Origin of the sequence: Azospirillum fermentarium, assembly GCF_025961205.1 — a bacterium.
Lineage (GTDB): Bacteria > Pseudomonadota > Alphaproteobacteria > Azospirillales > Azospirillaceae > Azospirillum > Azospirillum fermentarium.
Genome location: NZ_JAOQNH010000004.1, coordinates 115,344 through 214,999 on the forward strand (window position 1 = coordinate 115,344; position 99,656 = coordinate 214,999).

Annotated in this window: 77 protein-coding genes (1 of these 77 only partly in view); 35 read left to right on the forward strand and 42 right to left on the reverse strand. The window is 63.9% G+C overall.

From position 1 onward, the window contains the following. A protein-coding gene (locus M2352_RS26075; RefSeq protein WP_264667447.1) for a B12-binding domain-containing radical SAM protein crosses the window boundary here: on the forward strand, positions 1-726 show its 3' end. Its footprint begins 951 nt before the window's first position; 726 of the gene's 1,677 nt are visible here — the last part of the coding sequence; its start codon lies beyond the left edge, outside the window; it ends in the stop codon at positions 724-726. Between the two features lie 224 nt (positions 727-950). Here the strand turns inward: M2352_RS26075 and M2352_RS26080 are convergent, their stop codons facing one another. Next, on the reverse strand, positions 951-2,075 hold the full coding sequence (locus M2352_RS26080; RefSeq protein WP_264667448.1) for a hypothetical protein: 1,125 nt from the start codon (positions 2,073-2,075) through the stop codon (positions 951-953). Positions 2,076-2,390: 315 nt separating this feature from the next. Between M2352_RS26080 and M2352_RS26085 the strand changes: the two genes are divergently transcribed. Continuing rightward, positions 2,391-3,299: a hypothetical protein gene (locus tag M2352_RS26085; protein ID WP_264667449.1), complete on the forward strand. Its 909-nt coding sequence runs from the start codon at positions 2,391-2,393 to the stop codon at positions 3,297-3,299. 9 nt (positions 3,300-3,308) lie between these two features. Continuing rightward, on the forward strand, positions 3,309-4,508 hold the full coding sequence (locus M2352_RS26090; RefSeq protein ID WP_264667450.1) for a glycosyltransferase family 61 protein: 1,200 nt from the start codon (positions 3,309-3,311) through the stop codon (positions 4,506-4,508). Positions 4,509-4,564: 56 nt separating this feature from the next. Here the strand turns inward: M2352_RS26090 and M2352_RS26095 are convergent, their stop codons facing one another. From M2352_RS26095 to M2352_RS26125, 7 genes are all read right to left on the reverse strand, one after another. Further along, entirely contained in the window at positions 4,565-6,814 is a 2,250-nt protein-coding gene (locus M2352_RS26095) for an O-linked N-acetylglucosamine transferase, SPINDLY family protein (RefSeq protein WP_264667451.1), read from the reverse strand. Positions 6,815-6,901: 87 nt separating this feature from the next. Further along, positions 6,902-8,314 carry a sulfotransferase family protein gene (locus M2352_RS26100; RefSeq protein ID WP_264667452.1) on the reverse strand — a complete coding sequence of 471 codons (1,413 nt, stop codon included), beginning with the start codon at positions 8,312-8,314 and terminating at the stop codon, positions 6,902-6,904. A 133-nt stretch (positions 8,315-8,447) separates the two neighbouring features. After that, a complete protein-coding gene (locus tag M2352_RS26105) occupies positions 8,448-9,203 on the reverse strand; it encodes an ABC transporter ATP-binding protein (RefSeq protein ID WP_264667453.1) in 756 nt (251 codons plus the stop codon). A gap of 6 nt (positions 9,204-9,209) precedes the next feature. Further along, positions 9,210-10,064, reverse strand: a complete 855-nt coding sequence (locus M2352_RS26110) for an ABC transporter permease (protein ID WP_264667454.1) — start codon at positions 10,062-10,064, stop codon at positions 9,210-9,212. Between the two features lie 170 nt (positions 10,065-10,234). After that, positions 10,235-11,383 carry a glycosyltransferase family 2 protein gene (locus M2352_RS26115; protein WP_264667455.1) on the reverse strand — a complete coding sequence of 383 codons (1,149 nt, stop codon included), beginning with the start codon at positions 11,381-11,383 and terminating at the stop codon, positions 10,235-10,237. Between the two features lie 7 nt (positions 11,384-11,390). Continuing rightward, on the reverse strand, positions 11,391-13,169 hold the full coding sequence (locus tag M2352_RS26120; protein ID WP_406567325.1) for a glycosyltransferase family 4 protein: 1,779 nt from the start codon (positions 13,167-13,169) through the stop codon (positions 11,391-11,393). Positions 13,170-13,324: 155 nt separating this feature from the next. Continuing rightward, positions 13,325-15,079, reverse strand: coding sequence for an O-linked N-acetylglucosamine transferase family protein (locus M2352_RS26125; RefSeq protein WP_264667457.1), 1,755 nt, complete (start codon positions 15,077-15,079; stop codon positions 13,325-13,327). Positions 15,080-15,219: 140 nt separating this feature from the next. On the opposite strand from M2352_RS26125, the gene M2352_RS26130 reads away from it, so the two are divergent. Further along, complete coding sequence (locus M2352_RS26130) at positions 15,220-16,416, forward strand: glycosyltransferase family 4 protein (protein ID WP_264667458.1); 1,197 nt, start codon at positions 15,220-15,222, stop codon at positions 16,414-16,416. Here M2352_RS26130 and rfbA read toward each other — a convergent pair. From rfbA to rfbB, 3 genes are read right to left on the reverse strand one after another with little or no spacing between them, the layout of a single operon-like run. Beyond that, positions 16,383-17,255 (reverse strand): glucose-1-phosphate thymidylyltransferase RfbA, encoded by an 873-nt coding sequence (gene rfbA, locus M2352_RS26135; protein WP_264667459.1) that lies wholly within the window; start codon positions 17,253-17,255, stop codon positions 16,383-16,385. The two genes, M2352_RS26130 and rfbA, sit on opposite strands and share 34 nt — an antisense overlap. 48 nt (positions 17,256-17,303) lie before the next feature. Next, complete coding sequence (gene rfbD, locus M2352_RS26140) at positions 17,304-18,200, reverse strand: dTDP-4-dehydrorhamnose reductase (RefSeq protein ID WP_264667460.1); 897 nt, start codon at positions 18,198-18,200, stop codon at positions 17,304-17,306. 14 nt (positions 18,201-18,214) lie between these two features. Further along, positions 18,215-19,291 carry a dTDP-glucose 4,6-dehydratase gene (gene rfbB, locus M2352_RS26145; RefSeq protein WP_264667461.1) on the reverse strand — a complete coding sequence of 359 codons (1,077 nt, stop codon included), beginning with the start codon at positions 19,289-19,291 and terminating at the stop codon, positions 18,215-18,217. Positions 19,292-19,974: 683 nt separating this feature from the next. Here rfbB and M2352_RS26150 point away from each other — a divergent pair. Further along, positions 19,975-26,361: a calcium-binding protein gene (locus M2352_RS26150; RefSeq protein WP_264667462.1), complete on the forward strand. Its 6,387-nt coding sequence runs from the start codon at positions 19,975-19,977 to the stop codon at positions 26,359-26,361. Between the two features lie 160 nt (positions 26,362-26,521). On the opposite strand, the gene M2352_RS26155 is transcribed toward M2352_RS26150, so the two are convergent. The 5 genes from M2352_RS26155 to M2352_RS26175 form a co-directional block, all read right to left on the reverse strand. After that, entirely contained in the window at positions 26,522-28,843 is a 2,322-nt protein-coding gene (locus M2352_RS26155) for a tetratricopeptide repeat protein (RefSeq protein ID WP_264667463.1), read from the reverse strand. A gap of 550 nt (positions 28,844-29,393) precedes the next feature. After that, a complete protein-coding gene (locus M2352_RS26160; protein ID WP_264667464.1) occupies positions 29,394-30,434 on the reverse strand; it encodes a zinc-binding dehydrogenase in 1,041 nt (346 codons plus the stop codon). 21 nt (positions 30,435-30,455) lie between these two features. After that, on the reverse strand, positions 30,456-31,397 hold the full coding sequence (locus tag M2352_RS26165; RefSeq protein ID WP_264667465.1) for a transketolase family protein: 942 nt from the start codon (positions 31,395-31,397) through the stop codon (positions 30,456-30,458). Further along, positions 31,394-32,278 carry a transketolase gene (locus M2352_RS26170; RefSeq protein WP_264667466.1) on the reverse strand — a complete coding sequence of 295 codons (885 nt, stop codon included), beginning with the start codon at positions 32,276-32,278 and terminating at the stop codon, positions 31,394-31,396. Before M2352_RS26170 ends, M2352_RS26165 begins: the two co-directional genes overlap by 4 nt. Before the next feature lie 74 nt (positions 32,279-32,352). Then, complete coding sequence (locus M2352_RS26175) at positions 32,353-34,002, reverse strand: tetratricopeptide repeat protein (protein WP_264667467.1); 1,650 nt, start codon at positions 34,000-34,002, stop codon at positions 32,353-32,355. A 140-nt stretch (positions 34,003-34,142) separates the two neighbouring features. Between M2352_RS26175 and M2352_RS26180 the strand changes: the two genes are divergently transcribed. The 7 genes from M2352_RS26180 to M2352_RS26210 all read left to right on the forward strand — a co-directional run bounded on the left by M2352_RS26180 (position 34,143) and on the right by M2352_RS26210 (position 43,749). Beyond that, on the forward strand, positions 34,143-35,540 hold the full coding sequence (locus tag M2352_RS26180; RefSeq protein WP_264667468.1) for a tetratricopeptide repeat-containing glycosyltransferase family protein: 1,398 nt from the start codon (positions 34,143-34,145) through the stop codon (positions 35,538-35,540). A gap of 80 nt (positions 35,541-35,620) precedes the next feature. After that, positions 35,621-36,652, forward strand: a complete 1,032-nt coding sequence (locus M2352_RS26185; RefSeq protein ID WP_264667523.1) for an SDR family oxidoreductase — start codon at positions 35,621-35,623, stop codon at positions 36,650-36,652. Next, entirely contained in the window at positions 36,649-38,232 is a 1,584-nt protein-coding gene (locus M2352_RS26190; protein WP_264667469.1) for a PfkB family carbohydrate kinase, read from the forward strand. Before M2352_RS26185 ends, M2352_RS26190 begins: the two co-directional genes overlap by 4 nt. A gap of 8 nt (positions 38,233-38,240) precedes the next feature. Then, on the forward strand, positions 38,241-38,849 hold the full coding sequence (locus M2352_RS26195) for a D-sedoheptulose-7-phosphate isomerase (RefSeq protein WP_264667470.1): 609 nt from the start codon (positions 38,241-38,243) through the stop codon (positions 38,847-38,849). Between the two features lie 6 nt (positions 38,850-38,855). Beyond that, a complete protein-coding gene (locus M2352_RS26200) occupies positions 38,856-39,857 on the forward strand; it encodes an NAD-dependent epimerase/dehydratase family protein (protein WP_264667471.1) in 1,002 nt (333 codons plus the stop codon). Between the two features lie 114 nt (positions 39,858-39,971). Beyond that, positions 39,972-41,660, forward strand: a complete 1,689-nt coding sequence (locus tag M2352_RS26205; RefSeq protein WP_264667472.1) for an O-linked N-acetylglucosamine transferase, SPINDLY family protein — start codon at positions 39,972-39,974, stop codon at positions 41,658-41,660. A gap of 34 nt (positions 41,661-41,694) precedes the next feature. Continuing rightward, a complete protein-coding gene (locus M2352_RS26210) occupies positions 41,695-43,749 on the forward strand; it encodes an O-linked N-acetylglucosamine transferase, SPINDLY family protein (RefSeq protein ID WP_264667473.1) in 2,055 nt (684 codons plus the stop codon). A 3-nt stretch (positions 43,750-43,752) separates the two neighbouring features. Here the strand turns inward: M2352_RS26210 and M2352_RS26215 are convergent, their stop codons facing one another. The 4 genes from M2352_RS26215 to M2352_RS26230 all read right to left on the reverse strand — a co-directional run bounded on the left by M2352_RS26215 (position 43,753) and on the right by M2352_RS26230 (position 48,415). Beyond that, positions 43,753-44,703, reverse strand: coding sequence for an NAD-dependent epimerase/dehydratase family protein (locus M2352_RS26215; RefSeq protein ID WP_264667474.1), 951 nt, complete (start codon positions 44,701-44,703; stop codon positions 43,753-43,755). A gap of 56 nt (positions 44,704-44,759) precedes the next feature. After that, entirely contained in the window at positions 44,760-45,731 is a 972-nt protein-coding gene (locus tag M2352_RS26220) for a UDP-glucuronic acid decarboxylase family protein (RefSeq protein WP_264667475.1), read from the reverse strand. Between the two features lie 149 nt (positions 45,732-45,880). Then, positions 45,881-47,221, reverse strand: coding sequence for a glycosyltransferase family protein (locus M2352_RS26225; RefSeq protein WP_264667476.1), 1,341 nt, complete (start codon positions 47,219-47,221; stop codon positions 45,881-45,883). A 21-nt stretch (positions 47,222-47,242) separates the two neighbouring features. Beyond that, positions 47,243-48,415 carry a glycosyltransferase family 4 protein gene (locus M2352_RS26230; RefSeq protein WP_264667477.1) on the reverse strand — a complete coding sequence of 391 codons (1,173 nt, stop codon included), beginning with the start codon at positions 48,413-48,415 and terminating at the stop codon, positions 47,243-47,245. Positions 48,416-49,083: 668 nt separating this feature from the next. Here M2352_RS26230 and gmd point away from each other — a divergent pair. From gmd to lpxD, 5 genes are all read left to right on the forward strand, one after another. Next, complete coding sequence (gmd, locus tag M2352_RS26235; protein WP_264667478.1) at positions 49,084-50,154, forward strand: GDP-mannose 4,6-dehydratase; 1,071 nt, start codon at positions 49,084-49,086, stop codon at positions 50,152-50,154. Further along, entirely contained in the window at positions 50,138-51,118 is a 981-nt protein-coding gene (gene fcl, locus M2352_RS26240) for a GDP-L-fucose synthase (protein WP_319802076.1), read from the forward strand. Before gmd ends, fcl begins: the two co-directional genes overlap by 17 nt. A gap of 183 nt (positions 51,119-51,301) precedes the next feature. Continuing rightward, complete coding sequence (locus M2352_RS26245; RefSeq protein WP_264667479.1) at positions 51,302-52,423, forward strand: glycosyltransferase family 4 protein; 1,122 nt, start codon at positions 51,302-51,304, stop codon at positions 52,421-52,423. A gap of 146 nt (positions 52,424-52,569) precedes the next feature. After that, on the forward strand, positions 52,570-54,354 hold the full coding sequence (locus tag M2352_RS26250; protein WP_264667480.1) for a tetratricopeptide repeat protein: 1,785 nt from the start codon (positions 52,570-52,572) through the stop codon (positions 54,352-54,354). Between the two features lie 51 nt (positions 54,355-54,405). Then, complete coding sequence (gene lpxD, locus M2352_RS26255) at positions 54,406-55,488, forward strand: UDP-3-O-(3-hydroxymyristoyl)glucosamine N-acyltransferase (RefSeq protein WP_264667481.1); 1,083 nt, start codon at positions 54,406-54,408, stop codon at positions 55,486-55,488. Here lpxD and M2352_RS26260 read toward each other — a convergent pair. Next, positions 55,473-57,239, reverse strand: coding sequence for an ABC transporter ATP-binding protein (locus M2352_RS26260; protein ID WP_264667482.1), 1,767 nt, complete (start codon positions 57,237-57,239; stop codon positions 55,473-55,475). The two genes, lpxD and M2352_RS26260, sit on opposite strands and share 16 nt — an antisense overlap. A 4-nt stretch (positions 57,240-57,243) precedes the next feature. Next, on the reverse strand, positions 57,244-58,227 hold the full coding sequence (locus M2352_RS26265) for a hypothetical protein (protein ID WP_264667483.1): 984 nt from the start codon (positions 58,225-58,227) through the stop codon (positions 57,244-57,246). A 119-nt stretch (positions 58,228-58,346) separates the two neighbouring features. Here M2352_RS26265 and M2352_RS26270 point away from each other — a divergent pair, with 119 nt between their 5' ends. Next, a complete protein-coding gene (locus M2352_RS26270; protein WP_264667484.1) occupies positions 58,347-59,243 on the forward strand; it encodes a hypothetical protein in 897 nt (298 codons plus the stop codon). Positions 59,244-59,264: 21 nt separating this feature from the next. Here the strand turns inward: M2352_RS26270 and M2352_RS26275 are convergent, their stop codons facing one another. After that, on the reverse strand, positions 59,265-59,558 hold the full coding sequence (locus tag M2352_RS26275) for a PqqD family protein (protein ID WP_264667485.1): 294 nt from the start codon (positions 59,556-59,558) through the stop codon (positions 59,265-59,267). Positions 59,559-59,908: 350 nt separating this feature from the next. Between M2352_RS26275 and M2352_RS26280 the strand changes: the two genes are divergently transcribed. The 6 genes from M2352_RS26280 to M2352_RS26305 all read left to right on the forward strand — a co-directional run bounded on the left by M2352_RS26280 (position 59,909) and on the right by M2352_RS26305 (position 64,638). Then, complete coding sequence (locus M2352_RS26280) at positions 59,909-60,448, forward strand: phage tail protein (protein ID WP_264667486.1); 540 nt, start codon at positions 59,909-59,911, stop codon at positions 60,446-60,448. Between the two features lie 33 nt (positions 60,449-60,481). Further along, positions 60,482-61,045 (forward strand): phage tail protein, encoded by a 564-nt coding sequence (locus M2352_RS26285; RefSeq protein ID WP_264667487.1) that lies wholly within the window; start codon positions 60,482-60,484, stop codon positions 61,043-61,045. Positions 61,046-61,057: 12 nt separating this feature from the next. Continuing rightward, entirely contained in the window at positions 61,058-61,627 is a 570-nt protein-coding gene (locus tag M2352_RS26290) for a phage tail protein (RefSeq protein ID WP_264667488.1), read from the forward strand. A 3-nt stretch (positions 61,628-61,630) separates the two neighbouring features. Continuing rightward, positions 61,631-62,188 carry a GNAT family N-acetyltransferase gene (locus M2352_RS26295; RefSeq protein ID WP_264667489.1) on the forward strand — a complete coding sequence of 186 codons (558 nt, stop codon included), beginning with the start codon at positions 61,631-61,633 and terminating at the stop codon, positions 62,186-62,188. 248 nt (positions 62,189-62,436) lie between these two features. Beyond that, positions 62,437-62,598, forward strand: a complete 162-nt coding sequence (locus M2352_RS26300) for a hypothetical protein (protein WP_264667490.1) — start codon at positions 62,437-62,439, stop codon at positions 62,596-62,598. A gap of 150 nt (positions 62,599-62,748) precedes the next feature. Continuing rightward, entirely contained in the window at positions 62,749-64,638 is a 1,890-nt protein-coding gene (locus M2352_RS26305) for an asparagine synthase-related protein (protein WP_264667525.1), read from the forward strand. Here M2352_RS26305 and M2352_RS26310 read toward each other — a convergent pair. The 3 genes from M2352_RS26310 to M2352_RS26320 are packed head-to-tail and all read right to left on the reverse strand — an operon-like array spanning position 64,598 to position 66,636. After that, positions 64,598-65,503: a sulfotransferase domain-containing protein gene (locus M2352_RS26310; protein WP_264667491.1), complete on the reverse strand. Its 906-nt coding sequence runs from the start codon at positions 65,501-65,503 to the stop codon at positions 64,598-64,600. The genes M2352_RS26305 and M2352_RS26310 overlap by 41 nt on opposite strands. Next, the gene (locus M2352_RS26315) at positions 65,500-65,916 is read right to left on the reverse strand and encodes a lasso peptide biosynthesis B2 protein (protein WP_264667492.1); all 417 of its coding nucleotides are present in this window, start codon (positions 65,914-65,916) and stop codon (positions 65,500-65,502) included. The genes M2352_RS26310 and M2352_RS26315 overlap by 4 nt, the downstream gene beginning before the upstream one ends. A 54-nt stretch (positions 65,917-65,970) precedes the next feature. Beyond that, positions 65,971-66,636 (reverse strand): 2OG-Fe(II) oxygenase, encoded by a 666-nt coding sequence (locus M2352_RS26320; protein WP_264667493.1) that lies wholly within the window; start codon positions 66,634-66,636, stop codon positions 65,971-65,973. A 402-nt stretch (positions 66,637-67,038) separates the two neighbouring features. Between M2352_RS26320 and wbaP the strand changes: the two genes are divergently transcribed. Both wbaP and M2352_RS26330 read left to right on the forward strand, forming a co-directional pair. Beyond that, positions 67,039-68,442: an undecaprenyl-phosphate galactose phosphotransferase WbaP gene (gene wbaP, locus M2352_RS26325; RefSeq protein WP_264667494.1), complete on the forward strand. Its 1,404-nt coding sequence runs from the start codon at positions 67,039-67,041 to the stop codon at positions 68,440-68,442. Between the two features lie 47 nt (positions 68,443-68,489). Further along, positions 68,490-69,632 (forward strand): nucleotidyltransferase domain-containing protein, encoded by a 1,143-nt coding sequence (locus M2352_RS26330; protein WP_264667495.1) that lies wholly within the window; start codon positions 68,490-68,492, stop codon positions 69,630-69,632. A gap of 6 nt (positions 69,633-69,638) precedes the next feature. Here M2352_RS26330 and M2352_RS26335 read toward each other — a convergent pair whose 3' ends face one another. Next, the gene (locus tag M2352_RS26335) at positions 69,639-70,364 is read right to left on the reverse strand and encodes a metallophosphoesterase (RefSeq protein ID WP_264667496.1); all 726 of its coding nucleotides are present in this window, start codon (positions 70,362-70,364) and stop codon (positions 69,639-69,641) included. A 673-nt stretch (positions 70,365-71,037) separates the two neighbouring features. Here M2352_RS26335 and M2352_RS26340 point away from each other — a divergent pair. Then, positions 71,038-71,577 (forward strand): polysaccharide biosynthesis/export family protein, encoded by a 540-nt coding sequence (locus M2352_RS26340; RefSeq protein ID WP_264667497.1) that lies wholly within the window; start codon positions 71,038-71,040, stop codon positions 71,575-71,577. A 35-nt stretch (positions 71,578-71,612) separates the two neighbouring features. Further along, a complete protein-coding gene (locus M2352_RS26345) occupies positions 71,613-72,695 on the forward strand; it encodes a hypothetical protein (protein ID WP_264667498.1) in 1,083 nt (360 codons plus the stop codon). Between the two features lie 95 nt (positions 72,696-72,790). Here the strand turns inward: M2352_RS26345 and M2352_RS26350 are convergent, their stop codons facing one another. After that, the gene (locus M2352_RS26350; protein WP_264667499.1) at positions 72,791-74,227 is read right to left on the reverse strand and encodes an O-antigen ligase family protein; all 1,437 of its coding nucleotides are present in this window, start codon (positions 74,225-74,227) and stop codon (positions 72,791-72,793) included. 163 nt (positions 74,228-74,390) lie between these two features. On the opposite strand from M2352_RS26350, the gene M2352_RS26355 reads away from it, so the two are divergent. The 4 genes from M2352_RS26355 to M2352_RS26370 all read left to right on the forward strand — a co-directional run bounded on the left by M2352_RS26355 (position 74,391) and on the right by M2352_RS26370 (position 78,900). Further along, positions 74,391-75,764 carry an outer membrane beta-barrel protein gene (locus tag M2352_RS26355; protein ID WP_264667500.1) on the forward strand — a complete coding sequence of 458 codons (1,374 nt, stop codon included), beginning with the start codon at positions 74,391-74,393 and terminating at the stop codon, positions 75,762-75,764. Positions 75,765-76,193: 429 nt separating this feature from the next. Then, positions 76,194-76,940, forward strand: coding sequence for a hypothetical protein (locus M2352_RS26360; RefSeq protein WP_264667501.1), 747 nt, complete (start codon positions 76,194-76,196; stop codon positions 76,938-76,940). 2 nt (positions 76,941-76,942) lie between these two features. Then, positions 76,943-78,160: a glycosyltransferase family 4 protein gene (locus M2352_RS26365; RefSeq protein WP_264667502.1), complete on the forward strand. Its 1,218-nt coding sequence runs from the start codon at positions 76,943-76,945 to the stop codon at positions 78,158-78,160. Continuing rightward, positions 78,157-78,900 (forward strand): FkbM family methyltransferase, encoded by a 744-nt coding sequence (locus tag M2352_RS26370; RefSeq protein WP_264667503.1) that lies wholly within the window; start codon positions 78,157-78,159, stop codon positions 78,898-78,900. The genes M2352_RS26365 and M2352_RS26370 overlap by 4 nt, the downstream gene beginning before the upstream one ends. 100 nt (positions 78,901-79,000) lie before the next feature. Here M2352_RS26370 and M2352_RS26375 read toward each other — a convergent pair whose 3' ends face one another. The 13 genes from M2352_RS26375 to M2352_RS26435 form a co-directional block, all read right to left on the reverse strand. Next, positions 79,001-80,200: a glycosyltransferase gene (locus M2352_RS26375; protein WP_319802077.1), complete on the reverse strand. Its 1,200-nt coding sequence runs from the start codon at positions 80,198-80,200 to the stop codon at positions 79,001-79,003. Then, positions 80,149-80,928 (reverse strand): glycosyltransferase family 2 protein, encoded by a 780-nt coding sequence (locus M2352_RS26380; RefSeq protein WP_264667505.1) that lies wholly within the window; start codon positions 80,926-80,928, stop codon positions 80,149-80,151. Before M2352_RS26380 ends, M2352_RS26375 begins: the two co-directional genes overlap by 52 nt. Positions 80,929-81,014: 86 nt before the next feature. Beyond that, positions 81,015-82,448 carry a lipopolysaccharide biosynthesis protein gene (locus M2352_RS26385; protein ID WP_264667506.1) on the reverse strand — a complete coding sequence of 478 codons (1,434 nt, stop codon included), beginning with the start codon at positions 82,446-82,448 and terminating at the stop codon, positions 81,015-81,017. Beyond that, the gene (locus tag M2352_RS26390; protein WP_264667507.1) at positions 82,445-83,248 is read right to left on the reverse strand and encodes a glycosyltransferase family 2 protein; all 804 of its coding nucleotides are present in this window, start codon (positions 83,246-83,248) and stop codon (positions 82,445-82,447) included. Before M2352_RS26390 ends, M2352_RS26385 begins: the two co-directional genes overlap by 4 nt. Further along, positions 83,248-84,465 carry a glycosyltransferase family 4 protein gene (locus M2352_RS26395; RefSeq protein ID WP_264667508.1) on the reverse strand — a complete coding sequence of 406 codons (1,218 nt, stop codon included), beginning with the start codon at positions 84,463-84,465 and terminating at the stop codon, positions 83,248-83,250. The genes M2352_RS26390 and M2352_RS26395 overlap by 1 nt, the downstream gene beginning before the upstream one ends. A gap of 28 nt (positions 84,466-84,493) precedes the next feature. Further along, entirely contained in the window at positions 84,494-85,774 is a 1,281-nt protein-coding gene (locus tag M2352_RS26400) for a glycosyltransferase family 4 protein (RefSeq protein WP_264667509.1), read from the reverse strand. Continuing rightward, positions 85,771-87,072: an O-antigen ligase family protein gene (locus M2352_RS26405; protein WP_264667510.1), complete on the reverse strand. Its 1,302-nt coding sequence runs from the start codon at positions 87,070-87,072 to the stop codon at positions 85,771-85,773. Before M2352_RS26405 ends, M2352_RS26400 begins: the two co-directional genes overlap by 4 nt. A gap of 148 nt (positions 87,073-87,220) precedes the next feature. Further along, positions 87,221-89,500 carry a GumC family protein gene (locus M2352_RS26410; protein WP_264667511.1) on the reverse strand — a complete coding sequence of 760 codons (2,280 nt, stop codon included), beginning with the start codon at positions 89,498-89,500 and terminating at the stop codon, positions 87,221-87,223. 245 nt (positions 89,501-89,745) lie between these two features. Next, positions 89,746-90,558 carry a glycosyltransferase family 2 protein gene (locus M2352_RS26415; RefSeq protein WP_264667512.1) on the reverse strand — a complete coding sequence of 271 codons (813 nt, stop codon included), beginning with the start codon at positions 90,556-90,558 and terminating at the stop codon, positions 89,746-89,748. Then, a complete protein-coding gene (locus M2352_RS26420; protein ID WP_264667513.1) occupies positions 90,555-90,887 on the reverse strand; it encodes a cupin domain-containing protein in 333 nt (110 codons plus the stop codon). Before M2352_RS26420 ends, M2352_RS26415 begins: the two co-directional genes overlap by 4 nt. Further along, entirely contained in the window at positions 90,884-91,642 is a 759-nt protein-coding gene (locus tag M2352_RS26425; RefSeq protein ID WP_264667514.1) for a glycosyltransferase family 2 protein, read from the reverse strand. Before M2352_RS26425 ends, M2352_RS26420 begins: the two co-directional genes overlap by 4 nt. Continuing rightward, entirely contained in the window at positions 91,639-92,310 is a 672-nt protein-coding gene (locus M2352_RS26430) for an HAD family hydrolase (protein WP_264667515.1), read from the reverse strand. The genes M2352_RS26425 and M2352_RS26430 overlap by 4 nt, the downstream gene beginning before the upstream one ends. Further along, positions 92,303-92,947 carry a PI-PLC domain-containing protein gene (locus M2352_RS26435; RefSeq protein ID WP_264667516.1) on the reverse strand — a complete coding sequence of 215 codons (645 nt, stop codon included), beginning with the start codon at positions 92,945-92,947 and terminating at the stop codon, positions 92,303-92,305. The genes M2352_RS26430 and M2352_RS26435 overlap by 8 nt, the downstream gene beginning before the upstream one ends. 359 nt (positions 92,948-93,306) lie before the next feature. Between M2352_RS26435 and M2352_RS26440 the strand changes: the two genes are divergently transcribed. Continuing rightward, complete coding sequence (locus M2352_RS26440) at positions 93,307-94,902, forward strand: FG-GAP repeat domain-containing protein (protein ID WP_264667517.1); 1,596 nt, start codon at positions 93,307-93,309, stop codon at positions 94,900-94,902. Positions 94,903-94,918: 16 nt separating this feature from the next. On the opposite strand, the gene pseG is transcribed toward M2352_RS26440, so the two are convergent. Beyond that, complete coding sequence (gene pseG / locus M2352_RS26445) at positions 94,919-96,034, reverse strand: UDP-2,4-diacetamido-2,4,6-trideoxy-beta-L-altropyranose hydrolase (protein ID WP_264667518.1); 1,116 nt, start codon at positions 96,032-96,034, stop codon at positions 94,919-94,921. A gap of 175 nt (positions 96,035-96,209) precedes the next feature. On the opposite strand from pseG, the gene M2352_RS26450 reads away from it, so the two are divergent. Together M2352_RS26450 and M2352_RS26455 are read left to right on the forward strand one after the other, a co-directional pair. Further along, positions 96,210-98,372, forward strand: coding sequence for a peptidase domain-containing ABC transporter (locus tag M2352_RS26450; protein WP_264667519.1), 2,163 nt, complete (start codon positions 96,210-96,212; stop codon positions 98,370-98,372). A gap of 12 nt (positions 98,373-98,384) precedes the next feature. Then, a partial coding sequence (locus M2352_RS26455) for an HlyD family type I secretion periplasmic adaptor subunit (protein WP_264667520.1) occupies positions 98,385-99,656 on the forward strand: 1,272 nt, incomplete at its 3' end.

A 99,656-nucleotide genomic window follows, 5' to 3' on the forward strand; every position in this document is an offset into this window, starting at 1 on the left:
AAGACGATGGTCAATTTGCTTAATGGATTGGCTGATCTTCAGGAGGAATTGGGGGCAAAATTTCAATTGAGGGGCTTTGTCAAAGCCGAGCTGTTCACGGAGGAGCAGGCTGAGGCAATGGTGCGTGCCGGATTCCGTTGGCTTTTGTGTGGGTTTGAAGCAGCTCATCCACGGATTCTGACCAACATCCGGAAGCGCGCTACGCTGGAAGAAAATACCCGCGCTGTTGAGATCGCTAAGAAGTATGGGCTTAAGGTTAAGGCTTTGATGTCTTTGGGGCATCCTGGAGAAACAGAAGAAACGGCTCTTTCGATTCGTGACTGGTTGATTAAGTCACAAGTCGATGATTTTGATTGTACAGTAATTACAACTTATCCTGGAACTCCGTATTACGATGAGGCAGTCCCTCATCCTGATCTTCCCGATGTATGGACATATACTCAACCTGAGACAGGCGATCGCTTGCATTCCGAGAATGTCAACTTCATGCGGACCGCCGAGTATTATAAGGGAGACCCCGAAGGAGGGTATGTATCCCATATCTTTACTGATGCACTATCGCCTCGTGATATTGTTAATCTTCGGAATGTTATCGAACGTGATGTGCGGGCGGCTCTCGGGATCCCATTCAACCCCTCCCGCGCAGCTGTCCTTTATGAACATTCGATGGGGCAGAGCCTTCCTCCCTTTATCCTGCGGTCAAGTTCAGTGACCCAACATCAGTAATGTTCGGGTGTCGTCAATCCCGGTGTGGCGAAGGGGGGCTCTCACGCAAACTCTGTGAACACGCCCGCCGATAATCTTGGAAGATGCTGTGGCTATGGTGGAGGGAGGTACTGTGCACAGTACCTCCGCCGGCGCGCTCAAAATTTCTACACAGGCCTGGCTGGTCTGTCTTGCCGTTGACGAGCGCCAGAGGCGCAGCACGGAGACAAGGCCTTATCGGAGCATTAACGGAAGTGAAGTCGCAAAGTTTCAATCATTCGGGCGATGCGGTTGACCATCGTGTGGTTTCTCATGGCATAAAGGTGGCGCTTATAAGCTCCCTCCCTGCCCCCCTGATCAAACTGCTTCAAGGCAATTTCATAAGCCCGTCGAATCTCATTAATATCATAATAATTGAACCGAATAACTGGAAGTCTCAACTGATCTTCTACGCTGATAATATGGTCTAGACCATTGATGTTGGAGCAAACCAATGGAATCTGTCCTGCAGACAAGGCATCGAAAATGCGAATCGGTATGTCAGTATTAATAGATACGGACAATGATACCTTATGATTTACCCATTCTGCGAATCTATCCTCTGTAGTTGGCAGATTATAGTATTTATCATTGATTATGTTCTGTGGGCGCAGATACAAATTATTTTCGGTAATTTTCTCTATACACTCTCGCAATATAAAATTGCGACTCATGTCTGGATATTCTCTGAATCCACCGTATAGTGAATCGGACCTTTGGCGTGCTCCGAACTTAATATACATCTCCTCCATTTCATGAATTGATCCAAATTGATAGGTTGCTGCTGGAAGTGAATTCATTACATGAGTATTGATTGTCTTGAGGTAATCGACGCTTGTCTCGTGTATTGGGAATACAATATCAAAGTACGACGATATGGACAGGGATGTGCCAAACATATGGTGGTGATCCCATAGCCATATACACGAAATACCATTTTTGCCGCAATTAATTGTATAATTAACAGCAGAAGAAAGATTATTTTGCGTCAATACATAATTACTCGTCGTGAAAAATATGTCATATAGTTCAGTTTCTTTCTCAAGATCTTCCGCTTTTTCTATTATCTTTACATTGTGGCCATGCATCCTGAAATGATTCGATATTGCTTCAGATATATGGTCATAAAAAAGCCCAACGATATTGAGCGAGGGCTTTTCAGCAATGGCTCGGCCTTTTCTGGAGACGATCAGTGCTTTTTGGGTTCGCAGAGCCGCAACCTCATCCGAGGCGGCATTTTCGAGGGCGCGAAGCTGTTGGTTGGCCTGCGCGATCCTCCCAATTACCTTTTGCGCAATCTCATGAGACAGGTTGAATGTTTCTGCGGCCATGGCGAAGTCCGACTCCAGAGGCAAGCATAAAGTGAAATCTTAATTAATATGGCATGATAAATTTATTTGGTCAAGTTGACGCCGATGCTTTTTTACGGATCGGGAATGTATTTTTTCTTGAAAAATTGGTTGATCCAAAGTCCTATTTTTTGCGTAACATGAATTAACTATTTATTATTCAAGAGAGATAATCTGCTATCAAAAAAATTTGTCTCCGCCCGCGCGGACAGAGGCCCGGTTGCTGGAACGGGAAAGGGTGGATAATATCCACCTTCTCAGATACCGCCTTGCCTTGAGGGCTTCAAAGGATACGTTATGGCCGCTTCCAACGCCGACACCACCTGTCTGGTGGTCTGCGCCGACAGCAATATCTTCGATCTTCTGGTGGGCTTGTTGCTGTCGTTGCAGGCGCGCGATCGCTCCCGGTACGTGGTGGGATTGATCGATGTCGGGTTGGACCAGCCCCAGCGGGACTACCTGAAGAATCTGTGCGATGGGATCGAGCCCGTGGATCCCGAGCGTCTGGTCCCGTTGCCCGATGAAATCCGCCGTAAGATCGAAGGCCAAAGCCCATTCTGGCGGGCGCAGGCGTGCCGCCCCTTCCTGCCGGAGTATTTTCCCGGCCATCGCCATTATGTTCATCTGGATGCTGATATGTGGGTCCAGAGCTTTGGCTTCCTGGATGCCGCGCGGGATTTCATGGACGCTGGGAAAGCGGTGATCGTACCGGAGGCCGACGCCATGTATCCGCACCTTTTCTCCTGGCAGGCAAGTGAACGCTATACCACGGACAAAGCGGTACTGACGGCCCAGATCCTCGGTGAAACGGTGGCGCGCCAAACGTCGGCCATGCCCTATCTGAACACGGGCTTTTTCGGTCTCCACCGGGATGCGCCCCATTGGGGGGTGTTCAAGGATTGGCTGGGTCGTGCCTTTGCCCGCGGTTACCACCATCTCAGCGAACAGATGACCTTCAATGCCGTCCTTTACCATCTGACGGGAAGGGTTCAGGCCATGCCGGCAGTGTGCAACTGGCTGTGCAGCTATGCCACCCCGGTGCGCGACGAGCAGGGGCGATGGTGTTCACCGGGATACCCGCGCCAGCCCATCGACCTGTTGCATCTGACCGGGACCGACAAGGTGGCGCGGTACAAGCCTCTGGGGCTGCTGTACGATGGTGGCGCCTATCTGCAGGGCATTGCGCACCTCTGCCGTACGGCCTGATAGGGGGATATGACGTTGCGTCCGTTCACCTTCATCTCTGCCGAGCGCTTGTGCCCGCAGGTGGCATCTGTGGATCAGATGGACCCGGCCATTCCGGGCCGCGTGACCATTCATCCGGCGGGAAGCATCGCCCATCAGCCGCCCCGCTATGCCTTTGACGACGACGACCTGATGGCGCCGGGGCAGGTCTCGGAAGCGCCGATCAATCTGCGTGCTCACACCGCTGACCACAGCAGCACCTTTCTGGCAACGTTGCCAGGGGCGGTCGTGGAAAAATTCGCCGCCTTCCCGACCCCAGCCAACACGTTCCATGTCTTCGCCGATGAAGGGGTGGCGGTTGCAGAGGCATTTCACAACCGTACCAGCCATGAATTTGTATCGCGGCTGATGGGGGAATGCCTGACCGTGCCGGCATCGGGCGGTGGTCCCAGCCTGGCGGTGCCCGTGGTCGATTGGGCCGAGCCTGACCTGACGGTGGCCGAACCGTGCCTGCTGATGTCCAGCCGTTTCATTCATCACAACTATTATCACTGGCTCTTTGAAGGGTTGACCCGTTTCTGGTGCCGGGAGCATCTGCCGGATTTCGACTCCCTGACCCTGATTCTGCCATCGGGTGATCTGCGCCCTTTCCACACGGGAGTGTTGGAGCGCATGGGGTTGCGCAATCGGCTGATGGTCTTGAACCGCCGGCTCACCCGGTTCGAGCGGCTGTGGTTCCCGTCCTTTCTCGATCCAGGTACGGTGACTCCCCGTCAGGTGGCGTGGCTCCGGCGGCTGATGTTTTCGGTTTTCCCTGCCGCGGCGGCCCCGGCCCGGCGGCGGCGCATCTATGTGTCCCGTTGTGACGCCAAGGCCCGCATCGTCAGCAATGAGGCCGAGGTGATGGCCCGTCTGGAACCGCTGGGCTTCACCATGATCGTACCGGGCCGCATGAGTCTGGAGCAGCAGGTCGCTGCCTTCGCCGGAGCCGAAATGGTGGTGGCGCCCCATGGGGCAGCCAATGCCAGCATCGCCTTTTGTCCTCCGGGAACGCCGTTTATCGAACTGGTGCCTGCCGGTAACCGGTCGGCCCTTTACTGGATGCAAGCGAATGTGGGCGGGTTGCCTTATGGGCGCCTGGTGTGTGCCGAGGACCGCCCCGGTGTTTCAATGATCGCTGATCCGGTACGGCTGGCCCATATGGTGCAGCAGGCCGTGAAGGACTGCTGACGGCTCTTGTCGTCGCCTGTTTGAAGTCGTGAATGCCCGCCAGCATGCGCCGGCATTCACGGTGTGGCGCCGGTGAAGAAGGGCAGAGCCGGCAGGCTGTCGCACCAGCGGTGCCAGATTGTGCGGAGGACGGTTTCGAAGCAGCGCGTGAAGCGGTTTGTATCGCACAGGGGCGATGCGGCCATACGGTGTCGCAGGCCGTGGCGAATGGCGTCGAGAGCCTGGATGTCGGCGGCGATCTGGGCACCGCGTTCGATGAAGTCGGGCTGGTCATGGGCGACGAAGGAGCCGAGGCCGATGCCGCGCATGAGGGATGCGCCGACGCGGGCGGCGTGGCGGTCACCGCACAGGGTGAGGACGGGGACGCCCATCCACAGGGCCTCGCAGGTGGTGGTCGTGCCGTTGTAGGGGAAGGGATCGAGGGCGATGTCGAGGCGGTTGTAGAGGCCGAGATGCTCGGCGGTGCCGCTGGTCCAGGGGATGAGGTCGAGGCGCTCGGGTGCGATGCCGGCGGCGGCGAAGCGGGCGGTCACGCGGTTGCGGACACCGGCATCGGCCAGGGGGCGGCTTTTGAGGATCAGGCGGCTGCCGGGGACGCGGGCCATCAGCGCGGCCCACAGGGCGATGGTCGCCGGGTTGGTCTTGAGCAGGTTGTTGAAGGATCCGAAGGTGACGAAGCCGTTGCGCTGCGCCGGAAGCGGCCCGATGGGTGAGGCGTCGGCGGGGGGCTGATAGCACAGGAAGGAGGGGTCGAGGCGGACGAGGGCCTCGCAGGCGTGGGCGTCGGCGGTACCCTCGGGGTCGGTGATGCTGTCGACGATGCGGTAGTCGATGGCGGGGACGCCGGTGGTGGCGGGGTATCCCAGCCATGTGGCCTGGACCGGTGCCGGCTTGCGGGCGAACAGGGGCAGGCGGTTGTGGGCGGAATGGCCGGCGAGGTCGATGAGGATGTCCACGCCGTCGGCGCGGATCAGGGCGTCGGCCTGCTCGTCGGACAGGCCGCGGATCGGGCGCCAGAGATCGACCAGGGTTTGGATGCGGGCGGTGACGGCATCGGGGCTGGGGGTTTCGGAATAGGCGTGGATGCGGAACCGCGAGCGGTCGTGGGCCGCCAGCAGCGGCGCCATGAATTCCGCCGCCACATGCTGGCGGAAATCCCCCGAAACATAACCGATCACCAGACGACGCTCAGGATCCCGGCTGTTGGCGTGCGGCGCCGGCGCCGGCGCCGGCAGGGTGCTGCCATATGCCCTGTGCGCTTCATAAACGGCCCTTGGCGTGGCTTCAGCCATGTAGAGGAGGGTCATCGTCTTGTTCTGGTGCGCCCCGATCTCGCCCATCCGGATGGAGCGGTCATAGCACCGGAGCGCGGCGTTAAAATCACCCCAATAGCGCAGGCTGTTGCCAAAATTACGCAGGCAGGCGGCGCTGTCCGGCGCCAGGGCAAGGCTCCGGCTGTAAAAGATGCAGGCCTCCTCCACCCTCCCGATGTCGTTCATGGCGATGCCCAGATTGTAGTGAACAATCCAGGCGCCTTCCGGGATAATGGTGATCGATGGCCACACCCGAAGCGCGCGGCGTAATGCGGGGATGGCTTTGGGCGTCAATCCCGCGGCCTGAAGGGTTGCCCCAAGGCTGTTCAGGATGTCGGGCGAACCAGGGTCAAGCGCCAGAGCCCGGACATGGTACGGCAATGCCCTCTTTGGATGTTCCAGGCGGTTGAGGCTGTCTCCCATACGGTTCTGCGCCATGCTGTCTGCAGGATTGACGCGTACCATGCGCCAAAACAGTTGCAGTGCGTCTGCAGGCTTCCCCCATCCATTGAGAATGTTACCCAAATTTCCCAACGCGTCGGCGTATGCCGGATCAACCATCAGCGCCCGGCGATAGGAGGAAACGGCCTCGTCCAAGCGGCCCAGCCGCCGGAGTATGGCACCATAATTCGTGTGCAGTTGCGGGAGGTCGGGTTTGTTGCGCACCGCCTGCCGGTAATGGGCCTCCGCCTCATGGATGGCACCCAGACGGTACAGAAGGTTGGCGAGATTCCCCCGCGCCTCGATGGTGGTCGGGGCGAGGGCAAGTGTTCGGGTGAACGCGGCAATGGCGTCCTGGGGCTTCTCTTGTTGCAGCCGGATACCCAATGACAGGTAGACGTCCACCAAACGAGGCTCCAGGACCATGGCTCGTTTGTAGAGGCCCAAGGCCGTGGGGGTATCGGCGTGAGCGGCGGCGAGGAAGCAACGCCGAGCCAGTTCCAACCCTATGGGGCCGGCCGGAATGGCGGGAAGAGCGGTGTTCTGGTCCATGGCAGGCTTCTACACCACTTTCCCGCTCAAGCCCTAGCGCGGATCGCAGGGAGCCGGGGGTAATTCGAGCGGATCCGCCCCGGTCCGTTACTTCGGCTTGTTGGAGCCGCTGAGGGCGCGCAACGGCGCGGTCAGCTTCCACGAGGGGGAATTCATGAGGGCCGCAATCTGTTCATCCCGCTCCCGCAACGCTGTGCGCAGAGCGCTGCGGTTCTCCTCGATCATGACCAGGGCTTCATCCTGCTTATGAATGGCCTGCTGCAGGGTGTCCCGTTCGTGGATGGCCTTATCACGCTCGGCGATGAGCTGAGCGATCCGCTCGTCCTGCATGGCGATATGACGTCCCCGGTTGCCGATCTCTTCATCCCGCTCCTTGACCATCAGATCCCGCTTGGCGATCTCTTCGGCCTGGAGGGCGTGTTGCCGGCTGTAGTCGGCCCGCTCCTGCGCGATGAACGCCAGGGTCTGGTCCAACGTGGCACGGTCGGCGTAACGGGCATCCCATGCGTCGTCCCCCGCCACCACATAGCGGGCCCGTTCCTGGATGTGGTGGGACAGGGGGATGCCGTGGGTCGTGACCCGTTCGATATCATTGTAGCGAATGGCAAGCAGGGAGGAGACGTGCTCCAGCAGCGCGTGCACGGGGGCCTGCCCCCGGTCCTCCACCCCCAACGCCATCAGCCGTTGAACCGTGTCGCCGTAGCCCAGCCGCTCCAGCCGTTCCCGTCCCACGGCATCGAACAGGGTCTGCAGCTCGGCCGGGGAAAACAAAGCCTCCCATCCGTCGATGGACCGGGTGTGGGGAGCCGTGGTGGAGAGGATCTTGGGGTCGCCGAAACTGTCCGCCGTCCGTTTCTGGTGGGAGAGATCGGTCAGCTTTTCCATATCGGCGGGCGGAAAACCCAGGAACTCCAGCACGCCGGCCATGATCCCGGACGGATCGGTCACCAGGGCTTCGTACTGGATGCGGTGAACGGCCTTTCCCATCGTGCCGGCAAAGGCTTCCAGCGTCTCAAGGCCAAGAACGAAGTCGAAGACATTGGAATCATCCACCCGATTGGCAATCAGATCCGGCAGATCGACGTTCCAGGTGGTCTTGTACGAGGCGGCAATGGCAAACGGGTTCCGGACAAGCCACAGGTATTTGGCTTGTGGGAAAATCTGATTGATGTAGTCGAGAATGAGGTAGTAGCGCGGAGTCTTGTCGATCAGCAGCGTTTTTCCATTCAGCGCATGATCGTAAAGAGTGCAGGCCGCCGCTCTGGCAGCAGCAAGGCCGGCTTCACCTGCGGTGAAATCACGAATGGCCTTTCCAACCGACTGAGCATTTGCCGGATGGCGGATATCTACATGAGCCAGCTGCTGGAGAGCCAGCATAATCCAAGGTTCGGTCGGTGAGGCAATCTCCGAATGATTGTCCAGCATCACCGACAGAAGCGTCGAACCCGAGCGCGGAAGAGAGAGAAGAAAGCCGAGATTTTCACCATGCTGTCCGACCATCGGATTCTTCCCGCCTCCATCCTGCTTCATAATAGGGGGGCAAGATTGGCCGAACCAGGGCGAGGAGGTCAAGGCAGAAGGTTATCTGCCTTGCTTCACGCCTCGTATTACACGAACCCTCCGCGCCGTATGCTCAGGCGGCGTGGATCAATTCATTATAGGCTTCGATCACTTCGTTGATGGGGCCAGCCTTGCGGACAGCCCCCTGATGCATCAGCACCGCCTTGTTGCACCATGTGGTGACGATCTCCATGGAATGGGACGCCAGGACCAGGATGCTGGATCGCTGGACGAACGCTTCCATCCGGCGGCGCGCCTTTTCCAGGAAACGGGCATCGCTGGTACCGATCCATTCATCCATCAACAGGATTTCAGGATGGATGGAGGTGGCCACGGCAAAGGCCAGCCGGATTTTCATGCCTTCGGAGTAGGTCCGGACCGGCATGTTCAGATACTCGCCCAGTTCGGTGAAGTCGGCGATCTCGTCGATCCGCTCACGGCACTGGCTCGGGGTCAGGCCATACAGCAGGCCCCGCAGGACGATGTTCTCATACCCCGTCGCTTCGCCATCCATCCCGAGGCCGATTTCGAACAGCGGAGCGATCTGCCCCTCGACCCGGATACGGCCGCCCACGGGATAATAGATCCCCGCAAGAACCCGCAGCAGCGAGGTCTTGCCGGCCCCGTTGATGCCGACCAGGGCCACCCGGTCACCGTGTTCAAAGGCCAGCGACACATGGTCGAGCGCCTTCACGCACACGCGGTCAGTGGCATCGCGGGCAATCCGCCCGCCGGTCCAGCTGTTCAGGATGCTCTTCTTCAGAGACCGGTTGCCGGTGTGATACAGCGGGAACTCGACCGTGACGTCATCCAGAATGATGCGGGCCATGTGCGGTTACACCCAATAGCTGATGCGGTGACGCAGCCGCATGTAAAGACGCAAGGTCACGGCCCAGCCGATGACCGCCACCCCGATCACGGTGAGCCAGTTCTCCACGCTGGGAAGATGACCCAGCAGGGGGGCGCGCATGATCTCCACCATGTGGGCGAACGGGTTGAAATGGATCAGTGCCACCCGGTCGGCGGCCAGCTCCGGTTTCCAGATCACCGGGGTGAAGAAGAACAGCACCTGGATCAGGCTGCTGATCACCGGCGGGATGTCGCGGAAGCGGGCCGACAGGATCCCCATCAGCAGCACTGCCCACACGGCGTTGACGATGAACAGCACCAGACCCAGGAACGACAGCAGCAGCATGCCGGCCCCCGGCCACAGCCCGAACCACAGCGCCGTGCCGAAATAGACGACCAGATTGTGCGCGAAGACGATCAGGTTGCGCCACAGGATCCGGTATACATAGGTCGAGAGCGGCAGGGATACGTTGCGTATCAGCCCTTCGGCGTCGATGAACACCGAGCAGCCCTCGATCAGCGTGGTCGAGATCAGCCCCCACACCACAAGCCCCGCCGCGAGGAAGGGCATGTAGTCGTGAATGTTGATTTTGAACAGGCTGCTGTACAGCACGCCCAGGGCGATCATCATGATGCCCATGCTGATGGACAGCCAGAACGGCCCCAGCATGGAGCGGCGGTAGCGCAGCTTGGTATCCTGCCAGCCCATGCGGTGCCAGACGTACCAGCGCCGCACGCCTTCACGAAGATCGGTCAGGGCGACGGACAGCGTCCCGGCTTGGGACGCATCGGAGATGCGTGTGATCGCCGGGGTGGGGGAGACGGAAAGTGCGTCAGTCACGGCAGAACTCTCGCTCGCTAATCGCAGAAATCCCGAAAGCCGCCCAAAGAAAAAGACGGCTGATGCCGTAACGGTTTCCGGGCCCGGTATTCTCTAGCGCATAAGCCTCATAAAAGATACCGCGGAAGCGGTATGGTGCGTCCTTGACCGAAACGTCCTTAACAAGAGCTTTACAGACGGGTTGTCTCGAACAGACGGATCACGCGGCGATTCTCCAACCGGCTGCGCTGCTTGGCCCACATGAACCGCACGATGCTGGTCAGATAGACAAGATTGAAGCTCGGCATCCGCGCCCGGCGGATCTGCCTCAGCCGATTCAGCTTCCGCGTCAGGCGGGCGGGGAAGAAACGCTGCAGGTAGAACATCCATACGCAAGACGCGTAATAGAGGATGAGCGTCTTCAGCCGCAGGCCTTCGGGCGCATAGTTCATGACGATGTAGGCGATCGTCGGAATCCGGCGGTCGGAGCGCTTGTGCCAGAACAGCCGGTGCAGCTTCTGGATCGGGGTCAGCAGCCGGCTCACCGGTTTCGGCAGACGGGTAAAGAAGTCGGGCGGATTGAGGATGTCGATCTGCCCGGTCCAATTGTCCACGTCGTTGTAGACCAGGGTGCGCAGCGACACGAAACAGCGGTACCCATGCTTACGGGCACGCAGGATGAATTCGCTGTCACCGTGCTGGTGCGGGCACCATTTGGCGTCGTACAGCCCGATGGTCTCGAACACCGACCGATGGATCAGAACGCCGTTGCCGGGGGTCTGTTCCACCTCGATGATCTCGGGGCCGACCTGCAGCTCGGGAACGTCATCTTCCCAGGCCAGGTAATTGCGCAGGTAGAACAGCTGGTGGGAGCCCCAGTTGTTGTAGGCGCCGGTGGACCACACCTGCCCCATGTCCTGCAGGTGATCGACGCGGGATGCCAGGATCATCAGATCCCGGCGCTGTGCGATCTCGACCACCCGTTCGACGAATTCGAACCCGATAACGCTGTCGTCGTTGATGGTCAGAATGTAGTCGCAGCCATCCTTCAGCGCCTGCTCCACGCCGACGTTGGTCGCGCCACTCCAGAAATCATCGTCACCGGCATGCAGGAGGATCACGTTGTCGAACGAACCGCCGATGTAATCGGCGGTCTGGTCCGACGAGTTGCTGTCCACCACGTAGATCCGCAGGCCGGGGTAGGTCTGCTGGGTCAGCCCTTCCAGGAACCGCGCCGTCTTGGGAAACCGATTGCGCGCCGGGATCACCGCACCGACCAGCGGCACCTTGGTTTCGGTCGAATCCGAAGGCCGGACGTCGGTGTCGAGAAGTGCGGTCATGGCGTGCTCAGCGGTCCGTTTCGGGAAGCAGGATGGTGCTGGTGTTCTTCAGGAAGTAGCTGAGGAAGCGGATCGTCCCCAACCCGTCGCTGTGCTCGAAGACCCGGCGGGCGATCAGCACGTTCTCGAAACGGGACAGCGGGTCGTCGCGGTGCTTGATGAACGCCTTGTAGATCTGGTCCTTGTTGACCGGACGCCAGATGGTGCCCTGGGAGGGAGCTCCCTCCATGAACTCCGCAGCGCCCAGATCCGGATAATAATCCAGAAGGGCCATGGCATCGCGCAGCCGGCGCGGGGCAGCAGCCACCGGCTTGGACGCCTTGGTGTAGAGGAGGTAGCGGGTTTCCAGGATGCTGTCGATGGCGAACCGGGTCGCCAGCGCCGAACGCCGGCTGTCATGGCTTTCGTAGAAGACCACGGCGCCCTGCTTCGAGGCGGCGGCGTTCAGCCCGGAGATCACGGCCTTGTCCAGGTCCGACGGGATCAGGAAAATCCGGCGGTAGGGGTTCGGCACCTGTTTGTCCAGACGCGCGCTCAGGTCCGCCAGATAGGCGGCCGGATTCTGCACCGCGGCGGTCTTGGCATCGTCGCAGTTGATGAGCAGCGTCAGCTTTTCATCGGGGCGGCGGATGTCCACCGGCGGGCGGGCGCTGATGATTTCCACCGGCGCGCGGGATTCCACGGCGTCCTTGGTCGCCTTGAACGCGGCAAGGGTCTCTTGGGCCATGCGCTGGCTGGAATAGCGGTTGCCCTGGGCCAGACCGGCCAGGCGCAAAGCCTCCAGACGCATCGGGTCGGTCATCAGCGTGTGAATATCCTCCGCCATGGCGTAGGAATTCAGCGGGTCGCGGAAGTAGGCGACCGCATCGCCACAAACCTCCGGCACGGCGGTCATGCGGGCCGCCAGCACCGGCGTGCCCATCTGCATGGCTTCCACCAGCGGAATGCCGAAACCCTCGTAGATCGAGGGGAAGATCATGGCCTTGGCGTTCTTGAACAGGGCCGCCAATTCCACGTCCTTGATGAAGCCGCGCAGCTCGATATCCTGATGCTCGGTTTCCGAGCGCAGGAGCAGTTCGAACAGCGGCTTGGAGCGGCTGGAATGCTCCAGCGCGCCGGTCAGCACCAGCTTGATCCCGCGCTGATCCAGGAACCGGCGCAGGAACCGGACCGCCTCGATCAGGCGGTAGTGGTTCTTGTGGCGCCAGGGAACCGCCGGATACAGCACATAGTCCCCGTCGGGGATGACCCCCTGGGCCTTGAGCGACCGGGTGGCAGCCTCATCATAATGGTCGGCCAGATAGCCGCCGTGGTGGACCACATGAACGCTCTTCTTCCCGAAGAACGTTTCGAAATTCTGCTTTTCGAATTCCGAGATCGCGATCAGGCTGTCGGCGCGGTCGATGGCGAAACCGTAGTCGCGGTTGCGGCCTTCGAACGCCCCTTCAGGGAAATAGTGGGGATACACATTGTGCTGCAGATCATGGATGCAGCACAAGGTCGGAACCCGCGAGTCCATGAAGGCCGGGGCCAGCCCGTTCAGCGGATCATAGAAGACGTCGCACCATTTCGCCTGAGCCGCAAAGAACGACGGCTCCTCCGCCAGGATCGGAATGACATCGATCCCCGGAATGGACGACAGGAGCTTGTAGGTCCGCGGATTGGCGATCACGCGGACTTCGGCGATACGCGCCATTTCCCGCAAGAGCGACAGAAGATAGCTTCCGGCTCCCCCAGCCCCCTTGTCCAGCGGAAGCAGGCGGAGACAATTGATAACAGCTTTCATAGGAGAAATCTGTCGACGTTGTTGGCGAGCGGGCTTGTTGGCCGGTATGTCCGAGGTGGATTCCGGTCAAATCCATGGGCAAACGGCGGCCATATGTCTCCCGCGGCCGCCATGTTTGTCAACCAGCTTTTACTGACCGCTCAAGACAGCAGCTATCATTGCCTGGAAATCGAGCGCTCGACCAGGGTTTCGACTGCCCTCCAAAAGTGGCCGGACAGGCTGGGCGCGGCCGGAAAACCGGGCGGGCGGGCGGTCCGGATCCGCTGTGCGTCGTGGGCCCGCAGGCCGGCGTCCAGGCCCAAGGCGACAGCGCGGGTGATATAGTCATCCACCGTACCGGTTACCATATGGTCCAACCCCAGTCCGCGCAGGAAGCCGGCGCTCTGGCGGCAGCGTGCGGACACGCCCTCCAGAGCCACGACCGGACAGTCGCACAGCAGCGGATCCACGATGGACACGGCCCCGGAGAAGGGGAAGCTGTCCAGATAGATGTCGGCCTCGCTCAAGAGCCCCAGAATGGCCGCGCGTGTTTCGAAGGTCGAGAACAGCGTGACACGGCTCTTGGGAATGCCGTTGGCCGCGAACTGCTGGTAGAGGTACGTGGCGCAGAGAGAATATTCGTAGCTGGTGCTCCAGTTCCTGTTGAACGGATACAGCGCCAGACGTGCTTCCGGCACCCGGCTCAGGATTTCCGACCATACGGCCAGCAGTTCGGGGGTGATCTTGTGCAGGTTGGCCCCCGACACGAATACCGGCTCGCTCCCCGTCAGGCCCAGACGCTGGCGCAGGCCCACGCTGGCAGGCGATAGCGGCGGGCCGCTGAAGTCGTAGACGTTGATGGAGCCGGGGGCCAGCACCAGGGTCTCGCTGTACTGGTCCGCGGCGGCGTGGCTTTCGTTCAGCGCCCCGGTGAAATAGGCGTCGAAGGTCGGCAGGCCGGTGGTGATGGGGAACAGGGTGGTCGCGATCTGCAGCGGTGCGATCCGATGGGCGCCGACGACCCACGGGATGTTGTTCAGGCCGCAGATGTTCTTTCCCATCAGGAGGATGTCCAACTCGTCGGCGCGCAGCCGGCGCACGATGTCGTCGGGCTCCTCGCTGTCGAGCAGGACGAAGCGGTCGAAATCGGCCTTCATCCGTTCCTCACCGCTGTCGCGGGCCTCGCTCAGGGCATAGAGGGTGATTTCATACCGGCTGCGGTCATAGGGCAGCAGGTGGGCGCGCAACGCCGCCACCTCCGAGGCGTTGTTGAAGACGTTGCGGAACACCCCCACACGGCGCCGTGCCCCGGTCCGGACCTGCCGGGGCGGGTCGAGCGCAACCGGCTTTCCCAGACGCTGGAGCAGCATGGTCGTCAGCCGCGCCCGGACCTTGGCCAGCGGCGCCAGATTGTGGTCGGCGAAATAGAGCGGCAGCATGTTGCAGGTGCTGACGGCCTTTTCCAGCAGAAAGCCCGCATCCTCCCGTCCCGCATGACGGTGAACATGGGCTTCCACCCCCGGCAGCAGCCATTCCATCAGCCGGACATGCCGGGTCACGTCACCCGCGGCGGGAAACATGATCGGGGCATAATTCAGCAGGGGAACGATCAATCCGCTGGCGGCCGGCGTGATATTGAACAGCGCAGCCGGCAGCTCCAGCTCGAAAGGGTAGTGGTCCACCAGATCCGCCAAATAGCGCGGCAGCCCGGCGACGCTGTTTCCGGCGCCAGGGGTGGGCGGATGGGGGGCGATGCCCGCCTGACGCCGTACCTGGATGGCGCCATGGGCCTGGATCTGCGCGATCGTTCCCGTCAGCTCGGCAAGGGCGGAAAACGTCAGCGGCACCTCTGCGGCGCGGCGGCGAACGGTGTCGCACGCCTCCTGAATGGCGCCAGGGTTTCCGGTTTGCATGATGCTGGCAATGTCCATGGCCCTGTTCCGGCACGGGTGGGGTGGTTGACGCGGGTCGGCTGTTTGTAATGGAGCGGCGGACCTGACGCCAGTACAGTTGCCGTCCATCCGCCCGCCCCGCAACCGGGGAACGGGCCGTTCCCTTTGCTGGATCACCCATGCCGCCGGATACACCGCCCGCTCCCTTGGCCGCACCCGCCGTCCGCCGTCTTCTGGTCTGGCATTGGGGCCGGCGGGGGGGCGGGCCGCGCTATACGCTGGAAATGGCGCGCGCCCTCGCGGCACGGACCGACGTGGAACTGCACCTGTCCTATTCGCGCCAATCGGAACTGGCCGGGGACATGGCGGACCTGGCCCGCGCTGCCGGACGCCCCGGGTTGCCGGTGGACACGTACACCGGGGCGGCCAGTGCCGGGCTGGCGACCCTCCGCCTGCCTTGGCTGATTGCACGGTTCGCGGCCTATATGCGGGCCAACCGCATCGACACCGTGGTCTGCACCATGGGCCATGTGTGGAATGCTGCGGTCTCGCCGGTGATCCGGCGAACGGGCGCGGCATACGCGCTGGTCCTGCATGACGCCCAGGCCCATCCGGGAGAGGAGAACGCTCTGCTCGATACCCTGGCGCGGTGGGACGTGGCCCGGGCGGACCGTGTGGTGGTGCTGTCGGAGCATGTGCGTGCCCTGGCCATGGCCCGCTTCGGCCTGCCGTCTGAACGGCTGACGTTGTTGTCCCATGGAGCCACGGCATTCCCGGGGTTGCTTCCATCTCTGCGCCAGCCGCCGGCAGGGCGTCCGTGGCGGCTGCTGTTCTTCGGGCGCATCCTAGCCTACAAGGGCTTTGATCTTCTGCTCGACACCTATGAGCGGCTTCGCCGCCGCTTTGGAGACAGGGTCGAGCTGCTGGTGGCCGGAAATGGCGATACCGCCCCCTTTGCCGCCCGGTTGGCTGCGCTTCCCGGCATCACACTCGACAACCGCTGGATCGCCGAAGACGAGATTGGCCCCATTCTGAACCGTGCCGACCTTCTGCTTCTTCCCTATCGGGAAGCCAGTCAGTCGGGTGTGGCACCGGGGGCCGCTATGGGCGGGTTGCCGGCGGTGGCGACACCGGTGGGCGGTCTGAACGAGCAGGTTCTCGACGGGAGGACAGGGCGGATCGCCGCTGCGGTGGATGCCGACGCCATGGCCGCCGCCGCCGCATCCCTGATCGAGGACGAAGCCCTGTACCGCCGCTGTTCCCAGGGCGCGCTGGACTTCGCACGGAATGCCTTGTCGTGGGACCGGGCGGCGGATGGGCTGATGGCGGCGGTGTCCGCCTGTCACACCGTGCCGGCGGCCACGCGGAGCAGATAGCGCCCGTAGTCGTTCTTTAGCAGCGGCTGTGCCAACCGTTCCAGGGCGGCGGCGTCGATGAAACCGGCGCGGAAGGCGATTTCCTCCAGGCACGCGATTTTCAGGCCCTGGCGCTGCTCGACGGTCTGAACGAACTGGCTGGCGGCCAACAGACTGTCGTGGGTGCCTGTATCCAGCCAGGCATGGCCGCGGCCCAACCGTTCGACCCGCAGGGAGCCGTCCTCCAGATAGAATCGGTTGACGTCGGTGATCTCCAGTTCACCCCGGGTGGACGGGCGGATGTCTGCGGCCACGTCCGATACGCGCCCATCGTAGAAATAGAGCCCCGTCACCGCCATGTTGGAGCGGGGAGTGGCGGGCTTCTCTTCGATGCTGACGGCGCGGCCCGTTTCGTCGAAGGCGACAACCCCATAGCGCTCCGGGTCGCTGACCGGGTAGCCGAACACCGTCGCCCCCCGGTCCAGGGTTGCGGCCTGTTTCAGTACCCGGTCCAGACCGTGACCGTAGAAAATATTGTCACCGAGAATCAGACAGCAGGGCTTGCCGCCGATGAACTCCCGCCCGATCAGGAACGCCTGCGCCAGCCCCTCGGGGCGTGGCTGGATGGCGTACTGCAGGGAGACGCCCCATTGCGATCCATCTCCCAGCAGCGCCTGAAACAGCGCCTGGTCCTGGGGGGTGGTGATGATCAGGATGTCCCGGATGCCGGCCATCATCAGCACCGACAGGGGATAATAGATCATCGGTTTGTCGTAGATGGGCAGAAGCTGTTTGCTGACCACGGTGGTCACGGGATAGAGCCGCGTGCCCGATCCGCCCGCCAGGATGATTCCCTTCATCGCTCCCCCATTCCCCGGTCGTTCATGATGCCGTTGCTTGGTGGTGTATCAGGATGCGCACAGCCGTTCCATCACCGCCGCCAGCGACCGCCGCCAGTCCGGTTGCGGAATGCCGTGGCGCTCCCGGATGCGGCGGCAGTCCAGCACCGAGTGAGCCGGCCGCCGGGCCGGGGTGGGAAAGTCGGATGTGGCGATGGCGTCGATCTGTGGGGGCGGCAGGCCGGTCAGCCGTTCCCGTTCGTCGAATATGGCGGTGGCGAAGCCATGCCATGTGGTCGCCTCGGCGCTGGTGTAATGGAAGACGCCGGTCGATCGGGGATCATCGTCCGCCGCCAGCCGCCGTGCCACGGTGACCGCGGCTTCGGCAATATCGGCGGCGGCGGTTGGGCAGCCGGTCTGGTCGGCGACGACCCGCAGATGGTTCCGTTCGCTGCCCAGCCGCAGCATGGTGCGGACGAAGTTGTTTCCATGGGAAGCGAAGACCCACGACGTGCGCACGATCGCATGGCGGGGCAGAACGGCGGCAACCGCCCGTTCCCCGTCCCGTTTGCTCAAGCCGTAAAGATTGATCGGGGCGGTGGGGTCGTCTTCCCCATAAGCGCCGCTGCCGGTGCCATCGAACACATAGTCGGTGGACAGATGCACCAGCGGCAGGCCGGCGCGCATGCACGCCTCGGCGACGTGGCGCGGGCCGTCGCGGTTGACGGCGAAAGCAGTGTCCCGGTCGCTTTCCGCCCGGTCCACGGCGGTGTAGGCCGCCGCGTTGATGACGGCGGAGCACCCCGACGCTCTGACAGCGGCGTGGATGGCATCCGGGTCGGTCAGGTCGGCCTGACGACGGGAGAGGGCGGCAATCCCGATGCGCCGCCCGCCCCTGTCCGCCGCATCCAGGGCACGCAATTCGGTTCCGACCTGTCCGTCCGCTCCGAGAACCAGAATCCGCATGGAGTGGCGCTTTCTCAGCCCTTGACCGGGGTGGTGGCGCCCAGCCCCAGGCGGGTGCCGGTGTAAACCGATCCGCGAATTGCCTGCCACCAGTCCTGTTGTTCCAGGTACCATGTGACGGTGCGCCGCAGACCGGACGCGAAATCCTCCTGCGGAGCCCACTCCAGCTCCGCCCGGACTTTCGACGGATCGATGGCATACCGCTGGTCGTGGCCGGGACGGTCGGTAACGAAACGGATCAGCGAGCGGCGGGGCGGGGTACCGGGTGGGTTGGGGGCCAAGTCATCCACCAGATCGCAAATGGCCTCGACCACATCGATGTTCCGGCGTTCGCTGTCACCCCCGATATTATAGGATTCCCCGACCCGGCCGCGGGTCAGCACGGTCCACAGGGCGCGGGCGTGATCGTCCACATACAGCCAGTCGCGCACGTTGTCGCCGCGCCCGTAGACCGGCAGCGGCTTTCCTTCCAGCGCGTTGATGGTGATCAGCGGAATCAGCTTTTCGGGAAACTGGAAGGGGCCGTAATTGTTCGAACAGTTGCTGGTGACGACCGGCAATCCATAGGTGTGGTGCCAGGCACGCACCAGATGATCCGACCCCGCCTTGCTGGCGGAATAGGGCGAGTTGGGCTGATACGGGGTTTCTTCCGTAAAGCGTCCGCCCATCCCCAGGCTGCCGAACACCTCGTCCGTGGAGACGTGGTGAAAGCGGAAGGCCTCCTTGGCTGCTCCATCCAATCCGCGCCAATACGCAAGCGCTGCGTCCAGCAGCACGAAGGTGCCCACCAGATTCGTCTGAATGAAGGCGGACGGTCCGTCGATGGAGCGGTCAACATGGGATTCCGCCGCCAGATGCATGACCGCATCCGGGCGATGACGGGCCAGGATCCCTGCCACCGCCGCGGCGTCGCAGATATCGGCGTGCTCGAACGTATAGCGCGGATCGGATTCGACCGCGGCGAGGGCGCCGGGAACCGCGGCATAGGTCAGCTTGTCCAGATTGACCACATGGGCGCTGGTCTGGGCGATCAGGTAACGGATGACGGCGGAACCGATGAACCCGGAACCGCCCGTGACGAGCAGCTTCACCGTGCAGGAGCTTTCTGTGGTCAGGGCGATGGCCCGTCTTTCCTAGCGCATCGGGCAGGGCGCGCGCGACAGGAAAGAGTGCTTCTCATACCAAGGAGGCCGGCGAAGGAGGCCGGAAGCGTCCTGAGTATCCGGCCGGGGCGCGGGGGGTGGTCGGCACGATGCCGGCCACCGAATCAGAGAGTGGCGGAAGAAACAATACCGGCGCTGATCTAATACGCGGGCCTCCCTCGTGGAATCGCGTGCAAGCAAGGCTGATGGTTATGCTTTGCGATAACACGATGCTGTTCAGAACGAGGGCATAAGCCTTTCCACATCCCCCGGGAAGGCCGGTGTGATTGGATTGCTACATCCTTGGGCCGGTTTCTTGAAGCAGTTGCGGCCCTTCGCAAGATCGGGTAATTAAGGCTTTGGTGGTTGGAGCTCCTTTTGGGTGCTTCAAGCCGCTTGCGCGTGCGCATTAAACACGACAGACCCGCAGAAACGCTACCTAGGCTGCCGCAGAAGGAAAAATACCGATGGCCAACGTATTCACCGCTTCTTCTGGAGGTACTACAGCGTCGGTCCAAAGTTTGGATTCAATCTTCGGCAGTTCTAGTACGGACGTTATTACCCTGGGTAATGCCGGTAATACGTCGTTCGTTCAGAATGTCGATACGCTGACCGGTTCTCTGAACACCGACGTGGTGGTTCTTTCGAACACCGCGGGGGCCCCGACCGTTCTGTCGAACATCGATACCGTGTCTGGCTTCAACGCCGGCGGCTTCGCGGTTCTCGACAACGCCGGTTCGACCATCACCGCGTCCCAGGTTGCGACCCTGCTGGGTGGCACTGGTACCGATGTGGTGACCCTGGGCAACGCTGGCAACACCTCGCTCGTCCGCTGGGTGGAAACCCTGACCGGCGGCACGGGCGGCGATTTCGTCCTCCTGGGCAACCTGGGCAACACCACGACCGTGAGCGGCGTGGAAACCCTGCTGGCATCGCTGAACACCGATGTCATCACCCTGGGCGACAACGGCAACACGATCGTCATCCGCGACGTCGAAACCCTGACGGGTGGCACGGGCCGGGACAAGATCCTGCTGGGCAACCGCGGCAACACCACCGTGGTTTCGGGCGTCGAAACCATCCTCGGCGGCACGGGCAGCGACTTCATCACCATCACCAACGCGGGCCTGACGGTCACGGTGTCGGGTGTTGATACCCTGCTGGGCGGCGACAACACCGATGTCGTCACGCTGACCAACGAATCGGCGGCGACCAACGTCATCACCGTTCGCAGCCTGGAAACCCTGACCGGCAGTGCCGGCGCGGACTTCGTGCTCCTGGGCAACCGCGGCAACACCACGACCGTGAGCGGCGTGGAAACCCTGCTGGGCTCGCTGAACACCGACGTCATCACCCTGGGCAATGCCGGCAACACCACGATCCTGCGTGGCGTCGAGACCCTGACGGGTGGCCTGAACACCGATGTGGTCCTGCTCGGCAATCTGGGCAACACCACGGTTCTGTCGGGTATTGAGACTCTGGCGGGTTCGCTGAACACCGACGTCATCACCCTGGGCAACTCCGGCAACACCACGGTGATCTCGGCGGTTGAAACCCTCACCGGCGGTGCGAACACCGACGTCGTGACCATCAGCAACACGACGGTCCTGGTGAGCGGCATCGACACCCTGACCGGTGCCGGCCGCACCTTCGTCAACCTGGACAATGCCGGCAACACCACCTTTGCCGTTGGCATCGACACCCTGCTGGGTGGCGTGAACACCGACGTCATCACCCTGGGCAACGCCGGCTCGACCATCATCGCAGCGGCCCTGGAAACCATCAGCGGCGGCCGGGGCACCGATGTGGTCCTGCTCGGCAACCGTGGCAACACCACGACCATCCAGGGCCTGGATACCGTCTTCGGTTCGCTGAACACCGACGTCATCATCCTGGGCGGCGCTGGCTCGACCACGGTGATTTCGGGTGTTGAAACCCTGACCGGTGGCGCGAACACCGATGCCATCACCCTGGGCAACACCGGCAACAGCGTGCTGGTTTCGGCCATCGAGACCATCACCGGCGGCACCGGCAACGACATCGTGGTGATCAACACCGATGCCGGTACCACGATGGTTGTGTCGGCTCTGGAAACCCTGACCGGTGGCGCGAACACCGATGTCATCACCCTGGGCAACGCCGGCTCGACCACCTTCGTGTCGGGTCTGGAAACCATCAGCGGTGGCACGGGTGCCGACTTCATCACCCTGACCAACGCCGGTTCGACCACCTTCGTGTCGGGTGTCGAAACCCTGCTGGGCGGCGCGAACACCGATGCCATCACCCTGGGCAACGCCGGTAACACCGTTCTGGTCCGCAGCCTGGAAACCCTGACGGGCGGCACGGGCAGCGATCTGGTTCTGCTGGGCAACCGCGGCAACACCACGACCGTCCAGTCGGTGGAAACCATCGTCGGTTCGCTGAACACCGACGTGATCACCCTGGGCAACAACGGCAACACCGTCACCGTTTCGGCCATCGAAACCCTGACGGGTTCGGCGAACACCGACGTTGTGTCCCTGGGCAATGCCGGTACCACCTTCGTCGTGTCGGGTGTTGAAACCGTCACCGGTGGCGCGGCTGCTGATTTCGTGATCATCAGCAACGCTGGCACGACCATGTTCGTGTCGTCGGTCGATACCCTGCTGGGTAGCGCGAACACCGACGTGATCACCCTGGGCAACGCCGGCAACACCGTCCTGGTGCGCGGTCTGGAAACCCTGAACGGTGGCACGGGCACGGACCTGATCCTGCTGGGCAACCAGGGCAACACCACGTTCGTGTCGTCGCTGGAAACCATCGTTGGTTCGCTGAACACCGACGTGATCACCCTGGGGGCCAACGGCAACACCCTGTCGGTTTCGGCTCTCGAAACCGTGGCGGGCTCGGCCAACACCGACGTCGTGGCGCTGGGTGCCGGTGGCAACACCGTGTTCGTGTCGTCGCTGGAAACCCTGACGGGTTCGGTCAACACCGACATCATCACCCTGGACAACACCGGTTCGACCACCTTCGTGTCGGGTCTGGAAACCCTGACGGGTGGTGCGAACACCGATGTGATCACCCTGGGCAACGCCGGCTCGACCACCTTCGCGTCGGGTCTGGAAACCATCACCGGCGGCACGGGTGCCGACTTCATCACGCTGAGCAACACGGGCTCGACGACGTTCGTCAGCGGTGTTGATACCCTGCTGGGTGGCGTGAACACCGATGTGATCACCCTGGGCAACAGCGGCAACACCATCCTGGTGCGCGGTCTGGAAACCCTCAATGGTGGCACGGGCAACGATGCGCTGCTGCTGGGCAACCAGGGCAACACCACGTTCGTGCAGTCGGTGGAAACCATCACCGGTTCGTTGAACACCGACGTGATCACCCTGGGGACCAACGGCAACACGACCCTGGTCGTGGCGCTGGAAACCCTGACGGGTGGTGCGAACACCGACGTGATCACGCTGGGCAATGCCGGTTCGACCACGTTCGTTCAGTCGGTGGAAACCATCACCGGCGGCACGGGTGCCGACTTCATCACGCTGAGCAATGTTGGTAACACCGTGCAGATTTCCCGCGTGGAAACTCTGCTGGGCAGCGCGAACACCGACGTGATCACCCTGGGCAACAGCGGCAACACCATCCTGGTGCGTGCTCTGGAAACCCTGACGGGCGGCACGGGCACCGATGTGGTTCTGCTGGGCAACCAGGGCAACACCACGACCATCCAGTCGGTGGAAGTCCTCACCGGTTCGCTGAACACCGACGTGATCACCCTGGGTGGCGCCGGCTCGACCGTTGCGGTCAGCGGTCTGGAAACCCTGTCGGGTTCGGCCAACACCGATGTGGTGACGCTGACTGCCGCCGGTACCACCATGTTCGTGTCGGCGCTGGAAACCCTGACGGGTTCGGTCAACACCGACGTGATCACGCTGGACAACAACGGTTCGACCACGTTCGTGTCGGCGCTGGAAACCCTGACGGGCGGCGCGAACACCGACGTGATCACGCTGGCCAACAGCGGTAACACGATCCTGGTCACGAGCATCGAGAGCCTGACGGGCGGCACGGGCGCCGATTTCGTCACGCTGACCAACGCGGGCTCGACGATGTTCATCAGCGGTGTCGATACCCTGCTGGGTAACACGGGCACCGACCTGATCACTCTGGGCAACAATGGCAACACCATCCTGGTGCGTGCTCTGGAAAGCCTGATGGGCGGCACGGGCAATGACGTGGTTTCTCTGGGCAACCAGGGCAACACGACGTTCATGTCCTCCATCGAAACCCTGACGGGTTCGGTCAACACCGACGCGATCACCCTGGGGACCAACGGCAACACGACCGTGGTTGTGGCGCTGGAAACCCTGACGGGCGGCGGCAACACCGACGTGATCACGCTGGGCAACGCCGGCAACACCACGTTCGTCGGCTCGCTGGAAACCATCACCGGCGGCACGGGTGCTGACTTCATCACCCTGAATGCCGATGGCAGCACGACCTTCGTGTCGGGCATCGAAACCCTGCTGGGTGGCGCGAACACCGACGTGATCGCCCTGGGCAACAGCGGCAACACCATCCTGGTGCGTGCTCTGGAAACCCTGTCGGGCGGCACGGGCACCGACGTGGTTTCTCTGGGCAACCAGGGCAACACGACGACCATCTTCAGTGTCGAAACCCTGCTGGGCAGCCTGAACACCGACGTGATCACGCTGGGCAACGCGGGCTCGACGGTGGCGGTCAGCGGCATCGAAAGCCTGTTCGCTTCGGTTAACACCGACGTGGTGAGCCTGGGCAACGCCGGCAGCACCATGTCGATTTCCGGCAACGTCGAAACCCTGACGGGCGGTGTGAACACCGACGTGATCACCCTGCTGGATGCCGGCAACACGGTTCAGGCCGTGGCGCTGGAAACCCTGACGGGTGGTGCGAACACCGACGTGATCACGCTGGGCAACGCCGGCAGCACCACGTTCGTGTCGGCGCTGGAAACCCTGACGGGTGGCACGGGCTCCGATTTCATCAGCCTCTCCAACGCCGGCAACACCACCTTTGTGGCTAGGCTGGAAACCCTGCTGGGCGGCACGGGCACCGACGTGATCACCCTGGGCAACACCGGCAACACCACGTTGGTGCGCGGCCTGGAAACCCTGACGGGTAGTGTGAATACCGACGTGATCACCCTGGGCAATCAGGGCAACACGACGACCATGGCTGGCATCGAAACCCTGACGGGCAGTGTGAACACCGACCTGATCACTCTGGGGACGACTGCCACCCTCGTGGGCAACACCACGTTCGTGTCCGGTATCGAAACCCTGGTGGGTTCGGCCAACACCGACGTGATCACGCTGGCGAATGCTGCTAACACGATGTCCGTGTATGGCCTTGAAAGCCTGACGGGTGGCACGGGCTCCGATTTCATCACCCTGCTGGATAACGGCAGCACGACCTTCGTGTCGGGTGTCGAAACCCTGCTGGGTGGTGCGAACACCGACGCCATCATCCTGAGTAACGTCGGCAACACCATCCTGGTGCGTGCTCTGGAAACCCTGGCGGGCGGCGGCAACACCGACGTGGTCACCCTGGGCAACCAGGGCAACACGACGCTGGTGAGTGGTCTCGAAACCCTCACGGGCAGCGTGAACACCGACCTGATCACTCTGGGGACGACTGCCACCTTCGTGGGCAACACCACGTTCGTGTCCGGTCTCGAAACCCTGGTGGGTTCGGCCAACACCGATGTGATCACGCTGGCGAACGTGGGTTCGACCCTGACCGTCCGCGGCATCGAAACCCTCACGGGTGGTGTGAACACCGATGCGATCGTGCTGGCGACCGATGCCACCTTCGTGGGTAACACCACGTTCGTGTCCGGTATCGAAATCCTGACGGGTTCGGCCAACACCGATGTGATCACGCTGGCGAACACCGGCTCGACCCTGTTCGTGAGCAGCATCGAGGCTCTGACCGGCGGCACCGGGACCGATATCGTCACCCTGAGCAACGCCGGTAACACCATCACGGTTTCCCGTCTCGAAACCCTGACGGGTAGCACGACCACGGATCTGGTTACGCTGGGCAATACCGGCAACACCACGTTCGTGTCCGGTATCGAAACCCTGGTGGGCTCGGCCAACACCGACGTGATCACGCTGTCGAACACGGGCTCGACCCTGTTCGTCCGTGGTCTCGAAACCCTCACGGGTGGTGTGGTCACCGACGTCGTGACCCTGACGACCGATGCTACCATCGTGGGCAACACCACGTTCGTGTCCGGTATCGAAACCCTGACGGGTTCGGCCAACACCGACGTGATCACGCTGTCGAACATTGCTTCGACCATGACCGTGATCGGTATCGAAGATCTGACCGGCGGCACCGGGACGGATGCCATCACCCTGACTGACGTCGGGAACACGATATCGGTGACCGGTATCGAAAGCCTGACGGGTGGTGCCAACACCGATGTGATCGTCTTCACCGGCTCGACCAATGTCACCTTCTGGGGTAAGGGTGGCATGGATGTGATCACGCTCGGCAGCGGCACCGATATAGTGCAGTTCGGTGCGACCAGCGACGGTGCGACTCTGGGCGGTACCACCGGCTTCGACCGGATTTCCAGCTTCTCCGCGTCGGATAGCATCCACCTGTTCTCTTCGCTGGTGTCTTCGGTGGGGAATGGCAATGACACTCTGAGTGGTCGGCAGACGTATTCCAGCATCAGCTCGGTCAGCTCCATCAACTGGGGTACGAACGAACTGGCGATCATCACCACCGGTATCACCACCAGCCTGGGTGGAACGACCCTGGACACGGCTGGCTTGGCGAATGACCTCACGTCCAACGGCGTCCCGACGTGGGGTACGTGGGGTGCGGCCAACGGCGGTATCCTGGTCCTCAACGACAGCACCAACACCGGTGTCTTCTTCGTCAAGGACGCCAACGGCAACGGTGTCGATGCGTCTGACTTCGCCCTGTTGGGTGTCTTCGACAGTGTTATCACCACTAGCACCCGCATCAGCTAAGGCTGCGCGGTCTGGAATGGGAATTGGGGGGTGGCCTTCGGGCCACCCCCTTTTTCTTTGTGCATGGGGTGCTGTTCTGAAACCCGGGCGCACGCAGCCTATCTCTCCATATCGTTCGTATGGAAAAGAGAAGGCGTAAATCGGGGAAAGCAAAAGGCGGTCAGACGTCCGCCGGCTGAACCGGCATCACCTGGATCGGGCGTGAGGGCTGGCCAGTGCGGTGCAGCATCCACATGGTTTCGAACGCCTGCTCCAAATGCCGGGCAAACCGGGGCGTATCATAGGCGGGCGTTGTCGCGCGACGGTCCAGCAACAGGCTGCGCAGCCCAGCCAGACGGGTCCGGCTACGGGCAAGCTCAAGGGCAAGAGCCTCATAGGCCGCTGCGGTGTCCGTCACCAGTTCGGGAACACCGAAAGCATGGAGCAGGCTGCCGGCCACGCGTGACGGGAATGTTTCCCCCGTACGGGTGACAAGGGGGCATCCCATCCACAAGGCATCGCTGCCGGTTGTGTGGGCCGTGTAGGGAAATGTGTCGAGGAACAGGTTCGCCACGGCGTAACGGGCCAGATGCTGGGCTTGCGGAATGATCGGAGCGGGAACCAGGCGGTTGGGATCGACACCGTGGGCCGCCGCCTCCCGCCGCAGTCCGGCGAGGGCTTCCTGGTTGTAAATCAGCAGCCAGAGAACGGAACCGGGGACGGCGCGCAGCAACCGCATCCAGATGCCGAACACGCCAGGCGTAATCTTGGCGGTATGATTGAAGCAGCAGAACACGAGGCCATCATCGGGCAGGCCGTATTCCGCTCTGGCCCGTGGCAGGGCGGCCATTTTCCTGTGATCGTTCACCTGATAGACATGGGGCAGGTGGACCAGCCGTTCCGTATAGAATGGTTGCTGGGCAGCCGGCACGGTGAAGGCATCGACGACGATGTAGTCCATGAAGTCGGCTCCCAGCGTGCCGGGATACCCCAGGTAATTGACCTGTATGGGAGCCGGACGCAGAGCCAGGACATCGATGCGGGCGTACCGGGTATGGCCCGAGAGATCGACCAGAATATCGACCCCATCAGCGTGAATCCGCTCAGCCGCCTCGGTGGAGGTGAGATCGTGCAAGCACCTCATGCCATCGACGGCGGCCTCGATCCGTCGGCGGATGGGTTGGCCGTGACCGTCGGGGCTCGTGGAATACCCCAGGATACGGAAGCGTGTGCGGTCGTGTTCTTCCAAAAGCCCGGTCACGAGATAGGCGACGGCATGATCGCGGAAATCCCCCGACAGGTATCCGATGGTCAGGATCGGCTTGTCCGGCTCGCCGGCCGGGCGGCGGAACCGATGGCGCCAGTCCGCAGCGCCGGCGGGAACGGCATCGGCTGAGACCCGCCGTGCGCACAGCAACTGTTCGGCCGGTGTCGATGGGATATAGGTGAAGGGGATGGGCAACACCTTTCCCCCCCGCTCGCGAACGAAACGGCGGGCACGCTCCACATCCCGTTCATAATCCCGCCACCGGGCGATGTTGAGTTTGAAGATGAACTTCTCGTGCGCGCCCCCCAGGTTGGGGTCGGCTTCCAGCGCCTTGTCATAAACATCCGCGGCGTCTCCCTGCCGGTTCAGGCGCTCCAGGACGATGCCGTGGTTGAAGTGGGCGACGGCATCGCCGGGGTTGACCACGGCGGCCCGCCGGAACCACCGTTCGGCTGCCGTGTTGTCGTTTTCGATCTCGTTGATCCGTGCCAGACCGGACAGGGTATCGAAGCGGGCAGGGTCCAGCGCTGCCGATTGCCGCAGGATGCCGGCGGCCTCATCCGCCTGCTCCAGACGGATCAGGCAATCCCCGGCCCCGTAAAACGCGTGACCGAACGATGGATCGATGCGGATGGCTTGGCGGAAGGCGGCGATCGCTTCCCTTGGCTCTCCCGCTTCCTTCCGTACCGTTCCCAGATTGTAGAGCAGGTAGATGTCCTGGGGCGACAAGGCGGCGGCCATGCGGTACGCGGCCACCGCCAAGGTTTTGCGCCCGGCCAGCCTTGCGGTTTCCCCCAGCTTCATCAGCACGGGAACGGTGCCCGCACCCGACAGGATGGCACGGCGCAATACCGTGACCGTCGCCGGTGTATCGCACGGGGACAAGCTCAACGCCATTCCCAGCATCGTCCAACCATTGCGATCGCCGGGGGCCAGCATGGTGGCGATGCGGCAGGCCGCGGCCATAGTGGCCAGGCGCCCGAGCTTCATCAGGCCGACAGCCAGATCGCGGTAGTAATGGGCGGTGAGAGGGGACAGGGCGATGGCCCGCCCGATCAAGGCGGTGGCGGTGCGTTCACGTTCCGTGGCGTGGTGAAGCAGACCCAACCCATGCAAGGCGTCATGGTGGAAGGGATCGTGAGCCAGCGACCGAAGATAAAGGGTTTCCGCCTCGGCCAGCCGCCCCGCGTCGTGATGGTGGCGGGCCTGAAGCGAGAGCAGGTCGGCCGGCGTCATGGAGGAGTCCTGTGTCCAGCTCATCGGAGAGGCCCACCACCGCCAGGAAGGAAGGGAATGGCGATTGTGGTGGATCGCGAACCGTACAACGGCGCCCGAGAAAGCGGCAAGCCGCCGTTCTCGCCCTCGTGATCCCATGCTCCCATGGCGGAACGGAGCGGGCGGAGTCGGCACCAAAGCCCATTCATGTCCGTGCACGGGTAAGTTTCGTGCGAACGTGGCGATGGGGGCTTGGTCCTGTGGGGAGCGGATCCTGCTCTGTGGGGGACACAGCCTGCCGCTGTGCTTGGCCATGGGTACAGGTGGCACGGGCCAGAGCGGTGGAGCGGGCAGCCGGGCTGGGTGGGAATGACCCGCTGGGGTGGAGCGGGCCGGCCTCCAGCCAGCTTTTTTGCATTACACGCCTGAAAATCAAAACTCTCGTTTTAATAATTTGGCAAAACCATATTACACTGCATGGCCGGATTTCCGGCTTGTTGGCTATCAACTTCAAAGGCCGCTTTTCCCAAAGCGGCCTTTTTTTCTGCCCGCAAGCCGGAGGCTTCCCGTATCAGGCCGGGCCCATGGCGATCAGGGGCCGGGCGGCGCGGCCCGATTCGAGGTCATCCAGGGCCTCATTGATCCGCTCCAGCGGATAGGGGGCGGACAGAAGCGGGGCTATGTCGATCTTGCCGGCACTCAGCAGGCGGCAATAGCGGGCGTAATCCCGGTCGGGGTCGCTGTCGCCGCCCCAGGTGCCCAGCAGGCGTTTGCCCTGGTTCAGCCATTGGGGGTCGATGGTCAGGGTCTCGCCGGCATGGGCGTTGCCCACCACGGCTGCCAGCCCGCCCTGAGCCCGCACGGCCGCCAGGGATTGCGCCATGACCGGTGGACGGCCGCTGGATTCGATGGCGATGTCGAGGCCGGCGGGGCAGAGCGCCTTGATGGCTGCCACCACGTCGCCCGACGATGCGTCAATCCCATGGGTGGCGCCCATGGTGCGGGCGATGTCCAGCTTGGCCGGCAGGATGTCCACGGCGATGATGGGGTCACAGCCGACGGCCCGCGCCGCGGCGATGGCGCACAGCCCGACGCCGCCGGCCCCGAACACGGCGATGCTCTGCCCCGGCCGTGCCGCGGCGGTGTTGAACACCACGCCCACGCCGGTGGGCACGGCGCAGCCCACCAGGGCCGCGGTGGCCAGGGGAAAGCCGTCGGGCAGCACCGTCAGGCGGCTGTCGCTGACCACCGCGTGGCGCTGGAACGTGGTGACCGGCCCGGCGTTCACCGCCCGTCCGGCCCAATCGTACCGGGTGCCCACCACGGTGGCCCCCGATCCCTTCAGCCACGACAGAACCACCTGGTCGCCGGGCTTGGTCTTGGTGACGCCGGGGCCGGTCTCCAGCACGGTTCCGCTGCCTTCGTGCCCCAGGCAGTGAGGCAGAAAGCGGTCGGGGCCGCGGTGGCCGCGGGCTTCCAGAATCTGGGTGTGGCACACGCCGCTGAAGGCCAGCTCGACCAGAACCTGGCCGGGGCGCAGGGCCGGCAGCCCCAGTTCCACCAGTTCCAGCGGGCGCCCGGTTTCCACCAGGATGGCGGCAAGGGTTTTCATGGGGTTCGCGATCCTTCTGTGTCAGACGGCGGCCAGCGCGGCGAGACGTCCGGCGATGGCGTCCGCCGTCAGGCCGAAATGGGCGCGGGCGTAGCCCTGTTTCCCGGCGGTGTGGAGGAATTCGTCACGGGTACCGAACCGGGCCAGCCGGGCGCGCACCGGCGGTGCCGTCAGGGGATCGCGGTCGGCCAGCCACTCGGCCACCGCCCCGCCCAGCCCGCCGATCAACGAATGCTCCTCCACCGTCGCCACCGCGCGGAAGCGGGCGAAGCTGTCTTCCAGCAGGGCCGTGTCCAGCGGCTTGACGGTGTGCAGGCTGACCAGCCGCACGGAAAAACCCTGGTCCCGCAGAAGGGCGGCGGTATCCCGCGCCACCGGCAGGATGGTGCCGGCGGCCAGCAGGCAGATGCCGTCCCCCTCGTCCACCACCAGCCCGCGGCCGATGGCGAAATCCGTCGGCACGCCGGTGTGCACCTGCGGCTCACCCTTCTTGCCGATGCGCAGATAGACCGGGCCATCGTGGGCCAGGGCGGCGCGCAGGGCGGCGCGCACCTCCCACGCGTCGGCGGGAGCGATGACGGTCATGCCGGGCAGGGCGCGGAGAAAGGCCATGTCCTCGCACGAATGGTGCGTGGCCCCCAGCGAGGCATAGCCAAGCCCCGAACCGACGCCGACGATCACCACCGGCGCCCGGTGGTAGCAGACATCGACGCGGATCTGCTCCAGGCAGCGGGTGGTGATGAAGGGGGTGATGGTGTAGGCCACGGGCCGCAGCCCCGACAGCGCCATGCCGGCGGCCATGCCGATCATGTTGGCCTCGGCCACCCCGGCGTTGAAGAAGCGTTCGGGGGCCGCGGCCTTGTACGGGTCGAACAGCCGGTTGCCGATGTCGCCCGACAGCAGGACGACGCGGGGGTCGGCGCCGGCCAGCCGGGTTATCTCGTCGGCGAATGCGTTTCTCATGCCCGCACCATGGGGGTGGCCGCCAGCATCGCTTCCTGCCCCAACTCTTTCAGGGCGGCGGCGGCCTCCTCGGCCTTGGGAATGCGGTAGTGCCAGTTGTTGTCGTCTTCCATGAAACTGACGCCCTTGCCCTTGACCGTGTGGGCGATCAGCGCCACGGGCCGCCCGGACCCGTCGGGAAGCCGGTCCATCAGGGCGGCCAGGGCGTCGGGATCGTGGCCGTCCACCTCGTGGGCGGACCAGCCGAAGGAGGCCCATTTGTCGCGCAAGGGGGCCAGCGCCAGCGTTTCGTCGCTGCGGCCCGTGGCCTGCCACTTGTTGTAATCGACGATGACGCAGACGTTGCCCAGCCGCTGGGCCGGGGCCAGCATGGCCGCCTCCCACACCGATCCCTCGTTGCATTCGCCGTCGGACAGCAGGGCGTAGACCCGGTGGTTCCGCCCCTGGATGCGCCCGGCCAGCGCCATGCCGAGCGCCATGGGCAGTCCATGGCCCAGCGAGCCGGTGGCCGCCTCCACCCCCGGCGCGCAGCCGGGGCCGGGGTGCTCGGCCAGCGCATCGCCGTTGCCGTTGTAGGTGGCCAGCCGGCTGGCGGGGAAGAAGCCGCGGTGGGCCAGGGCGGCGTAGAGCGTCACCGCCGCGTGCCCCTTGGACAGGATGAAGCGGTCGCGTTCCGGGGCTTCGGGCCGCTGCGGGTCCAGACGCAGCACCCGCCAATAGGCGGCGGCAACGATGTCGGCGCACGACAGGCACGACCCCAGATGGGGGGTGCCGGCGGTGTGGGACATCAGCACCGCCCGGGCGCGCAGACGGGCGGCCACATCGGCCAGCGTCCGGGGCGGCGGCAGGGCGTCGGCATGGTCGTGCCAGGGAAGAGACATGGCGCTCCGGCGGCAAGAGGGCGTTGCGAGAGCCATGCTTTATCATAGGACGGTGCGCGTCAGGCAAGCCGCCGTCACCGTGCCTGGGTCACCCCGTCCAGCATGAACCAAGGCTGGTTGCGGTTGTGCCACGCCTGCAGCATCACCGTCTGTCCGGTCCGAACCGTCACCGGCGCGTCGAACAGGTAGATCACCGGCTGCCACCCGGACACGGGCTGGCGGTCGGCGGGATCGTTCTCGAACAGGGTGTGGGCGTCCATCTCGAGGCGGATCCACTGCAGCACCCCCAGACACCGCCCGCCGGCGGTGACCGGCACCGCCACGCGGCGCTGTTCCGGCACGGTCCGGGTGCGGCCCGTCAGGTCGAAATGGAACGGCTCGAAGACCGCCGACAGCCGGGTACAGTCCGCGGCACCGGCCTGCATATAGGCCCGGCGCGCCACCAGCCGGCGGAAACGGCGGACGTCGAACCCCTTGATGGCCGCCGTCTCGAAGTGATCCTCCAGGAAACGCCCCCCCACCAGGGCGCACCGCAGCGCCCCGGCGCGGGGGATCACCGTGCCGCCCGGTTTCAGCAGCCGGGCCTGGGCGTCCTCCAGGCTGGGCAGAACCCCTTCGGACAGCAGCTCGCTGGAAAGGATCTCCGACACCAGAACATCGGCCCGTCCGCCCAGGTCCGAGTCGGCATCGAGGGCATCGGACCGGCGGGGGATGACGGTGATACGGTCCGCCAGCCCGTTGGCCGCGACGATATCACGGGCGGCGGCGGCGACCGGCGCCACCATCTCGCAGGTGGTGACACGCCTGGCCCCCGCCGCCGCCGCCATCAGCGCCAGAAGCCCGGCCCCGGTGCCGATCTCCAGCACATGGGTGTCCGGGCCGACGGCCCGGCGCAGGGCCGCCTCGTACGCATCGTTGCGCACGGCGTCGTTCATCATCGGCGCGTGCCACTGGGGCACCAGCCGGGACAGGGTGTTGGCCAGCCCCATGCGGGCCTCCCCCCGCAGCGGGTCGGCGGCCTGCGCCGCTTCATAAACGGTGAAGGCTTCCTCCAGCCGGCCAAGGGTCTGGAGCGCGTTGGCGTGATTGATCAGCGCTCCGGCATCGCCGGGCAGCAGCACGCGGGCCATGGCGGCGCTGCGCCGCGCTCCCTCGGCCTGTCCACGGGCCAGCAGGGCGGCGGCCCGGTTGAGCCAGATGTCCCCCTGGTCCGGGGCGGCGCGGCACGCGCGGGCGTAGGTGCACAGAACCACGTCATCCCCGGCGCCGGCGCGGTTCAGGGCAAGCGCCATGGTGCCGAGGATACGGCTGTCCGCCGGCTCCAGCATCAATGCCGTGCGTGCCGCCTGCTCAGCCGCCCCGTCATGCCCCCGCTCCAGCCGCACGGAGGCCAGCGTCACCGCCAGATCCCGCGATGGTGAAAGCGCCCATGCCCGGCGCAGCAGGGCTTCGGCATCGTCCAGCCGGCCCAAGCTGTGATGCAGACGGGCCAGATTGAAGCAGGCGGGGAAAAGAGCCGGCTGGGTTACCAGCGACCGCTCCATCAGCCGTAACGCCTGTCCCGGCCGGCCGTCCCCGCGTTCGGTCAGTCCCAGCAGGTGCAGGGCGTCCGGGTTGGCGGGTTCGATGGACAGGGCCTTCCGGTAACCGTCCGCCGCCCGGTGCAGGTGCCCGGCCTGATGGTCGGCCAGGGCGCTGGTCAGAATATGATGAGACACGAGCATGAGCGTAATAGATCATAACCAGACAAGAGTACAAAAGTGTCTTGTTGCCCTGGGGCGCTGCGGCCTGCCCCGGTGGGCTCGATTGACTTTGCCCCCATCGGCCCGATACCGTGCGGCCCGATCCGCTGGAGCTTTCGACGATGCCCCCTGCCGCGCCCGACCCCTTGAACACGCCCGATTTCCAAGCCGGCCTGAGCGCGTTTTCCGCCGGCGATCTCGTGTCGGCGGAAGCGGCGTTCCGGCGGGTGATCCGGGCCTTTCCCGACTTCGCCCCCGCCCGTGGCAACATAGGCGTGGTGCTGCGCCGGCTGGAGCGGATGGCCGAAGGGCAGACCATGTTTCACACCGCCCTGGCGCTTGATCCGGCCCAGGGGGATATCTGGTCCAACCTCAGTTCCCTGGAGCGCGAGCAGCGGGACAATGCGGCTTCCGAAGTGGCGGTCCGCCGTGCTTTGCGCTGCTCTCCCACCCATGTGCCGGCGTTGTGCAATCTGGGGAACCTGTTGTTGGACCAGGCGCAGTTCGGGGAGGCGGCCACCTCCTACCGCCGGGCGTTGCAGGAGCGGCCCAATCAGGCGGAAGCCCGCAAGAATCTGGGATTGGCGCTGCTGACCCTGGGTGATCTGCGCGAAGGCTACCGCGAGTACGAATGGCGCAACACCGCTGAAAACCTGCTGGACCTGAAAGGGGATCTGAAATGGCCCCGCTGGAACGGGGAGAGCCTGCAGGGCAAGACCCTGGTGGCCGTGACCGAGCAGGGCTTCGGTGACGTCATTCATTTCGCCCGCTATGGCCAACTGATCGAAAAGCTGGGCGGGCGGATGATCCTGACGTGTCAGGGGCCCCTGGTCCGCCTGATGCGCAACGCGATCGGGGTGTCCCACGTGGTGGGGCAGGGCGATCCGTTGCCGGAAGCGGATTTCTGGGCCCCCCTGATGAGCCTGCCGCTTCATTTCGGTACCGAGATCGCCACCATTCCCGCTCCGGTTCCCTATATCCGCAGCGAACCGGAGTTGGTGGAGCAATGGCGCGCGGTGCTGCCGCCGCCTGTGGCCGGCAGCCCGCGGGTGGGGATCGTCTGGGCCGGAAATCCCCAGCACAAGAACGACCACAACCGGTCCCTGCCGCTGCCGCTCCTGGACGGGCTTTTGCAGGAAACGGGGGTGCGGTTCGTCTCGCTCCAGCGCGACATGCGTCCCGGCGATGCCGAGGTGCTGGCCGCGCGGCCGGACCTGATCCATGTGGGTCAGCGCCTGTCCACCTTCGCCGACACCGCCGCCATTCTGGAGAACCTGGACATGGTGATTTCGGTGGACACCTCGGTGGTGCATCTGGCGGGAGCGATGGCCAAGCCGGTGTGGGCGCTGCTTCCCCTGGTTCCCGACTGGCGCTGGATGCTGGGGCGGCATGATTCGCCGTGGTACCCCACGCTGCGCCTTTACCGTCAGCCGCGGCTGGGTGACTGGGGGGCGGTCATCGCCGAGGTGCGTGCGCATCTGCGGGCCATCGTCGCCCGGCGCCGTCCGGTCCTGATCTGAGTTGAAACCACTGCACTCGCCCGGAAGTGACGTGCTAAGAGTCCGCCTCCGGCGCATGCAAGCGGAGACGGGCATTGACAGTGGACGATAAGGGGCAGGCCAGCCACGGAAACGGGCTGGACGTGGTGACCGGCGGCGCCGGCTTCATCGGCAGCCATCTGGTCGAAGCCCTGCTTGCCCGCGGCCGCCGTGTGCGGGTGATCGACAATTTCTCCACCGGACGCCCGGCCAATCTGGCCTTTCTCGGCAACCCGCCGGGATTGGAGGTGGTGGAGGGCGACATCGCCGCCCCCGGCGTGGCCGACGCCGGGCTGGCCGGGGCGGAACGGGTGTTTCATCTGGCCGCCATGGCCGATATCGTGCCGTCGATCCAGAACCCCGACGCGTACTTCCGCGCCAATGTGGACGGCACCTATGCCGTGTGCCGGGCGGCGCAGGCGGCGGGCGTGAAGCGGTTCGTCTACACCGCGTCCTCGTCGTGCTACGGCCTGCCCGACCGGTTTCCCACGCCCGAAGACACCCCCTTCGACCCCCGCTATCCCTATGCGCTGACCAAGATGCTTGGGGAGCAGATCGCGCTGCATTGGGAACGGGTGTATGGCCTGCCCACCCTGTCGCTGCGGCTGTTCAACGTCTATGGCCCCCGCTCGCGGACCAGCGGCACCTATGGCGCGGTGTTCGGGGTGTTCCTGGCCCAGCGTCTGGCCGGCAAGCCGCTGACCATCGTGGGCGACGGCACCCAGACCCGTGATTTCACCTTTGTCACCGACGTGGTGCGCGCCTTTCTCATGGCCGCCGGCAGCCAGCGGTCGGGCGAGATCTACAACGTCGGCACCGGGCAGGCGCAAAGCGTCAACCGGCTGGTCGAACTGCTGGGCGTTACCGAGACCGTGCGCCTGCCCAAGCGGCCGGGGGAACCCGACTGCACCCTGGCCGACACGGCCCGCATCCGCGAGCGCCTGGGCTGGGCGCCGCAGGTGCCGTTCGAAGAGGGCGTGCGGATCATGCTGGACCACATCGATTACTGGCGCGAAGCCCCGGTGTGGACCCGCGACGGCATCGCCGAGGCGACCGCCGACTGGTTCAAGTATCTGGGGCGTCCGGCATCGTGACCTCTCCCTCTCATCCCGCTTCCCCTTTTCCGCAGCGGACCGTCCGTCCGGCCCGCAGCAAGATCGTGTCGGTGGAGGATCTGCCGGGCATCGCCGCCCGTGCCAAGGCCGAGGGCAAGACGGTGGTCATGGCCCACGGCGTCTTCGACCTGCTGCACCTGGGCCATGTGCGTCACCTGGAAGCGGCGCGGCGGGAAGGGTCGGTGCTGATCGTCACCCTGACCGCGGATGCCTTCGTCAACAAGGGGCCGGGGCGTCCGGCGTTTCCCGAACATCTGCGCGCCGAAATGCTGGGGGCGCTGGAGTATGTGGACTGGGTTGCGGTCAACCACCAGCCCAGTGCCGAAGGGCTGTTGCGGTCGGTGGCGCCCAACGTCTATGTGAAGGGTGTGGAATACGCCGACGCCGGCGCCGACGTGACCGGCAAGATCACGCCCGAGCGCGAGGCGGTGGAAAGCGGGGGCGGGCGCATCGTCTTTACCGACGACGTGACCTTCAGCTCCTCCACGCTGATCAACAAGTATCTGAACGTCTATGATCCCTCGCTGCAGCGCTATCTGGACGAGATGCGCAGCCGGGGGGCGCTCGACGACCTGCTGGCGGCGGTGGAGGCGGTGCGCCATATGCGCGTGCTGTTCGTCGGCGACGCCATCGTCGATGAGTACAACTACGTCTCCCCCTTGGGCAAATCACCCAAGGAGAACATGATCGCCACCCTGTTCCAGGAGCAGGAACGCTTTGCCGGCGGCGTGTTCGCCGCCGCCAACCACGCCGCCGGCCTGTGCGCCCAGGTGGATGTGATCACCTGCCTGGGGGCAGCCGACGGGCACGAGGCGCTGGTGCGCGATTATCTGCGTCCCAACGTCGGCCTGACGGCGTTGTGGCGGGACACGGTGCCGACCACCCGCAAGGCGCGCTTCATCGACAGCTACTCCCTGCGCAAGCTGTTCGAAGTGTACCACATGGACGATTCCCCCATGCCCGAGCATCTGGACGCCACGCTGTGCGGCATCCTGGGGGAGCGGGCCGGGGATTACGATCTTGTGGTCGTCACCGATTTCGGCCATGGGCTGCTGAGCCGCACCGCGCGGCAGGTGCTGCAGGACAAAGCCCGTTTCCTGGCGGTCAACACCCAGACCAACAGCGCCAACACCGGCTTCAACCTGATCAACAAATACGCCCGCGCCGATTTCGTCTGCCTCGACAGCAACGAAGCCCGGCTGGCCACCCGCGACAAGTTTTCCGACATGGCGGACATCGCCGGGCGCACGCTGCCGACGGTGATCGACTGCCCCCGGCTGATCGTGACCCAGGGCAAGCATGGCTGCGTCGGTTTCGATGCGGCCGATGCCGGCGGCCCCTGCCGGGTGCCGGCGCTGACCAGCACCATCGTCGATACGGTGGGGGCGGGCGACGCCTTCTTCGCCGTGACGGCCCCCATGGTGGCGGCGGGCGTGCCCATGCCGCTGGTGGGCTTCCTCGGCAACGCCGCCGGCGCGCTGAAGGTGGGGATCGTCGGTCACCGCACCCCGGTGGAAAAGGCCCCCCTGGTCAAGTTCATCACGGCTCTCCTGAAGTAGGCGCGTCCATGACCGTTCCGCCCGCTGCGCGCGATCTCGATGCCTACTTCGCCACCCTCTCGGCCCTTCCGCGCCGGACCGCGGTGACCGATGCCGCGGGGGACGCGCTGGATCTGGCCGCCGGCATGGGCCGGGTGGCCGGGCTGCTCGGCGGGTTGGCGGCGGGGGAAAACCGCGTCTTCTTCATCGGCAACGGCGGGTCCGCCGGCATCGCCAGCCATGCGGCCATCGATTATTCCAAGAACGGCGGCTTTCCGGCCCTGGCCTTGACCGATGGCGCGGCCCTGACCTGCCTGGGCAACGATTATGGGTACGACGAGGTCTTCGCCCGCCAACTGGAGTTCCACGCCCGCCGGGGCGATGTGCTGATGGCGGTGTCCAGTTCCGGGGCGTCGGCCAATATCCTGAAGGCCGTGGCGGCGGCCCGGGCGCGCGGATGCCGGGTGGTGACTTTCAGCGGCTTTTCCCCCGCCAACCCGCTGCGCCGGCTGGGGGACGTGAATTTCTATGTGGACAACGGCGAATACGGGTTCGTCGAGATCTTTCACCTGACCCTGATCCATGCCGTGCTCGACCTCGGCACCGGCTGGCGGGCGGCGATGCGGACGGCGGAGTAGGGGACGATGGCGGACAGGAACTGGTCGGTTCTGGTGACGGGCGGCGCCGGCTATGTGGGGGCGGCGCTGGTGCCCAAGCTGCTGGCCGCCGGCCACCGGGTCACGGTGCTGGATCTTTATCTCTATGGCGAAGCGGCGCTGGACGGTGTGCGTGGCCACCCCGCCCTGCGGGAGGTGAAGGGCGACCTGCGCGATCCGGCGGCGGTGGCGGATGCCCTTGCGGGATGCGACGCGGTGATCCATCTGGCCTGCATCTCCAACGACCCGTCGTTCGAGCTGAACCCGGAGCTGGGCGCGTCCATCAACCACCGTGCGTTCCGCCCGTTGGTTCGGGCGGCCAAGGCGGCGGGGGTGAAGCGGTTCGTCTACGCCTCCTCGTCCTCGGTCTATGGGATCAAGGAAGGGGTGGAGGTAACCGAGGATCTGCCGCTGGAGCCGCTGACCGACTATTCCCGCTTCAAGGCCCTGTGCGAACGGGAGCTGGAGGAGGAACGGGAACCGGGCTTCGTCACCCTGACCGTGCGCCCGGCCACCGTGTGCGGCTATTCCCCCCGCCAGCGGCTGGACGTGATCGTCAACATCCTGACCAACCACGCGGTCAACAACGGGCGGGTCAAGGTGCTGGGGGGCAGCCAGCTCCGCCCCAACATCCACATCGACGACATGTGCGCCTTCTACCTGAACGCCCTGCAATGGGCCGACGGGGACATCGACGGGCGCGTCTACAACGTGGGCTTCGAGAACCATTCGGTGATGCAGCTGGCCCAGATGGTCCGCGCCGCCGTCGGCCCGCAGGTGGAAATGGAGATCGCCCCCACCGACGATCCCCGTTCCTACCACATCTCGTCGGAAAAGATCCGGCGGGAGCTGGGCTTCGCCACCGCCCACACCATCGAGGATGCGGTGCGCGGGCTGGTGGCGGCGTTCGCCGCCGGCAAGCTGCCGGATTCCCTGACCGATCCGCGCTATTACAACATCCGCACCATGCAGGCGCTCAATCTGGTCTGACGGCCGGAAGAGGGTTCGGGCCTTGATTTCCGGGCAGGTGTCCCGCACTTTGCCGCCCTGCTGCTGGAGCGCTCCGGCCTCTCTCAACCGCTTTTCCGTCAAGGTCGTCCGTCCATGCCCCTTCCGCCCCCCTCATCCCGCACCGTGGCCGTTCTGACCCAGGCTCAGGCGCTGATGCAGCGCGGTCAGGCGGCGGCGGCCATGAAGCTGTGCGAGCAGGCGGTGGAGGGGGAGAACGGCGATCCCCTCCTGCTGTTGGAGATGATCAATCTCTACCTGCATCTGGGCCGGCATGACGACGCCTATCAAGCCGGGCTGAAGGTGCTGGAGATCGACCCGGAGGAGCCGTCGGCTCACTTCAACATGGGCTTGGCCGGTATGCGCACCAACCGGTACGAGGCGGCCCTGGGCCATTTCCAGACGGTGCTGAAGCATGACCCGCAGAACGTCCGCGCGCTGACCAATCTGGGCGGTGTCTATTTCGGCCTCGGCTTCATCAAGGAATCCCTGGCTCAGTACCGCGAGGCGCTGCGCCTTGACGAATCCGTGCCCGGCATCTGGCAGAACTACATCTCGATCCTGAACTACGACGAGGAGGCGCCGCTGTCCTTCGTCATGGACCAGCATCGCGTGGTGGGAGAAAAGCTTCAGGCCATGGCCGGGCCGCGCCCCGCCGCCTATGCCAACGATCCGTCGCCCAACCGCCGGCTGCGCATCGGCTATCTGTCGGGCGATTTCATCATGCACCCGGCCTCGCACTATGTGGAGCCGGTGCTGCGGCTGCATGACAAGAACGTCATCGATCTCTACGCCTATTCCCTCATCACCTGGTCCGATCCGGTGACCGAGAGCTTCCGGTCCTGCGTGCCCAACTGGCGCGACGTCGGCATGCTGGGCGACGATCAGCTTTTCGACCTGATCCAGGCCGACAAGATCGACATCCTGATCGATCTGTCGGGCCATACGGCGCGTAACCGCATCCTGACCGTGGCCCGCAAGCCGGCCCCCGTGATGGTCAACTGGATCGGTTATCTGAACACGCTGGGCATTCCGGGCATCGACTATTCCCTGCTCGATCCCCACCTGCTGTCGCCGGCGGCCGATGCCGGGTTCGTGGACCGCCCGTGGGCGTTGCCGGAAACCGCCTATTGCTACACGCCGCTGGTGACGTACCGCCGCCCGGCGCCGTCGCCGGTCTTCCGCAAGGGGCACATCACCTTCGGCTGTTTCAACAACCCGGCCAAGCTGTCGCAGGCGGCGTTCGCCGCGTGGGCCGAAATCCTCCACAGCCTGCCCGACAGCCATCTGATCTTCAAATACAAGACCTTCGACAGCCCCATGGTGCAGAACCGGGTTCTGCGCGCCATGGCCGCCCATGGCATCGGGCCGGACCGGCTGTCCTTCCAGGGATACTCGCCCCTGGGGCCGTTCCTGGACGGTTTCGCCGACATCGACATCGCGCTCGACACCTTCCCCTACACCGGCGTCACCACCACCATGCACACCTTGTGGGTGGGCACACCCATGGTGACGCTGACCGGCGACACGCCGATGCAGCGGTTCGGGCGTTCGGCGCTGCTCAGCATCGGGCGGCCCGACTGGATCGCCGCATCGCCCAAGGATTATGTCGCCATCGCGTTGCGGCTGGCCGAAGAGGTCAAAGCCGACCCCGGCCTGCGGCAGAAGGTGCAGCGGCGGATGCACTCTTCCTCGATGATGCGGCACGAAATCTTCGTGCGGAATCTCGAAACCGCTTACCGTGCCATGTGGCAGGCCTGGTGCACACGCCAGGGTGCGGCCTGATCCTGCCGGCCTTCCCGGAACGGAGCGGTATGCCATGACGGAGACCCCGGCCTCTCCCGGTCTTGCCCTGGCCGACGCCTTCAATATGGCGGCGGCTTTGTTCAACGCCGGCCGCCATGCGGACGCCGCCGTGATGGCGGAGCGTATCCTGGCCCATGCCCCCGGCCATCCGGACTCCCTGCATCTCCTGGGTCTGGTCCGCCGTTTCCAGAACCGGCCGGAAGAGGCGGTGGCCCTGTTTGAAGAGGCGCTCCGCCACAAACAGACACCGGCGTTTCTGTCCAACTATGCGTCCGTCCTGACCATGGTGGGGCGCCACGCCGATGCGGCGGTGGTCATCCGGGCGGCGGCGGAGATGGCGGGGACCGATGCCGCCCTGTTTTTCAATCTGGGGATCATCCTTCGCAGTGTGGGCCAGCTTCGGGAGGCGGAGGATGCCTTCCGGAAGGCTGGCCGCCTCGATCCCGCGTCGGCCGCCGCTCATCACAGCCGCGGCATGATCCTTTTCGATCTCGGGAATCACGAGGCTGCCGTTGCGGCGCTCCAGGCCGCCGTTGTCGCCGACCCGGCCTATGCCGGGGCGTTGACGGCACTTGGCTATGTCCTGAGCCGCCTGCACCGCCATGCCGAGGCGGTATCGCACCATTGGCATGCCTTGCTCCTGGAACCGGCGCGGCTGGAAAGCGCGGTTCATGCCATGGACGTGGGGCGCTATTGCCTGATGTTCGACCGGCAGCCGGCGCTGCAGGACGGGATGGCCCGTGCGGTGCGGATGGCGTTGGAAACCGGCGGCGGCGACGTGGATTGGAGGTTGTTGAGCAGCGTCCTCTACCGTCATCTTTACCGCCCGCTTCCCGATGCGGCCCGCACGATGGCGGAACAGGCTTTCGGCCGGCGGCTGGCCGCGGCGGCACCGGAGAACGCGGCTCCCTTCGCGGTGCCGGCGATGCGCCCGGCGCGGCTGCGCGTCGGCTATCTGTCGGTTCATCTGAAGAACCATCCCATCGGGCAGGTCACCCTGTCGCTGTTCGCCGCGCACGACCGCGCGCGGTTCGAGATCCATGGCTTCACCCATGTGGCCGGAGTGCCGGCGGACGATGCCTATGCGGCCCGCCACAGGGCCGGCTTCGACCATGTGCATGACATCACAGGTCTGGCAGGCGCGGACATCGCCGCGCGCATCCGGGCCGCAGGGGTCGATGTGCTCGTCTATCTCGACGGGCACATGGACAAGGAAGGGCTGGTGGCCATGGCCTGCCGCCCGGCGCCGGTGCGGGTGTTCTGGCTGGGGCATGCCGGCGGCCTGGGCACGGTGGCGGCCGACTATCTGCTGGCCGACCGGGTGGTGGTTCCCTTCGGCGAAGAGGGACGCTATGGCGAAGCGGTGGTCCGGCTGCCGGTCTGTTACCATTCCGCCGACCGCCACCCCATCAATCCGGTGCGTCCCCGCCATGAATATGGGCTTCCCGAAGACGCCGTCGTCTTTTGCGCCTTCAACAACACGGAAAAAGTGGACGGCGCCGTCTTCACCCATTGGATGGAGATCCTGCGGCGGGTGGAGGGCAGCGTTCTGTGGCTGTCAAGGGCGGGTGGGCTGGACGGCCCGCGCCACAGCATGACCCGTTTCGCGTCCGAAGCCGGGATCGATCCGGCCCGCATCATCATGGCCAGCCGGGTGGCGGACAAGGCCGATCACTACGCCCGCCATCAGGCGGCGGACCTGTTCCTCGATACCTGGACCATGAACGCATCCACCACGGCGCTCGATGCCCTGTGGTCGGGGCTGCCGATGGTGACGCTGGCAGGGAACTGTTTTTCCAACCGCATCGCGTCGTCCATGCTGACCGCCGTGGGGCTGGAAGACATGATTTGCCCGACACCGCAGGCTTATGTCGCCCTGGCCGAGGCGCTGGCCCTCAATCCCCAGGCGCTGGCGGTGGTGCGGGCGCGGCTGTGGGCCTCCCGGGAAACGGCCCCCTTGTTCGACATGCCCCGTTTCGCCGCCAAGATGGAAGCGGCTTTCGATGCCATGTGGGACCGCTGGCGGCGCGGCTTGCCGGCGGAAGGCTTTTCCATTCCCGAGCGCTGACGGTCAGGGGACGGGAACCGCAGGGACCGCATGATCGCGGTGGAAACGGTAGGCGCGGGCGACGGCTTCTCTCCACGGCACCTGGGGGGACCATTCCAGCACCCGGCGGGCACGGGTGATGTCCAGAACCACGGCCGGCACATCAACAGGCCGTCCAGGGCGGAAATCGCGCACCAGGGGCCGGCCGGCGGCGGCTTCCATGGCGTCGGCCACGTCAAGAACGCTGCGTCCCTCGCCGCTGCCGATGTTGATGACACGCTCGGCGAGAGCCGGGACGGTACCAGCCTGTATCAGGGCGGCGGTCACGTCGTCGATGTGGACGTAATCGCGCACGATGCTGCCGTCGCCCCAGATCACCAACGGCTCGCCGTGGGCGGCGGCGGCGGCGAAGGCCGCGACGACACCCTGCTGCCGGCGGCTGACCTGCCCCTCGCCGAACGGGTTCGCCACCCGCAGGACACAATAATCCAGCCCGTGCAGATGGTGGTACAGGTGCAGGTACTTCTCGATCGCCAGCTTGTTGATGCCGTAGGCGCAGATGGGATCGGTGGGGAAATCCTCGGCGATGGGCAGCCGGTTCTGGACCCCATAGACCGTTCCCCCCGACGACACGAACACCACCCGTTTCACCCCTGCCGCCACCGCGGCATCGAGAAACGCGATGGTGCCGATCACCGTGTCCGCCACGTCCTCCGCCGGGGCGGCGTTGGAACGGGCGGGCGACGTGCTGCCGATCAGATGATAGGCCACGGTGCAGCCGCCGAGCGCCCGGACCAGCCGGCCCCGGTCGGTGAAATCACCGATGTGCCAGGCGATACCGTCGGTGTCCGCCGTGCCGGCGGGACGCTCCGAGGTCATGCCCGGCGGCGGATGGCCAAAGGCCGTCACCTCATGACCGCCGAGCCGCAAGGCACGCCGCAGGTGTGTGCCAAGGAAGCCTCCGGCACCCAGCACCAGAGCGCGCTGAGCCTGCGAAGCGGGACCGGTGCCGGAGAAGGGGGCGGCGGGGATCAGCGCACCCCCTCCACCCCGCCGTTTTCCACCAGCTCACGGAAATAGGCGATGGTCCGGGTCAGACCTTCTTCCAGCGGCACCTTGGGTTCCCACGACAGCAGGGACTTGGCCTTGGTGATATCGGGGCGGCGCTGCTTGGGATCGTCGGCGGGGAGGGGGCGCTGCTCGATGCGCGAGGACGAGCCGGTCAGGCGGATCACCATCTCGGCCAATTCGATCATGGTGAATTCGCCGGGGTTGCCGATGTTGATCGGGCCGGGGACGTCACCATCCAGATCCATGTAGCGGACCATGGCTTCCAGCAGGTCGTCCATGAAACAGAAGGACCGCGTTTGCGACCCGTCGCCGTAGATGGTGATGGGATCGCCGCGCAGCGCCTGCATGATGAAGTTGGACACCACGCGCCCGTCGTTGGGGTGCATGCGGGGTCCATAGGTGTTGAAGATGCGCACCACGCGGATGGGCAGGCTGAACTGGCGGTAATAGTCGAAGAACAGCGTCTCGGCGCAGCGCTTGCCCTCGTCGTAACAGGCGCGCGGGCCGATCGGGTTGACGTTGCCCCAGTAATCCTCGGTCTGGGGATGGACCGCCGGGTCGCCGTAGACCTCGCTGGTGGAAGCCTGGAGGATGCGGGCCTTCACCCGCTTGGCCAGCCCCAGCATGTTGATGGCGCCATGCACGCTGGTCTTGGTGGTCTGCACGGGATCGAACTGGTAATGCACGGGCGATGCCGGGCAGGCCAGATTGTAGATCTTGTCCACCTCCAGATAGAGCGGGAAGGTCACATCGTGGCGGATCGCCTCGAACCGCGGGTTCTGGAGCAGGTGGTAGATGTTGCGCTTGCGGCCCGTGAAATAGTTGTCAACGCTGATGACCTCGTGTCCTTGCGCCAGCAGCTTTTCGCACAGGTGCGAACCAAGGAAGCCGGCGCCGCCGGTTACGAGAATGCGTTGGCTGGAAATCGTCATAGGCCGCGTCTCGTCAAGAGAGGGAAAGGGGGTGGCGGACAGCAAGGGCCGCGCCGGCAGCGCGCATTATAGAAAGGGAAACGCACGCCGCGTCCAGCACGAACAGGGGTGGAAATCCCGCGCAGCGCTCCAAAGCCGTACAGCCCGCCTCACAAAGGGGGTAGGCCGATCGCCTCGCGGGTCGGGCGGGACATGATGCGGATGTCATGCTGCCGCTCCCACAGGGCACGATTGGCCCGCCCGATGGCCTCCAGCCGTTCGGGGGAGGTGGCCAGGATCTGGCGCAACTGAGCCTTGATCCCGATTCGCTCCCGTTCGGTTACGGCAAAGCCGCATTCGTTCCGCCGCACGTAATCGTGCACCGCCCAGTCGGGATGGCCGATGGACAGGACCGGCTTGCCCACGCACAGGTATTCCGACAGCTTGGTGGCCAGAGAATAGCGGAACAACACCAGATTGTCGGGCCGGAAGGTGGTGGACGCCACCAGGAAGTCGGACGCCAGATAGGCATCCACGAGCGTCTCGGGCCCTGCATGGCCGCGGTAGACCACGGCACCCGGCATCTGCTCGGCGTTGATCAGGGGGGCGAATTCGATGGGGGTGAAGACTTCCAGCCGGCACGGCGTGCCTTCGAAATTCAGCTCCGATACCGCGCGGGCCAGCCACAGCAGGGTTTCGCCCTGCAGATGCAGGTTCATGGCGCCGGCATAGGTCAGCAACGGAACCCGTCCGCCCGGCTGGGCGGCAGGCAGCGGCTGGAACAGCCGCTCCGTCTTGCCGTGCATCAGATCGGGGCAGGCGTTGTTGGCGGCGAAGAAGGGCTGTCCCGTCACCCCCTCCAGCTTTTCCGCCAGATGGGGGGAGTTGGTGGTGGACGCCAGCGACCGTTGCCCCGCCTCGCGCATCAGGGCGATGATCCGCTGCCGCCAGGATTCACGGACGGACGGGGCCGGGATGGTCTTGCTGTCTTCCTCCAGCCAGTCATCCATGTGCAGAACGGCCATGGGCACGTTGAAATGCCGGGCGATGCCGACCGCCAGCGCCAGGAAGCGCAGGGACAGGGGGGCTGTGTAAACGATGTCGGGGCGGAAACCGCGCTTGTCCAGAACCGCCAGCGCGTCGCGCAGATCTTCGTTCAGGAAGGGTTCGGGATGACGGCGCACCAGGGCGTGCTTCATCCGCCAGGCGGTGCGGGCCATGCCGGCCCGGCGCATGCCGCCCTCGATCCGGCTCCACCATGCGGGCGGGCGCCAGTCGGGGGGCAGCAGGTGGAAACGGTCGCCATAATCCGGCGATACCGTGATCCCCTTGTAACCGTAGAACCCGACCAGCTTGTCCGCCGGAAGCCCCTTGAGCACATGGCTCGCCACCACACCGCCGCCCTGCACGTAGCTGAGGGCATTTTCCGCCACGTAGACGACGGACTTCACCGCCGCCCCGTCCGCTGGGGCGTCGGACCGCGTGAGGGAAGGGAGCGTGGTGGTGGTCATGGGGCCGTTCCCGTTCTCTCGTCAGTTCTGGCAGGCGGTGACGAAGCTTTCGGCGAAGTTCCGCCATGTCCGCTGCCCATGGACGAAGGCCAGGGCGTTGGCCCGGCGGCGCTGCGCTTCGGCATGGTCGGTGTAGATCCGCTCCAGCGTCTCCACCAACTCGTCCACGGAGGATTCACCCCAGCCGATGCGGCTGCCGTCCCGATCGGGGACCGGCGTCTGATGGTTCAGGGTGAAGCAGGTGTCGCCCGCCACCAGATCCATGTGCCCGGTGTTGGCCGACAGCACGGTGGGCACGCCGCAGGCCATCGCCTCCATTGCCACCAGATTGGTCGCACCTTCGCAGCGGTTGGGGAACAGGGCGGCGTGGCATTCCCACAGAAGCGGGGCGATCTGGGCGCGGGTGAGGAAGCCCAGGTCGAGGAAGCCTTCCGCCGGCAGGCCGTTCTCCACGGCCCAGTCGGTGATGCGCAGGCGGTTGTTGGCGTCCACCTTGGGAGCCGACGGGGCCAGGGTGGATTCGGCCATGCCGGCGGCCGTGGGCGGCCACGGGTTGTGCCACGCGGTCACCAGCAGGGCGTCGGGATGACGCTGATGGAACCGGCGGAAGGCGGCCAGCACGATGTCCTGCCCCTTGCGGAATTCCAGTTTTCCGCCGGAGAACACGACGAACCGGTCCCCGAACCGCTTCTGCGGGGTGCCGGGGAACGCCTCGGTCGGGTCGATGCCCTGGAACGTCAGGCGGACATCCTTCACGCCCCGCTCGTCCAGCAGGTTTTTGTTGTAGGTGGAATGCACCACCATGATGTCGTAGGACTTCGCCCGCTCCAGCACGTCGCCGTAGACGCGGGTATCCTCGTAGGCGATCACGCCGACGTTCCGGGCGCTGCGGAAGCGGCTGGACACCGGCTGGGCGACGAAGCCGTTGCTGAGGGCATGCAGAACGTCGAAATCGTTCAGCATGAAAACCTTGCCCGGGTTTTCCTTTTGCAGACGCTGCGTGGTCTCGTACCCCTCGAGCAGCGGCGTCAGCCGTTCGCGGTTCTGCGGGCGCATGGAGTTCATGGACGGAGCTTCGAGCAGCAGCGGTCGAATGCCCCGTTCAACCATGTAAAGGCAGGTGTGCAGGCCCACCAGCCCCCAACCATGCAATTCCGAAAGGCTCCAGGTCACTGCCAGCGATCGCGTCGTCATGAAACTCTCATCGGAAGAGAAGGGGTGGGGCCGGTTCCCATCAGGATCACGGGATCACATAACAGGCTTGGGAAAGAGGGTTCAAGAAAAGCCGTGTGCGTATGTCAGTCACACGCCCATCCCGCAGCGGGATGCCGCAGGGTGGCCATAGGATGAACGGTCGGGTTGACAAGGGTGCAATGCTGCGGCTAATCCGCCGCCCTACGAAGGTACTGCGTCATGCCGTGCCGGAGAGGGGTGGGCAACCGATGCGGCCGTTCTTTCGTTTTTCCGGCCTGGATGCTGCCAGTGCCTCCGCCGTCAAGGCTGTGGTGCCTTTGGTTATCCCGGCGGATCGCGCCGGTTGCCGTGATGTGAAACATGAAACGGAACGTATCATGAAATATGAAACGGGACGTGTCATGAAACACGAAGATCACGTGTCGGCCGCCCGGCTCCCCGCTGCCCCGATAGGGCGCGAAAGCCGGAAGTCCGCTCCCTCCTTCCGGTGTTGCAACGCGGATACCCGTAAAAGCGCAGGAGCCGGTCGCGGGGATTGCACTTTGATCCGCCGCCGCAAGGTGGTAATCAACCACGAACCGATATCGAGAATTCCCTGATGAATTAGCCCTGGGGCGATGCTTCCTGGGTTTGGTGATCCTGACGGCGAAATAGCGGAACGAAAACGAATGTCTGAGAAAGTCGCGCTGATAACTGGCGTCACGGGCCAAGATGGGGCGTATCTGGCCGAACTCCTGCTGTCGAAAGGATACGTCGTCCACGGCGTCAAGCGGCGTTCGTCTTCGTTCAACACCGGCCGTATCGACCATCTCTACCATGACAAGCATGAAGGGTCGTTGCCCTTCTACCTGCATTACGGCGATCTGACCGATGCGACCAATCTGATCCGTCTGGTTCAGGAGGTTCAGCCGACCGAGATCTACAATCTCGCCGCCCAGAGCCACGTCCAGGTCAGCTTCGAGACCCCCGAGTACACGGCCAACGCCGACGGTATCGGGACGCTGCGCCTGCTGGAAGCGATTCGCATCCTGGGGATGGAAAAAACCACCCGCTTCTATCAGGCATCCACCTCCGAGCTGTTCGGCAAAGTGCAGGAGACGCCGCAGAAGGAAACCACCCCCTTCTACCCGCGCAGCCCCTATGCCGCGGCCAAGCTGTACGCCTACTGGATCACGGTGAACTACCGTGAGGCCTATGGGATGCACGCCTCCAACGGCATCCTGTTCAACCACGAAAGCCCGATCCGGGGCGAAACCTTCGTGACGCGCAAGATCACCCGCGCCGTCGCCGCCATCCAGCTCGGCCACCAGGAAACCCTGTACCTGGGCAATCTGGATGCCAAGCGCGATTGGGGCCATGCCCGCGACTATGTCGAAGGCATGTGGCGCATCCTCCAGCAGGACGAGGCCGAGGATTACGTGCTCGCCACCGGCGAGACCCATGCGGTGCGCGAATTCGTCGAGTTGGCCTTCGCCCAGGTCGGCCGCACCATCGCGTGGCGCGGCGAAGGGGTGAACGAAGAGGGTTTCGACACCGCTGACGGCCGGGTGCTGGTGAAGATCGACCCGCGCTATTTCCGCCCGACCGAAGTGGATCTGCTGCTGGGCGACCCGTCGAAGGCCCATGCCAAGCTTGGCTGGCGCCACACCACGAGCTTCAAGGAGCTGGTGGCCGACATGGTGACGAGCGATCTGGCCCTTCTGCAGAAGGAACAAAAGCGCCATGGCCTCAGCGACTGATACCGCGGTGCCTGCGTCCGTGTTTGATCTGACCGGTAAGAAGATCTGGGTGGCCGGCCATCGTGGGATGGTCGGCTCCGCCGTGGTCCGCCGTCTGGGGGCGGAGCCGTGCACGGTCTTGACCGCGGACCGCTCCCGCGTCGATCTGCGCCGTCAGAGCGAGGTGGAGGCGTGGCTGGACGTCGAAAAGCCCGACGCCATCGTGCTCGCCGCGGCCAAGGTGGGTGGCATTCTGGCCAACTCCACCTATCCGGCGGACTTCATCTATGAAAACCTGATGATCGAGGCGAACATCATCCACGGGGCTTACCGCGCCGGGGTGAAACGCCTGCTGTTCCTCGGCTCGTCGTGCATCTATCCCCGTCTGGCCCCCCAGCCGATCCACGAGGATGCCCTGCTGACCGGGCCGCTGGAGCCGACCAACGAGTGGTACGCCATCGCCAAGATCGCCGGGATCAAGCTGTGCCAGGCCTACCGTGCCCAGTACGGCTGTGATTTCGTCTCGGCGATGCCGACCAACCTGTACGGTCCCGGTGACAATTTTGACCTGAAGGCCAGCCACGTGTTGCCGGCCCTTATGGTCAAGATCCACAAGGCCAAGCAGGAAGGGCTGTCCAGCGTCGAGATCTGGGGGTCGGGCAAGCCGCAGCGGGAGTTCCTGCATGTGGACGATCTGGCCGATGCCTGTGTGCATCTGCTGCGGGTCTATGCCGAGGACGTGGCCATCAACGTCGGCACCGGAACCGACGTGACCATCCGCGAACTGGCCGAGCAGATTGCCGAAGCGGTCGGATACACCGGCGGCTTCCATTTCGACGCCAGCAAGCCCGACGGCACCCCGCGCAAGCTGCTGGATGTCAGCCACTTGCGCCGTCTGGGGTGGGAGGCGCGCTACAGCCTGAAGGATGGTATCGCGCACACCTACCGCTGGTTCCTGGAAAACCAGAGCAATCTGCGGGCATGAACCGCCGGCCGGGCGGCGGCGCCGCCGTCTGCCCGGCTACGCCATTCCGCCGCTCCTCTGGGAAAGCGCCGCGCCCCCATGCTTTACCACACACTGCACCGGCTATGGCGCTGCCTGCCGCGTGATGCGCGGCGTGCGGCTATTTTCGCGGTTACATCACGGCTGGCGCCCCGGCCCGGGCGCTTGGAGGATATCCGCCCCGGTCCGGTTGCGGTGGCGGGGCAACTCAGCACCGCCAGCGGTTTGGGGGAAGGAGCACGGCTGGGGCTTCAGGCGTTGAGGGAGGCGGGGGCCGATGTCCGCGCCGCCGACCTGGGGCCGGCCTTCGACCAGGTTGACCTGCCGTTGCCACCCGATCTTCCGCCCCCTCCGGCGGCGGGGGAGGGGGGGGTTCTGATTGCCCATGTCAACGCCCCCTATCTGCCCTTTGCCCTGCATCGCCTGGGCAAGGCTGCCGTGGCCGGACGGCGCGTGATCGGGTATTGGGCATGGGAACTGCCAAGGCTGCCGCCGGACTGGCGCCACGGTTTTCCCTTCGTCCATGAAGTGTGGGTGCCCAGCCGTTTTACGGCGGCGGCGGTGGCGGCGGAAACCCGTTTGCCGGTCCGGGTGGTGCCGCATCCGCTGCCCGTGCCGGCGGCGCCTGTGTACGGGCGCGCTCATTTCGGTCTTCCCGACGATGCGTTCGTCGTGGTCAGCTTCTTTCACATGGGGTCCAGCTTTACCCGGAAGAACCCCGTGGCGGCGATCCGCGCGTTTCGTACGGCGTTCGGTGACGACCCCCGGCGGATCCTGGTCGTCAAGGTCAACGAAGGGACGCTTGATCCCGCGGCCTGGGATCGGCTGCGCACGGCGGTGGGAGGGGCTGGCAACATCCGGGTCATCGACCGCAAGATGGAGCGGGCGGAGGTGGACAGCCTGTTGGACGCCGCCGATACCGTGGTTTCCCTGCACCGGGCCGAAGGTTTCGGGCTGGTTCCGGCGGAAGCCATGGCGCGGGGCAAGCCGGTGGTCGCCACCGGCTGGTCCGGCAACCTGGATTTCATGACGCCGGACAACAGCCTTCTGATCGGGTACCGGCTGGTGCCGGCGGCGGACCCCCAGCACACGTATGATTTTCCCGATCAGCAATGGGCGGATGCGGACGTGGATGAAGCGGCTGTGGCCCTGCGCCGTCTGGCGGAAGACCATGGATTGTGCCACATCCTGGGCACGCGGGCCGCCGCCGATATTCGGCGGTCGCTTTCGGGCGCCGTTTTTGCTGCGGCCTTTAAGGAATCGGAGATCATCCCTTTCTCATCATAGAGGTGGAAAAAGGGATGACATCGACAGGACGAGTGGATCGCCATGATACTCCGGACTTGCATGGTGATCCTTTTTGACGATAGAGCCTTGGAGGGATGGTATCCCCGCACGGCCTGCTTTGACTGGGGACCAACGGTGGAGAAAGTATGGTGAGCGGACTGCTGGCCCAGCTGAAAGGATTTTTCCCGCACAAGCCTAATCTGGCGCGTGGTCTGGAGGCATTGGGGCGCAACGATTTTGCCGCCGCTCTGGCTGATCTGCGCCCATTGGCCGAGGCGGGGAATGCCGAGGCCCAGTATCGTGTGGGTATGATGTATGCCCAAGGCCACGGTGTTTTCCAGGAATTCGGAGAGGCGGGGCATTGGCTGCGCCTGTCGGCAGGGCAAGGCCATGTGGAGGCCCAATACACCCTGGCCCATTATCTGGCGTCGGGTGACGGCGACATCAAACCGTGGCGAATTCCCGTCAAATGGTACAACAACGTCAAGGCCATTCATGAGGAAACCGCAGAGGCCAACCGGTCCCTGCTGTTTCCCCATGGTCTGGGCATCCCCCACGATCCCGCCGAGGCGGTGGAGTGGTACCGCAAGGCCGCCGAACAAGGGCACGTCAGGGCCCAATCCGACTTGGGCGTGATGTATGCCGGTGGCCATGGTGTCGATACCGACCCCGTTGCGGCCCTGCACTGGTACAAGCTGTCTGCGGCGGAGGGCAACGCCACCGCTCAATATAACCTTGGCGGAATGTACGCCACCGGCAGGGGTGTCGAGCCTGATATCGACGAAGCCATGGTGTGGTACCGCAGGGCTGCCGAACAGGATCACGTGCAGGCGGTGCTGGCCATCGCCCTGCTGTACCAGGAAGGCCATGGCCTGCCGAAGGATGACGCCGCCGCCGCCTTGTGGTTCCAGCGGGCGGCTGAGCTGGGGGATCTGCGGGCTCAGTTCGAGTACGGCATGATCTGTGCCCGCGGCATCGGGGTCGAGGAAGACGTCCGCCAGGCTCAGCACTGGTGGCTGAAAGCGGCGGAACGGGGCCATGCCTTGGCCCAGTACAATCTCGCCATTCTCTATTTCAAGGGCCGGCTGGGTGCTCCCGATTACGGCGAGGCGGTGGCCTGGTTCCGCAAATCGGCCATCAACGGCAACATCAATGCCCAGCTGTATCTCGCCAACCTGTTCTCTGAAGGCAGCCTGATCCCCCGCGACGAGGTGGAAGCGGCGGAGTGGTACCGCAAGGCGGCCGAGGCCGGGAATGTCAGGGCTCAATGCCGGATGGCCGAGCTGTACAACACCGGCACGGGCGTGCCGAAAAGCCCCAAGCTGGCAGCCGAGTGGGTGCAGAAGGCCGCCGGGCAGGGGGATGCGGAGTCCCAGTTCACCCTCAGCGTGCTGTACGCAAACGGCAACGGTGTGCCCAAGGATCTGCAGAAGGCCGAGGAATGGTGCCGCAAGGCGGCCGAACAGGGGATGGCCAACGCGCAATACACCATGGGATTGGTCTGCGCCACCGGCCGCTATGGCCGCAAGGACGTGGCGGAGGCCAAGGAATGGTACGGCAAGGCTGCCGAGCAGAACTACATTGCCGCCCAGATCAACCTGGGTCTCCTGTATCTTCAGGGTGACGGCGACGAAAAGAACGTTATGACCGCCCTTCAATGGTTCGAACGGGCGGCGGAAAACGGCAACACCACCGCCATGATCAATCTGGGGCTGATCTATATGTCGGCCGACGGCGTGGACGTGGATCTGGCGGAATCCTACCGTTGGTTCACCCTGGCGGCCGCTGGCCTGCCGCCCGGGCCGGAACAGGTCAAGGTGGAGAACCAGATCAGTGTCGTGGGCAAGCTGATGTCGCCGGCCGATATGGAACGTGCCAATGCACTGCTGAACGACTGGCGTCAGCGTACCAGCATGCGCTCGGCGGCCTGATCTCTTTCTCGCCCTCGCTTCCCGCTCTTTGCCTCATCACCGGGTGCGCCTATGAAGCTGTCCGATATCGCCGCCGCCCTGAACGCCCGCGTGGAAGGGGATGGAAACCTGGAGGTCACCCGCGCGGTCCATCCCGCCGAAGCCGAAGGACCGGGGGATCTGGCTCTTGCCATGGATAAGAAGCTGCTGCCGGTGCTTCACCAGAGCAAGGCGGTGGCGGCCGTGGTGACCGAGGCCGCGGCCATTCCCGACGGGCTGGCGGGGGTGATCCGGGTGCGCCGCGGGGCGACGGCCATGGCCGGGTTGATGGATGTGTTCGAAAAGCCGGTGCATGCCGAACCGGGGATCCATCCCCTGGCCTGGGTGGCACCCGATGCCGAGGTGGGGGAGGGGGTATCGGTCGCCCCCTTCGCCTATATCGGTCCGCGGGCCGTGATCGGGGCCGGTACCGTTGTGATGCCTCATGTGACGGTGGGGGCGGATGCCCGCATCGGCGCTTCCTGCCTCCTTCATCCCGGAGCGCGGATCGGTGAGCGGGTGGTCATGGGAGACCGCTGCATCATCCATCCCAACGCCGCGGTGGGGAACGACGGTTTCAGCTATGTCACCCCCGAGCCGGGCAGCGTGGAAACCGCCAAGGCCACGGGGCAGATCGCCGGCTCCAACGCCATGATCCGGCGGGTGAACTCCATCGGTACCGTTATCCTGGGTGACGAGGTGGAGGTGGGGGCCGGGACGACCATCGACCGCGGCACCGTCACCGCCACCCGTATCGGCGACGGCACCAAGATCGATAATCTCGTCCAGATCGGTCACAACTGCCAGATCGGCAGCAACTGCATGCTGTGCGGCCATACGGGCATCGCGGGCAGCGTTATCGTGGGCGACCGGGTGGTGATGGCCGGAAAGACCGGGGTGGCCGATCACGTGACCATCGGCAGCGATGCCATCCTGGCGGCTTCCGCCGGGGTGGGAACCGATATTCCGGCAAAGTCGATTTACATGGGCCTGCCGGCGGTGCCGCGGGCACAGTTCCTGGATCAGGTCCGCGGGCTGGGCCGGCTGAAGCGGCTGTTCGCCGATGTGGCCCAGCTCAAGGCGGCTCTGGGCGATAAGGCTCAAGGCGAAGGCTGACGCGGGCCGGCCATCCCCAGAGCGGCCAGCCGGGGGCCAGCGGCAGCGCGGACATCATCCCACGTTCCCGCCGCGGTCAGGCGGCCGGCGTCGAGCATCAGCACATGATCGGCGGCCTGCACGGTGCTGGGGCGGTGCGCCACCACCAGCACCGTGCAGGAACCGCGCAGATTGGCCAGGGCCCGGGCAACGGCGGTCTCCGTTTCGCCGTCCAGCGATGCGGTCGCTTCATCCAACGCCAGAAAGGCCGGACGGTGCAGCCACGCACGCGCCAGTGCCAGCCGCTGCCGCTCGCCGCCGGAAAAGCGCAGGCCGCGGTCCCCCGCAACCGTGTCCAGCCCCTGGGGCAGGGCGCGGACGAAATCGGCCGCCGCAACCGCCTCCAGCGCCGCCCACAGCGCGCCGTCATCGGCATCCGGGCAGGCAAGGCGAAGGTTGGCCCGCAGCGTGTCGTGAAACAGGAACGGATCCTGGGGGCAGGCCGAGACGGACCGCCGCCATGCGCGGCGCACATCGGGTGACAGCCGGACACCATCGATGCTGATGTGACCGCCGTCAGGCGTGGTCAGGCCGAGAGCCAGATCGAGCAGGGTCGATTTGCCCGCCCCTGACGGGCCGATCAGCGCGGTTATCTTGCCCGCCGGGATCACCGCGTCGATATGGTCCAGCACCGGGGCGCCACGCTCGTGTCCCTGTTTTTCGTCATGGCGAACAACGACGCCGGAAAAGCGCATCTCCCTTTGCAGCGATGGGGAGGGGGTTCCGATTGCCGGCGGTTCGGCTGCTGCCCGGCAGGCGGCCAGGGTTTCGTCGTAGGTGGCCAGAGCCGCGGAGGCGCCGGCCAGGCGCCGCCAGTTGGAGAGGCAACGCAGAGCCGCCTGTAAGAGGCGGCCATAAGCCAGCATCAATGTCAGCGCCTCCGCCAGCGGCAGGCGCAGAAGGAAGACGGCCATGGACAGCCCCCCCGCGGCCGCGGCCGCGGCGATGGTTTGCAGCACGGCGCGTTCGGTGGCATGGGCCCGCTCGTAAGCGCGCTGATTGCGACGTGCATCGGCAAAGCGCGACGACAGTTTTTCTTCACGGGCGGCTTCGGCCGTGAAGATCTTGATCAGACGCAGCCCGGCAAGATTGTCGGCAAGGTCGGCCATGGCGGCCTTGTTCGCCTCTCCCAGTTGCCGTCCCAGCAGCCAGCTTCGCGCGTTCAGGTGGCGGGTCGCCGCGGCGGCCAGAACGACCATCACCAGCGCCGCTCCGGTCAGGGCAGGGGACAGAAACAGGGCCGCCGCCGCCAGAAACGGTATCGCCAGCAGCGCGCCCGTCAGATTGCCCAGGGCCGTGACGGCCATATGGATACGGCCGATTTCACCGGTCATCGCCTGCTGCAGGTCGGCGGAGCGCCGCTTGCGGAAGGCGTTCCATTCCATTGCCAGGATCGCCGCGTGCAGATCGGCGCGCAGGCGGTCAAGGAAATCCAGGGTCAGGGCCTGCGCCGCGCGGTGACGGGTCTGCCCGATGTGCGCCGCAACGCCGGCCAGAAGGACGTAGCCGGTCAAGACCAGGGCAAAGATCCATGGGTCCGGCGGTGCCTCTCCCCTGTTACCGATGCCCAGAAGCTTGAGCAAGGGAACCAGGGCCAGCACGCCGATGCCTTCGGTTACGCCGGCGACGGCATTCAGCACCACGGCGCCGATAGCACGGCGGCGGCCCAGGGCGGCCAGGCGGCGGGGAAGGTCGAGGGCGTGGTGTCGCATCGCGTCAGGTGGCGGATCGGGGGGGGCACGCCTGTTCCCCGCCCTGCCGGGCCGCCGCGGCCAGCAGATCGGCTTGCGCGGGCACGTGATCAAGATTGGGGGGGAAGCGGAACTCCGTTATTGTCAGGAGCGACGACAGGCGTGCGATCGCATCGAGGCGGGACGGATTCCCCGGCAGTGTCCGTGCGATATCGAGGAGACACACCAGATTCGCCACCGTCTCGAATTTCTGCAGCCGCCCAAGGGACGATGCGCTCCGGCTTGGCGTGGTGGCGCCGAACGCTTTTCGGATGACCGCCAGGCCGGACGGTGGCTTGGGGGCTGGGTCGAACCATGGCGTGGCATCGATCCGGAACCGCCCGCCCGGTCCCGGTGCCGCGGTGGGAGGGGGCTCCATATCCAGCGCGGCCAGTGAATCCGGCCATAACGACACATCGGGGAAGGAGGGCCAGATCAGGGGGGCAGCCGGATCCGTGGTGTCGAGAGCGCACATCGCATCGGCCATCAGGGTATGCCCCCGTTGGGCCAATGCCGCCGTCATCGTGCTTTTCCCATACGCCGGGCCGCTGCCCAGCAGCACGGCCCGGCCATCGACCGCGATACAGGCGGTGTTGAGCGGTATCAGGTTCCACAGATGACAGGCAAAGGCGAGCGGAGTTCCGCGCAAAAAGGTCAGGATCCGCTCCAGCGCCGTTTCCGGGTGGGGATCGATTACGATGCGGCTGTGCCCATCCACCAGATAGCGGGCGATGCCCGGCACACGATGGAGACAGCGGTTCCCGGCCCCGATCTCGGTCAGCGGACGGCGTATGAGCGGGCGGTCCAGCGCCTCGGGCACGGGGCCGAACGTGATCGCGACGGCGCGGGAAGCATCATCAGGGGAGGCCGGCCAAAAACCCGGGCAGGGAAATTCCGCCATCAGCGTCAGGCCAAGAGCGCGGTAGCGGTAATGCACGCCGGATGTCTCCACGAAATCTGAGGCGGCCATCCTGACCCAACCCTTTGACAGGGTTCAAGGGACAGCGGCCACACGCCGCGGATTTCCATCCGTGGTCTTGAGGGGCGCGACTATAGTGTGGTCCGCTCAAAAACGATGGAGACCGGTGCGTGCGCAATTTCTGGTATTATGGATTGAGGCTGCGGACCGATCTTGCACTGGTGGGGCTGCCCCTCTGTTCGGAAACGGATGGTGCGGCCGACCTTGATCTGCGCCTGGGCCATGTGCCGGAACCGTCGGGCAATCCCGGCGCACGGTTTTCATTCCATGACGACGGCGCCGTGCTGGTGACGGTGCCGGGGGCTTTCCGTCTGATGGCGTCGGGCGGGCGCCGGATGACAATCACCCTGGCGAACCCGGAACCGCCGGTGGAGGCGCTGGAAACCTGTCTGCTTTCAGCCGTCGCGGGCGTCGTTCTGCACCAGCGGGGTGCATTTCCCCTTCACGCCAGTTCGGTGATGGTGGGAGGGCGGGCCATTGCCTTTACCGGCCCGTCGGGCAGCGGCAAGTCGACTCTGGCAGGGGCGTTGGTCCGGCATGGCTACCCGTTGCTCAGCGACGATATCACGGTCGTGCGGTTCGATGCGGATGGCACGCCCATGGCAATTCCGGGCTCGCCCCATCTGCGGCTGATGGCCGAGGCGGCGGAAACGCTTGGGATCGATGGGGCCGGGCTGCGGCCAACCGGCTGGGCCAAGGGCAGAAAGAAGGTCTGGCGCCGGCCGCCCGAGGCGTTGGAGCCTGTGCCTCTGCGCGCCATCGTCCGCATCGAGGGGGTTCCGGGCGCCACCGCGGCCACGCTGACCCGGCTGTCCGGTGCAAACGGCGTTCTGCCGTTGCCGGCCCTGGTCTACCGGGTGCCGCTCGGGTGCCGGCTTGGCCGGGGTGATGCCCTGGTTCAGACCGCCCTGCAGATCGCGGCGCGGGTGCCGATCTTCCGTCTGGCCCGCCCCGATGCCCTGGACCGGCTTGCCGAGATCGTGGAACTGGTCACGGCCACGCTGTGACACGCAGCCGTCCGAACCGTTTCAGCCGGCCCGGATCAGGCCCGCGTTCACCAGACGGTTCAGGAAGTCGAGAGTCTCTGCGGTGATCTGTTCCAGATCGCCGTCATAAGCACCGGCAAGGTCGCGGCACAGATCGGAGGCACGCATGGGCTTTTCCAACCGGAGCCAGATGTCGCGCGCTGTCGTGGCCAGCCCGTAATAGCTGCCGCGTTCGACGCTCATCAGCACGGTTTCGCCATCGATTTCCGTGCTCAGGATATCAGGCTTGCGGGTCAGCAGGCTGTCGGGTGTGACGGCCGGAATGGGCGTGGGCATGGCTGGCACGGGCGTCGGTGAGTGAGCCTAATCCTTTACGCCCCGGAACCAGGATGATCAAGCGGCATGACGGCCAAGAGTGCCGCGCCGTGGCGTGCCGAGTCACCTCCATATTATTATCTGAATAAATAACAAATTGCACATTGCATTCATAAGAATTCAATAACAACACTCATACGAGTGCATTCGCAGCGCACCATCAATGCGATTTCCATACATATGAATTCAAGTAGATAAAATTCTATTTTTTTGATTGACGGCATACGGAGGCAACCCGTCATTTGGTCCTGTCTAGCCTTCTTGGATTGCTTAAAGGGCGGCCAGTCGTCGGATTTTTGTAGGAGAAAATTATGGCAGAACCTTTTCTTGGCGAAATCCGGGTTTTTTCTTTTGGGAAAATCCCTTCGGGTTGGTTGCCATGCGATGGCAGGACGTTGCAGGTAGCGCAGTATCAGGCTCTGTACAGTCTTCTTGGCAACACTTTTGGCGGTACCGGCCCGTCAACGTTCAATCTGCCGGACCTGCGCGGGCGCACGCCGGTGTGCATGTCCTTCACCCCGCCGGTGGCCTATCAGCAGGGCAATACCGGTGGTACCGAGGCGGTGGTGCTGAACGGGACGCAGGTGCCGGGACACGTCCACCCGGTGAATGTTTACAAGGAAGATGGCGCTGCGATTGCGCTGACGAATAATTTTCTTGCCAAAAACAAAGGCCCGAGCGGGGTTACCCCCTTCAATGTGTACGCTTCCTACGATGCATCGAAAGCGGTTGCGTTGAATAGTGCCACTATTCAGCCGGCCGGTGGTAATGGCGGCCATGAAAACCGTCAGCCCAGCCTTGCGCTGTCGTACTGCATAGCCGTGTCCGGCAACTACCCGACGCGGCCTTAAGCGGCACTGATTTTCTATTCGGAGGAGAGCCCGATGACCGATGCTTTTGTCGGTGAAATTCGTTTGACCGTCTTGGAGTATGCTCCCCAGGATTGGGTTATTTGTGATGGCAGATTGCTGACCATCTCTGGAAATGAAGCGCTGTTTTCTTTGATATCAACCACTTATGGTGGTGATGGCAAAACGAACTTCGCTGTTCCGGATTTGCGCGGACGCCTGCCGTTGGGTGTCAACAGCGACAGCGCGGCCACGTCCCACTATGCTCTGGGTACCAAAGCCGGCCTGGAAGCCGTGACGGTGACCGAGGCGACCTACCCCGCCCATACCCATACTTTCAGTGCCCTCAATGCCCCGGCGACCAGCCTTAGCCCATCGTCAGACGGTGTGACCGATACCAAGAACATGGCTCTGGCCGATGTCGGTAGCGCCAATTACCTGTACGCCTTTAGCGGGGCGGCCGGGAGCGCGGTACAGAATTTGGATGCCGCTACGATCGGCCAAGCTGTGGGCGGAGGTCAAGCTCATTCAAATATCATGGAAGTCATGGGGCTGACTTACATGATTTGTACCTCCGGACTTTATCCGGCTAACAATTAATAGGGGTGGGAAATGGATCCCTTTATTGGTGAAATCCGCCTTTTGCCGTATACGTTTAGTCCTCAGGACTGGTATCCGTGCGACGGTAGGCTGCTTGCGCCTCAGATATACCAAGCTTTGTTTTCCTTGATTGGAAATCGCTTTGGTGGTGACGGGAAGACCTCCTTCGCTCTTCCCAATCTGTCCAACCAGGCGGTCCTCGGCGCTGGACAGGGCGCCGGTCTGGCCAACGTCTACGCGTTCGGGAAAAAGACGGGGGCAAGCGGCGTCACGCTGACTGCCGCCACCGTTCCGTCGCACGCGCACACCTTTCAGGGCTTGGCTGTGACGCCAAGCGCGGCCACCGCTACTCCCACGCCCCAGGCCACCGCTCAACTTACGCGAGCGACGGTCGTCGCGACCAATAAGCTGACGCAGCTCTATTCCACCGCAGCCGCAGCCGATGCGACCCTGCATCCGGCGGTGATCGGCCCGGGCCCGACCAGCCAGGGGATTGCGGCGCCCCACGAAAACCGTCAGCCGTTCCTGGCTTTGCGTTTCTGTATCTGTGTTCAGAACGGCATTTATCCGGTCCGTCCGTAACTCATGGGCGCGCCGATGGTGACAGCAACGGCCTTGGGCCCCGATGCCCCTCCCCCGGTACCGGCCGTACCGAAATACCTGGGGATAAAGCTGCGGCCCGAAACCGATGGCGATGAGCCCTTTTTGCGCGTCCTGTACCGATCGACCCGGCACGACGAAATGCGTCGTGCCGGGTTCGATCCCGTTGCCATGCAGCCCTTCCTCGATTCCCAGTTCGATTTGCAGCGGCGGCATTATCGTCTTCACTATGCCCTGGGCGGCTCCTTCAGCATCCTGGTCTGCCGGCGCAAGCGTGAGCCGGTGGGCCGGCTGTACACCCATGAAAGCCCGGGCGACCTGCGTGTGGTCGATCTCAGCCTGATGCCCGGCTGGCAGGGCCGGGGCTTGGGAACCGGCCTGCTGACGGCGTTGCAGGCCCTGGCGGCCCAGCGGACGGGCCGGCTCAGCCTGCACGTCGATCCGGCGAACAGGGCGGCCGGTCTTTACAAGCGCTTGGGATTCCGCATCGTTGATGACACCGGCATGTCCTGGCGCATGGAGTGGTGCCCCAGCCGGGACTAGGCAGCCCGCGGCGTGCGCTTGCGAAGGATCGGCGGCGGCCGTACAGTTCTTTGCCGGTTTCCTGCGGGCGTTTCACGGGTGCAGAAGAGGTTCCGGGGCAACACCCGTCATGGCGCCGGCACCGTGGAGCGGCATAAATCCTTACCGGAACCCTTCCATCCCTATATTTACCATTTTTCCTTGCCGCGTGTTGACTGCGTGATTATGCTCTTTCATCCGTGTGATCACTGGGGAAAGAAGGCGTGTTCATGAGCGAGCAAGTGCAGAATACCGCCATCACTGCCGAAACGCCCGCGCCGCCACGCCCTGTGTGGACCACCCCGGAACTGGCCGAATTGAATGTCTGGTCGGACACCGCGGCGAAAGGCTCGCCGCACGCGGAGGGGAATACCACGAAGACTTCGTCCTGATCCGCGCCATCCTATGCCGGTGTTTGGGTCGTTGACGGACGTCTGGACAAGCCTTTCCGTGCCGAACATGTGTGACCGGAGCGGGACGCCGTGCTGCATTTCATAGGTGTTGCCGGCCATGTCGCCTTGCCCGTGGCATCAGCCGCGGTGGTGGATGCAGGCCGGCGTTTGGGCGGTACCGGTTTCGGGCCTGTTGGCCTCTGGCACGGCGGCGATTGTGCCTTGGCGTTCCGCCGCCGGCCGTTGCGCGATACCGATGGGCATGCGGCCGACCCCGTGATCGGAGGCGACGGCTCGCTTGTGCTGCTCGGTTCGGGCCGGATCGACCGGCAGGCCGATGTGATCGGCCAGTTGGGTTTGGAACGCACCCGGGTATGGACCGATGCCGGTCTGATGATGGCGGCGTTCAGCCGATGGGGGGAGGCGGCGCCGGAGCGCCTTCACGGGGACTTTTCGTTCATCGTCTGGGACCGTGTGCGCCGCCGCCTGACCCTGGCGCGGGCGGGGCTGGGCTCTCTTCCGCTGTTTTATCACCGTGGCGATGGTTTCGTCGTCTTCGGCAGCACCCCGGCGGCTTTGATCGCCCTGGGGCTTTTTCCGCGCGATCTCGACCACGCCACGGTCGGCGAACATCTGATCGGTTCTGCGGCGGATAACGAAGCCAGCATCTACCGTGCGGTCCGGCGGGTGCCCCGCACCGCCGTGACCCGGATCGATCCGTCCGATTCCAGCCCGTCCGGGGCGCGCACCGCCGTGTATTGGCGGCCCCGCAGAGGTTCCGTCCTGCGCCTCAAGGACGATCAGGCCTATGTGGAGGCGGGCCGGGAGGTGTTGGCCGACGTTCTATGCGGTTATCTGCGCTCGACCCAGCCGTTGGCGGTGATGCTGTCGGGCGGGTTCGATTCCGGTGCCATCGCATCCACGCTTGCCCTGCTGGCGCCCGGCCGTGAGATTCTGGGTCTGACCACCGTGCCGGTTCCGGGCTCGGCCGCGGCCGGGGGGGCTATCGGGCGCGAATGGGATCTGGTGCAGTCCCTGGCCCGCCGCTATCCCAACTTGCGGGTGCAGCCGGTGGCGGAGAAGACCCTGACGCCGGTGGACGAGGATGCGCGCACCCTGTTCGATGCCACCGGCCTGCCCCTGACGGGGATTTCCCTGATGGCCCGGCGCTTCGCCCTGGCCCGTGCCGCCGAACGCGCGGGGGCCGCCACCTTGCTGAACGGGGACGGTGGCAACCGGACCCTGACCTCGGAAGGAAACGGGCTGTTCCGCGACCTGTTCCTGGCGGGCCGCTGGGGCCGGCTGGCTCGGGAAACCGTGTCCGCCGCCCGCTACCGCCGGAAGCCCGTCATGAGCTTTCTGTGGCATGTGGTGTTGCGGGATCTGGTCTCGCGCCCGGTGCTGCGGGCGTGGCGCCGTGCGCGTGGAACGCTGGACGTTCCCATCCATGACGGCAGCTTCCTGCGCCCCGATTTTGCCCGCGCCAGCGGCCTGGAGCGTCTGTTTGCGGGCGTGTCCCACAATCCCAGCCGCTGGAAATGGATGCACCAGGCCGACCTCGACACGGCGGTTCTGGGGATTAGCCCATCCCAAGCCGAGACCTTCACCTTGTGCTTTCACGGCATGGGGCTGGACTATGGGGCTCCCTTCCGCGACCGGCGCATGGTGGATTTCGTTCTGTCACTCCCCTCCGACCAGCTTCAGCGCAACGGCGTGCCCCGGTTTTTGGCGCGCCGGGTGCTGGCCGACCGGCTGCCGCCGGAAACCTTGGCCGAGAGGGGGTACTTTCCGCCCTTCGCCGATGCCGAGGATTGGGTCCGCGGCTGGTGGGACAAGGCCGCGGAGACGCTGGACAGCCAACATCCCGTCGATCTGGCCGCCGCGGCCATCGACCTGCCCCGGCTTCAGGCCCGGCTTGCCGGGGGCGCCCCCGTCTTTGAACGTCCGTCAGGCGCCGATTACGACGAAATCGTTCAGGGCATGGCCAACGCGCTTTACGTCAACGCCTTTCTGCGCTGGCACGCCGGCCGGAATCAGTGACCGGGGCATAGCCCAGCCGTTCCATCAGCGGGCCGTGGTCGTGTTCGATGCGGCTGATCTGGCCGGGAGTGAGAGCGGTGTGCCATTGGCCCGCCCGCCCGGAGCGGAAGAAGCGTTCCATGCCGTCGGGGCGTTCGATGAAACCGGTCTCGGCCTCTTTGGCGGCCAGCCGTTCGAAGGCGGTCCGCTCCACCGCCGCGGCAATGGTCTTCGGATCGGCGGGCCAGCCGCAGAACGCGGCGATCCGGCCCAGCCAGTCCAGCGGGGCGGCCACCATATCCTCGTACCGGACCGTCAGGCGCCGGACCGGTGCCGCCAGCCAGCTTTCGCCGTGGCGCGACCACGATCCCCTGAATTCGGGAACCTGGCTTTTGCTGGCGTATCCCCTGGTGCGGCCGGTCCAAAAGTCCGGGTTGGCCATCTGGTTGATCGTCTGATCGACCGTGCCGCCGTTATGCGCCGCGAGCGACAGGCAGACGTCGCGGGGATCGCGCACCAGATGGACACAGCCGGCGGTGGCTTCCGGCGGCAGCAACGGCTGCCCGGATGGGGTGGGGTAATAGCCGTCGTGCACTTTGAAGATCATCGGTCTGCCGCCGTCATGCCGGGCGATGTCCCGATAGGCGAGCGGGCGCAGGTCCGTCACCTCGTCGCGTGAGAGCTCGGCCAGATCGATGCCCAGGTTCAACTGGAGCAGGTGGCGTCCGCACGCCCCGTGCGCCGGGTCGGTCATCCGCTGGAGGTCGATGTCGGAATCGCTCTCCAGCGCCCACAGGAACAGCCGGACCCAGGTGTTTCCCGACTTCGGGTAGGAGGCAAGCCAGAGAATGCCGGGCAGGATGCGTTCGGGTGTTTCCGGCGTCATCGCGGTGCCGAGGCAAAACTGGCCAGGGGCACGAAGTCAGGGGCCTCTGTGCCGCCGCACACGCACCCGCCGGCAGCTTCGAGCCAGGCGTGGGCGGTCAGGCGGCCATCCTCCCGGCGTCCGATGCCGAAATGCAGCACCGCGGGAATCCCCCGGCGCCACAGCATCAGGCGCGCGGCCAGCGCCAGGATCAGACAACTGGAGTGCCAGGGAAGCCGTTTCCCCACCGTTCCGATCGCCCGCCCGACCGCCGCCGCCCGCGGGTCGGAGGGGAGGGTGTGGGTGACCGCCGGCCCGGATGCCACCACGGCCTGCCGTGCCACCATACAACGGAAAGGCAGGACGGATGCCAATCGCGCCAACGTCAGGGCGACCGCCGCTTCGGTGAACAGTCCAGCCCGCCGTACCCGCATGGCACCTGATCCGGTGATGTGATGAGACTGGTTTAACGGCACCCACAAAGGGCGTCAAGCCGGGGCCGGCGCACTCATCCAGATGGTCAGCCCCCATCGCGGCGGTGCCGTTTCCGCCAGGGGTTCAACCGCATGCATGGATTGCCCGGACACCTTGAAGACCACCAGCCGGTTGGGAAGCGGTTCCAGCTCCCGCACCACGCGGCCCTCGCTCATCTGGAGGAAACGGCCGCCGTACCCGGGTTGCCAGTGCCGCCCCGGATACAGGACCAAGCATAATCGCCGGTTGCTGATATTATCCGTGTGTGGCTTAACGTGATGCCCCGGTGGCGTGATGCGCACTTGCAGGCCCTGGATTGCATCGGGTTTAATGCCTGTGATGCGTGCAAGATAATCGGCAAAGGACGGCCTGTTGATAAAATTGCAGAGCAAAAGATAGGTCAGATAGCCGGGATCCACGCGGCGGTCGGGCTTGGGGGATTTCAGAACCAGCTCCCATCCGGTATCACTGTGGCTTATGCCGTCGAAGTCGCCATACCACGGATGGAAATCCCCATCGGACCCGTAGAGCATCCGCAGTGACTCCAGCCGGTTTGGCAGCAGGAAGTCATCGAACCAAACCGTCAAGCAAGGATCCTTGGCAAAGCGGGCTGCTGCAGCGGCCACGGCCGTATGATCCAGGTGGCAGGGGTTGATCCGGCTGTGCAGATTGGATGTCATGATCGGTTCCGATGCGCGGGTTTTGTATCGGGAGCGAGGCGGGGAGTGGCCCTTCACGTGTTATGCAAAAATGTTATGCCGGCAATCGGCCCATTGCCAGAAGGGTGTAAGCCCGTTGCGGGGGTGACCATCCGGCTTCTCTCAGGAGGCCGGATTCAGGAGCAAGGTTATTTTTGAGAAGCGGGGTATGAGCATGTTGCCGGGCAGACGAGCGTAATAGATATGCATGAATCTCTATGCGATGGAAAAGCGCTTATCTATATCTCCTCTATCGATGCAGCATTCGAACGTTGAAGCCGCACATCTTGCCTCTGGTGTTGACCTTCCCTTTTTTCGCCTCCTTGCCGAATGATTAACGATATATCCCCCTGCTCCCCATCGGAATCGGCGGCTTACCCTGCCTTGTTGCTGCGCCTGAACGGCTGGCGCCAGCGTGCCTTCATCGGTGCCGACCTGATGGGATTGACAGGGGCGTTTCTGCTGGCGGCCCTTTCGTCCCTTGTGATCAACGAATGGCTCCTGGGCCGGCCCTACCGTGATCTGATGGGCGATGACGTGCTTCAGCGTCTTGCCCAGTTCGGGGCCATCGGTCTGTGCATGCTGCTGTGGTTCCACACCCGTGGTCATTACCGCCGGCGCCTGCCGCTATGGAGTGCCGCTCAGGACATCGTGATCGCCTCGATACTGGCGCTGTTGACCGACGGCTTTCTCATGTTCGCATTCAAGGCCGATTTCTCGCGCCTGTGGCTGGGGCAGGCATGGCTTCTGACGGCCGCCCTGATCCCGGTGATGCGCGGATTCATTATCACGGTTCTGGATGCCCGTGGCTTGTGGCGCTTGCCGGTGGTGGTGGTTGGTGGGGGGGAGACGGCGCAAAAGGCGGTGGAGGCGTTGAAGTCCGAGCGCTCCCTCGGTTACGATATCGTTGGCGTGCGCCCCCTGTCGGCGGTGGGAAGCAAAGGGAACGGCTCGTGGGAGGCGCTTTACGCCCGCGAGCAGGCGCAGCTTGTCGTGCTTGCCCTTTCCGATGCCGATCTGGTGGGAGGTGGTGAGCTGATCGCCGATCTGGCGCGACGCCGGTTGCCCTTTGCCATCGCTCCGGCCCTTCAAGGGTTACCGGTTCTGGGGTTCGACCGCATCTATTTCTTCAGCCAGGATGTCATGCTCCTGGCGGCGCGCAACAATCTGGAACAGCCGCTCAGCCGTGGCGTGAAGTTCGTTTTCGATCTTGTGGCCGCATCGATGCTGGTGGCCATTCTTGCTCCGGTGTTCGTGTTTTTCGCCCTTCTGATCATGCGGGATGGCGGGCCGGTGGTCTATGGCCACACCCGGATCGGGCGGGGCGGGCGGCCCTTCACCTGTCTGAAGTTCCGCACCATGGCTCCGGATGCCGAACGGCGGCTTCAGGATATGCTCGCCACCGATCCTGATGCCGCGACGGAATGGAGTGTGGCACGCAAGCTGAGGAATGATCCGAGAGTTACGCCCATCGGACGTTTCCTGCGCGCGTCCAGCCTGGACGAGCTCTTGCAGCTTTTCAACGTGTTGCGTGGGGAGATGAGCCTTGTCGGCCCCCGCCCGGTGACGGGCGAGGAACTGGCGCTGTATGGCCGGGACGTCTCGTATTATCTGGAAACCCGTCCGGGCATGACCGGGCTGTGGCAGATCAGCGGGCGTAACGAGATCGCCTATGACGAGCGGGTGCGGCTGGACGTGTGGTATGTCAAGAATTGGACGCTGTGGCATGACATTGCCATTCTGGTGCGCACGATACCGGTGGTGTGGCGCCGGGTCGGTGCCTATTAGGCCCGTGGCCGGCATTGTTGTGTGGAAGGGAGAGGGCTGGCGAGAATATGGCGGAAAAGATGAATCACCGTAATCTTCCGCCGGTCAATGGCTTTATCCTTGATGCTCTCGCCTTTAATTTTGGAGCGGCCACACCATCGCCGCCGGACGATCTGAACTGGGATGATTTCCTGAAAGCCGTCGTTCACCATCGTGTTCCTCTGCTTTTGACGGCCTTGGAAAAAAACATCCCGCTTCCCGCTGCTGTGAGTCAGCGCCTGCGGGCGATGCAGAAAAGGGCGGCTCTGCGCACCCTGACGCTGACCGCAGCGGCGGTGCAGGCGGTCACCGCCTGCCGGGCGGTGGGAATCCGCAGCCTGCTGCTGAAGGGGCCGGCGCATTCGACCCTGTTCTTCGGGCGCCTGGACAGCCGATGGTACCGGGATATCGATCTGTTGGTTCAGCCTGAGGATCTGGCCGTGGCGTTGCAGGTTCTGACCGGGCTGGGGTACGCCACGGTCGGGAACGAAGGGGGAGCCGCCACCTTGCATCGGCAACAGGACAACGCCACCATCGAGCTTCACAGCGCCTTGGACATCGACGAGCGGCTGCTGCCTGTGTCTCTGTTACAGCCTTTCGACGGTGCGCGGGAAATCATGCTCGCGGACAGCCCCATCGCTATCATGAATCCGGAAAAATCGGTGGTCTACGCGGCCTTTCACGGTGCAAAGCATTTGTGGAGCCAGTATTTCTGGCTCTGCGACATCGCTGCGGCCCGGCTGTGTGGAACCGTCGATTGGGCAGAGGCGCTCGCCATTGCCCGAAGGGTCGGTGTTGACCGGCATCTGCTGCTGGCCTGTCTCTTGGCCGAGGAGCATTTGGGCGTGCCGTCCCCCCTTCACGGCCTCGTGGAGCCGCGGGAGATCGACAGGGTGCGCCGGCTGGCGCGGGAACTCCACCCGGTGTTGGCGGATGAGGACTTTGACGGTGGCGGGACATCGTTCCGCCTGCTGGGGAGGATGCGCTATCTCTGGTGGGACATTCGTCTTCAGCGGCGGACGTCGGCCCGTTGGGCGGTTTTGGCCTGGCCGTGGCGCCCTAGTGAGCGCGACCGGCGCTTTCTGCCCCTTCCAAAACCGCTGGAGGCTTTGTATCCCCTTGTCCGGCTGTACCGGGTGCTGACGGATGCCGTTGCGCGCCGCAACCGTTGAGCAGGATCAGCCGGCCCGCGGTGTGCCGGTGCTCAGGAAGGTTCGGGACGCGCCATCCAATACAATGGCACTCAACACCCCCGTCGCGTAGGCACCGGTATCGACGGCGATGCGGTTGGGGCGGATTTCCGGCGTTTCGACGATGGTATGCCCATGAACGATCACCTTTTCATGCCGTGTAGGCGATGACAGGAACGGCTCGCGCAGCCACAGCAGGTCGTCGCGCCGCTGCCGGTCCAGCGCCCGGCCCGGCTTTACCCCCGCATGGACGAAGGCGTAATCGCCGTAGACCGCATAATCCTCCAGCCCATCGAGAAAACAGCGATGGGTGTCGGGAAGCCGGTCGGTGAACTGGTCGCGCAGGTCTTTCAACCGCCCGCGGTCCCGGATACCGACCGAGGCACGCACGCCATAGCTGGCCATGGCCTCTGCCCCGCCGAAATCCAGCCATCGGGCATTGGCAATCGGATCGGCGATGAAGTCCAGCATGGCCGCTTCATGATTGCCGGCAAGAAAGCGGACGTCGGTTCCGGGCAGCGGGCCCGTTATCAGCCGATCCAGCACACCCTGGCTGTTCGGGCCACGGTCGATATAGTCCCCGAGAAAGACCAGGACGATCCGCCGACCGGGGTGATGTGCGGCATCATCGGCGATCAGTGACAGCAGCCGGTCCAGCAGCAGCAATTCGCCGTGGATGTCGCCAATGGCATAGAGGCGGATGTCGTGTGCCATCACCGGGGCGTCACTGGATCCGGACGCTTCCGCAGCGGCCCTTCCCAGGCACCGGGTGATCCAGGCGCGCAATCCTCCGCTGTTCACACCCTGTTCCTTGACCAACTGAACCTGCCGACCGTTGTACCTTTCCACGCCTTTGCCCGCAACAGGGGGTATGAAGCCCGATTCAACGGGCGATGCCGTTCCAACACCCGTGCTCCATCCACGCATTGACACCATGAGGCGCAGAAAGCACCGATTCGCATCGCCAAAGGGGAAAACGCCGGAAACCGGGCTTTTTGAGGAGCCGCTGAAGGGCGCAAGACTGGGGCTTGGGCAGGCATAGCGGCCTTGTTGAAAATCCGCATGCCAAAGGTTGACGTCTCATGGTTGCAGCGTATCGGCTGGATGTCCGACGGGTTCCGCGGCTCAACCATGGATCGGCGGGGGCGCGCGGGCTGGAAAGGGGCCATATGGGGGAGGTTCGGCGGTGATTGGTTTCCCAATCGGGCATGTGGATGGCCCGTCCGGCGGGTGCAGACAGAATGGGAAACCAATGATCCCAGTCTGGTCTTGAACGGCTTTGATGCACGGCATAGATTGCCGAGAGAACAAAAAATGCTCGATATCGGAGTCACTTTTTCTCATGCCATGCAAACCGAACACTGTAGCGTCTGTCTTGTTCGCCCTTATGGCGCTGACTCTTGTCGGTTGCGGCGGCGTATCGCTGCCGTCGGAAATGGCGCCGATGGAAACGGGCAATCCGTCTGAAGGCTATCTCATCGAGCCGGGCAACCGGGTTCGGGTCACGGTTTTCAACGAACCGTCCCTTTCGGGGGATTTCATCGTCGATCCGTCCGGTTCCCTGTCCCTGACGTTGGTCGGCAATATCCCGGCCAGTGGCATCGGCCCGAAGGTGCTGGGTGAACGCATCGAGGCCTTGCTGAAGAAGGATGGCTATCTGCAGGCACCGAAGGTCGCTGTGGAAGTGCAGTCCTTCCGTCCGTTTTATGTTCTGGGTGAGGTCCGTCAGCCCGGCGAGTTTCCATACACCAACGGCATGACGGTGTTGAGCGCCATCGCACGGGCCGGTGGTTATGACTACCGTGCTTGGGAAGGTGACGTGATGCTGGTCCGTATGGTCAATGGCAAGCAGAAAGAATACCGTGCTACGGAGCGGACGCCCATTTTGCCGGGTGATATCATCAGGGTGCCGCAGCGCCGGATATGAACGGTTCCTGACGACGGGTATTGGGGGAGAGCGCTATGAAAAAGTCTGTTTATGCCGTGGCCGCCGCGGCTGTTCTGATCACCGCACTCCCTGCCGTTGCGCAGCAGCAGGGGCAAAGACCACAAGGGCAGGCGGCCCAGAACACCGCCAACCTGAACGCTCTGCCCCCGGCTTTGCGGGCGGCTGTCATCGCCGGCAACCCGGAAGCCATCGCCCGTGCAATCACCACCCTGTCAGGCAATGATGCCACCCAGGCGGCTTCGCTTGCCGCCCAAGTCGTGCGGGTGGCCGAGCAGCAAATCTTCAATACTGACCCCAAGGCGGCCATCGCTATCGCCCAAGCCGCGGTGACCACCGTGAAGGAAACTCCGGTGCAGCAGAACGCACCGCAGCAGACCCAGGAAGTCATCACCACCGCGGCGCGCCTGTTCATCAGGCCCGAAGCTCTGCGGGTGGCCCCGGATGCGACGGCCCAGTTGGCTGCCAGCGCCGTTCAGGCGGCCGCGACCACCAACAATGCCGCGCTGGCCGCTTCCACCGCATCGCAGGCGGTCAGCACGGCGGAAAGGATCCTGACGATCAACCCTGCCGCTGCCGTTCAGATTGCCTCGGTGGCGATGCAGTCGGTGCGCCAGGAAGCCGTGAGTTCCAATGCGCCGCAGGAGGCGTTGCAAACCGCGACGACCGCCGCCCGTATCGTCCTGGCCCCGTCCGTCCAGGCTGCGGCTCCGCAGCAGGTCGCCGTCATCGCCGCCGCCGCGGTGCAGGTGGTCAGCAACCCGCTAGTTTATCAGAGCGCCCCGACCGCCGCGATCAACGTCATGGCCCAATCGTACGCTGCGGTGAGCACCCAAACGGTGTCGTCTGTCGCTCCCAACGTGGTGGCCGCAGTGACCGGACAGCTCATGCAGGCGGCTCGGACCAACACGCTCAATCAGGTCAACCCGACCAACGGTTCCCAGATCAACGATATTTTGGAAAAAAAATCTCCTGAATTCAAGCAGGCGGCCGCCACGGCGGATACTCCTCAGCAGGCGCCCCAACAGAACGTGGTCCAGCAGCCGGCCATCCTGCCGACGAACGAGTTGGATCGCAACAGGACCACAAGCCCAAGCTGATCCCTCCGTCCGGCTTTCATGGCCGGAGCCTTCCCTTCATATTCGGCGAGCGTTTGAAGCGATCCTTCAAACGCTCGCCGTTTATTTTTGGGTAATTACCCCTCCACCACAGCCTCGTCTGGTGATGGGCGTGAACTCCAGGATTGTGCAAGGCCGATACCCAGCAACAAAGCCAGGGTCATGGCAATGGCTGGCATCTGGGCACTGAAATCAATGATTCCATGAACACCGATCAAGGCGGCCGCAGCCAGCGCCACCGCTGGATAAACCTGATCGCGGCGGCGGCGAAACAGCCCGCGGCTGCAACTTGCCACGATCGCCAGCAATGACGCATAGAACATCAGAGCCGCGGGAATCCCGAGGTCCATAGCCATTTCCAGATAGACATTGTGCGCGTATTTCCAATCTTCGGGGGAGTGAAGCGTGGCATCCCGATACATGCGGAACGCGGATTGGAACGCGCCCAGCCCATGCCCTGTCAGGGGCGCATCGGCAATGGCGGCTATTGCCAGACGGTAGACCTCCTCCCGGCCCTCATCGACTGATGGGGATCCGGTTTCCAACAGACGCTCCAGAGTCGCCTCACCGTTGATGGTGATGGCGACGATGGCAACGATGGCGATCACGGCCGAAATGCGCAGCACCGACCGGGGGGGCAATGTTCTGCCCAAAGCCAGCGCCACCATCAGCACGGCCAGGGCCAACCCACTGGACAAGAACGCACCACGGGAATGAGACAGCAGCAGGGTGGTTCCCGTCAGCAGAGCGGCGACCAGATAGGGTATGGCCCGGATCAACAGGGTTTCCGTCCACTCCGCAGCGCCACGGCGTTCATTGCGTCGCTGCCGCAGCCGGTGGGCAAACATCGCCACGGCGCAGATCAACCCCAAGCCGGCGTACGCGCCATAAGCATTGCGGTTGACGAAAGTCGATGTCAGGTCACCGAGATAGGTCCATTTCTTGAGCCACCAGATTGTCTCGGCTCCTGAAAAATAAATCAGGAGGCCATAGAGTGCATAGGCCGCCCCGGCCAGCACTATTGCAACCAGTGCCTGGTGGGCGCGGGAGCGCTCTCTGCCCAACTGCGCTGCCAAAAGGAAAACCGCTGCGTAGCAGGACAGACGCATGATCGCGCTCCATGTCTCCCCCGGTGCGGCGGAGATGGCGCCATTGTGGGCGATCCCCAAAACACCCAGAGCCTCTTTCCACAGCGGATGCCATGCCTCGGGAGGGGCGATCCCACTTCCTTGGAACGCCGCCCAGGCGAGGGCCAGCCCGAAGGGAACCGCGATCATCCACAGCCGCCGGCCTGGCAGCGGCGCCTGGCAACGATTCGTGACGGCCAGCAGGGACCAGACTCCTGCCAGCAGGCCGACCAGTAACGCCAGCAGCGACCATGCCCAGGGCCGATTCCCTCCCAGAAGAGACGGCGCCAGGATAACAATTGCAAGCAATACGTGGAAAATCAGGGTGTTAATTGATAACATGACGAACGATTCTTCCCTGAGAAGAGAGAAGGGCAGAGCGGACATCCACCGTAGCATAAGGCGCCATGAACGAGGTGATGGCTCCCGGTTACGATGAGAGGTATAGTCAAGGCATGCATCAGTGCATTTTGTGATAAAGAGTCATATTAATTTCGGCAATAACGAAGCAGGGGCGCGAGGAATGCGGTTAAAGGTAGGTTGTTCGCATATGGTCATCGAAAGCCTTTGCGCCCAAGACGGAAAAAGCCTGCGTTGGCCTAAGATGGCGCTTCAGGCTCTGGTTGCGTGTTCCTTCTTTCTTACAGCCGAGGCCCACGCTCAGATCAAAATCCAAGGCTCAACCGCACCAACAATCGACCCGCGGCGAACAACATCGGGCGCCAAAATCACGGCCGAGGCATCGCCCGAGCAGGACGTGAGCGGTGGAAGCGACGATAAGCGTCTTTCCGATTCTTATCAGCCCAAAGGCGTTGACCTGGGCCTGTTCCTTCTGTTGCCCAAGGTCGAAAGCGAGCTGGCATTCAACAGCAACGTTTATGCCACGCGGGAGAATGCCAAATCGGATTTCTACACGGAAATCCGGCCCGAATTTTCCTTGCGCTCGCGTTTTGCGCAACATGATCTTAATCTCCGCGTGCTGGCCGAGAAGTATTATTATCAGACTTACACGCGGGATAATCGTCTGGACTTCCAGACCGACCTCAGTGGCCGCTACGACGTCCAGGCTGGGTCCGAGTTGACGCTGTTCACCCAGTATTTCTCCCGTCATGAGGACCGCTCCAGCCCGGATGAAGCCGGCGGCCTCAAGCCGACGCCGACTCAAGGGTGGATCTCACGGCTGGGCGGGAAGCATGAGCTGGGGCGCTACACGCTTTCAGGCGATGTCACGGCCCAGCGTCTGACCTTCGATCCCGTCTCCACCTCGACCGGTACCACGGTACCCAATGGTGACCGGAACCGGTGGGAAGTGGAGGGCCGGTTGCGCGGTGCCTATGAAATGTTCCCCGGCTATGCCGCGGTGACCCAGGCCTCGGTCAACACCCGGCGCTATGATGATTCGTTCGACCGGAGCGGCTACGACCGTTCGAGCCATGGCTACCGGGTCGAAGGCGGTATCGGTATCGATATTTCCCAATTGCTGCGCGGCGATTTCCTGGTTGGTTATCTGGCACAGGATTACCGCGATCCACGCTTCAAGGATCCGTCCGGCCTTTCGGTGCGCGCCACCTTCAACTGGACTCCGGACAAGCTATTGATCGTGGTGCCAAGCCTCGAACGGACCGTGGCGGAAACCACCCGCACCGGAGCATCGAGCCAAGTGCGGACCACTGGCAGTGTGCTGGTGCGTTACGAAGCAGAGCGCAATATCCTTCTGTCGGGTTTCCTGTCCGCAGCCTATAGCGAGAATTCAGGCCAAGCGCCGACCGATTGGCTGTATGAAGCCCGTGTTCGGGGTGTGTATTCGTTCTCACCGGAGCTGTTCGCCGGGGCAGAGGCCGTTCAGAAGATTAAGGAAACCCAAGGCGAAGTCGGTGGTTACCGGCAGACCACCTTCATGCTGCGGCTTGGTTTGCAACTTTGATGGGCGTTGCTGCGCCGGATGGTCGTGGGTGGGAAGCACAATCGTCCCACCCTATTGCCGTTACGAACACATCTTAAGATGAATTGGGTTGCCAATTGCGTTGGGCTTGGCGGATTCTCTGGCGGGGGACGCATCTGGTTCTGGGGTGTCTGTTGCCGGTGATAGTGCTGACGTTCCTGCGCTTGCAGCAGGTCACGCCGCGCTATACGGCGGAAGCCCGTATTCGATTGAAGCCCTGGATGTGCACAATGCTCTGGGCGACCGGCCAGCGGTGCGGGCCTGGATGTCCATGATGTTCGCGATCGAGGGATGCCGTCCGCAATGGGGTCGAATTGCTGTGCAGTGTCCAAGCTCCCCTTTTCGGCATAGCTTTGTCCCAAATCAATCAGCGCAAGCATGACCGTTATGGGTACGGTGATTACGGATATTATGATGGACGCTACCATGAATACCACGGCGGACCAGACAACTGATTCCAGCCATAACGGCAAAGCCAACGCCCGTTCGTACCGTGGGGGGGCGGTTTTGACGCTGGTTTTCGCTGCCCTGGCCCTGGCCTTGGCCGTTCCCAGACTTATCAGTGCCTTGCATGCGGTGGCGGTGCAGGAGACGGTGACGGCCCTGAACGCAGGCAACATTCCCACCGCGGGGGCGCTGGTGGACGCGGTGGAAGAACTGGCCGTTGCGGCACGTTGGTCGGGAGGCTCCGATTATCAGCTCGACCGCGGTCTGGTGCTGCTGAAACAGGGGTTGGCCACGTCTGATCCCAACGAGCAGGCCGACCTGCTCGCCGCCGCAGAGCAAGCGACCGCGGATGGGCTTGCCGCGGGACCAGGAGAGCCGGGAGCTTGGGCGCGGCTGGCGTGGCTGCGTTTCCAACGGGGTAACAAGGATGGTGCCGTAGCGGCCTTGCGGCTGTCGTTCCTGTCCGGGGCCTTCGTACCGGTTCTCATGCCATCGCGCCTGGAACTGGCTTTGGCTCTGCGCTCTGCGATGGATGACGAGATGCTGTCTCTGCTGCGCCGGCAAATTCGTCTTGCCTGGGTGACCTCCCCCGATTTCGTGGCCAAGTTGGCCGAGCGCCCGGGGGTAGGGCCGCTGGTCCGGAACGCCTTGGCCGAGTTGTCGGAGCAGGAGGTGGCACGGCATCTCGAACTGCACGGGCCAAGGCGGTGACGGTGCCCCGCCGCATCGTTGTGCATGATTACGCGGGTTATGCCTTCCCTCTGCAGCTCAGCCGTTGGCTGGCTGGCCAAGGACACACGGTTCTCCATGTGCATTGCGACGATGTGGAATCCCCGCGGGGGCCACTGGCCCAGCAGACAGACGGCCCGCCGGGGCTGACGGTCGAAGGACTGTCACTGGGGCGGCCCTTGCCGAAATACCAGCTTGTGCGTCGGTGGATGCAGGACATGGCCTATGGCTCTTGTCTGGGCCGCCGTACCGCGGCGTTTCGGCCCGATGTCATTCTGTCCGCCAATTGCCCGCCGGCGGCCCAAGCGCGGCTTGCCGCAACGGCGCGCCGGGCGGGAATCCCTCTGGTGTGCTGGGTCCAGGATGTGTTCGCCGTTGGTGCCGCCATGGCGGTTCGCCGCTGGCCCGCCTTGATACGGTGGGCGGCGTTGCGTCACCTGCAGGTGACGGAATACCAAACCCTGCGCCGTTGTGCTGGTTTGATCCTGATCACCGACGATTTCGTCCCACTCCTGAAAGGGGAGGGGGTGAGCCACCCTCACACCACAGTTATCGAAAACTGGGCACCCGCTGACGCGATCACCGTCCGCCCCAAGGAAAATCCGTGGGCCAAGGCGCATGGTCTGACCGATGTTTTCGTCTTTCTTTATGCCGGCACCTTGGGGATGAAGCACAACCCTGGTCTTTTGGCCGATTTGGCCCGTGCCTACCGTGATGATCCGTCAACACGGGTCGTGGTGGTCAGCCAGGGTCCGGGGAGAGCCCAGTTGGAAGAGGTCAAGGCGGCGGAAGGGTTGAATAATTTGCTGCTCTTCGATTACCAGCCTTTCGAGTGTGTTTCCGATGTCCTGGCAACCGGTGACGCGCTTCTGACTCTTCTGGAGGATTTCGCCGGGGTAATATCAGCCCCATCGAAGATCTACTCTTATTTTTGCGCTGAGCGGCCAATCCTTGCCGCGGCACCGGCGTCCAATCTGGCGCGCCGCGTGATCGAACGGGAGGAGGCGGGCGTGTGCGTCGATGCTTCCGATCGGAGCGGTTTTATCGCCGCCGCCCGCCGCCTGCGCAATGACCTGGATTTGCGTGCCCGCCTGGCCGCCGGGCAGCGGCGTTACGCCCGGTCTGCGTTCGATATCGACCGGATCGGGCCACGCTTTTGCGCCGCTCTTGAAACGGCAATCGGGGGAAAGAGTGGATCATGAACGGCAGGTTTTGGAGCGAGCTTGCCCGTAAACTGCGCAAAGCCGCCGTGCTGGTACGGACGCCGCGTTTCTGCCGCGGGCTTCTGGCTGGTGTGGCCGCGGGCATTGAGCACGAAGCCTTGTTGCGCGGCCTGGGTGATGTCCGCACCGTCGTGGACGTGGGGGCCAACAAGGGGCAATTCAGCCTTTTGGCCTTGGAATTGTTCCCACATGCAAGGGTGTATGCCTTCGAACCTCTGGCGGCAGCTTTTACCCGGCTGGGAGCATGGAGCGGAAGCGAACCCCGGCTCGTGAGGCATTGCCTGGCTTTGGCGGAGGCGTCCGGGCAACGCACCATGCATGTCTCCGCCCGCATGGACAGCTCATCGCTGCACCCGATCTCCCAGCGGCAAACCGCGCAGTTCCCCGGGACCCAAGAGGTGGGAGAGGAGCCGGTCGCGGCTGTCCGGCTGGATGAGATCGTGAGTGCAACAGATCTGCAAGCGCCATCCCTCCTGAAAATCGACACTCAAGGGGGAGAGATAGGGGTTCTGCGCGGTGCGGCCGGCGTGCTGCCCTGCTTCGATTGGGTCTATGTGGAGTGCTCGTTTGTCGAACTCTATCAGGGGCAGGGTCTAATCAACGAGGTTACCGATCTTCTTGCCGCAGCGGGATTTCAGGCCACGGTGTATTGGCAGCCCTGCTGGGATGCCGCGGGCAACCCGGTGCAAGCCGATGTCCTGTTCCGCCGCCTTGGATAAGGATGGCCTTGGCAGTTACAGAAACTAGGCATGACGGGGGAAGCTCACCGCTTGTCGGGTGGTAGGAGGTGAGCGGATGATGGAACGCAGAGCCGCGACCCTACGGTCGCGGATCGGGATTGGCCGATGCGTAGAGGATCCGCCACAGCCGTTCCGCCGTGTCATCGAGATCGCAATGGGCGGCAACCCAGGTGGTTGCCGCCTGTGCGCAGGCCACCGGATCCGCTGCCGCCGCCCGCTGCAGAGCCGCCGCCACCCCCGCTTCGTCGGGGGTGAACAGAATGCCGAAACCTTCACGTTCGGCCATGTCCCATGCCAAGCCCCGCGGGACCAGCAAGGGCCGTCCGGCAGCCAGCGCCTCCGCTGCGGCGATCCCGAAGTTTTCCCGGACGTCGCCATCGTCCAGCCCCGACGGCAAGACCAGGAAATCGCAATCCGCGAGCGCCTGGCGCACACCGGCACGATCCAGGGAGCCCATCAGCCTGACGGCGTTACCGATCCGCGTGGCCATGGCATGGGTTGCCGCGGCGTAATCACCGTTCCCTTCTCCCACAATGGTCAGGCGATCGACCGGGCCGCGGATCCGATCCCATATTTTCAAGAATCCCAGAATGCCCTTTTCCCGACTCAGCCGGCCGACGTAGCACAGCCGCAGCCCGTCACCGGCAGCACGCCTGCGAGGTGGAGTCCACCAGAAGCCGATGTCAATTCCGTTGGGAATTTCCACGATGGCTGCGTCCGGCAGCCATGCGCGCACCCCGTCTCCTTCCAGGCCGCTGGTGACATGGACGGCGGCGGCCTGGCGCAGGGCCGGCAGCACAAGCAGGCGGTAAAACAGCCATTTCAACGGCTTCTTCCGTCGGATATGGGCGACGTGGGCGGGCATCAGACCGCCGTGGGTGGCGGCGACATAAGGCCGGCCCAACCAGCGGCAGAACAGATAGGCCAGGGTGGTCGGCCATGTGGCGATGCCGCATATGTAACAACTGCCGGCATCACGGCAGGTGGCCCAGACAGTCGTCATCGCCCCCCAACCAAACCCCCAGCGGACAGGCCATGCCGCCCGATACAGCCGGACCGTGGCCCGAGCGGGAAGGTCAAGATCCCCTGCCCGCAAGGCCGGTCCGCAGGATCCGTCGCTGACGGCCACCGAAAAGGCATGGCCCCGCCGTGCCCAGGCCTGCGCCAAGGCCGCCGCGCATTCGGCCACTCCCCCGAATCCGCGGGCCGGTGCGATGTGTGTCGCAATCAGGGCCGCCGTCCGGCGCGGCGCAACGTCCATTTCGTCGCCTCGTACCATGTGTACATCAGGGTATAGGCCAAACCGGCCCGGCCGTCACGAAAGCCCCCCTGGCACACATAATGGTAAAGGAACCGCGCCGGTATCCGCCATGCCCCACACCCGGCGAGCCGGTTGAGCAGAGCGCGGAAGGTGACGTGGGCCGTTTTTCCGGCGGCTTCGGCCGACGAGACCTCCTGCCGTGCCAGCCCGATATGCTTGCGCATCCAACCGGCCAGATCACCGTCGTAGAAGAAATGGTCATAGGGAATAGGGCAGCGGATCTGGCGGCACGGTTCGGCGACGGTTTCCCCATGCCCTGTCCCGTTGGGCACAAAACGGACGGTTTCCACCCGTGCCAGACGGGGATGATGGATCGGATAGCCGGGGGCATGGCGCAACGGCTGGCCATCCCAGATCAGCACGGACGGAATCTGCACCACATCGAAGCCGGGGGCCCCGGCGGACACGTTCCTGTCCAGCCAATCGAAAAAGGCCGGGGGGAAAATTTCATCCGCGTCGATGAACAGCACCCAGTCTGCCAGCCCGCGGCAGGCGTCGAGGCAGAAATTGCGTTGCGCGGCATAGCCCGGCCATGGATTGACCAGCACCCTGGCCCCCGCGTTGCGGGCAATGTCGGCCGTGGCGTCGGTGCTGCCGGAATCGACCACCAGGACCGGATAGCCGGGCGGCACGGCGGCCAGACACGCAGGCAGGCGTCCAGCCTCGTTCAGGGTCAGGATCGCCACGGTGACCCGCGCCCTGGTTTCTATCGGTCCCATCCCTGCCCACTGGTTTCGAGGATCATCATCGATGTGTATCATCGGGCGCCCCTTCACCCGGCGATGGCGGCGCGTATCCCGGCCGCCATCGCCAGACAACAGCCCCCGGCAACCACTGCGGCAGCGTATGTGCGGACCAGAACCGGAAGAATGGGAGAGGAAAGCGCCCTGGAGGCCGCGCGAAGCATGATCGGGGTTGCCACCATGATCTCCGCCATCCCCACCGCGATGGCCGCCCCCAGAGCGTCCCGGTCAGGGATCAGAATGAGGGCCAGCAGGATCATGGCGGCGGCCTGGAGCAGCATAGCCAGCGCCAGAGGCTGCGGGCGGCCAATCAGGCGCAGCAGGCCCATGGCGCAATAGGCCGGCGTCATCAAGACCGCCGCCGCGACGAAGGTGGCCGCCAGCGGCCGGTCGAACGCCACGTTTCCATGCGTCCACAGACCAAGAAACCAGGGGCCGACGGCCAGGGTCACGCCGCTGATGGTCCCGATGACGGCCCCGGCCACCGGGCACAGGATGCGGTGCAGGCGGGCGGTGCCGGCAACGTCGCCACGGGCATAAAGATGCGCCATCTCCAGCCCGGCAACGGTGGCGAACTGATTGGCGAACTGGCGGATGACCCCGGTCAGGGTGCGCATGGTGCTGAAGACCACCACCGCCCCCGGCGACGACAGACGGCCCAGCAGAATGACCGGCAACTGCACCAGCAGCACGCCGCCGCTCTGCTGGAGGCCGTAGAACGGAGATTTTACAGCCAGCTCCCACAACTCTGCCGCCGCGGGACGGCATGGCATGAAGGCAACGTCGGGATGGCGCCGCCGCAACGACCAGAGCGAAACACCCCATCCCACCAGCAGGCTGACGGTGCCGTAGGCTGCCGCCGCCTGTATCGGGCTGCCCCCAGCCAACGTGACGCCGATCACGGTTCCCTGCTGGGCGGATGTCAGCACGAGAAAGTCGCCGACCTGACGGGAAAACTGGCCGCGGGCGGCATAGACCGACAGCGTGAGTTCCCGCGGCAGCAGCAGGAGGGTTGATAGGCCGAGCAGCACCAGGGTTGCTTGCGGATGCTCTAGCTGTTCGACCCCCAGCAGGGACGGAACATCCAACAGCATCAGGGACCCCGCAAGCACGGCAAGCAGCACCGACAGCGACAGTGCATAAGTCCCCAGCCCCGCCTGGAGGATGCGCTGTCCGGCGGCCTGTTCGCCGCGCGCCCAGGCCGCCCGCAGACCGTTGCCCAGATGGCCTTGCATCCCGAAATCCGCCACCATCAGCAGGCCACCCGCCGCCATCAGGACCAGCCAGTCACCATAGACCACCGGACCCCATGCCGACAGACAGATGGGGACCGACAGGAACTGCAGCAGCGTCTGGATCACAAAGGTCAGCCCCTGAATCCCCACGCCCAGGGCCAGCCGCCGCACGGCCCCGTTACGAACAAAGCTGCCCTGGAAAAGACGGTTGCGGATGGCGGTCATCATGACCAGCCCCAGCCGAGCCGTACGGCCAAGGCCCGTGGGTTGCCGGCCCATTTGAGGCTGCGCGCCGCCAGACGCCGGGCCGGGTCGAGCCAATCCGGCCCCCGTCCGGTGAGACGCTGGCAAATCCGCGTCCAGTCGGCATGATACCGGTCCTCAAGCGCCCCCGTTCCGGAGATGGACTGCGCGTGCAGCGTGAACACCGCCAGATCCGCCGGCAGCAGCCGGAAACGCCGGCCCGCCAGCAGCAATTCCGCAATCAGTTCACCATCCCAGCAGGTGCGGTTGGCTGCATTGAAACCGCCCACCGCCCGCACGGCATCGGTGCGATAGAAACTGGCCTGTTGCAGCAGAAACACCCCGCCATGGGCCAGCCGCCAAGGTGTGATCGGTGCCGTGGCCAAAACCCGGCGGCTCCGGCCGTGGCGAAGATCCACGATAGAGCCGTGGCCATACAGCACGTCGCTGTCGGGGTGGGCGCGAAAGCCGGCCATGATGGCTCCGACCGCGCCGGGGAGAAGGTAATCATCGGCGTTGAGAAAGGCGAAGACCTCGCCCGTTGCTACCGCCAGCCCATGGTTGAGGCCGTCCGCCGGACCATTGTCGGGATCGAGGATAACGCGGGACAGACGATGGCCGTAACGGCCGATCAGCGCCCGGCTGCCATCGACCGAACCGGGATCGACGACGATGTACTCGATGTTGGGATAATCCTGCTCCAAGACCGAGCGCATGGCCCGCTCCAGAAACTCGGCCTGATTATAGCTGATGGTGACAATGGAAATTTTCATCGCGTGGGCCATCACGGCGCGGGCAGGGGGTCCGGCACCCCCAGCGCCTGCCGGAGGCCGCGCAGGTCCGCGGCGTAATCCCAGCGGTCGATCAGCGCCCGCCCGGCCTCGCCCATGGTCGCCGCTGCAGTGCGGTCGGTCAGCAACCGGCGCAACGCCGCGGCCAGAGCGTCAATATCGCCGGTAGGAACCACCAGGCCTGTGTCTCCGTCACGCACAAGATCGGTCTGGCATCCCACCCGGTCGCTGACGATTACCGGCACCCCGCAGCTCATCGCTTCGTTCACCACCAGCCCCCACGGCTCCCATTCCGATGGCAGCACGAAGACGTCGGCCATGGCGTAATAGGCCGGCAAGCGCAACTGACCTTCGAACCCGGCGAAGCGCACGCGGTTCAGACCCAGGCGCGCGGCTTCTGCCGCCAGGGACTCGTGCATCGGCCCATCCCCGACGAAAACCAGATAGGGCTGTTCCGCTTCCGCCCCGCCGGCGATCCTGGCATAGGCCGCGAGCAGCGTATCAGGCCGTTTCAGTTCCAGCAGCCTGGCAACGAACAAGATGACCGGAACATTCATGTCCAGCCCCAGTTCCCGGCGCAGGTCCGGGCTTTGCCGGCCCGCGGCGGCGGAACGGTTTTGAAAAAAGGCGTTGTCCACAGCGTAGGGCACGAGGAACATCCGCTGGTCGGGAATCCCGTTCTGGCGATAATAGGCGGCGTTGCGCGTGCCGATGACGGTGAAACCATCGCACAGCCCGCGCAAAAACTGGAAGAACAGCCGCTTCAGCCCGGAGCGGATCGGGCCGCGTGCCTTGCTGTCCTGTGTAACCTCGTCCCGTACCAGGATGCGGAGTCCCAGCACTCGTCCCATCATCATCGCCAGGATGTTGTCGAAACGGGCATAGCCATGCACCCACAGCGCATCGAAGCGTCCGGCAACCAGCCGCCTCCACAAGCCGTAGGTCCAGGGCCGAAAGAAACTGAACTGATTGCCGGAGCCGATCCGTGGGAGGAATACGCTGTTGAAACCGCCGATGAGATCGGTTTCCCAATCGATTGTCACCCCATAATCGGGATCGACCGTCGGGCGCAGAAGGTAGTCGGATTGAAAGAACACGGTCAGATCAATGTCCGGCTGGGCCGCGATCATGCGCAACAGGGGAGCCTGATAATGAATCGGGTGGCTCACCAGATAAGCCAGACGAAGCGGACGGGCTGGAACAACGGTCATCGAAAGGTGGGCCTTTGTGCCGGAACGGCTAGGGGAAAGAGGCATGCATGGCCAGCAGCCTCTCGTACAGGGCCGTCAAGCGGTCGCCGTAACGGTGCTGGTTGTAATCGGTACGGATCAATGCGGCATTTGCCGCGCCGGCTGCCGCCAGCCGGTCCCGTCCCATGGCGAATGCCCGGCGCAACGCGGCCCGCAGCGCCTCCGCATCGCCCGGCGGTACCAGGAAGCCATGGCGATCATGTTCAACGATGCTGCCGCTGTTGGGGGTGGTGATGACGAAGCATCCACAGGCCAACGCTTCGAACACCACCCGCGCCGATCCTTCGGCCAGGGAAGGAAAGACGAAAATATCGGAAGCCGTCAGGCGCGCCGTCAATTCGGAGCGGGGAACCAGATCGTACACCCGCACTCGTGGGTCGGCCAGGAAGTTGCTGAACCGTTGCTTGGCATCGGGATGGACACCAGCAACAATGTCAAGGCGCCACGGTATATCGTCCAAACCGAATAGGGCGTTTATTAAAACGTCGATCCCTTTGCGCGGATCATGTCCTCCGGTAAACAACAAGCGCATGGGTTGGCCTGTGACAGGCCGCCGTTGCGGCAGCTGGTCGAGGCAGGGCTGATCGACCCCGCTGTAGACTACATGAACCCGGTCTTCCGGCCAGCCCTGATGGAGAAAGGTCTGGCGGACGAAATCGGAATTCACCACCACATGCTCGGCACGTTCCACATCGTCGAGGATGTGATGCCAGAAGCGGCTCGGGGCCGGGCGCGCGCCGGGCGGCGGAAACCGGCCCCCATGTCTGGTCAGGTAATCAACCAAACGAGGATGGGCGATGGTGTGTTCACACAAAACGATCATACCGCGGGCACGGGCGCATGCGACGGACTCCTGCCCGAACCCCGACCGATAATGATAGATCGTCGGCACGGACGTATCGGCAGACGCGATGATCCGGGCCGCTTGACGGCCATACAGGCGGTAGCCGGCGATGTCCAGCCAATCCGCCAGTCGATGAAACGCGGCAGGCAGCCGCCGCAGCACCATGCCGCTGGCGTGCACGGCTTCCGTCGTCCACAGCGCATCAATGCGGGATGGCGGAACATCGACACCACGCGCAGCCAGGCGCGCCAGTTTTCTTTGTTTGGTCACGCCCAGACGCTCTGCCGAACGCCATGCCATTCCGGTCGGATAAGCCCCCGTCATCAGACGCGCCAAGCAACCCCGGCTCGCCAGTTCTGCCGACGCGTCGGCCAAGTTATAGCGAGCAAAACCGTTTGACGTGATAATCTGAAACGGTGACGTCATGCTGCCCCCGAGGGCAGGGGGGGATGAGGCTGTGGTCTGGGCCGAGACGGCGTCGGCGTCGGCGGTGCGGACAGAAGCATCGTCAGAACGACGATTTCAAAGCAAGCGTTGACGCGGCCATCGAGGCCGTACGGAGAGAAGAAAACATTCCAGCTCAAGTCAAAAAAACAAAACAATGAGATGGGGTGGACCAATCCAGGTTGCCGGATCAGCTTGAAAGAGACTCTGATCAGCAGGCCAAGCACATAAAGCCAGATAAGAGCCGAGAAAACCCCTCCTTCCGTCCAAGCACCGAAAAGGAATGAATGAGTTGGGATCGGATTTGGGGTGTCAGGAAGGCTGGTTAATGAATATCCGAAATGATCCATAAATATATCATAGTAATAATCGCTGGTAGCCCACGATCCATGGCCGAAAAATGGGCGGTCCATAATCGCCAGGCTGGACACAAATACTTCGGCTCGCCCTGAAAGAAGAAGGCCATAAGATTCAGTCTGCGCAGACAGCTTCAATTTAGCGTCTTCACCTAACATCCCCTCGGAAGCCGTGTATTCATAGATCTCGACGATGATACCGGCTCCACCGATGAGGAATATGGACACCAAAAAAATCTTCGACATCGAGCCATTCTTGAACCATCGTTCCAGGAACGGAACCATGGCGATCCCCAGTGCCACCATGAACACCATGCCGGCCATGCTGCGGAATCCCAGCACCAGATTGACCACTACCGTCACAAGGCACAGGCCGATTGCCAAGAGCGGCAGGCGCGCACTCCACAGCATGCCGGCCGCCACAACCGCCAGCATGGTGACCGGCCGCCCATAACCGAATTTCCAAGAATCAGCTTGAATCAGTTCACTCGGTTCCAAAAGGTAGCCGATAGCCAGTCCGATAGCGTTGGCGGTGAAGAGAACGATGACCCGCTTGCGATTATCCAGCCCCAGACTGTAATAACCCAGCAGCAACGCCCCCGTCATCATGGCGCGTGCCATGCCGCGTGCCATGTTGTCGAAACTGGTATGATTGACCAGATCGCTGATCAATTGCGCACAAAACCATACAAACGATAAGAAAATCAGCCGCCGGATTGGTGGAGGCAGTGGTGGAATGCTGTGCGTGACGATCAGGATCGGCAAAAGAAATAGCAAAACCAGCTCGCTGCCGGTAATCCGCCCGATTAGTTCCAGGTTGAGTCCTATCGTCAACCCAACCAGCACACACACAGCCGTGCGAAGCGAGGGTTGTGGGCGCGTAGGATGGTGGGGGTATTGGATGCCGTGGGCGGGAAAACTCATCTGGCTTATCTTCGTCCCTTTCCCGCAGGTACGGCATCCGTGTTGCCGTACCTGCGGAACGTGTTGGCCACAAACAGGGCCTTGGGGGGTAGGGGATCCGGCCTTGACAGTGATGAAGAAAAGACAAGCCGCCAGCCCAGCCGGCTATTCAGCGTTCTTCCCCACCATAATATTCATGATAACGGCCATAATAATAACCATAATCACCATAACCATAGCGGTCATGCTTGCGTTGGTTAACCTGGGAAAGAACCACGCCGAACAGTGGCGCACCGACGCTCCGCAACAATTTGATACCGTTGCGGACCGCATCGCGTGACGTTTCATTCCATTTGATCAGATAAATCACCTGATCGGCCAAACAGGCCAGCACGCGCGTATCGGCCACCGCCAGCACCGGCGGAGAGTCGATGATAATGTGATCGTAACGGGAGGAGAGCCGTTCGATCAACGCCGCCATCCCGGCCCCGTTGATGATTTCGGCGGTGTTGAGCGCCTTACCAGCGGGGAGAAAATCCAGGCTGCCCGCCGCGTTGGGCACGATGACGTCGCTTTCGCCGACTTCGCCTGCCAGAATCTGCACCAATCCGCGCTCCCCATCGATCCCCAGCATACGGAACATGTTGGGCCGGTGAACGTCGGCGTCGATCAGCAGCACGCGTGGATGCGCCTTGGCAAACATCATGGCCAGGCACATGGACACATAGGTCTTGCCTTCACGCGGCACAGACGACGTGATGAGGATGATGCGCGGGCTTTTGGTGTGCCCCTGCAAATCCAGGGCGGTGCGCAGGCTGCGCACGGCATCGGACAAGGACGAGCGCGGGTTGTTGAGGATGTCCTCGCTGACCGACCCCTTGAGGCGCCGCCGGTTCAAAGGCACCATGGCCACGGTCGGCAGACCGGTCAGTTCCTCAGCCTCGTCCGACGAGCGCACCGAACTGTCGAGACGGTCCAGCAGGAACACCAGGATCACCCCGATCAGCACCGCCGCTCCCAGGGCGGCGGTCAAGATCGACCGCTTCGGCGGATAAGAGGGCGAAAGGGAAATTTCGGCGGGCGAAATGATTCGAGCGTTGGCGCGCTGGACCTGTCGCTGTTCAGCCTCGCGCTTGAACCGGGTCAGGAATGCCTCGTAGACCGCCCGGGTGGCATCGGCCTGGCGCTCAAGCTCCCGCAGCCGGACCTCGGCCTCACCAGCCCGATCGGAAACCTGACGCGCCCTGTCCAACTGGCGCTCAAGCTCCCGTACCCCCGTGGCCGCAACCTCGACTTCGCTGGAAATCGCCGAGGCGACCTTCTCAACCTCGTCGTTGATCCGGCGGCGAAGATCCTCCAGATCCGCACGGATCCCCAGGATCCGGGGGTGACGTTCTCCGTAGGTCTTCAGCGCTTCCGACATCTCCCGGCTGCGCTGCGTCTCCTGCTCACGAAGACGCTGGATCAGGGGAGACTGCAAAACGTCCGAAATCGCGTCGATGCTCCCACGGGCGCGCAGAAGCTCCCGCACCTGCTGCTGCCGGGCCTGGCGCTGCGCAAGCTCCGAACGCGCGATCACAAGCTTCGAACTCAGCTCCGAAAGCTGCTGGTCCTTGATCGGTGCGCTCTGCTCGCCACGCCGCCGCAGCCCGTAACGCGACCGGAATTCCTCTGCCGCCGTTTCCGCAACCTCAACATCCTGCCGAAGCTTCTCCAGACGCTCCCCCAGCCAGTCCGCAACACGCCGCGTCTCGTCAAAATTCGCTTCCAGGCGGTCCAGAACGTAAAGGTCAGCAAGCGTGTTCGCGATCAGCGCCGACTTCTCGCGGCTCTCCGAGGTGTAGGCCACCGAAATGATGAAGGACCGGCGCGGAATCTTCACCGACACCTTCGACAAAAACGCCTGCACAATCGCCGCGTTATCAACCTGTTCGCTGGCCGCCGGCGACAGGCTGGCCGTGGCATTGCCGTCGCCGCCATCAAACGACATCAGCCAGTTCAACGGGTTGAGCTTGGACAGGAAGACCTGCAAAGGCTTGGGCTGACGCAGCGCCGGGTTGAATTCAGGGTCGTCCTTCAGCTTCAGCTTATCGATCGCCCGCTGGGCGATGACGGTGGACGTCAGCAGATCCGCTTCGGTCTGCACCACCTGCTCCGACATCCAGGCCCGCACCGCCGGACGGTCGTCCAGAGCGTTGCGCACATCCGGGGCTTCAATTGAAATACGGGCTTCCGCCATATAGCGCGGCGTGACCTGCTGCAAGTACAGGAACGTCGGCACCATCACCGGCAGCAGACACCCCAGAACCAGATGCTTGCCCCGCCAGAGAACCCGCCAAGCCCAACGCAATTGGCGACGAAATTCATCTTGGGCATCGCCATCCGCATTCGGAGCCGTCGGTAAGGCCGACGGTCCCGTCGTAGCACCACGCGGTGTCAGGAGATTCATGAGGAATGTAAACCAAGCCGCAGCATAAACAATATCCGATTATAGCCGCGGGTTCCGCTCCAGGCAAATTCCGTTTCCCGTATTGTTTTTGGAGACTGTTCTGCCGGAATCGGAATGCACGATTTCATTCACGTGAAAGAAGGGCAAAATCTGGGGAAAGGACCATTTTTTCCCAGAAAAAATCTTGGATAATCGGCAAAAGGGAAGGCAAGACAGAAGCTTCCCCTGTCTTGCCTTCCCCTTGCTCAGCTTAGCTGTGGTTTGGAACCGGGTTGCGCATCCGTGGCCCCCTCCATGAGAGCAGACACCGCCTTCCGAGACACCGCCAACCCCAGAAACCGTTCAAGGTCGGCGGGAATGCCAATACCATACATGCCGGCATCCACGGCCCCGATGGAATGGCACACGATGGTGGCACCATGGGCGATCATCTGATTATACGTTGGAGCAACGTAAAACTCACCGTTGACACGCAGGCCGGCGGTGATCATAGCGTCTGCGGCGGCAACGAAGTCCCGGCCCCGGCGGAAATTATAGATCCCGACCGTTGCCTCCCGTGAAATGGGTTCCTTCTCCACCACTCGATTGACACGCCCGGCAGCGTCAAAGCCGACGAAGGACCATTTGGGATCCCCGTCGTCCATGGTCATGATCAGGCCATCAACGCCATCGGTATCCATGCAGGCCAGATAATGGTCGATACCGGCATCGATCCATTGGTCGCAGTTGGCGATCATCAGCGGATCGTTGCTGTCGATCAGCGTACGGGCCAGCAGCACGGTGCAGGCCGCCCCCTCGGTCACCCGGTCCACCGGGATCACCGTACACCCCGGCGCCCACATGGTCAGCTTGTCCGCCAGGGCATAGCGCTCAAGATGCTCGGCCAGGCACAGGAAAATGAAACGGTGCGGACGGGAGGGACGCAGGTTTTCGATCACCACCCGAATCATGGGGTGCCCATGAACAGGGATGAGCGGTTTGGGATCGGTATACCCCACGCTGGCGAAACGCTGCCCCCGCCCGGCCATGGGAATGACGATGTTCAGCACGCCGCTCATCGGGCCGGCTCCACCAGATATTTGTCGTCGGGGGCACCCGGATGCTTCACCACCACGGTGGTGACCGGGGTCAGGGTATGGAAATCGGCCACTTCGCCCGGCTCCACCGTCACGATGTCGCCAGCGGTCAAGGTCCGGCCGTTCATTTCGGCCGTTCCTTCCAGGATGACTGTGATTTCCGTGGCGATCTTGTGAACATGCGCGCTTTCGCGAACACCTGCCGGGTAGCGTTTCACCCCCACTTCCACGTCGGTGGTGTGCAGGACCGTCGGCTCAAAGGCGCCGACGAACCAGCCTCGTACCATCCCATCCAGCCGATCGACCTTCATGGCTGTCTCTCCACGCAACGGCCGCTCAATACCTGCTCCTCATACCGCTGCATCAGGGCCGGGGTTGCCAGGGAGTGATAGGCATCCCGCGTCATGAGGTGAACACCGACGCGCTTTTGGTCCAGAATCATCTCGTTGTAGGCGGGACAGATGAAGAAGGCATTGTCCACATGAGCGTCCTTCAGGATCATGCGCTCGGCCGCACGGACAAAATCCCGCCCACGGGCGAACCAGTAAAAGCCGGCGGTGGCCAGATCGCTGATGGGGCGTTTTTCCGCCGCTTCGATCAGCAGCCCATCATCGTCGCATTTGACATAGGACCAGCGGGGATGCACCGCCTTGAACACCAGGATGCCGCCGTCCAAACCACGATTCTGAAAATCGGCCACAACGTTTCTCAGGTCATGGTCGATGATCTGATCGCCGTTGGCAATGATCAGCGGGCTGCCGTTGTCGATCTCGGCGACGGCCAGCAGAGCGGTGCAGGCCGCGCCCGCGGTTTCTCCCGGCGTTTCCACCACCATGGCATCCGGCATCAGCAGCCGCAGGACCATGCCGATGTGAAAGCGCCGGTTCTCGTCCCCCCGCACCACGAAGATGAAACGGGCGCCAAGCGCTTCCAGCGGGCGGTAGGCGGCCAGAACCCGTTCTACCGCCGGCAAGCCGGCGATTTCGATCAGGCTCTTGGGATAGGAATATCCGGCCTCGCGGAACGGGGTGCTGGAGCCGGCCAGCAGCACCAGGATATTGATCATGCCACACCTTTTTCCAGAACGGCGCCCTGCCCGTCTCCGGCACTTTTGCCGATGGTATCGATGGCGTGGCGGATGCGGTCATACGTCACGTCATGAACCGTTCCCACCTCCAACACATGAGTGCCGGCGGCGTGGGCGGCCTGGATGCCGTGGGCGTTGTCCTCCAGAACCAGGCAGGCATCCGGGGCGACCCCAAGAAGTCCGGCCGCCTTCAGATAAATATCGGGATGGGGCTTGGCCCGCTCCACGTCCTCGTTGGACAGCATGGCGGTGAAATAGCCGGTGAGATTGGCATAATCCATCATGGTCTCCACCGTCCGGCGGATGGAGTTGGAGGCCAGGCCCAGACGGAATCCCTCACTCTTCAGGCGGGCCAGGGCATATTCATGGGCGAAGACAGGCTTGCAGCGGGCATGGACGATTTCCATGGTGTACTGCTGCTTGAGGTCATTGATGAAGCGGTGCAATCCAGACGGCAGCCCATGCTGACGGGTCAGCATCTCCAGCTTCTTGCGGGTGGGCAGCCCATCATAGGCGTGGAGATGATCGTAACGGCTGATTTCGTGGCCGAACAGCCGCAAGGCGCGGTTCAGCGCCTCGTAATGCCATTCCTTGGCGTCGATCAGCACGCCGTCCATATCGAAAATGACCGCCAGGATCTCAGGCATGGAAAAACTCCCGTGCGTCTTCGGGAAAATCAGTGCAGAGGAAGAAACGGCTGTGGCCGATGACCGCTGGGTCGGCGACCAGCCGTTCCCATTGGGCGCGATGGTCCCGGCGGTGGAGTTCGGGCGATACCAGACACACATCCTTGCCGGCGTCCAGATGCCGGGTAATGTCGCCGGGGCCGATCCAATCGCTGTGGAACTGGTCCAGCCACACCCCGGCAGCCCGGTCATAGAGCACCGGTTCCGGCTCCACGTCGCTGTGGCGGACATACACCGGAACCCCCACGGCCAGATAGCCCAGGGTGTCGGGAACCGACATGTCGAAGACGAAGGCGTTGCCCAGGGCACCATGGCGGTCCAGGGCCTCGCGCACGGCGGTCTGCAGCCCGTCGGCCTTGATGTTGAGCGCCAGCGTCAGCCCCGGCCCGTGCCCGGCGCACAGGGCCAGGAAGGCATCCAGGGTCATCACCGCGTCCGGGGCGGACGGGGGGGGATCGTGAGAGATCACCACCATGCGGTTGTCGTCCCGCAGGTCCGTTTCGATGCCGAAGCCCAGATCCAGCGACCGTTCGAAGGCGACCCGATGGTTTTGCTCCCCGCGCGACCGCCAATAACCGCGATGACTGATGATGCGCACTGTGAACCTCTCCATCGGTCGTGGCCGTCTGCATCCGAGCGGCTGATTTCTAATCGGCCATCCCAGCCCATACCAGAAGCAAATTCCATGGAGCGCCCACCCGGCATCAACCATGGGCGGCATGGTGGCGGCAGAAGGTTACGGGATCGATAATAAGCGCCCGCCCATACCGACAAACGGGGCCCTTCCCCGGCTGTGCCTGGACAGTACGAGCGGAGGACTGATAGTAAGGACCGGTCATTTTTCGTCCGTTACCCTGAAGAGAGACACGCGCTTTTACCTTGAAAAGAGACACGCGCTTTTCACGAAAGCCGCGCCGCCGTCCAACCTGATCGCGACCGTTTCCGAAAGAGGTCTTCATGCATCGCAGCCTTATCGCTCTGGCGGCCCTGATTGCCGGGTCGGCAGCCGTCCTTTCCGCGCCCCTGCGGGCGGAGGAAAGCTGGATCTACGGCTTGCGGCAGCCCCAGGTGAGCCGGCTGTCCGAAACACCGGAACGGATCATCTACACGGGCACGGTGCAGAAGGGCAAAACCTCCAACCCCAAGAGCCTGGGGGGGCACAACACGCTGCTCAACGATTCCGGGGCCGAATACCGGCTGGTCAGCCTGACCTATGCCATCGACCGCACCCGGCCCCGCAAGGACGAAAGCATCGAGACCGACCTGGGCATCGCCATCATCAACAACGGCAAGGAGGTCTCGCTGACCAGTGGGGAGGAGATGCTGATCCTGCACGAATATTTCGTGCCGCCGGCGAAGATGGGCGGGCTGGAAACCATGGCGGTGCCGGCGGGCGGCTTCCGCTTCGCCCCCGGCCAGCGCCTGTCCATCGGCTCGGTGTCGGGACTGGTGCCGCTGGGCCAGGGCGGCGTGGCGGAGGTCTCCAACGACCGTCTGGAAGACGGCGCCTTCATGTCGCTCTACTACCGCGCCGAGCTGGTGCGCGCCGATCTGGTCACGGAGCCGGCGGTCACCAGCTACCGCTCCCCGTACCGCGACCGCAGCTATGTGGCCGATCCCGGCCGCCGCACCGCTCCCTTCACCGATTACCGCAACACCAGCGGCAAGCCGGTGCGCATCCACGGCATCGGCGTCTTTCTCAGCAACCTGACCAGCACCCTGCCCACCGCCCACGGGCTGGAGGTGTTCGTCAACGGCAAGCGGGTCGCCGACATTCCCCTGCCCGCCCACATTCCCGGCCAGTCCAGCGACACCCTGCCGATGATCCTGCCGTTCCCGCTGACCCTGGCGCCGGACGACCGGCTGTCGGTGCGCGGGCGGGTGGAGCCGAACCAGGCGCTGGTGTTCGACTTCGCGGCCTATGCCATCGGTGAATACGGTCTGGAGCAGGACAGCGAGCAACTGGACATCGCCCATGCCGACTTCAACGGTGACGGGTACGAGGACATCGTGGACCGGGACGGCAACGGATCTCTGTGGGTGTCGATCCGGGTCGGAAAGGGGTATCAGGAAACCCAGGATGAAAAGGCCCGCCACCTGCCGCATATTGATTCGGTGGAGGCCAAGGATCTGAACGGCGACGGCATCCCCGATCTGGTCGTCCGCAACAATCAGGGCTACTGCCAGAATCTGGTGTTCGATCCCAAAATCTCGAAATTCCATCCCTCCTATTGCGCCAACGGCATCGCCGGTGCCCAGGACGACGTGGCATGGGGGGATTTCAACGGGGATTCCTGGCCCGACCGCGTGCGCGTGGACCACAAGACGCTGGAATACCGCGTCGCCCTCGGCGGGCCGGACGGGCTGAAGCCCGAAACCGTCTGGATGACGGGGATGGGGCGCACCGACCTCCTGTTCACCGGCGACCACAACGGCGACGGCAAGACCGATCTGATGCTGCAATGGCACGACCGCGGCGGCCCCCAATGCGCCATTCTGCTGTCCAACGGCAGCGCGTTCAGCCGTACCGCCTGCCGCAAGGGCTTGCCCTGACCGTCCCCAGCGGGCGTTACCGGCCCGCCATCACCACGCCCATGGCATCCAGCAGCGCCTGGGCGATGCGCCCTGCCCCCTGGCCGTCCACACGGCCACGGGCGGCGTCCGACATGGCCTGACGCCGCGGAGGATCATCCCAAAGGGCCAGCGCCGCTGCCGTGATCCGGGCGGCGGCCTGCTCGCCCCCGCCCCGCACGTCCACGACCCGGCACCAGGACGGCATTCCAGCGGCCCCGGCCGCCGCTGCCGCCGGAGCCTGATTGTCGGCCACCACCGCCAGCAGCGCCGGCACCGCCAGGGCCGCCAGCTCCGCCACCGTGCCCCCGGCGGCGGACACCGCCAGACCGGCCCCGGCCATCAGATCCCCCATGGCCAGAGTGTCGTAATGGACCGCCACCCGATCCCCGAACGGTGCCGCCGCCGCCCGGCAGTCTGCCAGCCATGGGCTGCTGCCCCCCACCACCGCCACCAGCCGGACGCCGGGCGGCAGCCGCGGTGCCAGCAGCCGGATGCACGGTGCGGTCAGGGCCAGCGGGTCCGATCCGCCAAAGGTCAGCAGGACCGACCGCCGCCGGTCGAGCGGCAGCACGGGCCGGGCCGCCGCGTGCCGGACCTCGTGGCGCACGGGGGCGTGGGCCGGCCCCAGCAGAAGCCGCGCGCCGGGAGCCGACACGGCATAGTCCACCGGTGCCGCACCGGACGATGCATTGACCACCAGGGCGGCGGACAGCAGCCCTGGTGGGTGCTGGCCGGTAAAGACACCGTCATCGAAGGCCAGTACGGGGCGGCCTGCCCCTGCGACGGCTGCCCGGTAGCTGGCGTCAAAATCATAGCCATCCAGCACGACGGCGCCCGCCCGGCTGGCAAGCGCCATGGTGGCCGCTCGATCCTCATTGCCGCCGGCAGGGCCGGTCAGCCGGATAAACCCGGCCCCAGCCGCGTCCAAACGGTGCCTTGCCGCGTCCGGTAAGGCCGTGACGGCAAAGCAGCATGGGTTCCCCTGCTCCATCAGGGCCTCGGCCACTGCCAGACAGCGCATAATATGGCCCAAGCCTATGGTTTTTCCTCCATCGGCACGGAAAATGACGGAAGAATGGGCAATTTGCGGGGGAATGGGGCGAGAGATCATCAATGGTTTCCGGGCGGTGTGTTCGGTTTCGCAAGGCCACAAAAAAAGTTTTACGTCTCGGCACCTGTTTCCATTACGATCCCGTCGGCTCGAGAAGCCCGGACCGGGGGATGGTGGCACTCTCCCCCCGCCGCTGACAATCTGAGTGCCCTAGCCAAAGCGTGCAACGGAATCCATGACCCTCGCTGCTTCAGAGACGTCCTGCGCTCATACGGGACTGCGATGCCTGGTTGCTGTGGCCCAGCAGTGCGGCATCAATGTTTCCGTTGAGCAAATGAAGCATGACTTCGTGGTGGAGAACCAGGAGGTTGGCCTCGCGCAGCTCATGCGCATGGCCCGGAAGATCGGGCTGAAGGCTCGAACCGTCGCAATGAACTGGCAGCACCTGCTCAAACTGGGACAGGCATTTCCGGCCATCGTCCAGTTGCGCAACGGCAATGCCATGCTGGTCATCGGCTACTCCAAGGTCGGTGACACGCCGCTGGTCGTCCTGCGCGATCCGCTGTCCACCAGTGACGACGGCATTCTGGCCATCGATGAAAGGCGCTTCGCCGAGGCCTGGGACGGGCAGGTTCTGCTGCTGAAGCGCGATTACGCCATTACTGAAACCACGCAGCCCTTCGGCTTCCGCTGGTTCCTGGCGGAAATCCTGCGCCATCGCCGCCTGTATATGGATATCGGCGTCGCCGCCATCCTGTTGAGCGTGCTGTCCATGGCCATGCCGGTGTTCATCCAGCTCATCCTGGACCGGGTGGTGGTGCACAACAGCCTCGGCACGCTCTACGTTCTTGCCGCCGGCCTGGTTCTGGTCATCCTGTTCGAGACCATCTTCACCTATCTGCGGCAATACACGGTGATGTTCGCAACGCGTAAAATCGATGCGCGCATCAACGTCGCCACCTACAACAAGCTCATCAGCCTGCCGATGGACTTCTTTGAGAAGACACCGGCTGGTATGACGATGAAGAATTTGAGCCAATCTGAACGCATCCGCAATTTCATGACCGGTCCGGTCTTTGGAGCGATGCTGGACAGCTTTGCTCTCATCTTCCTCATTCCCATGATGTTCTTGTACCAGCCGCTGTTGGCGATGATCGTCATGGCCTTCACCATCGCCATCAGCCTGATCGTCGGTTGTGTGATCCCGTTGCTCAAACACCGTTTCACCAAGGTGTACGAGGCGGAAACGCAGATGAGTTCGATGCTGATCGAATCCATCCACGGCATGCGGACCATCAAGTCGTTGGCCCTTGATGCCCGCCAGCGTAAAGAATGGGACCACCGGGTCGCCTATACCGCGCGGGTGCGTTTCGACGTGCAGAAGCTGGCGCTGGTCGCCCAATCGCTGGTCCATCCGCTTGAAAAGCTGATGACCGCCACGGTCATTTCCGTCGGCGCCTATCTGGTGCTGGAGCGGGAGATGCAGATCGGCGGGCTGATCGCCTTCAACATCATCTCGGGCCGCGTGGTCGGGCCGCTGGTGCAGATGTCCTCGCTGATCCAGCAGTTCCAGGAAGTGTCTCTGTCGGTCAGGATGCTGGGCACCATCATGAACCATCCGGGTGAAGACACCCGGTCGGGCCGTGGCCTGCGCACGCCCTTCAAGGGGCTGGTGGAATTCAACAACATCCGTTTCCGCTACAGCCCCTCGGCCCCGCCGGCGCTGGACGGCGTATCGTTCTGCATTCCCGAGGGAACGATCTTCGGCATCATGGGCCGGTCGGGATCGGGCAAGACCACCATCACCCGCCTGCTCCAGGGGCTGCACACTCCGCAGGAAGGGCTGATCAAGATCGACGGCTCGGACCTGCGCGAAATCGCGCTGGATCATCTGCGCACCAGCATCGGCGTGGTGCTGCAGGAAAACTTCCTGTTCCGGGGCACCATCCGCGAGAACATTGCCGCCGCCAAGCCGAGCGCCACCCTGGAAGAGGTGATGCGCGCCGCCCGGCTGGCCGGTGCCGACGAATTCATCGAACGCCTGCCCAAGGGCTTCGAGACGGTGCTGGAGGAAGGCTCCGCCAACCTGTCGGGCGGCCAGCGCCAGCGCTTGGCCATCGCGCGCGCGCTGCTGACGGATCCGCGCATTCTGATCCTGGACGAAGCCACCAGCGCGCTCGATGCCGAAAGTGAAGCCATCGTCCAGGCCAACCTGATGAGCATCGCGCGCGGACGGACGGTCATCATCATCTCTCACCGCCTGTCCACCCTGGTCCCGTCCGACAACATCATGGTTCTGGAACAGGGCCGGGTGCAGGATGTGGGCCGCCACGAAGAACTGCTGCACCGCTGCGATATCTATCAGCACCTGTGGCACCAGCAGAACCGCCACATCTAACGGTCGGGAATCATGAGCGTCCGTCAGCTTCGTTTCAGCCCGCAGCAGCAGCGGAAGATTGCCGACACGATCAACGAGTATCAGCAGGATACCACCGAGATCGACGGCGAACGCTATCCCCTGCTGGCGCGGTCATCGCTCTACACGATGGTCCTGATGGCTATCGTCGCCTTCATCTGGATCACGGTTTCGACCCTGGACCGGGTAGTATCGGCCCGTGGGCGCATCGTGTCCACCGAACCCAGCCTCGTGGTCCAGCCGCTCGAAACCTCGATCATCAAGAGCATCAACGTGAAGGTGGGCGATATCGTTCACCCCGGTACGGTGCTGGCCACCCTTGATCCCACCTTCACCCAGGCCGATTACGACCAGCTCCGCGCCCGCATGCTGAGCCTGGATGCCCAGATCGAACGGCTGGAGGCGGAATACGCCAACCGGCCATACAAGGTCGAGGCACGGCCCGACAGCGACGAGGTGGAAGGGGCCAGCTACCGCCAGCTTCAGGAATCCCTGTGGCGGGAGCGTCAGGCGCAGTACCAGTCCCAGCTTCAGAGCTATGACGAGAAGATCGCCCGGATCGAAGCGAACCTCGTCACCCGCCAGCAGGATGAAGTCCTGCTGGCCAATAGGCTGGAGATCGTGCGCGAGGTGGAAGCCATGCGGATGAAGCTGGAATCCAATCAGGTGGGCAGCCGTCTGAACTCCCTTCAGGCCCGCGACTCCCGCATCGAAATCGAGCGCAACTTGGCCATGGTCAAGCGCGACATGATCGAGCGGCGGCATGAGCTGCAGGGGGCCCAGGCCGACCGCGACGCCTTTGTCCAGCAATGGCAGTCCCGCATCCTGGAAGATCTGGTCGGCCGCCGGAACGAGCGCGACGGGGTGGCCGAACAGATCGTCAAGGTGCGCAAACGCCAGGATCTGGTCAGCCTGTCGCCGGTGGTGGATGCGGTGGTGCTTGACATCGCCCAGCGGTCGGTCGGGTCGGTGGTCAACGGGGCCGAACCGCTGTTCACCCTGGTGCCTCTGGGCGCGCCGCTGGAGGTGGAGGCCTCCATCGACGCCAGGGAACTGGGCTTCATCAAGGTCGACGATCACGTCAGCATCAAGCTCGACGCCTATCCGTTCCAGGAACACGGCATGCTGGAAGGGCGCGTGCGCACCATCAGCGAAGACGCTTTCAACGGGCAGCAGGGAGCCACCAGCACCACAGGTACCTTCTACAAGGCCCGCATCACGCTGGACAAGAAGACCCTGGACCACACGCCGGCGAACTTCCGCCGA

Bases quoted from the DNA above. Each gene is read 5' to 3' on its own strand.
- M2352_RS26370 (WP_264667503.1), top strand. From the start codon at position 78,157: ATGAACGGCAGGTTTTGGAGCGAGCTTGCCCGTAAACTGCGCAAAGCC.
- M2352_RS26295 (WP_264667489.1), top strand. From the start codon at position 61,631: ATGGGCGCGCCGATGGTGACAGCAACGGCCTTGGGCCCCGATGCCCCT.
- M2352_RS26155 (WP_264667463.1), bottom strand. From the start codon at position 28,843: ATGACGCCGGCCGACCTGCTCTCGCTTCAGGCCCGCCACCATCACGAC.
- M2352_RS26275 (WP_264667485.1), bottom strand. From the start codon at position 59,558: ATGCCCACGCCCATTCCGGCCGTCACACCCGACAGCCTGCTGACCCGC.
- M2352_RS26180 (WP_264667468.1), top strand. From the start codon at position 34,143: ATGCCCCCTGCCGCGCCCGACCCCTTGAACACGCCCGATTTCCAAGCC.
- M2352_RS26385 (WP_264667506.1), bottom strand. From the start codon at position 82,448: ATGATGACCGCCATCCGCAACCGTCTTTTCCAGGGCAGCTTTGTTCGT.
- M2352_RS26205 (WP_264667472.1), top strand. From the start codon at position 39,972: ATGCCCCTTCCGCCCCCCTCATCCCGCACCGTGGCCGTTCTGACCCAG.
- M2352_RS26415 (WP_264667512.1), bottom strand. From the start codon at position 90,558: ATGAGCGGCGTGCTGAACATCGTCATTCCCATGGCCGGGCGGGGGCAG.
- M2352_RS26265 (WP_264667483.1), bottom strand. From the start codon at position 58,227: ATGGCCGCCTCAGATTTCGTGGAGACATCCGGCGTGCATTACCGCTAC.
- M2352_RS26340 (WP_264667497.1), top strand. From the start codon at position 71,038: ATGGCGCTGACTCTTGTCGGTTGCGGCGGCGTATCGCTGCCGTCGGAA.
- M2352_RS26100 (WP_264667452.1), bottom strand. From the start codon at position 8,314: ATGGTCGGACAGCATGGTGAAAATCTCGGCTTTCTTCTCTCTCTTCCG.
- M2352_RS26425 (WP_264667514.1), bottom strand. From the start codon at position 91,642: ATGATCAATATCCTGGTGCTGCTGGCCGGCTCCAGCACCCCGTTCCGC.
- M2352_RS26375 (WP_319802077.1), bottom strand. From the start codon at position 80,200: ATGGTACGAGGCGACGAAATGGACGTTGCGCCGCGCCGGACGGCGGCC.
- M2352_RS26360 (WP_264667501.1), top strand. From the start codon at position 76,194: ATGATGGACGCTACCATGAATACCACGGCGGACCAGACAACTGATTCC.
- M2352_RS26400 (WP_264667509.1), bottom strand. From the start codon at position 85,774: ATGACGTCACCGTTTCAGATTATCACGTCAAACGGTTTTGCTCGCTAT.
- M2352_RS26300 (WP_264667490.1), top strand. From the start codon at position 62,437: ATGAGCGAGCAAGTGCAGAATACCGCCATCACTGCCGAAACGCCCGCG.
- M2352_RS26200 (WP_264667471.1), top strand. From the start codon at position 38,856: ATGGCGGACAGGAACTGGTCGGTTCTGGTGACGGGCGGCGCCGGCTAT.
- rfbD (WP_264667460.1), bottom strand. From the start codon at position 18,200: ATGCGGATTCTGGTTCTCGGAGCGGACGGACAGGTCGGAACCGAATTG.
- lpxD (WP_264667481.1), top strand. From the start codon at position 54,406: ATGAAGCTGTCCGATATCGCCGCCGCCCTGAACGCCCGCGTGGAAGGG.
- M2352_RS26130 (WP_264667458.1), top strand. From the start codon at position 15,220: ATGCCGCCGGATACACCGCCCGCTCCCTTGGCCGCACCCGCCGTCCGC.
- M2352_RS26220 (WP_264667475.1), bottom strand. From the start codon at position 45,731: ATGACGATTTCCAGCCAACGCATTCTCGTAACCGGCGGCGCCGGCTTC.
- M2352_RS26105 (WP_264667453.1), bottom strand. From the start codon at position 9,203: ATGGCCCGCATCATTCTGGATGACGTCACGGTCGAGTTCCCGCTGTAT.
- gmd (WP_264667478.1), top strand. From the start codon at position 49,084: ATGTCTGAGAAAGTCGCGCTGATAACTGGCGTCACGGGCCAAGATGGG.
- M2352_RS26170 (WP_264667466.1), bottom strand. From the start codon at position 32,278: ATGTCTCTTCCCTGGCACGACCATGCCGACGCCCTGCCGCCGCCCCGG.
- M2352_RS26440 (WP_264667517.1), top strand. From the start codon at position 93,307: ATGCATCGCAGCCTTATCGCTCTGGCGGCCCTGATTGCCGGGTCGGCA.
- M2352_RS26285 (WP_264667487.1), top strand. From the start codon at position 60,482: ATGACCGATGCTTTTGTCGGTGAAATTCGTTTGACCGTCTTGGAGTAT.
- M2352_RS26290 (WP_264667488.1), top strand. From the start codon at position 61,058: ATGGATCCCTTTATTGGTGAAATCCGCCTTTTGCCGTATACGTTTAGT.
- M2352_RS26210 (WP_264667473.1), top strand. From the start codon at position 41,695: ATGACGGAGACCCCGGCCTCTCCCGGTCTTGCCCTGGCCGACGCCTTC.
- M2352_RS26095 (WP_264667451.1), bottom strand. From the start codon at position 6,814: ATGGACCAGAACACCGCTCTTCCCGCCATTCCGGCCGGCCCCATAGGG.
- M2352_RS26315 (WP_264667492.1), bottom strand. From the start codon at position 65,916: ATGCGGGTACGGCGGGCTGGACTGTTCACCGAAGCGGCGGTCGCCCTG.
- M2352_RS26350 (WP_264667499.1), bottom strand. From the start codon at position 74,227: ATGTCCGCTCTGCCCTTCTCTCTTCTCAGGGAAGAATCGTTCGTCATG.
- M2352_RS26405 (WP_264667510.1), bottom strand. From the start codon at position 87,072: ATGAGTTTTCCCGCCCACGGCATCCAATACCCCCACCATCCTACGCGC.
- M2352_RS26330 (WP_264667495.1), top strand. From the start codon at position 68,490: ATGGCGGAAAAGATGAATCACCGTAATCTTCCGCCGGTCAATGGCTTT.
- M2352_RS26260 (WP_264667482.1), bottom strand. From the start codon at position 57,239: ATGCGACACCACGCCCTCGACCTTCCCCGCCGCCTGGCCGCCCTGGGC.
- M2352_RS26395 (WP_264667508.1), bottom strand. From the start codon at position 84,465: ATGACCGTTGTTCCAGCCCGTCCGCTTCGTCTGGCTTATCTGGTGAGC.
- M2352_RS26195 (WP_264667470.1), top strand. From the start codon at position 38,241: ATGACCGTTCCGCCCGCTGCGCGCGATCTCGATGCCTACTTCGCCACC.
- pseG (WP_264667518.1), bottom strand. From the start codon at position 96,034: ATGATCTCTCGCCCCATTCCCCCGCAAATTGCCCATTCTTCCGTCATT.
- M2352_RS26280 (WP_264667486.1), top strand. From the start codon at position 59,909: ATGGCAGAACCTTTTCTTGGCGAAATCCGGGTTTTTTCTTTTGGGAAA.
- M2352_RS26230 (WP_264667477.1), bottom strand. From the start codon at position 48,415: ATGACGACGCGATCGCTGGCAGTGACCTGGAGCCTTTCGGAATTGCAT.
- M2352_RS26090 (WP_264667450.1), top strand. From the start codon at position 3,309: ATGACGTTGCGTCCGTTCACCTTCATCTCTGCCGAGCGCTTGTGCCCG.
- M2352_RS26175 (WP_264667467.1), bottom strand. From the start codon at position 34,002: ATGCTCGTGTCTCATCATATTCTGACCAGCGCCCTGGCCGACCATCAG.
- M2352_RS26410 (WP_264667511.1), bottom strand. From the start codon at position 89,500: ATGAATCTCCTGACACCGCGTGGTGCTACGACGGGACCGTCGGCCTTA.
- M2352_RS26250 (WP_264667480.1), top strand. From the start codon at position 52,570: ATGGTGAGCGGACTGCTGGCCCAGCTGAAAGGATTTTTCCCGCACAAG.
- M2352_RS26165 (WP_264667465.1), bottom strand. From the start codon at position 31,397: ATGAGAAACGCATTCGCCGACGAGATAACCCGGCTGGCCGGCGCCGAC.
- M2352_RS26085 (WP_264667449.1), top strand. From the start codon at position 2,391: ATGGCCGCTTCCAACGCCGACACCACCTGTCTGGTGGTCTGCGCCGAC.
- M2352_RS26390 (WP_264667507.1), bottom strand. From the start codon at position 83,248: ATGGCCCACGCGATGAAAATTTCCATTGTCACCATCAGCTATAATCAG.
- M2352_RS26355 (WP_264667500.1), top strand. From the start codon at position 74,391: ATGGTCATCGAAAGCCTTTGCGCCCAAGACGGAAAAAGCCTGCGTTGG.
- M2352_RS26125 (WP_264667457.1), bottom strand. From the start codon at position 15,079: ATGGACATTGCCAGCATCATGCAAACCGGAAACCCTGGCGCCATTCAG.
- M2352_RS26320 (WP_264667493.1), bottom strand. From the start codon at position 66,636: ATGACATCCAATCTGCACAGCCGGATCAACCCCTGCCACCTGGATCAT.
- M2352_RS26310 (WP_264667491.1), bottom strand. From the start codon at position 65,503: ATGACGCCGGAAACACCCGAACGCATCCTGCCCGGCATTCTCTGGCTT.
- fcl (WP_319802076.1), top strand. From the start codon at position 50,138: ATGGCCTCAGCGACTGATACCGCGGTGCCTGCGTCCGTGTTTGATCTG.
- M2352_RS26080 (WP_264667448.1), bottom strand. From the start codon at position 2,075: ATGGCCGCAGAAACATTCAACCTGTCTCATGAGATTGCGCAAAAGGTA.
- M2352_RS26430 (WP_264667515.1), bottom strand. From the start codon at position 92,310: ATGCCTGAGATCCTGGCGGTCATTTTCGATATGGACGGCGTGCTGATC.
- M2352_RS26225 (WP_264667476.1), bottom strand. From the start codon at position 47,221: ATGACCACCACCACGCTCCCTTCCCTCACGCGGTCCGACGCCCCAGCG.
- M2352_RS26120 (WP_406567325.1), bottom strand. From the start codon at position 13,169: ATGAAAGCTGTTATCAATTGTCTCCGCCTGCTTCCGCTGGACAAGGGG.
- M2352_RS26420 (WP_264667513.1), bottom strand. From the start codon at position 90,887: ATGAAGGTCGATCGGCTGGATGGGATGGTACGAGGCTGGTTCGTCGGC.
- rfbA (WP_264667459.1), bottom strand. From the start codon at position 17,255: ATGAAGGGAATCATCCTGGCGGGCGGATCGGGCACGCGGCTCTATCCC.
- M2352_RS26115 (WP_264667455.1), bottom strand. From the start codon at position 11,383: ATGACCGCACTTCTCGACACCGACGTCCGGCCTTCGGATTCGACCGAA.
- M2352_RS26160 (WP_264667464.1), bottom strand. From the start codon at position 30,434: ATGAAAACCCTTGCCGCCATCCTGGTGGAAACCGGGCGCCCGCTGGAA.
- M2352_RS26450 (WP_264667519.1), top strand. From the start codon at position 96,210: ATGACCCTCGCTGCTTCAGAGACGTCCTGCGCTCATACGGGACTGCGA.
- M2352_RS26335 (WP_264667496.1), bottom strand. From the start codon at position 70,364: ATGGCACACGACATCCGCCTCTATGCCATTGGCGACATCCACGGCGAA.
- M2352_RS26345 (WP_264667498.1), top strand. From the start codon at position 71,613: ATGAAAAAGTCTGTTTATGCCGTGGCCGCCGCGGCTGTTCTGATCACC.